We start from the raw sequence: 113,789 nt of genomic DNA, 5'->3' as shown, positions 1-113,789 counted from the left end.
CCTATTTCCCCCAGGGAAAACCCCATGCTTTGCGCGCGCTGGATAAAGTCCAGATCCTGCAGAGTTTGCTCTGTGTAAACGCGATAGTTGTTAGTTTGCCGCAGCGGTGAGATCAGGCCGATTTGCTCGTAGTAACGCAGCGTATGGCGGCTGGCGCCGCTGCGGGTCTCGAGTTCGCCGATTTTCATGAAAACACCGCTTGACTATAGAGTTGGGTCGATAGTTTACGCTTGATTTTTCATCTTGAACAAGGAGCAGGGAAATGAGCGTGGAGTGCTTTGTCACGGGGGGGACCGGCTTCATCGGTCAACATTTGGTGGCGTACCTGAGTGCAAAAGGGCACACCATTCGGGTGTTGATGCGGCGCCCAGAGCGACTGGCTGCATTGCGCGAGCAAGTCGACAATTTGGGAGGTTGCGCGACCCGGGTATTTGCCGTGGCTGGCGATCTGGAACGGGACAACCTCGGGCTGAGTCTTCCCGACCGAGAAGTATTAAGGCACGCCAGAGTCATATTCCACCTGGGCGCCCACTTCGCATGGGGGCTTTCCGTGGAGCATTCTCGTGCGGTGAATGTGGAAGGGGCAAAGCGCGTGGCGCTGTTGGCGGCTGAGCAAAAAAGCCGGTTAGTGATGATCGGCGGCTACATGCTGAAAAATCATGAACATCTGCAACGCATCGGAATTGACCCTCGTTACCCGGAGCTGACGAACTGGCCTGCCGTCTACCGACATGTCGGTGGTTACGAGGGGAGCAAGCTGGAGGCGCATTTTGCGACCCTGGAGGTCATGTCCACCAAGGGCGGGGAGATTACCGTTGTCCACCCCGCGACGGTTTGTGGCCACAGCCGCACGGGGCATATCCTTGACGGTCAGCCGCTGGTGGAGCTGATACGCAACCTTGTGCAGGGAAAGCTGACTGCAGTGCCTGGTACCGCCGAGCACTGGCTGCCACTGGTTACCGTGGATTACCTGGTTGAACTGGTGGCGGTTTGTGCCTTTGATCCTGCCATGGCGGGCCAGGAACTGCTGGCGCTTGATGACCAGACTCCCAACTTGCGAGAACTCCTGGTACAGGTGGCACAACCTTTGGGCTTAAAGTCTCCCAAGCATTACATTCCACTCCGATTGCTGAAGTTGCTACTGAGTATTCCTCCCGTTGCGCGGCTTTTGAATACAAAACCCGAAGCCTTGGACTTTATCCAGACCACTCGTTTTGATACAACGGCGGTCGGGCAATTTGCCAACAGGCATGGAATAGCCAAACCGGATATACGTCAGTCTTTGCAGCACACTGCAACGTTCGTCAACTCATATTGCATAGCCAAGGGCCAGGCCCTCTGACTGCTCCCTTGGGGCTATCCACAAACTTTGCGCCGTCGATGCAGGGCGGCATTCTATCGAACGACCATTCAGCGACAGGGATCGTCAACAATGCAATCTACTTTCAGCAAAGGCGTCATATTCGCACTCTGCGCTGCGGCACTGAACGCAACGATCGGTGTACTCAGCAAAGTACTCATGAGTAATGGTTTCACCGCCAGCAGTGTCGCTGTCATCAAGACCGTACTGGGTTGCGTGCTTCTCTCGATCTTGCTGTTTTTCCTCAAGCGCCCGGCGCCGTCGATCAAATGGACTCAGGCGGCTATCTGCGCATTCCTTGGCATTTTTGTGCTGTTCCATTTCGAAACGTCCGCCTATCGACACTACGCTGCGGCAGGTGTGGTGGTGGTGCTGATGGCCAGTGCCTCAATTTCCTCGATCATTCTGGGGCGCATTTTCCTCAAGGATGCCATCACCGCGAACGCTACCGTTGGCGCCGCACTGGCTATCGCCGGGATCTCGGTGATCTTCGGCGGCGACCTGCAGCAGGGCTTTACCCTGCAAGGTGCTGCGCTCGCCTCCATGGCCGGCTGCGGCTATGGGGCCTTTTCGGTTGCCATGAAGCGTATGGGTGTGTCGGGGGGACTGCACTTCACCCGACAATTGTTGTTCTTTGGCAGCCTGTACCTTTTGATGCCGGCTGCGGCCGATGGTTTCTCGATAGGTGAGCTGTCACCGCTGGCGATCGCCGTGCTGCTGGCGCTGGCCACGCTGCCGACAATCCTGGGCTTCTTCTGCACCACCAAGGCCATCGAGTATCTCAAGCCATCCCAAGTGCAAGCGCTGGAGCTGACCGAGCCACTGTTCGCCGCGCTGCTGGCGTTTGTGGCGCTCAATGAAGTACCGCGCGAAAGCCTGTACGCGGGAGCGGCACTGATCATCGTCGGCCTGTGTTTCTCCAATGAACTCATCCGCTTGGGCAGCAAAACATCCGTCCCTTCGACCGAGTGAGCTATTTTCGGATCCTGATTACTTTGGCATTCAGTGGTTTTCAAGTGTTTTGAGCGGCTGACCGCTTCTGGCCGATTTGGACCATTCGCGAATGCTCGCTTTTGCCAGGGACGGATGACCAAGCCAAAAGGGGCATTGATCTGATCGGCCAAAGACGCTTCGATCCACCGAGCGGGGCTTCTCCCCCTGTTAATCCCTGTTAGCTGCCGAATTGAGTGCCATGACGATCCACGCCGCGCCGTTGATCATCACAGACCGCTCGCCGGGGAAGCCCGCGAAGGCGGCACGAACCGCGGTCGAGGCACGGGAACGGATGTCGTCAGGCTGATCAGCGAGCACAAGCGACAGCGGGCCGCCCTCGAACGCCATCTTTACCGCGTCGTCGATTGCGGCGTCCCGCGTCCCGCCCTCGCCGAACGGGATGGAAGCATCGAAGGGCGTGATAGTGACATCGGTGAAGCCGGCTGCTGTCAGGATGCGTGCCACCCGCTCCCGGTCGCCGAACGAGAATGGGCCGGGCGCTTCGGGGGCGGGCGGGGTGATCGGCGGGACGATCCCCTTGATCGCGCCCATCGGCAAGCGCACCCAATCGTTCTCGGCCATGCCGCGCCAGCAGACGAAAGCGACCCGCGCGCCCGGCTTGAGCGCACGGCGCATATTAGCGAACGCCGCCGTCGGATCGTCGAAGAACATCACTCCGAAGCGCGAGAACAGGATGTCGAACGCGCCCTCGGGCAATTCGGTGCTGCTGGCGTCCGCCACCTGGAACAGGGCTGGCGTATCCTGCGGCGTTAGTGCGCGCGCTCTGCTGATCAGCGGTTCGGATATGTCCACGCCTAGCACATGGCCGCCCGCACCGACGCGGGCGGCCAGATCCAGAGTAGACGCCCCCGCGCCGCAGCCGACGTCCAGCACGCGTTCGCCCGTGGCGGGCGCGGCGGCTTCGATCGCGACCTGGCCGAACACCGCCATCATGGCATCGAGCCGAGCCTGGTTGGCGACCCAGTACTCCCCGCTTTGACCATTCCAGTCGGCAACTGGATATGCATTTTGCTCTTTCATGCTATCTCCTTGTTCTGATTCGTTTGTAACTGGCTACCCTTTGATCGAGGCAAGGGGGAAAGGACGCTACTTGGCCCATGCCGCGATCCGTTCCGCGATCGCCTCAGGGGCCTCGATGTGCAGGAAGTGACCGACGCCGGGGACGACCTCCATCGCGTGCGGGGCGGCGAACCGATGTCGGTCGTCGACCTGCGGGGGAAGGATGCAGCCGTCGTTGGCACCATGAAGCTGCAACAGGGGCACCGCAATCGGCTGCGAAAGGCGGCGCGTCGCCCCAAGCATGCCGGGGCGCAGCATTGCCCGGTAGTACTTCAGGGGCGCGGGCATGCTCGCCCGCAGGTGCTCGCGTAGCTCCGCCTGGAGAGCAGGATCGAGGGAGAGGCCGGGCGACCACTGACGCCAGAGGCGGTGGATGAGGGCGAAATCGCGGGCTGTGACCATCCAGCCGCTTCCTGGCAGTTGAAAGAGCCCCATGTACCAGCTCCGGCGTAGCTGAGCGGGGTGCGTCAGCCGGCTCATGAACGTCAGTGGGTGAGGGATTGCGAGCGTGACCGCTCGTTCGATCTTCTCTGGTGCGGTGACGCAGGCATCATATGTAATCAGGGCGCCCCAATCGTGGCCAATCAACTCCACGGCTCGCCCCGGAGACCAGCGGTCGATCAGCGCGAGCACGTCGCTGGTGAGGGCTGCGAAGTCGAACGGCCCCGCGGTTGGGGACGGCGCGTAACCACGAAGCCAGGGGGCGACGACGCGACGTCCGCGGCGACCGAGCTCGGCAAGGAAGGGCTTCGCGGTCGGCGGATGGTCCGGGAACCCGTGCAAGACAAGCGTCGGTTGACCATCGGGATCGCCACACTGCAGCGCGTGAAAGGTGCCGTGTGGCAGGTCGAAGGTAACGTGTTCGAACTCCATGTGTGTCAGCCTTTTCCAGGAGTGGTCGGACGAGAGATGCTGATGCTGGCTTCGGTGTCTCTGGTTTTGGACATGTGCGTCTCCTCAGGCACCGGGTGAACTGCGGGGTCAGCCGTCCAGTCGGTTTTCGATGACACCGGCCCGCAACCTTCAGAATCCGATAGCCCGCGGCAACCGGAGAAGGGAATCTGTGCTCTCAAACCAGCATCGACTGTTGGGCGAAGATACCCGCCATCGCGCCTTGCCATGATGCCGTGGTGACCGAGGCCATGAGGGGATTGGCGAGGTCGCCGGCAGCGTAGACGCCGGGCATGCTGGTTTCGCGGCGCTCGTCGACCTGTAGGGCGATGCCCAGGGGTGTATCGACCGTCGCGAGGCCCAGTGATTCATGCAGGGGGGCGGACGGCTTGTTACGCGGATGCGCGAACAGGATGTCGACCGCGACAGAACGGCCGGCGTCGAGCCTGACGGTGGCGTTATAGCTCTCGTCATGGTCGATTTCGGTGATCCGGCCATCGACGACAGGGATGCCGCGGCGCGCCAGATCGGCCCGGATGTCGGATGGAATGTCGTGACCATTGGCGAAGACCGTCAACGTGTCGGTCCAGTCGTGGTACAGCCTGACGTAGTTGTGCGACGGCGGGCCGGACCAGACGAGGCCCCAATGCCGGCCGGCAACTTCAAAGCCGTCGCAATAGGGGCAGGGCACGATGGAGGTGCCCCAGCCTTCGGCAAAGCCGGGTAGTTCAGGCATCTGGTCGGCGACGCCATAGCTCAGGATCAGGCGGCGCGCCTTGAGGCTTTCGCCATCGCCAGTGAGGACGGAGAAATCGTCGATGGCGCCGGAGATACTCTCGGCCCGGGCAGTGACCAGCCTGACCGTTGGATAGCGCGCCAGCTGCTGCCGCGCCTCGGCCAGGATCTCCAGCGGTGGCTTGTGGTCGTGGCCGAGCAGGCCATGCGAGTGGTCGGCGAAGCGATTGCGCGGCAGGCCGGTATCGAGAACGGTGACCTTTCGGCGGGCACGGCCGAGCTGCAGGGCGGCGGCAAGACCGGCAAAGCTGCCGCCTATGATGAGGACGTCATTCATGGTGATGGGCTCCGCGTTGTGGATGAGGGGAGATTGGCTTGTACTTTTAAGATACTTTGAAGTACCATAATTCATGAATTAGAATACTGTCAAGTACTGGAATTTTTATGACCGAAAACAGCCAGGGCCGGCGCGGCCGGCCCGCTAACGAGATGCTTGGCCAAACAATAGTCGACGCCGCGTGCGAACTTTTTGTGGAGTTGGGTTTTCAAGCGACGACCATGGACAAGGTCGCCCAGCGGGCGAAGATCTCCAAGCTAAGCATCTATCGGCACTTCGAGAACAAGGAGGCGCTCTTCAGCGCGGCCATCGCGGCCCACTGCCAGCAGTTTGCACCACAGGCCCTTTTTGAAGGCTTCGACGGTTCGGCCGAAGATCAGCTCATGGCGGTGGGATCAACCCTGCTTCGCACGCTGTTGAGCCCGGACGTGCGCAGTGTCGAAGCCATGATCATGGCCGACAAGACGAATCAAAAGTCGTTAAGCAAGCGCCAATACGAAGCCGGCCCCGCCTATGTCATCGCCCAAATCGAGGCCCTGTTGCGTCAGTTGCACGCGAAGGCGGTTTTGAACGTGCCCGATCCTCTCCAGTCCGCCCGCTTGTTTGCCGCGCTTTTCAAAGGATCCGATCTCCTGATTATCGCGCGCTTCGATGAGGCGAGAGCAGAGGACGACAACGAAATCGAATCCTATTGCCGGTCGGCCGTCGACATGTTCATCGCCGCGCACGGTGGCAACGACCACGCGGGCGAATGAGCATTTGACTGCACCGGGCGGCTTGACCGGGGCTGTCGTCCAGGCGCTTCGCCATATTGGACCGGTGCGCGCCAATATGGCGACAGTATCGAAACGCTGCTTTGGTAGATCGCCTTCAGCATTTCACGAACTGGCAACTTCGTGACCGGGGGGCATCCCGACAAACCTTCACGATTCACCTCGCCCAGGGAAAGTAGGGCAGCAATCGTTCCGTCTCCTTTCTGACCACGGCGTAGCATTCGCAACTCAGCGCCTCGAGCCGGGCCCTGTCCAGGATCTTGATGTGTCCCCGACTGTATTCGATGACACCCAGGCGCTGGAGCTTGCCGGCGGCGTCGGTCACGCCTTCGCGGCGTACGCCCAGCATGTTGGCGATCAACTCCTGGGTCATGGTCAGTTCATTGCCTTGCAGGCGATCGAGTGACAACAGCAGCCAGCGGCACAGCTGCTGGTCGATGGAGTGGTGGCGGTTGCATACCGCCGTCTGGGCCATTTGCGTGATCAGGGCCTGGGTGTAGCGCAGCATCAGCAGCAGCATCTCTTCATGGCGGTTGAACTCGTCCTTGAGTTGTTGGCCGGGTAACCGGTAGGCATGCCCGGCACTTTGCACAACGGCGCGGCTGGGCGTGCTTTCGCCGCCCATGAAGACTGCAACGCCGATCAGGCCTTCATTGCCGACCACCGAAATCTCGGCCGAGGCGCCGTTCTCCATCACGTACAACAGCGACACGATGGAGTCGGTGGGGAAGTAGACATGCCGCAGGGCGCCGCCGGACTCATAGAGCACTTTGCCCAATGGCAGCTCGACCAGTTCGAGGTGGGGGAGCAGGCGATCCAGCGCTGGCGCCGGAAGCGCCGCCAGCAGGTAGTTCTGTTGTGGCTTGGGTACAGCAAACATATCAGCCACCCTTCAAGGGAGAATTCCCTGAGAGGGACAGGGTACTCCAAAGCGCGCTATGCGGGGCAGCGCACCGATGCAGTCGCTGCCATCTGCGATGCTCAAGGGAGCGACGCTGCCTCTGCAGCGCCGAATGTTGGAGGTTGTCATGAGCAAGCACATTGACCCGAATCTTCGCCAGGGCCCTGGCAAGCCCACTGCGAAACAGCCACAGAGCACGCCGATCCCCCGGCATGACAAGCCCGGGCAGGCTGCCAACCCGCCTGTACACATCAAACTGGGCGAGGCCGTGCAGCCGCACCACCAGGGCCCGAATCATCCAGTCTGAATCCAGGCCCGCCAGGAGCGCTGTCTCTCAGCGCTCAAGATCGGCTTCGACGGTTCTGTTCCACCCAGGGGTTTGGGGTTGCTGCGCTTTTACCGGGCATGTCACCAGGACCTGATGTTCTGTGCCGTCATCGAGCAATTCCAGCGCGCCATTGCCCAGCAACTCGCCGTCCAGCGTGATCGAAGCCGTGGTGCTCGTGCCGGGGCGTACATGGATTTGGTAATGCGTCGCCCCATAGCGGTAGCGCAGCGTGTAGCCAGGCCAGCCCTGCGCCAGCAGCGGTACGATGTGCAATGCAGTCCCGACCCGCTGCAATCCGAGCAATGACTCCACTATGAACCGGTACGTCCAGCCGGCCGATCCGGTGTACCAGGTCCAACCCCCACGGCCCGCATGGGGCGGCGTGCCGTAGACGTCGGCAGCCATGACATAGGGCTCGACCTTGTAGGTTTCGAGGCGCTTGGCGACTTCGTGGCCGGCGGGGTTGATCATGTTGAGCAAGCGCCAGGCCCTGATGTCGTCGCCAAGCTCGGCGAACGCCATGCCGGCCCAGACGGCGGCATGGGTGTACTGGCCGCCATTTTCCCGTACGCCCGGCACATAGCCCTTGATATAGCCGGGCTCGAGCGAGCCTGTATCGAAGGGCGGATCGAGCAGCAGGACCGCGCCTGTGTCGGGCCGTACCAGATGCTGCTCGAATGACGCCATGGCCGTGCGGCGCCGCGTTGGCGAGGCAGCCCCCGACAGTACCGACCAGCTTTGCGAGATCGAGTCGATGCGGCATTCGTCATTGTTGGCCGAGCCCAGGACCTGGCCGTTGTCGAACCAGGCGCGCCGGTACCATGATCCGTCCCAGGCATGCTCCTCCAGACTGGCCTGCAGCATGGCGGCCTGCTGGGTACAACGCTGGGCGAAAACAGGGTCGCCATGCAATTGGGCAGTAATGGCAAACTGCTGCAACACATCAAAGCTGAAGAAGCCCAGCCACACGCTTTCCCCTTGGCCCAGATGGCCGACGCGGTTCATCCCGTCGTTCCAGTCGCCCGTGCCCATCAAGGGCAGGCCGTGGCTGCCGCGCTGCAGGCCGTGTCCGATGGCGCGTACACAGTGCTGATAGAGGCTTTCTTCGAGGTGCGACTTGCCCGGCAGGTCGTAATAGGACTCTTCCCCTGCGTTGAGCGGTCGGCCTTCAAGGTAACCCACGGGTTCGGCCAGCACGCTGAGGTCGCCGGTGACGCTGACATAGTGGCTTGTCGCCAGCGCCAGCCACAGGTAATCGTCCGAACAGCCACTGCGCACCCCCCGATCGAGCGGCGGGTGCCACCAATGTTGCACGTCGCCCTCGGCATATTGATGGGCTGCGCACAGCAACAAATGCCCACGTACGCTGGCGGGATCGGCGTGGATCATCGCCATGCTGTCTTGCAGTTGATCGCGAAAGCCGATGGCCCCGCCGGACTGGTAATAACCACTGCGAGCCTGGAAGCGACAGGCGATCACCTGGTACATCAGCCAGCCGTTGACCATGACATCGATGCTCGGATCGGGGGTCTGAACCTGGATCACGCTCAGTTGCGAACGCCAATGCTCGCGTACCGCCTCGAGTTCTGCGATGGCCGCCCCCAGGCCTCGGTACTGTTGAACCAGGCGCAGGGCTGAGGTCGTGTCCCTGGCGGCACCGAGGCGGAAGACCACGTCTTGGTCGTCACCGTTGTCGAGGTCGAGGGCCACCTGAATCGCCGCACAGGGATCCAGGCCGCCGCCGGTTCGGCCCGACAGGCGTGCCTGCTGCAGTCCGGCTGGTGCCTTGAGGCTGCCGTTGCGGCCGATGAACTCGGTGCGATCACCGCTGATGCTGGTGGCGGTCGAGTCGGTATCGAGGAACGCCACCCGTTCGCAAAACTCGATCGAATAGGCGTTCCTGGCGAAGAATGCGCCGCTGCTGGGGTCGGCTTCCGTCACCACATGCATCGCCGATTTGCTGCGCAGGTCGCCCAGCACCCACTCGACATAGCAGGTCGTCGACAGGCGCCGGGCGCGGCCTGAACGGTTGCGAATCTGCAAGTGCGAGAACTTGATCGAAGCATCCAGCGCCACGTACACCCACAACTCGGTGTGGATACCGTCTTCGTCGTGCTCGAAGACGCTGTAGCCGAAGCCGTGCCGGGTGCGGTACGCGCCAATGCCGGGACAAGGCTGTGGCGTCACCGACCAGAAATGCCCGGTTTCTTCATCGCGCACATAGATCGCCTCGCCGCTGGCGTCGGTGAGCGGGTCGTTATGCCAGGGGCTCAGGCGAAATTCGTGAGCATTTTCCATCCAGGTGTAAGCGCCACCGCTTTCGGACATCACCGTACCGAAGTGCGGGTTGGCCAACACGTTGGCCCATGGCGCCGGCGTCGGCGTTCCCGGCTGCAAGGTCATGACATACTCGCTGCCGTCGGCACTGAAGCCGCCATAGGCGTTGCCCAGGAGCAAACCTTCGATGGCGGGCAGGGTAGCGGCCGCCTTTGCCTGGCGCTTGAGCATGGGCACGAATGCCGGGTAGGCCGGGCTGGCGTGACGCCGATGTACCTGCTCGGCAATGCCGCCGTTGCCTTCGCTCAGCACCAGGCGCGCCACCGACAGGATCAGCGTACGGTCCTCGTTCGACAACTGCTGGGCAGGACGCACGAAAATGCCCCCGGGACGGTCGACCAGCGAGGCTTCGCTGCCGGACGTCACCACCCCCATGATCAAGTCCTGGAGTTGTTGGCGATAGCCGGCCTGGTCTTCGTTCCAGATGACCAGGTCCACCATCAGCCCCTTTTGCCGCCAGTAGGCATGGGCCTTGACCATCTGGTGCACGAGTTCGATGTTGTCGACGGTGGCGATCTGCAGCAGAACGATGGGCAGGTCGCCGGAGATGGCCTGGCCCCAGAGGCTCGACTGATTCCGTCGGTTGGCCATCAGGACGCTGTTTTCCGCGCGCAACGAGGCATTGGCGTAGAGGATCGAGGAGGCCATCTGTTCGAACAGGCGCCCATCCTCCAGCGAGACATTGAGTTGACGCAGCAACACCTGGCTGTGGGTCCATGCCAGGTCGAAGACGCGGTCGGCGAGGTGCCGGTCGCGGTATTTATTGATCAGGTACAGGCAGTCCTCACGGCTGTCCGCGATGCCGGTCACCAGGTCAATGGTCGCCGTTTGTCCGGGCTCCAGGGTGATACGGCAGCGGATGGCCACGATCGGGTCCAGCACCGAGCCTGCGGTGCCGGACAGCTGCTCGACATTTCCATCGAGCGCCGCCGGTGCTGCCACGTTGCGTCCACGGCCGATGAAACGCGCTCGATCGGTCTCGTAGGAAATGGCGTCGATGTCCACGCCATGGGCGGCCAGCAGGTGGCACATCCAGGGGACGGCTTCCTCACTGGAGCGGCGCCTGCGGGTGCAGACGATGGCCTGCAGCGCCGGCAACAATTCGGTCTGCACGAACAGGTTGCTGAAGGCCGGGTGCATGGCATCACTGATTGCCGGCGCCAGGACCACCTCGGCGTAGGTGGTGATCTCCACGCTACGACGCACGCGACTGCGGTTGGTGATGTGCAGTCGGCGCAGTTCGATATCGTCTTCGGGGGACACGACGATCTCGGTGTGGGTATCGAAGTCGAGCTCGCGAACACGAAACTCGGCCCGGGCATCGCTGAAAATCGCTTCATGGCTTTCTGGCCGGTGCCGGGTCGGCTGGTGAGCCGAGGACCAGAATACGCCGCTGCTGACATCGCGCAGGTAGCAGAACATGCCCCAGTTGTCGCAGGTCGCGTCTTCATGCCAGCGGGTCACGGCGATGTCGTTGCAGCGGCTGTAACCGCCGCCGGCACTGCTGAGCATGACGTGGTAACGGCCGTTGGACAGTAGCTGGACGGCGGGGCGCTTGCGCCCGGGATCGGCGAACACTCGCAGCCTGTTTTCCTGCGCGCGTCCGTTTTCATCTGTGGCAGGTGCCAGGGTTGCATGCAGGTAAGGTGCGGCGGTTTTGGGGACGCGTTCCTGCAGCAACAGGGTGGTCGCCTGGAAGGCCGGGACCGACTCGAAGCGTCGCTGCATGGGCCGGTCCAGCAGCAGGCTGGTCAAGGCCAGCAGGCTCATGCCCTGATGGTGCGCCATGAACGAGCGTACGACCGCATAGCGCTGGCCGCGTGGCAGGCGTGCCTCGGTGTAGTCGACGGCTTCGTACAGGCCATAGCGGCCGGCCGACCCTTGGGCCGCCAGGCGTTGCAGGTTGCGGCAGGCGGCTTGCGGCTCGACCATCAGCGCCAGGGCGCTGGCGTAGGGCGCAATCACGGTGTCGTCGGCCAAACCGCGCTTGAGGCCAAGGCCAGGAACACCGAACGCCCGATACTGATAATTGAAGTGGGCGTCCAGGGTGTTGTAACCCGACTCGGACACGCCCCAGGGGATGCCCAACAGGTTGCCATGTTCGATCTGCAAGGCCACGGCGGCACGGCATGTCTGCTCCAGCAGCGTACCTTCGTAGCTGGGCATGACCAGGTTTGGCATCAGGTACTCGAACATCGATCCGGACCAGGAAAGCAGTACCGGTACCCCCCGATTGTTGCTGAGCAAGCGCCCGAGGGTGAACCAGGCCTGTTGCGGCAGCTGGCCCTGGGCGATGACCACGAAATTGGTCAGGCGAACCTCTGACGCGAGCAGGTCGTAGTAACCGTTGTCCAGCCTGCGCTCGTCGGCGTTGTAGCCTATCGAGAACAGGTCACGTTGAGCATCGTAGAGGAAGGTGAAGTCCATGCTCGCCAGTGACGCGGACAATTCGGCCAGGCGCTCAAGGTGGCTGATTCGTGCGCGCGCCAGGCGTTGTACCGCCTGCACTTGCGCCTGATCGGCGGGCAGCCACAGCGTGCAATCGAGCTCGGCCATTTGCCGCAGGCTGAGTGCTGTTGTCGGTGTCTGGGTGGGTGCCAATGGCAGCTCGAAGCGCAGTCGTTCTGCCCGCAGATCGGCACTCTGCGCCTGCAATGCCTGCAACCAGTAGTGTGCTTCTTCAGCAGCGGTGGCCGCCGTGTCGATTACCAAGGCATCCACCAGGTCGAGTACTTGCAGGAGGTTGTCCGGGGTGTCTTGGACAATCGCCGACGCCACCTTCGCACGCAGTTCAAGCACGGCCCGCTCATCGAGGTTGCCGTCCTGTAGTGCCTGCTGCAGCACATCGAGGGTGTCGCCCAGACCGCTGAGGGTGCGTTGATCGAACAGGGGCGTGTCGACCAACCCCAGCAGCCCCGGCCGCAGGGTGAGCAGCAGGCCCGCCAGGTTGCCGCTGTCCACGGTGGACACATACCGGGGCGCCAGCGGCAGGAGTGACTGGGTGTCGTACCAGTTGTAGAAGTGCCCATGGTGACGCTCAAGACCGGCCATGCACTCAAGCGTGGCCGTGACGCGTTCCAGCAGGCGCCCGCTACTCAGGTAACCGAAGTCGTGGGCCGCCAGGTGCGAGAGCAAGGCCATGCCCATGTTGGTCGGCGAGGTGCGATGGGCAATGGTTGGCTTGGGTATCTCCTGGACGTTGTCCGGCGGCAACCAGTTGTCCTCGGGGCCCATATAGCGATCGAAGAACGCCCAGGTCCGGCGTGACAGCATGCGCAGGAAGCGCAGGTCTTGCTCTGACGGGTCAAACCCCACCGGGGTTGTCGGCAGGCTGATCCACCAGGCAATCGCCGGGCTCACCAGCCACACCAGCAGCAACGGGGCCGCCAGTGCGAGTACATGGAGAGAGGGCAGCAGGGCCGCGAATAGAATCAGCGCCAGCGCAGGGGCAATCCACATGCTTTTGTACATGCCGGACAGATCGTTGCCACTGGAGCGCTCGACTTCACGAGACGGTTGCCATTGCAGCAGGCGGCGCTTGCTGATCAGCATGCGCCACAGTGAGCGGCCAATCGCATCGAAGCTCAACAACGCATCGGACGGCAACCAGACAATCGACAACAGCGCGCGCATGAAATGCTGGCCCGAGGTCCGTAATGCCGCACTCAGGTGTTGCCCCAATGGAATATCGGCAGCTTTCTGTACCAGTGCCAGTACCGACTGCAGCAAGGGTTGGAGAAATACCAGGATGACCACCGCCAATGTCCAGGAGACGGCCTCGCTCGAACCCAGCCAGCCCCATGCAAGCATGGCCAGGAAGGCGCCTGGCTCCAGGCTGCGGCGCAGATTGTCAAAAATCTTCCAGCGGGCAAGGTTGCTCAGAAGGTTGGGCGCAAATCCCCCCTGGGGTTTCGGTGCCCACGGCGAGGCCCAGTACAGCACTTGCCAGTCTCCGCGAATCCAGCGGTGTCGGCGCTTGGCATCGGCGCTATAGCGAGACGGGTATTCCTCATACAGCTGTACATCGCTGAGCAGCCCGCAGCGGGCATAGCAGCCTTCGATCAGGTCATGGCTGAGAATGCGGTTGTCGGGCAGGCAGCCCTCGAGTGCCTGTTCGAAGGCGTCGACGGCATAGATGCCCTTGCCGATGAAGGAACCGTTCTGGAACAGGTCCTGATAAACATCGGAGACCGCACGGGTATAAGGATCGACACCGGCATCGCTGCCAAACAGGCGGGCGTAGGTCGAGCGCGCCGTGCTGGGCAGGCTGATCCCCACGCGTGGCTGGAGGATGGCGTAGCCGCTGACGATCTTGCCGCTCTGCTCATCGAATACCGGCTGGTTCAGCGGGTGCATCATCGCACCGATGCACTGACGCGCGACGTCGCGTGGCAGCAAGGTATCGGTGTCCAGGGTGATGACGAAACGCACCGATTCCAGTGGCGCGACATCACCGACGATCAGTGCAAAGCGCTGCTGTCCTTTACCTCGCAGCAACGCATTGAGCTCGGCGAGCTTGCCGCGCTTGCGTTCATGCCCCATCCATACCCGCTCGGTCGCGTTCCAGTGCCGGGGCCTGTGCAGCAGGAAGAACCGGTCGACCTGGCCATCGGCATACTTGTGGTTGAGCGCCTCGATCAGTTGGCGCGCCAGGGTGAGCAATTCGGCATCCTCGGGCATCACCTCGGCAGGGGCGTCCATGAAGTCACTGAGCAGCGCAAAATGCAGGTTGGTATCGCGATTGGCCAGGAATCGCACTTCCAGGCCTTCCGCCAGGGCCTCGATGTCGCCGGCGTTGGCAAACATCGTCGGCACCGCCACCAGCGTTCGCGCCTCGGTCGGTATGCCCTTGCTGTAATCCAGGCGCGGCAACAGCGACGGGACTACCGTGAGCGTCACCAGCCAGTTGACCAGCCCGATCGCCAGGCGGCTGGTCATCAATAACGCGGGCACGGCGAGCAGGGCCAGGCACCACAGTGGTGTGCCGCTGTGATAGGCACTGCCGAGAAATGGCCAGGCCAGCAGCAGTGTCAGCAGCAGGGAAGGGCACAGGTAGAACTTCAACGGCGCACTCTGCAGCAGCCGCTTCCATCGCTCGTGCAGCGGCACGCTGGCGTGCAGCGCCTGCTCAAGGCTGAGCAACCCGTCAGCCACCAGGTAATAGCCCACGTGCCCGGTGACACCGGCCGTGGGCTGTGTGCTCGCGGCCAGTTCGAGGGTGGCTTGTGCCACCCTGGTTTCGGAATGCACGCAATGCCGGGCGAGGCGTTCGACCACATGGCGGTAACGATCACGGGTGGCAAAGTCCATGTTCGCGTAGATGCCTGCCGGGTCCGTACACAATACCTGCTCGACGTGGCTGAGCAGCTCGACGAACTCGCGCCAGTCGGTTGCTGCCAGCAACCGCAAGCTGGCGATGCTGTTGCTGATGGACACCTGGTCACCGGATTGCTGCTGGGCATCCATCTGCACCAGGCGTTCGACTGTAAGGCCGGACTCACCGAGCGTTTGTTCTATCCACGCCATGGGCAATATCAGCGCGGCGCTTTGTCCGTGCAGGCGGCGCGCCAGTTCTGCGACGAAAGGTGGCGTCATCGGCGGTGCCGATCGCGCCATGTCGGCAACGGTCAATACCATGCTCTTGGCGTCGCGCTCGGCCATTTCGATCAATCGATCGGCCCAGTCATCGGCAAGGTTGCGGTCATCCCGGTTGGCCATGACCCGGGAAGCCACGCGTCGCAAGTTCTCGATCAGCGCCAGGCGCAGCATGATCGGGATTGCCCATAGCTCGCCCAGGGTCAGGGGCGTGATGGTCTGATAAGAGGCGATGAAACAGTTCAGGCTGGGCGCGTCGACCCGGCCATCGCCGTGCGCGATGGTTTCCAGGGCGATGTCGTAGACCCGCGGCAGGCCTGCCGAAGGGCCTTCGGCCAGGCGCGGCAGCTCGCGGCTATAGCCGTCGGGCAGGTGGGTCCTGGCGGTACGGATGTTCTCTTCGATCAGGTAGAAGTTGTCCAGCAGCCATTCCGCCGCAGGGGTCAGGCGTCGGCTGGACAGTTGCACGGTCTTGAGCGCTGCGCAGCTACGTTCCAGAAGCAGTTGGTTGTCAGTCAGGCGGCCGAGCAAGGCATCCTTTTTTGAAAGGCGCCCGAGCAAATGCTGGCGTGCCAGCACGATGCCGTGGTCTGCCATCTGCTGCGCATTGAACAGGTCGGCACGCAGGATGGGCTCGTACTCGAACTTGTGCCGTGCTGCACTCCACCTGAGCCAGATGGCCGGTGAGCGCCAAAGGCTGGACAGCGTGCGAGTCAGGATATTTTGCATGAATTCCTTCGTACGACCCGCGCAGGGCAGGTCGCTTGTGGAATGAAGGCGGTTCTACGCCAGGCCAGGTGTGCGGGGCATTGCGCCACCGGGCGCTGCATTCCACCGACGAGTGTGGAGGATTCATCGCGGCGAAGTCTGTTCGCTAGCGAACATAGGGCATGTCAAACGCGGGGGGGGCGTGTGATCAGTGAGCGATCCGGGATGCCGCTTTTGGCCGCAAAGCGACGGCATGACCGTCGCCGTGGAAGTGGTCGCTAAACGTGGGCGCCGAATGCCTATGCCTGGCCTTGAGTTGACCGACCCTGCCATTCGCGCAGCCATTGCAGGCCCTCGGAGGTGTCGCCGCGCGGCCGATACTCGCAACCGACCCAACCGGTGTACCCCAGTTGATCGATCAGCTCGAACAGGTAGGGATAGTTCAGCTCGTTGTTCATGTCCGGTTCGTGGCGATCCGGTACGCCCGCGATCTGGATATGGCCGATGCCGGCGATATCCCGTCGCAGCTTCGTCGCCACGTCACCCTCGACGATCTGGCAATGGTAGATGTCGAACTGGACCTTGAGGTTGGCCTGGCCGACCGCTTTGCAGATGGCCTGGGCCTGATGTTGGTGGTTGAGGAAAAACCCCGGCATGTCGCGGGTATTGATCGGCTCCAGCAATACGGTGATCCCGGCCTTGGCCGCTTGTGTCGCTGCGTGGCTGAGGTTTTCCAGGTAGGTTTGCTGGTGCCTGGCGCGATCCGCTTCGTTGGCCAGCAGGCCGGCCATAACATGGATGCGGTCGTTGCCCAGTACCGCGGCGTATTCCAGGGCCTGGTCGAAACCGGCGCGGAACTCCGATTCACGGCCTGGCAGGGACACGGTGCCTTTTTCGCCGGCCGCGATATTGCCAGGCGGTGCGTTGAACAGGGCCTGGACCAGGCCATTGTCGTCGAGCCGCTGTTTCAATTGCTGTGGGCTGTAGTCGTAGGGAAACATGTATTCCACTGCCTGAAAACCATCGGCGGCGGCTGCGGCGAAACGGTCGAGAAAGTCATGTTCGGGGTAGAGCATGCTGAGGTTGGCAGCGAAACGAGGCATGAAGACTCCTGCGGTCAAAAAATCGATCTGTGGGTTACCACTGCACACCAAAGGCTTCGTGGTGTTCGTTTGAGTCGTCGGCAATTGCATCCAATGGTACGGCCGTCGAATTGAAGCGGTCGACGCTAGCGCCTTGCGGCGGGAAATGTCCACTGTCATCTGGTCTCTCATCAAGCGTTGCTGCCTGTGAAGACCGCCGCGTCGAAGGGTGCACGTTGAAATTTCCTGCCGCCATCACGCTCATCCATGGTGCTTTGTGCGAAAACCCGCCCGCTTGCCCGGGGTTTTTGCACGAATCTGCACTGCTGTCGCTCGTATCATTTCACTCGGTAAAAACGCTGAGCATTTGCGATGACAAAAAACACGACCCTGTGGGACATCAGTCCACCCTTGAGTAGCGAAACACCGACCTGGCCGGGGGACACGCCTTTTCTGGAGGAGCGCGTCTGGACCTACGGTCCCGAGTGCCCGGTGAATGTCGGACGCATCACCCTGTCACCGCACACCGGTGCCCACGTCGATGCGCCGCTGCATTACAGCGCTGACGGCGCGGCGATTGGCGAAGTCGCGCTGGATGTGTATATCGGGCCTTGCCGCGTTTTGCATTGTCTGGACAGCGGCGACCTGGTACAGCCCGGGCAACTGGAAGGGCGTTTGCACGATGTGCCCGAGCGTGTGCTGCTGCGGACCTGTCGCCAGGCACCGCTGGCTGCCTGGGACCCGGCGTTCACGGCCGTTGCCAGGGAAACCGTCGATTTGTTGGCCAGCCTGGGTGTGAGGTTGATCGGCATCGATACGCCCTCACTGGACCCGCAGCAATCCAAAACGATGGATTCGCACCGTGCCGTGGCCCGTCACGGCATGGCCATTCTTGAGGGGGTGGTGCTCGATGACGTGCCGGAAGGGGATTACGAGCTGATCGCGTTACCGCTACGTTTTGCCAACCTCGACGCCAGCCCGGTCCGGGCGATTTTGCGGCCGTTGGGTACTCAACAACGCGAGTGACCCATTGGGCAACCGGAACCGGGCGCCGGTGGCCGGTGTCAGGCGTTACTCTCGGTGAATTTTTCGTAGTACAACTGCACGCTGTCCAGTGCTTGTGCCTGCAGCCAGGTCTTGATCGACTCCACCATCGGCGGCGGCCCGCAGACGTACATGTCGACCGGGCCATCACGCAGTTCGGCGACGTCGAAGTGTTCGGCGATGTAGCCGCGCTTGCCGGTCCAGTGCGGCGACGGTTCGCTGACCACCTCGGTGTATCGAAGCCCCGGGAGGTGTTGCGCATACGCCTGGATGCGCGCCTGTTCGCACAGGTCGGCCGCATCGCGCACGCCGTAGTACAGATGCACGGGTTGTTCGCAGCCAAGCTCGGCCAGTTCGTCGAGCATGCCCAGCAAGGCAGACAGTCCGGTGCCGCCAGCCACCAGGATCAGTGGCCGGGCGACGTGCCGCAGATAAAAAGCCCCCAGCGGTGCCTCCAGAACGATGGGGTCACCCACCTGACAGCGTTCGCGGATGTAGTTGCTCATCACGCCATCGGGCAGCAGGCGAATCAGGAACTGCAGCCGATTGCTGACGCCGGGCCGGTTGGCGAAGGAGTAGGAACGCTTGTTCTCGGTCCCCGGAATCTGCAGCCGGGCGTACTGCCCGGGCAGGTAATCCAGCGACTGGCCCACATCGCCCAGATCCAGATGCAGGATCGCCGTACTGGCCGACACCTGTTTGACCTCGGTGACCGTTGCCGTGAGTTGATCGGGGCCAGCGGCGTTGCACAGGCTGGAAGCGAAGTCGAAATAGAACGTTGCGTCGGATTTGACCCGGGTCTGGCAGGTGAGCATTTTGCGTTGTTGCAGGTCCTGACTGGAGAGGGCTTCCTCATCCACATAGTCCTGGCTGTAATCGCCTGACTCGCAACGCCCCTGGCAGGTTCCGCAGACGCCTTCGCGGCAGTCCAGGGGGATGTTGATGCCATTGCGCAGGGCGGCGTCGAGCAGGATTTCATTGGCCTGCACAGGGAAGAACAGCGTTTTGCCGTCGGCAAAGCTGAACGCGACTTTATGGTTCATGTCCGGTCTCCCTGGGTTCAGAGGTGATAGAAGTCGAGTACCGAATTGATGGTGTCGTTGAGCAGCAACACATGCTTGCGAACGATCAGCCAGCTATCGGCGTGGGGCTTGAGGTGGTAGGTCGCGCGGCCGAAAAACTGCTCGGCCGTGGCCAGGCGGTAATACAGGGTGTGCCAGTTCAGCTGCACTTGCAGCTCATCGTTTTCCAGGGGGGCGATCCGCACGTTGCTGATCTGATGCAGGGTGCGCGGCATCGGCGTCGAGGACGCGGACTTGCCGGTGCGCAGGCGGAACACGCGGTCTTCCAGGCCTGAACGATTGGGGTAATAGATCAGCGACATTTCGCGTTTGGGGTCGCGGGTGTAGACGTGTTCGGAGTCCCATTGCGGCAAGTGGAACTCGCTGTGCTCGGCGAACAGCTGGACATAGGCATCCCAGTCCTGGGCGTCGCACAGTTCGGATTTGCGATAGAAAAACTGTTCGATCCGGTACTGCAGTTGCGCATTCATCATTGCACCTCACGGAGTTTCAGGGATTTGGCGTCCAGGCCGTCGAGCAGGAATTTCTGCCAGTTGCTGTGCTGGTTGACGTAAAGCCCTTCATGGGTGAATTCGGTACCGGTCATGGCCGGGGCAATGCCGATCGCTTCGCTGTTGGGCGTGGCGCCGCTGGCCCAGCGGTGACTGCCGCGGGAGATATCGCTCCAGCGTTCCAGGCGCGCCTGGAAGCCACGCTGGGCTTCACGGAATTCCACCAGGTCATCCGGCGTGCCCAGACCCGAGACGTTGAAGAAATCCTCGAACTGGCGAATGCGGTTTTCGCGGTCGGCGTCCGACTCGTTCTTGACCCCCAGGCACTGGCTGATGATTTCGGTCTTGTTCCACGCCACCGGACGGATGATGCGCAATTGCGAGCTGATCTGATCGAGGAAAAACAGGCTCGGGTAGATGTTCAGGTTGCGCAGGCGATGCATCATCCACTCGGCCTTTTGCTGGCCATGTTCTTCGATCAGCCGCGGCATGATCGTCGCGTAGCCGGAGCGTACCGAAGGGTTGGGCATGTCGCTGAACAGCAGGCTGTGACCGTTGTTGAACGCGAACCAGCCATCATCGGTATTGGCGTCGCCGGCGCCGAGCTTGCTGTAGTCGAGGGTGCTGCTGGCGGCGTTGCCGTTTTCGCTGTTGACCTGCTGGCGATGCTGCACCGTGGCGACGTAGTTGTAGTGGACGGTGCTCACGTGATAACCGTCGAGGCCGTTTTCGTTTTGCAGCTTCCAGTTGCCGTCGTAGGTGTAGGCCGACTTGCCGGGCAGTACTTCCAGCTCGCCGGTCGGCGACTGGGCGACCATCATGTCGAAGAACACTTTGGCATCGCCGAGGAAGTCTTCCAGGCTGTTGTCGGCGTGCACATCCAGGCTGATGAAGACGAAACCCTTGTAGCTCTGGATGCGGGCTTTTTTCAGGCCGCGTGTGGCTTTGTCGAAGCCTTCCGGGTACTCGCCCGGCGCCTTGACCTTGACCAGGCGGCCGTCGCTTTTGTAGCACCAGGCATGGAACGGGCAGGTGAAGGTCGATTGATTGCCCTTGCCCACGCGGGTCAGCGTCGTGCCGCGATGCTGGCAGGCATTGATCAGTGCATTGAGCCGACCCTCACCGTCGCGGGTAATGATCATCGGCTGGCGGCCGGCGCGCAGGGTCACGAAGTCGTGGTTGTTGGCCAGTTCGCTTTCGTGGCAGGCATAGATCCAGTTCTTCTCGAAGATCAGTTCCATCTCCAGATCGAACAGCTGCGGCTCGGTGAACATCTCCCGGGCGATGCGGAAAACGCCTTCTGCGGGACGGAAGTCCAGGCAGCTTTCGATAAACGTTTTCCATTGTTCGACGTTTCTTTCACCACTCATGGTGTGCACCTTTTTTTATTCGGCTAATCGGTGCGCTCATTAGAGAAGCGGGGCGGGTGATGGTCTATCCGATAAGTTGGTGAAGGCAGTCCGTAAAATTGGGGGCCAGGTAACAGTCGGTTGGGCAGCGATGACACAAATCCGTCACCAGGTGATAAACGGCTGCACCTGATGGCGCCAATCAGATACTGTTTTGCACGACGTCGAGTGCGGATTCGATGGCCTTTGCGGCTTCGCCAGCCATGTCTTGTCCGCTTAGTTGCCAATCACTATCCGTTAATTGGGCGCCGACGTTTTATGGCGTGGAAGTTGCTCCTGTCCCGCCTGACAAGCGCCACCAGAGCGCGCAGAACCAGACTCCGTGAGTGCACCATGATGAGTAGCAAAGTGGATCCGCAGTTTCGCGACATTCGTGTCGACAGCGATAACCTGGAGGCTGCCAGAAGCTGGATGTCCGGTATCTGCGGACCCCATCGACTCGTGAGCGCGACCCCCGAACGGATCCGCTTTCATCACAACGCCAACATGTTCAAATCGATGGCCACCACCCTGGGCACCATCGAATACGGTACCGACGTCACCATCGATATCGAAGACGCCGAGCACTTCAGCAGCTACAGCCTGAGCCTGCCGTTGTCGGGCGAACAGGAGCTGAGCAAGGCGGGCAGCGTGGTCAGGTCCGACCGCGATCAGGGGGTCATCATTTCCCCCAATGAACACCAACTGCTGACAATCTCCGGTGACTGTCGCAAGGTCCAGGTGGTGATTACCCGAGTGGCGATGAGCGAGGCTCTGGAAGGGATGCTGCAACGGCCGCTGGATGTGCCGCTGCGCTTCGAGCCGGTGATGGATGCGATCGATGGAGCGTCGGCGTCGTGGTGGCGCATGGCGCGTTATTTCATCGACGAACTGGAACGCAGCAGCGAACTTTTCGAGCAGGTGGCCTTCACCCGGGACATTGAAAGCTCACTGATCAAAGGCTTGATCCTCGCCCAGCCCAACAACTATTCGCAGGAACTGCGGGACGCGTTGGGCGTGAAATTGCCGCACTACCTGGTCAGGGCTCGACAGTACATCCACGACAACGCCCGCGAAGCGTTGCACCTGGAGGACATCGAAGCCGCTGCCGGCGTTTCACGCTTCAAGTTGTTCGACGCGTTCAGGAAGTACTTCGCCTTGTCGCCAATGGCCTACCTGAAAAAGTATCGCTTGAATGCCGTACGCCAGGAAATTCTCGAGCACGGTTCGGCACGCAACATTTCCGGGATAGCCATGGGCTGGGGGTTCATGCACCTGGGCCGTTTTTCCAGCGAATACCGCAAGCTGTTCGACGAAACCCCGAGCATGACGTTGCAGCGCAAGGAGGCCCGGCGCCTGCACGGGCTCTGAAGGACGCTGCGGTCTTACTTGCGTACCACCAGATCGAGCAACTGCTCGCGCTCCTTGATTTTCTGCAGGACGATCTCCGAACGTATGTCGGTGACGCCGGCGGTGCGGTTGAGGTGATTGACGATGAAATCCGAGAAGTGTTTGAGGTTGCGGGCCTGGACCCGCAACACATAGTTGCTCGCCCCGGTAATGACATAGGCGGTGACCACCTCCGGCCACTGCTGGACCTTCTTGATAAAGGTCTCGTGCCAGTCCTCGACGTCCTGTCGCAACGACACATGGACGATGGCTTCCAGCTCGATGCCCAACCGCTCGGCATTCAGCACCGCGCGATAGCCGGTGATGATTCCTTCGCTTTCCAGCAGGCGCAACCGGCGCAGGCAGGCCGACGGTGACAAGGCGACTTTCTCCGCCAGTTCCTGATTGCTGATTCGGCCATCCTGTTGCAGCTGATGCAGGATTCGCAGGTCTGTCGAGTCAAGATTCATGGTTTGAATAAATCCGCGTTTATTGGGGGTGGATTCGAATTATCTGCGAAATAATTATTACATGGCTGGTTACTTTGCACGAAAATTCTCCAAAGGTTCGTTCATTATCTCTCTACCCAAAGGCAGGTTGATCGCCTTGAACCAGGGCGCCTGATCCGGCTGATGCAACCCGCCCGGATGGCGTCCCATGACAAAAAAACAGGACACTCGATGACGACAAGAAACAGTTGCCTGGCGCTTGATGCCCAGGACGCTCTGGCGCCCCTGCGCCAGCAATTCGCGCTCCCCGAAGGGATTATCTATCTCGATGGCAATTCCCTCGGTGCGCGGCCGGTCGCGGCATTGGCGCGGGCACAAGCGGTGGTCGCCGAGGAATGGGGCAATGGCTTGATCCGCAGCTGGAACAGCGCTGGCTGGCGCGAGCTGTCCGAGCGTCTGGGCGACCGCCTGGCGGGCTTGATCGGTGCGGGGGCGGGTGAAGTCGTGGTGACCGATACCACCTCGATCAACCTGTTCAAAGTGCTGAGCGCTGCCTTGCGCCTACAGGCCACAAGGTCACCGCAGCGGCGAGTGATCGTCAGCGAATCGAGCAATTTTCCCACCGACCTGTACATCGCCGAAGGCCTCGCGCAGATGCTGCAGCAGGGTTATACCCTGCGCCTGGTCGACAGTCCTGAAGCCTTGCCGCAAGCCATTGACCAGGACACGGCGGTGGTCATGCTCACCCACGTCAATTACAAGACCGGCTACATGCATGACATGCAGGCCCTGACCGCGCTGACCCACGAATGTGGCGCGCTGGCCATCTGGGACCTGGCGCATTCCGCAGGCGCAGTACCGGTCGATCTGCACCAGGCCGGTGCCGACTACGCCATCGGCTGCACCTACAAGTACCTCAATGGCGGGCCGGGATCGCAGGCTTTTGTCTGGGTTTCGCCGTCATTGTGCGATCTGGTGCCACAACCCTTGTCGGGCTGGTTCGGCCACTCGCGGCAATTCGCCATGGAGTCGCATTACGAGCCGAGCAGCGGCATCGCGCGTTACCTGTGCGGCACTCAACCGATCACCTCATTGGCGATGGTCGAGTGCGGCCTGGACGTGTTCGCCCAGACTGACATGGCCAGCCTGCGCCGCAAATCCCTGGCCCTGACGGACCTGTTCATCGAACTGGTCGAGCAGCGTTGCGCGGCTCACCAACTGAAGTTGATCACCCCGCGTGAACACGCCAGACGCGGCAGTCATGTCAGCTTCGAACACCCCGAAGGTTATGCGGTGATCCAGGCCCTGATCGACCGTGGCGTGATTGGTGACTATCGCGAGCCGCGCATCATTCGGTTCGGTTTCACCCCGTTGTACACAACCTTCACCGAAGTCTGGGATGCGGTGCAGATCCTCGGTGAGATCCTCGACCGCAACACCTGGTCGCAAGCGCGATACCAGGTTCGCCACAGCGTGACTTGAAACCTGCGGCGTCCTGGTCCAGCTGCGGGCACTTTCCGCGGCGGGCGTTCGGGCGCCGGCAATAACCAGTTCTGCAATCACAATAATAAGGAGCACGCAGAATGAAACTGTCCCTCTGGCCTGCCTTGCCGCTCGCCATCTCCAGTTGCCTTGGCCAAATGGCCTGTGCCGCCTCTGACAACGGATTTGTCGAAGACAGCAGCCTGACCCTGACCAACCGCAACTTCTATTTCTACCGCAACAACCTCAACAACCCGGGCGGTCAGAACTATCGGGACGAGTGGGCCCACGGGATCATGCTCGACTACCGCTCCGGCTACACCCAGGGAACGCTGGGTTTCGGGGTCGATGCCTACGCGCAGTTGGGCATCAAGCTCGACAGTGGCAAGGGGCGCACGGGCACAGGGTTGTTGCCGGTCGATTCCGATGGTCGTCCCGAGGATGAGTACTCCGAAGCCGGTGGTGCGCTGAAGGCGCGGATTTCGCGGACCGTGCTCAAGTACGGCAACCTGACACCGCTCAATCCGGTGTTCGGCACCGGTAACGCGCGACTGTTCACCAGCAGTGCCACCGGCTTCCAGCTGACCAGCAATGAGCTCAAGGCATTGCAACTGGACATTGGCCACTTCACTGCCGGCAACGACAATAACTCGACCAATGCCGATGGCGCCCTTAAAGCGCTGTACGCCGGGGTGGAAACCCGCAGCGTTGATTACCTGGGCGGCAGCTATGCGCTGAGCGATCAGTTGAGTGTCAGCCTGTACGGTTCGCAGTTCACCGACATCTGGCGGCAGTACTACGGCAACGTCAACTACACCTATGTGCTGACGCCAGACCAGTCACTGAACCTGGATTTCAATCTCTATCGCACCAACGATAACGGCGACAGCCTGGCCGGCCGGATCGACAACACCACCTGGTCGTTTGCCACCGCGTACAGGTTCGGCGCCCATCGGTTGACCCTGGCGTACCAGCGGGTCGATGGTGAAGAGCCGTTCGATTACCTGGGTTTCGACCAGCAACCTGGCACTTCGATTTTTCTCGCCAACTCGATTCAGGTCCTCGACTTCAACGCCCCCAACGAACGCTCCTGGCAACTGCGTTATGACCTGGACATGGCGCCTTTCGGCGTGCCGGGGCTGAGCTTCATGTCGCGTTACGTCAGTGGCGACCACATCGATGACAGCCATTACGACGGCGGCCCCAATGGCGCCTATGGGCGTTACGGCGATGACGGCAAGCGCTGGGAACGCGACCTCGAGGCGCGCTATGTCGTGCAGTCGGGCAAGGCCAGGGACCTATCAATACGCGTGCGTCAGGCCAGTGTGCGCTCCACAGCGCAACTCGCCCGGGCCGACACCACGGACAACAACGAAGTCCGGGTGATCATCGAGTATCCACTGAGTATTTTCTGATCCGTGTCCTGCTGTGCGTGGCTGATCCCCACCGTTAAACCCACGACGTGCTCTTCAAGAAAGACAAAATCCAGAGGACATAGAAATGACCGATAACTGCGGTTTCGAAACGATATCCAACCGTGAACATGGCCTGCGGCGGCAACTGACGTCGGGGCAGATGAGCATGATCGCCATTGGGGGTGCAATCGGCACCGGGCTGTTCATGGGCAGCGCCTATGCCATTGGTTATGCCGGGCCGAGCGTGCTGTTGAGCTATGCCATTGGCGCAATCATCACCTTGCTGCTGATGGGCTGTCTGGCGGAAATGACCGTGGCCCATTCGACCTCGGGTTCGTTCGGCGCCTATGCCGAGTTTTATGTCAGCCCGCTGGCCGGGTTCCTGGTGCGCTATGCCTATTGGGCGGCGATTGTGCTCGCGGTCGGTACGGAAGTGACCGCGGTGGCGATGTACATGAAGTACTGGTTTGCCAACGTGCCGGAATGGATCTGGATCGTCTCGTTCTCCAGCGTGTTGATCGTGCTCAATGCCATCAGCGTGAAGACCTTCGGTACCTTCGAGTACTGGTTCTCGACCATCAAGATCGGCGCGATTGTCGGCTTCATTATCCTGGCGGTGTATGTGGTATTCGGTTCCGGCAATCCGGAATACGGCGTGCACAATTACACCGCTCACGGCGGTTTCTTCCCCAATGGCCTGCAAGGGATGTGGATCGCGGTGATCGTGTCGATCTTCAGCTACCTGAGCGTGGAGATGATCGCGGTGGCGGCCGGTGAGGCGAAGGATCCGGAGCAGGCGGTGAAGAAAGCCTTTCGCGGGACTATCGTGCGCCTGGTGGTGTTCTACCTGCTGACCCTGGCATTGATGCTGGCGATCGTGCCTTGGGTCCAGGCTGGCCATGCCCAGAGTCCGTTCGTCACGGTCATGCAGGCCATCGGTATTCCCGGCGCCACCGGTGTGATGAACTTCGTGATCCTGATTGCGGCGTTGTCGGCGATGAACAGCCAGTTGTACATCACCACGCGCATGATGTTCAGCCTGTCTCGAGCCGGCTACGCGCCAAAATCCATGGGGGTGTTGAGCAAGACCGGGATCCCGTTGAACGCGTTGTTGCTTTCCAGTTCGGGGATCGCCCTGGCCACCTTGCTCAACATCCTGTACCCGGAAAGTTCGTTCACCCTGATGATGGCGATCTCGATGTTCGGCGCGATCTTTACCTGGTTCATGATCTTCCTCACTCACTACTGTTTCCGTCGTTTTCATGAACGCAATGGCAACCGCAAATTGTCGTTCCGCATGCGTCTGTTTCCCTACAGCACATTGTTGGGGTTGGTCCTGATGGGGGCCGTGATGATCACGACCTACTTCACAGAGGCCTTCAAGATGACCCTGGTGTTCGGTGTGCCGTTCTTGCTGGTGCTGTCGGTTGTCTACGGCATTTTCTTCAGGAAAACCAAGGCCGTTGCGGTGCTGAATCCGCAGCCCAGGGGCTAGACCGAAGGGAGCCTCGCTGTTGCGGGACTCCCTTGTTTGCAACGCCCGGCCGAATATCTGTTGACCTGGCTGTTTCGTAGCAACAGACTTTCTCCTTTTGTGTGTTCCTAAAGGTCCGTCTGATGCGTAAGTCATTCACTGTTGTTGCATTAAGTCTGCTTGTATCGCAGTACTCCCTCGCCGGCGAAGCCACCAACACGGCTATCGGTGGCGGTGTCGGCGGCGCCCTTGGCAGCGTGGTCGGTCAGGCTATGGGCGGTAGCACTGGCGCAGCGATCGGAGCCGGCGTAGGTGGCGCGGCCGGGGGCGCAATGACCGCCAAGAGTGGCAAGAAGACCGAGTCGGCTATTGGCGGAGGTCTCGGTGCGGCGGGTGGGCAGGTCATCGGCAACAGTGTCGGTGGCTCCACCGGTGGCCTGATCGGCGCGGGTCTGGGCGGCGCAGCAGGTGGTGCGATCGGCAACAATATGGCCGATGACGACGATCACCACGATTCGGGTTACAAGCAAAAGAATAAACACAAGAATAAACATAAACACAAACATCACGACTGATCGCGGGTGCGAGACAGAGCATTTGGAATGCTTTGTTTCAAAAGGGGGAGCGGGTATGGCGCTCCCCTTATGGGTGGTCTTTCAGGTCATGCCCGAGCCGCCTTGACGTCTCGGCGATCACCCCGGGGTAGAGGCCTCTCGCCCACTTGCCCTTTATCCATGAGCCATTGGCGTTCTGCCGATCATTCGATTGCTTTCACACAGCGTTATCCATTTAAGCCGGGTGCTGACGTGTCTCACCGTCGGTCGGCTTTCTGCTGCGCGGGTTGACCCGGAGCCAGAAAGGGCTAGTTTTCATTGGGTGGGAAAAATTCCCACGCCAAAGATTCAGGGGGAAATAGTCAAGCTTATTCCCATGCCGCTCCCGGATTGCAACGCGGATCGCGTTGACACTGCTCGCGGTAAATCACCAGGAGAATGCACGATGAACACTTACCTGCTTTTCAAGAAAGGTTTATTGGCGCTGGCAATCGGTGGCGTCCTGTCGGCCTCCGTCGTTTTGGTACCGGACTCCATTTCCCATGACGCCACTGCCTATGCCAAGGATGGTGGTGGTGGTGGTGGTGGTGGTGGTGGTGGTGGTGGTGGTGGTGGTGGTGGCAACGGCGGTGGTGGAGGCCACGGTGGCAACGGTGGTGGCGGTAACGGTGGTGGAGGCCACGGTGGCAACGGTGGTGGCGGTAACGGTGGTGGAGGCCACGGTGGCAACGGAGGTGGCGGTAACGGTGGTGGAGGTCACGGTGGCGACGGCGGTGGAGGCCACGGTGGTAACGGCGGTGGCAATGGCGGCAACAGTGGCCATAGCGGCAGCGACCATGGAAGCGACCATGGGAATGGCAAAGGGAATTCAGGCCATGCCGGTACCGGAAACTCGAACTCCGGTCGCAGTGGTACCCATGCAGAAGCGGGTGACGATCATGGTGTCCACGTAGGCGGTGAGCCGGGTGATGATCATGGCGTTCACGTAGGCGGTGAGCCAGGTGACGATCACGGCGTTCACGTTGGCGGTGAGCCCGGTGACGACCATGGCGTTCACGTCGGTGGCGAGCCGGGTGACGACAAGGGTGTTCACGCGGGCGGCGAGCCGGGTGACGACAATGGCGTCCACACTGGCGGCGAACCCGGCGACGACAACAGCCGGACCTGAGGCGGCCTGATGCCCCATGCAAAACCCGGGAGACCGGTTTTGCATGGGGGCACGCAAAAAATACAGTCTGCATTCATGGGATTATTTCCCACGCAGCTATACTGGGGTTAACTATCCGGGAATGCGCTGAATGCAATCATCTACCTTGCCCACCTCGCTCCTCAAAGCCCTGCGCCATGTCATGCGGCCGCTGGTACGTCTGATGCTGCGCAAAGGCGTCACGTACCTGGTTTTCGCCGACCTGCTCAAGGAGGTTTTCGTCGATGTGGCGGACCGAGAGTTCCGTCTGGACGACAAGGCACCGACCGACAGCCGCATCAGCCTGCTCACCGGCGTGCACCGCAAGGACGTACGGCGTTTGCGCAACAGCGGCGACCCCGCCACTTCCACGCTTCCGGAAAACATCACCTTCGGTGCGCAACTGGTCAATGCCTGGACCACCGCACCCTTCTGCGACGACGCCGGCCAGCCATTGCCACTGCCACGTTTGGCCAGTGTCGGCGGCGACCGTTCCTTTGATGCGCTGGTGGCGAAGGTCAGCACGGACATCCGGGCGCGGGTGGTGCTGGACGAATGGCTGCGCCTGGGCGTCGTGCGCCTTGACGAGCAAGAGCATGTGCACCTCGAAGCCCAGGCCTTCGTGCCGCAAAAGGGCTTCGATGAGAAAGCGGCTTACCTGGGGCATAACCTGCACGATCATGCCTGCGCAGCGGTACACAACTTGAGCGGCGAAGGTCCGGCCTTTTTTGAACGCAGCGTCCACTATGACGCATTGGCCCCGATGAGCGTCGAGGCGCTGCGCGAGGCCGTTGCCAGCGAGGGGATGCAGGCCCTGTTGAGCTTCAACCGACTCGCCGCCGAGCTGGAATTTCGCGACCTGCCCAGCCTCGAACCGCGTCAGCGCATCACGGTCGGCCTGTACTTCTACACTGAAGCTTGCGATCCCAACTCACCGACGGCTCCCAAGCCATGACCATCCATTTGCGCCTGATTCGAGCCGCCGCCCTCGCTCTGGGCCTCGGGCTTCCGATTGTATTGCATGCCGCGCCGGCCTGTGTCAGCCAGAATGAGGCGGGTACCAGTGAAGTGCCGCTCATAGAGGCTCCAGGTGGCACTGGCGGTACGGGCGCGGCGCCTGGCGGCATGGGCGGTACGGGCATCGACACCGACAACGGCGGGGTGGGCGGTACCGGTGCACCCCTGAACAAACGCCCTGGCGGCATTGGCGGTACCGGTGCCGTCGCTGGCGGCGTGGGCGGCACGGGCATCAGCAACGACAACGGCGGGATCGGCGGCACCGGCATTGTCGGCACCATCACCGGGTTTGCCTCGATCTGCGTCAATGGCGTGGAAGTGCACTTCAACAAAAACGTGCCTGTCAGCGAGAACGGCATTGCCGCCACCAGCACCCGCCTGGCAGTAGGCCAGGTGGTTGCCGTGGAGGCGTTCAATTCCCGGCGCGGTCTGGAGGCCGGGCGCATTGCTATCCTGCATGTCTACGAAGGCCCTCTGACAGCCCTGCCCAGAGATTCCATGCCCATGCGTGTCATGGGCCAACCGGTACGCCTGGCCAACGGTGCTCAAGTTGCTCCCGGTTTGCGTGCGGGTGATCCCGTACGGGTCAGCGGGCTGCGCGATGCCCGGGGTGAAGTGGTGGCCAGCCGCATCGACCGCGCGCCCGGCCTCAAGGAGGCCAGCGCCATCGGCCCGGTCGATCGCAGCGGTTATCTGCAGGGGCTCAAACTCGGCAACCGTCCGGGACCGGCGCAGGAAATGCTGGTGCGTGGCCAGTGGTCGGGCCGCGAACTGGAGGTGAGCCAAAGTCGCCCCGACCCGAGCCTGCCTTTCATTGGCCGGGCACACAATGCGGTGATCGAGGGCCTGGTACAGGGCCGGCAGGACCGTCGCCTGGTGGTGGGCGGCTTTAATGTGACGATGGCGAGCGACACCGTGTTTGCCGGTGTGCAGTCTTCGCAGCTGACGCTGGATCGACGCGTGCGGGTCACCGGCGTGTTCAGCGGCGCGCGGGAGGTACAGGCCACGCGTATCGAATTGCCCCGCGAGCGCTCCGATTCGCCAGCCGGCAACCGGCACGGGCAACTTCGAAACAGTGAGCAAAACACGGACGACTCAAGTGGCTCGGGCCATTCGGGCAGCTCGGACGATTTCAACAACTCCGGCGACTCGAGCGGCTCAAGCGACTCCAACGGCTCCGGTCACTCGGGGGATTCGGGGAACTCGGGCAGTGACAGGAGCGGCCGCTCCGAGAGCGTTGTCGACGATACTCGCCACGGGGGCAATGACAGTCATGGTGGTGGTGACAATATCGAACGCGTGGACGTGGACAAGTCTGGCAAATCAGAGCGTGTCGAGAAGGTCGAGCAATCCGGCAAGGTCGAGAGAGTGGAGAGGGTAGAGAAGGTAGAGAAAGTCGAAAAGGTCGAACGTCCGGAGAAAGTCGAGAAAGTCGATCGGCCGGAAAAGGTTGAGAAGGTCGACAAAGTTGATCGGCCGGAAAAAGTCGAGAAGGTCGAAAAAGTTGAAAAAGTTGAAAAAATCGAGAAGGTTGAAAAGGTCGACCGCTCTGGCAAGTCGGGATAAACCGTGAAGGCATGATGCACTTGCGCCATAAGTCACTAGTCTGTGTAAGTCACGCAACAAAGCCTGCGTGTGGACTTCGATGACGCAAGACACGAGGTGAACATGGACCCCAAGCGCATCCTGCTCGTCGGTTGGCTGGCCAGCCTGGCCTTGCCGACCCTGGCCGATACCTTCTCGACCTCGATCGGAACCGACTACTCCCGGGGTGATTATGGCACCGGCACGACTTCCGAAACCTGGTACGTCCCGCTGGTGGGCAAATACGAAACCGGTCCCATGACCTACAAGCTCACTGTGCCCTGGCTGCGCATCACCAATCCTTCGGTCGGCCCTGACGGCGAGCCGTTGCCCGGCGGCTGCGGGAAAGTGGAAAGCGGTTTGGGCGACACTGTCGCCGGTGCCGACTATGCCGTGCTTGACGGCAACATTGGCGGGCTGTTCGTGGACCTGATCGGCAAGGTCAAGTTGCCCACCGCCGACGAAGACAAGTGCCTGGGTACCGGCAAAACCGACTACTCCGCCCAGGTCGATGTCGCCAAGGCCTTCGGCCGGGTGACCGGGTTCGCCACGCTGGGCTGGAAAAAATTTGGCGATCCGTCAGGCTCCGACTTCGACAACCCGATATTCGCCGGCCTGGGTTTCGCCATGCCCGTGTACGCGCGCACCACGGCAGGGGTGTCCTACGACTGGCGGCAGAAGGTCGTATCCACGGGCGACCAGATCAAGGAACTCACCCTCTTCCTCACCCACAAGCTCAATCAGAACTGGAAATTTCAGTTGTATGCCGTCAAGGGGTATTCCGATGCGAGCCCGGATGGCGAGGCTGGACTGGTGTTCACCCACACCTACTGATACCCGCCAGTTTCCGGGCCCCGATGGGTTTTGTCGTCTCAACCCAGGCCTGCGCCTGCTTCAGTCCGGATGGTCGGTGGTTGACACACGGGCTGACAGGCCTAATCTAAAAGTGTGGGAATATTTCCCACGCACGGAGGCCGACTGGCTCTGAAGGATCGTTCGGAACCGCAGTTGCTTGTTTTTGCTGCAAATTAATGGCCGTGCCGGTTGGCTGGCCGCTCCAATGGGCGGCCGGGAACTCACTGGACATTGCGTTCGATACGGACATGACTACGCAACTCCAAGCGGAGGTGCATCATGCTTCTCAAAAAATGTTTGTTGGCCCTGGCAATTGGCGCAGTCCTGTCTGCATCGACTGTGCTGGTGCCCGATTACGTCGGTAGCTTCTCCAGCGTGCATGCCAAAGATGGCGGCAGCGGTGGTGGCGGCAGCGGAGGCGGAGGAGGTAACGGAGGTGGCGGCGGCAACGGAGGCGGTGGCGGTCACGGTGGTGGCGGCGGCGGTGGCTCCGGAGGCGGCGGTCATGGTGGTGACGGCGGAGGCGGCCACGGTGGCGGCGGTGGTGGTAACAGTGGTGGTCACGGTGGCGGCAGTGGCTCCGGAGGCGGTGGTCACGGTGGTAATGGCGGAGGCGGTAACGCTGGCGGTGGCCATGGCGATGGTGGCGGTGACGGTGGCGCAGGACATGGCGGCATGGGCCGCGGCGATGCTGACCATGGTGGTGTTGCCGGAAACGCAGGCCAAGGCAATGCCCGTGGCGATAAGGCTGATAAAGCCGATAAGGCTGATAGAGCCGATAAGGCCGATAGAGCCGATAGAGCCGATAGAGCCGATAAGGCTAATAGGGCTGACAACAATGCCGCAGATGCAGCCCGGAACGCTGCCAAAAATGACGCAGATGCAGCCAGAGACGCTGCCAGAGCTGATGCAGACGCAGCCCGGGATGCTGCGAAAGCTGACGCAGATGCAACCCGAGATGCCGCCAGAGCTGCGGCGGATGCTGCCCGTGACGCTGCAAAAGCTGCAGGTGTAGCGGGTGCAGATGCAACCAGAGATGCTGCGAGGGCCGCTGCAGATGCCGCCAGGGACGCTGCCAAGGCAGACGCAGATGCAACCAGAGATGCAGCCCGGGCTGCTGCAGATGCTGCCAGGAACGACGCCAAGGCTGATGCGAACGCGGCCAGAGAGGCGGCCAAGGCCGAGAAGAGGGCTGCCAGAGAGGATGTGGCGGATGCCCCTGACGCTCCAGACGCCCCGGATGCTCCGGATGCCCCAGACGCGCCGGATGTCGACGTGGTGGAGGTACAGAACTAGGCCTGCACGCTACGCAACGGCAGGCATACCCGTAGAAAACGTCCCGGGAATTTGAAGGACGTATCGAAAAAAAAGTCGCAAACCCTGCAGGGTTTGCGACTTTTTTTGCCATCGTGTTGCGCGATCGCGCTACACGGATCAGCCGTTGCTGCGATTGCTTGCCTTGGCCTTGCTTTGCGCTACAGCGGCTTCAGCCTTCTGCTTCTGCGCAACCTGGAAGGCTTCCATCGAGACCTTGCGGGCCGACTCCATGCGATTGAATGTCTTGTCACCACCACCGGTGGCCATCGCCAGAGAAGAAGCGGTCAGAGCGGCAATTACGAACAGAGCTTTCATGGATTTCATTTGGATATCCTCAAGTGAGAAAGTGAGATAGGTAAATAGTTAAAAACGGAATTCATTGGCAAAGGCTGAACGGGCTTGTTCAACCTGACTTCACCAGCCAGCCAGAGCGGCGTTTCCGGTTCCCCAGGTGCCTTGCTCCATACGGCCTTCAGCGTTTTTGTTTTTCGCCCAGACGGTGAGCAGCACCATCATTCCAAAGCCACCGACGATGAGAACCGGATAGGCCGCCAGCAACTCGACCAGCGAGTATTTCCAGGCCAGCGGACGACCGACACCGAGCATGGCGGCATAGAACCACGACACACCGGAGAGCGCGCCGGAGAACAGCGCCAGCATGCGCAAGTTAAAAGAGAGTTTGAGTATCGAACCGGCTTTCTTCAGTGCCGGCAATACAGCGCTATGCAACAGGAAACCGTTAAAGGTCAATAACACAACGATACCGATTTTGGCTTGCAACTTTGGATTGAGGAAATATTCCATCCCCTTGCCGGCATAATCTATTCCGATAATAGCAATGCCCGTAATCCAAAGCGCTACAAGTGCAAGCGATACGGTTTTTTGAAGGCTTTCCAGATGCGCGTCATCATGGTGACCCGACACATCCCCCTTCAGGAGTTGCTTGACCATTGCAATGTCACTGGTCAACACAAGTCCGATTGCCACGCAGCAGGCGATAAGATGGAAATATACAACGCCCAAGCGAATATATTCCGCGGCTGGCGAAGTCAGTATACCAAGTTCCATGATTACCTCTTTGTACTCTTAGTGGATCAACATGACTTCAGCACGGCTAGTTGAATTTATCCGTTGCTGACTGCAGTCAGGATCCAGCAATTTCTATTATTTAATCTTGCGGCATTTTGCTGCGAAGAAAAAAGCGAGTTTAGCGAATGAACTTTTTGAACATTCGGTTAGTTCCATTTTCAGGTAACAAAAAACCTCATTCGCACTGGGCGTCTATATGAGGTTTAACTTCCGCTTCTTGAGTCAGCTGAGCATCGGAGCCCGTGTGACCTGTTGCGTATTCTGAACGAAAAAAACCGTCTGCGTTCATTTTTTGATCAATTTTGCTGACCAACGGCAGTGCCGAAATTGGTCGCATATTGCTATCACCGGAGGACGCAGCCAGCACCATGACTGACTTTCGGCGAGTCGGGAGGCGCATGAAAGCCCCGTCGATTTTTTCGTCTTTTTTTCCATATTCCAGGGTAAAAATCGGGGGTTATAAGGCCAATCGGCCATCAAAAAAGCCCTGGTAGGGGTAAAAAACCAGGTCAATGCACTGCCATTTTTCCCTCGAAAAAAGCACATTCCGGGCAGTTGATTGCGTCGTGCAATGCACCTTCTTCCTCCGGCACTGTTTGCGGGTGTGAGAGGGCGCCCGACGACGGCTTTGGTTTGAAGAATAAAAATGTGCAGGTTTTTGAGCAAATTTTTCGCATTAACAGGGCGGTCAGCACCGCCCGGGAGGGCGTCAGTGAAACCCATGAGGTACTGGCGACAGGTAGCAATCGGCCAAGCAAGGACTGTTTGGAGGCTCTATAGGTTGCACCTGGCACAGAGCGACCAGGGCGGACGTGCACGGGGACAGTGCTCTGACCGCAGGCAACGGCCGTACTATAATTAATGTCTGTCAATGTTTGTGTGGCGGGCGCTCCAAAACGAATCAGGTATCCATAGATAGCGTTCACCTGACAGGCAAAGGGCAGCACAGCAAAAGGGATGGACAATACGTCTGATGACTCGAGAGAGGGTTCAGCCATGAAAATTCACTCCTTCCAGCATTACTCTCATGGTCTGGAAATGGCCGTTCATGATGCTTGGATTACCGCCAGGGTGAAGTCGGCCCTGGCATTTTCCGATCCGACCCTTAGCCTGCATATCAACGTCAAAACCCATGCGGGCATAGTGGGGTTAAGCGGCCGCGTCAACACCCATAGACAGTGTGAACAGGCCATTGAGCTGGCCCGTTCGGTTCATGGTGTCGCCGAAGTCGATGCCAGCGACCTGCAGACCCATGTGTTCACGCCAGGGAGTTTTCCAGAAGCGCCCAACGCCGAAGAGAGCACTGAGCGCCGGCCACAGTCGTCAACAAAGATGGACGACAAATGACAATGGCAACTTTGTAGGCGCCGCGCTCCCAGTCGGGAACCGGGAGCGCAGGGAGCTGAATGCCTGTGTGCCCCAGAGTGAAACGCCCATGGCTTCGTGGACATTTGCGACTGGCTGCTCAGGCCGTTTTCTGCCTGTCATCCAAGGGTCTGCATCAGGCTGCGTAATTGGAGAATCGCCTGCGCAATCGGGGAGGTTGGCAGGCAGCGCAATCGCTAGTTTAGGGCCTATCCAACAACAAGACCTCGCTATAGGAAGGCTTATGCAATACAGGTTTGCCATCTCGCACTGTGTGCCCTGCGTTTTTGAGTTGACTAAGGGAAACCTTTAGCCGGGTTGAAGTTTTCCCCCCAACGGATGCTGTTCATCTCGATATCGGCGCGGCGCCTACTGACTTACCTTGGGTAGACAGGAGGCGTGTCGTCTTGGCGGGCTGTTGCATTGAGCCCGCCTGGCGTTTTACCCCATAACAACAATAGGCCTGACCATGCTCGAACCCATCGTTCTTTATATCCCTGATGCAATTCGCCTTCCTGCGCAAGAAGGCTCGGTGTTCGGCTGCCGGCATTTTTAACTTTTAGTTCGAATCTGCTCCTATAAATACAGTGCCCAGCACATACAGATGTGGAGAAGTTAGATGCTTCAGGTAAAACAATCTTGCCGTGGGCTTGGTATTGCCGGCGTGTTGGGAATGATCTGTTCGCCATTGGCAGCCTATGCCGATGTTGTTGATGATAGTCACTTGAAAGTGGATACGCGTAACTTCTACTTGCACCGTAATTACACCAATAACAATGCGCCGGTTTCTGAAGTGCATAGTTGGTCTCAGGGGTTCGATGCACAGTTTACGTCCGGTTACACCGACACGGTCCTGGCGATCGGCCTTGATGTGGATGCGCAATACGCAGTGCGCCTGGATTCATCGGGCAACGACGGTTCGCTGCCTTACAGCGTCAGTGACCAGCAGACGGCGGATGACTACAGTCGCGCCGGTGCAACCTTCAAGATGCGCTACAGCAAGACCGAGTTGAAGGTCGGTGACCTTCGCCCTCAATTGCCGGTGGCGTACGATGACACCAGTCGGCAACTGGATACGATCTATCAAGGGGCGGTGGTCGAGTCCAGGGAAGTCGATGGATTGACGATGACCGGTGGCCGGTTCTGGTCTGCCGTGACACGGGAATCTTCCAACCACGAGAAACTGTACAAGTTTGGCTCCACCGATAATCTCGACAGTGACGGCCTGGACTTCGGCGGCGCCACTTACGACATTACCAAGAACCTGCAAGCCAGTTATTTCTATGGCGTGTTGCACGATATTTATCAGCAGCACTATTTCGGCCTGATGCATATGGCTGACTTGGGTAATGGCTACAAACTCAAGACCGACTTGCGCTACTTCAATAACAATGAAGATGGTAGTGCCTTGAACGGTGAGATCGACAACCGTTCCTACGGTGGCTTGTTCACCTTGCTCAAAGGCGCCCACATGTTTGGCCTCAGTTACCAGCGCATGCTCGGTGACAGCGTGTTCCCGACGATGAACGGGTTTATCCCGCAACCTTATCTGGTGCACTGGTCGTCCCTGGGGTTTGTCCGCCCGGATGAAAAGTCCTGGGGCGCGCGCTACAGCTATGACTTTGCCGGGATGGGCATGCCGGGGCTGAAGCTCTACACCCGCTACATCAAGGGAACCCACTGGGACCGTGGCGCCAACCTGAGCGACAACCAGGAAAGCGAACGCTTCCTGGGGCTCAGCTACGTGGTGCAGAGCGGGGCGCTGCAAGGCCTGGGGCTGGACCTGCGCAACATCGACGTGAAACAGAAGTACGGCTACGACTACAACGAATTTCGTTTCGCCACGACCTACACCTGGAAGTTCTGGTAAGCCCGGTCCATCCGGGGTTTGACCCCATAACAATAAGAGGCCTGACCATGTTCGAACCCTTTGTCCTTTACATCTGCCCCGCAACTTCCCAGTCGGTGCGCCGTGCACCGTCACCCGGCGCGCTGTGCCCATGAGCGGATTCCAAGAGGAGCAAACACTAATGAATATCCAGGTCGATAACGCGGTCCTGCAACAGCAGAAGAAGAAAACCTACATTTACGAGTGGTACGTGGTCGGCCTGTGCATGATCGCCTACATCTTTTCATTTGTGGATCGGCAGATCCTGGCGCTGATGATCGAACCGATCAAAGCCGACCTGCAGATCAGCGACACTCAGTTCAGCTTGCTGCACGGGCTGGCCTTTTCGTTGTTCTACGCGTTCATGGGCATGCCCATCGCCTACCTGGCGGATCGCTTCTCCCGGCCGAAGATCATCGCCGTCGGCGTGGTGTTCTGGAGCCTGGCGACGGCTGCCTGCGGCATGAGCAAGAACTTCCTGCACATGTTCCTCGCCCGCATTGGCGTCGGTGTCGGCGAAGCGGCCCTGTCGCCCTCGGCCTACTCGATGTTCAGCGACATGTTCCCCAAGGAAAAACTCGGCCGCGCCGTGGGCATCTACTCGATCGGCTCGTTCGTCGGTGGTGGCCTGGCCTTCCTGGTGGGTGGCTATGTGATCGCGATGCTCAAGGACATGAACACCATCGAAGTCGCCGTTCTCGGTGCGATGAAGGCCTGGCAACTGGCGTTCTTCATTGTCGGCCTGCCCGGTATCGTGGTCGGCCTGTTGATCTGGCTTACCGTGCGCGACCCGGCGCGCAAGGGGCTGCAGGTCGATGCACAGGGTCAGGCCAAGAAGGTTGCGATGAGCGATGGCTTGCGTTTCCTCGGTCGCCACCGTGCCACCTTCACCTGCCATTACCTGGGCTTTTCGTTCTACGCCATGGCCCTGTTCTGCATGATGAGCTGGAGCCCGGCGCTGTACATCCGCAAGTTCGGCCTGTCGCCAATGGAGGCCGGCTACATGCTCGGCACCGTGCTGTTGGTGGCCAATACCGCAGGCGTGCTGTTTGGCGGATGGCTCACCGACTACCTGGCCAAGAAAGGTCATCAGGACGCCGCCATGCGCACCGGCGTCATCGGTGCCATCGGCATGGCGGTGCCGGCCGTGCTGTTCCCGCAAGTCGATCAACTGTGGCTGTCGGTGACGCTGTTGGTGCCGGCGATGTTCTTCGCTTCGTTCCCGATGCCGGCGTCCACGGCGGCGATGCAGATCCTCGCGCCGAACCAGGTGCGCGCACAGGTCTCGGCGGTGTTCCTGCTGATCAGCAATCTGCTGGGCCTGGGCCTGGGCACCACGCTGGTGGCGCTGTTGACCGACCGCTACTTCGGATCGCCCGCGGCGGTGGGTTCGTCGATGTCGCTGGTGATCGCCGGTGCATCGGTGTTGACGGTGCTACTGCTATGGCGTGGCTGCCGTCGTTTTCGGGAAAGCTATGCCCGGGAGTATCCGACCCGGGCCTGATTGGTCATAGTCCACGATCGGCGCCTCGGCCTCGCTCCCTTTGAAGGGCGCGGGGCCGGGGTGCTCCAGGTCAGGAGAACCCTTGATGTTGAATGATGTACACCTGCTGGAACGGCACAGCCTGCTCAGCTCGGCCGATTACCGCGAGATCAAGGACAAGGTCAGCCAATACCTGTGCCCCCACAGCTTCAACGTACTGCGTGACGAGCCCATCCACACTCGGCTCAACGGGGTGTTTTTCGGCGATTCGGCACTGCTCGACCTGCGCTATGGCGCGCCGGTGGAAATCACCATCGGCGACATTGCCGATCAGTACCTGTTTCGCATTACCTTGCAGGGGCACTGCGAAGTGGCCCACGGGCGGCGCAGCGCGGCGATGCAGTCGGGCTACCTGAGCGTTTCCTCGCCGTTCGCGCAAAGCCGCATCGTCACCGATGGCGAGTGCCGCAACCTGATCCTGCGGGTCGACCGTGATGCCCTGGAGACACAATTGCAACGCCTGCTCGGCCGCAGTCTGCGGCAGTCGGTGATCTTTGATGTCAGCGTCGACCACCTGGGCGCGGGCGTCGTCAGCCTCTATCACACCCTGGACTACATCTGCCGGCTGTACGGCAGCGGCGTGGACGGTTCGCGTCTCGCCAGCGGACTGTCCGAATACCTGATGCAACTGCTGCTCACACAGCTGCCGCACAACTACTCGGCGGATCTGTTGATCGACTCGCGCGCGCCGCTGCCGCACCACGTGAAAAAGGCCCGTGACTACATCGAGGAACACCTCGACGAACCGATCAGCCTGACGACCTTGAGCGAACTGTGTGGCGTCTCGGTGCGCACCCTGCAAAACGGTTTCAACCAGTTCCTTCAGCAGGCGCCGATCGAGTACATCCGCGACCGGCGCCTGGCGGTGATCCACGAATCGCTCAAACAGGGCAGGGCCGGTGAAACCGTCACCGATATCCTGTTGCGTCACGGCATCAACAGCTTCGGGCATTTCTCCAGCGCTTATCGGCAACGCTATGGCTGTCTGCCGTCGGACACCCTGCGGCGGCAGAAGCATTGAGACTCCTGCGCAATCCGTCAGTCGGCTGCGCAATCGGATAAGTGCGCGACGGTGCGGCTCGATAGGATCGAGTCACTGACAAAAAGGAGTATCTGCATGAATATTACTGTGCTGGGTGGTGGTCACGGCTGTTACGCCGCTGCTGTCGAAATGGCTGAAAAGGGGCACCCGACCCGCCTGTGGCGTCGCGACTCCACCGCGCTCAAGGAGCTGCTGGCCATCGGCAGCCTGACCATCAAGGACTACAAGGGCACTCGCCAGTTGTCCGTCGGCCAGCAGGGCGACAAGCTGTCGTTCACCGACGACCTGGCCGAAGCCCTGGGCGACGCGCAACTGGTGATCATCCCGCTGCCGTCGACCTCCCACGAAGACCTGGCCAGACATGTTGCGCCGCACCTGCACGACGGTCAGGTGGTGTTCCTGCCGCCGGGCACTTTCGGCAGCTTCGTGTTCGCCAAGGCCATGGCCGATGCGGGCAACCGGAGCAAGGTCGCCTTCGCTGAAACCGGTACGCTGCCGTATCTGGTACGCAAGCATGGCACCAGCGACCTGGTGATCAGCGGTTACGCCACCCGCCTGCCAACCGGCGTATTCCCCAGCAACCTGTCCGAGCATGCTTTTGCGGTACTGCGCGAGGCCTACCCGAGCGTCGAGCCGATTGAAGACGCCCTGAGCGGTGCGCTGATGAACGCAGGCCCGATCATCCATCCGCCGCTGATCATGATGAACGCCGGTCCCCTGGAGCATTTCGAGGCCTGGGACATTCATAACGAAGGTACCCAACCGTCGATCCGCCGCGTGACCAACCAGCTCGATGCCGAGCGCATGGCCGTGCGCGAAGCACTGACCTACGGCGCTCCGCACTTCCCCCTGGCCGACCACTACAACACCACCGAAGGCGATGAGTGGATGTACGGTCGCGGTGCCCACGGCAAGCTGACCGACAGCGGCGACTGGCGCGAAGACATCGACCTGCAGAAGCACCGCTACATGCTCGAAGACACCCGCCTGGGCCTGTCTTTCCTGGTGTCCGTCGGCCGCTGGGCCGGTGTGCCGACTCCGGTGGCGCAGGGTCTGCTGAGCATTGCTTCGGTCGTCGCTGCACGGGATCTCTACGCCGAAGGCCGCACCCTGGAAAACCTCGGTCTGGCCACACTGAGTCGAGCGCAGATGACCGAACTGCTGACCAAGGGCTACAACTGATGAACGCCGCGCAGCCCCAGGTCAGCGTGGTCGGCGCCGGCCGGATGGGGGAGGGCATTGCCCTGGCGTTCATCCATGCGGGCCTGCCGGTCACCCTCATCGATATAAAGGATCGCTCCGAGGAGGAACGGCACGGCTACTTCGAGCGTGTGCGCAACAACATCCGCAGCGAATTGCAGATGCTGGTACGCCTTGGTGTACTCGAGGGGGATCAGGCGGACATCGCGATAGCCCGGCTGGCGGTGCAATCGAAATCCCAGGCCGCGGCGACACTGCCTCAGTGCGACCTGGTGTTCGAAGCGGTGCCGGAGGTCATCGCGGTCAAGCAGGAGACCTTCGCCTGGGTCAGCGAGCATGTCCCGGCGTCGACCATCATCGCCTCGACGACGTCGACGTTTCTCGTCACCGAGTTGAGCGAAATGGTCAGCACGCCTGCGCGCTTCGTGAACGCGCACTGGCTCAATCCCGCGTACCTGATGCCGCTGGTGGAAGTCAGCCGCAGCGAAGCGACCTGCCCTCAGGTCGTCGAACGGCTGCTGCAACTGCTCAAGCGGATCGGCAAGGTGCCCGTGGTGTGCAATCCGGTGGCTGGCTACATCGTGCCGCGCATTCAGGCATTGGTGATGAACGAAGCCGCACGGATGGTGGAAGAGGGCGTGGCCAGCGCAGAAGATATCGACACCGCAGTGCGCGTCGGTTTCGGGCTGCGCTTCTCGGTGCTGGGCCTGCTTGAATTCATCGACTGGGGCGGCGGCGACATTTTGTACTACGCCTCGCGCTACCTGAGTGGAGCGCTGTCACCGCGCTTCGAATCGCCACAGGTGATCGCCGACAACATGCAAAACGGCCGCAATGGCTTGCGAGATGGCCAAGGTTTCTACGACTACCGTGACATGGACGTGGAAGCCTACAAGCAGCAGCGTCTTGGCGATTTTGTCCGCAAGCTGCAATTGTCGGGGATGACGCCAGCGTTCGATGGCGCCTTGAAGCAGGCCTGAGCCTCAGGGCCCGGATGCCGGGCCCTGTCGATCCAATTGCGTAGTCTGAGCAAACCAGGCGCCGGCCTGGTACCAACAGGCGATCAATAATCCCAGAAGGCCGCAATCCAGCGGAAAGCGTCACCGTCGACCGCCACTCGGCCGACCGAGGGGAAGGGCAGGTGAGTGGCGACGAACAACTCGCCGCTCGCCGCCGCCTCCTGTAGCAGGCGGACTCGAACGCGAACCGATTCCTTGGGATCGTGCTCGGAGCCGTTGTGCCAGTCGGGATGGGCTTCTGGCCGTTATCTACCTGATGCAAAAGCCAGTTATCCCTGGCAACGCAGCCGGCCCGCGCGGCTATCGGTCCAGCAGAGGTGCCAGCAATGCACACATACCGCGCCAGTGCGAACCCTCCCAGTAAACCCGTTTGCAGGCGTCGCAGCGCAGGAAGTGCGAGTAGAGGGCGCCAACGCGTGGCGGCACCTGCGACCGAGCCAGTTCCGGGCTGATCTCGTGCAGCGGCAGGTTGCAATGAAGGCACAAGCTGAATGGCCGTGCGCTACGCGCCAGGTCGAGGCGCTCGTACAGTTCGCGCAGCTGCAGCGACGGTTTCAGGGCATGCACATAACAGCCATGGCTGATGATCCGGCGCTTGAGCAGTTCGCGGTCGCGGGTTAGCACAATGCGTCCTTGCTGCGCAGCGATCTCGGCGATCTGGCCATCCTCGAAGCCATTGTCATAGAGGGTGTCGAAGCCGCTCATGCGCAGCAGGCTGGCCAGCCCGCCAAGGTGCGCATCAGCGACGAAGCGCAGCACCCGTAAAGGTTGCGCACGAACCTTGAGCAGCGGGCTGATGTCCAGCGCTTCGAACTTTGGATACACCGCCAGCCGGTCACTGTCGAGGATCACCCGCTCGAAGCCCACCGACTCGCCGTTGAGCAGCACCAGTTCGACTTCGGTGTGCGGTACCCCGAGCGCCTCGATCATGTGCTTGACCGTCGCCCCTCGCGCGCATTCGCAAGTGAAGGATTGCCGCCGCCGTTCGGCCGGCAGGAAATCGTTGAGCTCCTCGTAGAAGCGAAAGGTTGCACTGGTCATGCTGAACAGTATGGCAGGGCTGCAGGATGAGCGAGTCCGGTCCGGAGATTTTCTCCGGCGGGTCCCAAACTACGATCGTCATCATGTTGAAATGGATGATGCCATGGAGCTTCGATGCAGGATGTACTGCTAGAAATTGATATCCACGTCAGTCGATGGGCAGCGATATGCTCAATCTCGTTCCTTTGTCCGGTGCGCTGTCGATCGTGAATTCCCCACCCAGCATGCTGATGCGCTCCTTCATGCCCACCAGCCCGAACGAGTTCAGTTTTTTGCGATCCGTCATGCCTACGCCGTTGTCCTTGATCTGCAGGTAAAGCCGGCGACCCTCCCTGGAGAGTTCGATATGCACCTGTGTCGCTTGCGCGTGCCGGGCAATATTCGACAGTGATTCCTGCACGATGCGGAACAGCGTCGTGGCGGATTTTTCGTTCAGGTCGCAACGGAAATTTTCGTCTTTCGCCGACATCGTGCAATCGATCGCGCTGCGCTGGCGGAACTCTTCAAGTTGCCACTCGATCGCGGCCTGCAATCCCAGGTCGAGTACGGGGGGCCGAAGATCATTGATGATACTGCGCACACTGCGGATGGCTGTATCGAGGTGATTCAGCGCATCGCTGGCCTTTTCGTTGAGCCTGGGGTGCAGGGTGGCGGTGCGCGCCTGCAGCATGGAGACGTCGATGCGCAACGCCAGCAGACTCTGTCCCAGCTCGTCGTGGATGTCGCGTGCGATGCGCTTTCGCTCTTCTTCCTTGAGGTGCTCCTGATAGGAGGCCAGTTCACGCAGCTGCCGTTTCGATTGCAGCAATTCTTCGGTCTGCATCGTCAGTTTGCGTTGCAAGTAGAACAGGTCGACAAACACCTGGATCTTGGCGCGAAGCACTTCGGCGACAATCGGCGAGAAGATGTAATCCACGGCACCGGACGTGTAACCGCGGAAACGCTCGGAATCCGTGTCGGCCTCCGCGGTGACGAAGATAATGGGCGTATGGGCCGACTTCGGGCGGCCGTGAATGAGTGCGGCGGTTTCAAAACCGTCCATTGCCGGCATTTTCACGTCGAGCAGAATGACGGCGAAGTCGCGCTGCAATAGCAGGCGCAGCGCCTCGCGTCCGGACGTCGCCGTGGCGACATCGAGGCCCATGTCGGTAATTACCGCGGCGAGCGCCGTGAGCTTGGCGGGATTGTCATCCACCAGCAACACGGAGGCTGGCACGCCATCCGGCGGGGCAAGGTGCCGCACCTGGGCGTTCTCTTTGAATACCGGAGGTTGCTTCATCGATAGAGCCATTTGCGCATCAGTGACAGCAGCTGGTCGGTATCCACCGGCTTGCTGACATAGTCCGAGGCGCCTGCCTCGATGCACTTTTCACGGTCACCCATCATCGCCTTGGCCGTCAGCGCAATCATGGGCAGGGCTTCAAATCGTTTGAAGGTACGGATCTGGCGCATGGTTTCAAAGCCATCCATCTCGGGCATCATGATGTCCATCAGCACGATGTCGGTATCGGGCTGCTGCTGCAGCAGTTCTATGGCGGTCCGGCCGTTTTCGGCCGTGGCCACCCGCATGTTGTTGCTCTCGAGCACGCTGGTCAGGGCAAAGATATTGCGCACGTCGTCGTCGACCACCAGGGCCTTTTTGCCCTCGAGGCTGTCCGACCCCTCATAGAGTTTTTCCAGCATCCTGCGCTGGGTCTGCGACAGCCTGTCGACGACACGGTGTAGAAACAGTGCGGTTTCGTCGAGTATGCGCTCGGGGGATTGAACGGCCTTGATCACGCCCTTGCCCAGCAGTGTCCGGAAACGCTCGTGTTGCGGCTTGGTCAGTGTCTCTGCACCGTAGACGACAATCGGCAGTTCACGCCTGGCCTGGTCTTCCTGTAACGCCTCGAGGAGCTTGATGCCGGATGCGTCGGGCAGTTCGAGATGGATTGCCATGCAGTCGTAGCGTTTCTTTGCCAGTGTCTTCAAGGCCTCAGCGCCGCTGGCGGTCGTTTCGATCTTCACGTCGGTGTTGTCGAGTAGATCGAGGATGCGGGCGCGGTTCGCTTCGTTGCCGTCGATCAGCAGCAGGTTCCTGGTCTTGCGTCCCGCGAATGCGACGATGCCGACCAGCGCATGTTGAATCTCATCGGCTGTGACTGGCTTGAGCAGATAGTCGAAAGCGCCATAGCGCAGCCCGCGTGTGCGGTCGTCAGTGCTCGAGATGATCTGGACCGGGATGTGACGCGTGGCGAAATTTCCCTTCAACTGCTCGAGCAGCAACCAGCCATCGATGTCTGTCAGGCCCGGGTCCAGCGTGATCGCGGCGGGTTTGAAGCGCTCGACAAGTTCCAGCGCATCCGCGCCACGGGTCGTGACGATAGCCCTGAACCCCTTCTGGTGCGCGGCCTCGAGCAGGATGCCGGCGAATCGGGCGTCGCCCTCGAGCATCAGCAGCACCTGGTCCCCGGGTTGGACCGACTCGCGGTCGTCGAGTATCTGTGCAGAAGGGCCTGACATAAGGTCGCGCCTGACCTGGCCAGGTACTGCCTCTGTCGCGGGTTCGTCCAGCATCTGACGCTGGGCATCCTGTGTTCGCAAGGGCACGTACAGCGCAAAAGTACTGCCCTTGCCGATCTCACCGGGGATCAGCCGCAGCTCACCGCCCAGCCGGTGTGCGAGCTCGCGGCTGATCGACAGGCCGAGGCCGGTGCCGCCGTATTTTCGTGAGGTTCCGGTATCGGCTTGCTGGAACGCCTCGAAGATGAGCTTCTGCTTGCCGGCCGATACGCCAATGCCGGTGTCGGTGACCACGAAGGCGACCACCGCATCGGCGCGATTCAGTTCGCTGTGATCCACACTCCACCCGGACACAACGGGCTCGATGCTGATCTTGACGCTGCCTTGCTCAGTGAACTTGAAGGCGTTGGACAGCAGGTTCTTGACCACCTGCAGCAGGCGCTTTTCGTCGGTCCACAAGGCGGGGGGCAGGGTAGGCGCCAGTTCGATCGTGAAGGTCAGGCCGCGGCTTTCGGCGACCGGCCGGAAGGTGCGTTCGATCTGGTCGTGCAGATCGGCGAACAGCGCTTCATTCAGATCCAGTGTGACCGTACCCGACTCGATCTTGGACAGGTAGAGAATCTCGTCGATCAGCTCCAGCAGGTCTTTGCCCGCGCTGCGGATGGTCTTGGCATATTCGACCTGCCTGGGGGTGAGATTGTGTTCCGCGTTGTCGCTGAGCTGCCGGGCCAGGATCAGCAAGCTGTTCAATGGCGTTCTGAGCTCATGGGACATGCTGGATAGGAATTCGGACTTGTACTTCGAGGTCAGCGTCAGCTGCTCCGCCTTCTCCTCCAGCGACAGCTTGGTGATTTCGACTTCGCGGTTCTTGCGCTCGACTTCGGCTTTCTGCTCCGCCAGCAGTCCGGCCTTGTCCTCCAGCTCCTCGTTGGTCTGTCTCAATTCCTCCTGTTGCCTTTGCAGTTCGTGCGCCAGCGATTGCGACTGCTTGAGCAGTTCTTCGGTACGCATATTGGCTTCGATCGTGTTGAGCACGATACCGATGGATTCGGCCAGCTGATCAAGGAAGGTTTGATGAATGATGCTGTAGCGCGTGAACGAAGCCATTTCGACGACGGCCTTGACCTTGTTCTCGAACAGGATCGGCAACACGATGATATTCAGCGGGGCGGCAGCACCGAGTCCCGATGAAATCGCGACGTAATCGGCCGGTACATCAGTCAGCAGGATGCGCCGCTTCTCGTAGGCGCATTGCCCGACCAGGCCCTCGCCGAGCCGCCACTCATCGTTCACATTGATGTTGCCCTTGTACGCATAAGCGGACAGCAGCTTGAGTTTCGCAGGATCCGGCGGGTTCTCGTCCATCATGTAGAACACACCGTGCTGGGCGTTGATCAGCGGAGCCAGTTCAGACAGCACCATCTTGGAGACTGCCGCCAGATCGCGCTGACCCTGCAGCAGGCGGTTGAATTTCGCCAGATTGCTCTTGAGCCAGTCCTGCTCCGCGTTTTGCCGCGTGGTTTCGCGCAGGTTGCGGATCATCTCGTTGACGTTGTCCTTGAGTTCCGCCACTTCACCCTTTGCTTCCACCTCCACGTAACGGGTCAGATCGCCCTTGGTCACCGCAGTCGCCACATCGGCAATTGCACGCACCTGGTTGGTCAGGTTGGCCGCCAGACCGTTGACGTTGTCCGTCAGGTCGCGCCAGGTGCCGGCAGCACCCGGCACGTGGGCCTGGCCCCCCAGCTTGCCCTCGACGCCCACTTCACGCGCCACCGAGGTCACCTGGTCGGAGAACAGCGCCAGCGTATCGGTCATACCGTTGATGGTGTCGGCCAGTTCGGCGATCTCACCCTTGGCTTCCAGTGTCAGTTTCTTCTTCATGTCGCCGTTGGCGACGGCGGTCACCACTTTCGCGATGCCTCGCACCTGGCTGGTCAGGTTGGCCGCCATGAAGTTCACGTTTTCGGTCAGATCCCTCCAGGTGCCGGACACGCCTTGCACCTGTGCCTGCCCCCCGAGCTTGCCTTCGGTGCCGACTTCGCGCGCCACCCGCGTCACTTCGGCGGCAAAGCTGTTGAGCTGGTCCACCATGGTGTTGATGGTGTTCTTCAGCTCCATGATTTCGCCCTTGGCTTCCACGGTGATCTTGCGCCCCAGGTTGCCTTTGGCCACCGCCGTCGTCACGTCGGCGATGTTGCGCACCTGATTGGTCAGGTTGGCCGCCATGCTGTTGACCGAGTCGGTCAAGTCTTTCCAGGTGCCACCGACGCCCGTCACCTTGGCCTGGCCGCCGAGTTTGCCGTCAGTCCCCACCTCGCGAGCCATGCGCGTCACTTCGTCGGCAAAGGTCGAGAGCTGGTCCACCATGGTGTTGATGGTTTCCTTGAGCTGGAGAATTTCACCTTTGGCTTCGGCTGTGATCTTGCGCGACAGATCGCCGTTGGCCACCGCCGTCGTCACGTCGGCAATGTTGCGCACCTGGGTGGTCAGGTTGGCTGCCATGCCGTTGACCGAATTGGTCAAGTCCTTCCAGGTGCCGGACACGCCGGTCACTTCGGCCTGTCCACCCAGTTTGCCTTCGGTACCGACTTCCAGCGCGACCCGTGTCACCTCCGAGGCGAAGCTGGAGAGCTGGTCGACCATGGTGTTGATGGTGTTTTTCAGTTCGAGAATCTCGCCCTTGGCTTCAACGGTAATTTTCTTGCCGAGGTCGCCGCGCGCCACCGCCGTCGTCACCTGGGCGAGGTTGCGCACCTGGGTGGTCAGGTTGGCCGCCATGCCGTTGACCGATTCGGTCAGGTCGCGCCAGGTGCCCGAGACACCGCGCACTTCCGCCTGGCCGCCCAACTTGCCTTCGGTACCGACTTCCAGCGCCACGCGGGTCACCTCCGCAGCGAAACTCGAGAGCTGGCCGACCATGGTGTTGATGGTGTTTTTCAGCTCGAGAATCTCACCCCGGGCTTCGACGGTAATCGTCTTGCCCAGATCGCCTTTGGCCACTGCCGTGGTCACGTAAGCGATGTTGCGCATCTGGGTGGTCAGGTTGGCGGCCATGTCGTTGACGGAGTCGGTCAGGTCTTTCCAGGTGCCGGACACCCCTTTGACATTGGCCTGCCCGCCGAGAATGCCCTCAGTACCCACTTCGCGCGCCACGCGGGTGACCTCGGAAGCGAAGGAGCCCAGTCGCGTCACCATGGTGTTGACGATCTCGGCGGACTTGAGGAACTGGCCCCGCAGTTTCAGGCCGTCGAGTACCGGCGGTACCTGCTGGCTCAGATTACCCTCGGCCACCGAACCGACCACGCGAATGATCTCGTTCATCGGGCTGATGAGGTCGCTGGTGAGCGCATTGCTGGAGTTGACGATCTTTTGCCACGAGCCTTTCATCATCGGCAATTGGATTCGCTCATCGACCTTGCCCTGCTTGCCGATCAGTTGCGCCACGCGTTCGAATTCGGTGGTGGTCTCGGCCGCCATGTCGATGATCTCGTTGAGCGTGTCGGCGATCTTGCCCGGCATGCCGGTCCAGTCTTCCGGCATGCGCGTGGTGAAGTCACCTTTGCGCAACGACTTCAGCGCTGCCAGCAATGTCTTCATGTCCAATACTTCGATCGGTGTCGTCACTGTGGCCATGTCTTTGTCCAGTCAAAATGATGCCGCGGGCAAGGCATCACCCCTTGCCGCAAGAGCCGGCATTGCAGTGTTTACCCTGTTGAAAACTGCGCGCTGGCTTACGAAATACTAGCAAGGTTGGTGCAATGCCCCGGATCCTGGGGGAAATTGTCATCTTGCAGTGCAATCCCGACCTGCTAACGTAGAGCCCGGCAGCAGATTCAATGGCTTGCTGGCCACTGGCCGCAGGGTTGGTGTGGGAATGCATGAGCGCGCGCCTCTGGGCCGGCGGGTTCAACATCATCTGTACATCGAGACACGAGACGGCTAGGGCCTTGCGGGTGCGAATGGAAAAGATAGATGACTGACCGAAAAATCAGAGTCCTGCTGGTGGATGATCACAGCATCGTGCGTAGCGGTGTGCGACGCATGCTGGAGACGGCCGGCGAGATCGACGTAACGGGTGAAGCCGAGACGGCGCAAGACGCCATGCTCCTGGTCCGCGAGCAGGATTTCGACGTGGCGCTGGTCGATATTCAGCTTCCCGACAAGAACGGCCTCGAGCTTCTCAAACTCATGCGCGCGCACAAGCCCAAGCTCGCCGTTCTGATGTTGAGCATGCATTCGGTCGAGGCCTATGCGTTACGCGCAATCAAGCACGGCGCAGCGGGATACCTCACCAAGGATATTTCCGCAGCCACCCTGGTGGCGGCCGTTCGCAAGGTGGCCTCAGGCGGCAAGCACGTCAGTCCCGAGCTGGCGGAAAAACTGGTCAATGCTATTGGCAGAGGCGACGAGGCACCCCACGAAGCGCTCTCCGACCGGGAGCTTGAAGTACTGAAGCTCCTCGCTGCAGGCGAAAGAATTGTGCGCATCGCTCAGATACTGCACTTGAGTCCGAGCACCGTCACGACGTACCGGGCACGCATCCTGGAAAAAACCGGGATGGACAGCAACGCGAAACTGGCCCGCTATGCACTTGAAAACGGCTTGTTAACCTAGAGTGACTGCTTGTAGTGGAACCACTACAAGCTTTTGGCTGATATCTCCACAAAGAACTCCTGCTAACGTCGATAGCGGAGACCGTCCCGATCAAGCATATTTACCCCTCGGAATATATTGGTCTGCTCAATGGAGTTGTCTTCGTCAACGAGTCAGAAAAGACTCCGGAATGGATATTCACAAGTTGAGCACTGAGTGCACGCTGCATTCATGTTGAATCAACGTTCAAACTGGAGGGCGTCATGATGATAGGTTATGGGTTATGCGCATTACTGTGGGGGGTAGTGCTGCTGGAGGAAATCCAACTCATGCCCCGCCAGGAATGGAAAGAAGAGGGTCTGAAAAAGGTTCTATTGCTGCGCCGGACCAGAACACGGACTGGCTACTTTATTGCGTTGATCGCTGGCGCAATGTGCCTTTATAGCGAAATCCTGGTGGCGCCGGTCGAACAGAGTATTTTCAATCCGGAGCTGATACTTGCCGTATCTGGTGTTCTTTGGGGGGCTTATCTTTCCGTAGTCTGCATGAAGGGGAAGCGATAGGGGCCGCTGGATCTCGTTTAAACCGGCGTTAGCAGCACCGTTTTCGAACTGCTAACAGCGGATTTCATTGGCTAAAGCTGAACGTCCTTGTTCAGCCTGGCTTCACCATCCAGCGAGGGCGGCGTTTCCTGGAATCCTGAAGCCTTGCTCCCTACGCGTTTCGGTGTCTCTGTTTTTTGCCCAGGCAGTAAGCAGGACCATCATCCCGAAACCGCCGACGATGAGAACCGGATAGGCCGCCAGCAACTCGACCAGCGAGTATTTCCAGGCCAGCGGACGACCGACACCGAGCATGGCGGCATAGAACCAGGACACACCAGAGAGCGCGCCGGAGAACAGCGCCAGCATGCGCAAGTTGAAGGAGAGTTTGAGTATCGAACCGGCTTTTTTCAGCGCCGGCAATACAGCGCTATGCAACAGGAAGCCGTTAAAGGTCAGCAGCACGACGATGCCGATTTTGGCTTGCAGTTTTGGATTGAGGAAATACTCCATCCCTTTACCGGCATAATCGATCCCGACAATACCAATGCCAGTAATCCAAAGCGCTACAAGTGCAAGCGATACGGTTTTTTGAAGGCTTTCCATGTGCGCGTCATCTTGGTGACCTGACGCATCCCCCTTCAGGAGTTGCTTGACCATTGCAATGTCACTGGTCAACACAAGCCCGATTGCCACGCAACAGGCGATAAGATGAAAATATACAACGCCCAAACGCACATATTCCACGGTGGACGAAGAAAACATACTAAGTTCCATGGTGACCTCTTTTATTTAATAGTGAATCAACTTGGCTCTCGGCACGACTTGATTGAAGTTTGCCATTGCTGATTGCCATTTGGATTCAGCCATTGTTATCAATTAATCCTGGGGCAATACGCCACCAAGATAATAGTGAGTTTCGCGAATGAATTTTCAGTCATTCGAATATGTCCATTTTCAGGTAACACAAAACCTCAATCACACTGAGTGCACAGGAGGTTAACTTCCGCTTCTTGTTGCGGGGCGGCTACGCCCGGAACCCGATCGACGTGCGGATCAGGCAATGCTGGTGGGGTCGGCGGGGCTTCCACCCCATTCGAGGAAACGGATCTTGTGAATCTCGCCCTCGCTGTCTTCGTAGACCAGGGTCACCGGTACGACGCCGGTCTTGTCGGATGTATCGGTGCGCTGCAATACCCGTTTCACATCGATGTCCATACCGTAGTGGTATTCGACGGCTGAGACATGCGCGCCCGGGTCTTGCAGGTTGTTCTGGTCAAAGACACTGGGTGCGAGACTGGAAATCACGGCACTGACTATCGTGGCCATGCTCATAAGGCTGTACCTCCACTGAAGTTCACTTGACAAGGACTTAATGTGACACGTGATGAAAGTGAAGTTCACTTCACCACGACGAACGTGCCTGTCTGAAAAGCCTGTAGTGGCTGCAAACTCTCTGCAATTCCCCGCGCTTGACGCCTTTCGACCATTCGTCCTAAAACCCCTGAATTTGTTGGTAAAAGTCCGTTTTTGAAGGAGGTCATAACATGTCATGACGGATTTTTACGCAGGGTGAATGCGCGGGCTGCAGCCATTGATTCCATTGGTTATGGAGGTCAGAAGCATTCGTTCTATTGCCCGTGGCATGGCTGGCTAATCTACGGAGGTTGAAGGAGGGCAACCTTCGGGAAGGTGCAGCCATATGGACGAAAATCCGATCGAAACCGATTACCTGGTCATCGGTGCTGGCGCGATGGCCATGGCCTTCGTCGATACGCTACTCAAGGAAACCAATGCACGTATCGTGATGGTGGATCGGCACGATCGCGCTGGCGGGCACTGGAATGATGCCTACCCGTTCGTACGGTTACACCAGCCCTCGACCTGCTATGGCGTCAACTCACGGGAGCTGGGCAGCGGAACGAAAGACACGACGGCACTGAACGAGGGCTTGTATGAGCTAGCCTCCGGCGCCGAGGTGGTGAGCTACTTCAATCAGGTGATGAATCAGCAGTTTCTGCCCTCAGGTCGAGTCCGTTTTTTCCCCATGTGCAACTACACCGGCGACCGCCTTGACGATCACCGGTTTACCTCGCTCGTCAGCGGCGCAGACCATCAGGTCCGGGTGCACAAAAAGGTGGTGGATGCCACCCATGCCCAGACCGCAGTGCCCTCGACCCATCCGCCCAGGTACAGGGTGGAACCCGGCGTGCAATGCGTGCCACTGAACGACTTGCCGAAAATCCGCCACCCATACGCCAGCTACGTCGTGGTGGGGGCGGGCAAGACCGGGATCGACGCTTGCCTGTGGTTGCTGCAAAACGGTGTTGCGCCCGCAACCATCTGCTGGATCATGCCGAACGATCCGTGGTTGATCGACCGGGCCAATGTGCAACCCGGCCTCGACAGCTTCGAAAGAACCATCGGCGGTCTCAGGGCACAGTTCGAGGCCATCGCCGCCGCAGACTCGATCCCGGACCTGTTCTTAAGGCTTGAGGCGACGGGCCAGCTCTTGCGCCTGGACAAGTCCGTCGAACCCACTGTTTACCGCTGCGCCACCGTCACCCAAGCGGAATTATGCGAGCTTCGACGCATCGACAACGTCGTGCGCCTGGGGAGGGTGCGCGTTATCGAGCCAACGCGCATTGCGCTCGAGCAGGGCAGCATTACCACGAGCCCACATGCTTTGCACATTGACTGCAGCGCCAGTGCCATCCCGACACTGCTTGAAATGAAGGTGTTCGACGGCGGCAAGATCAACCTGTTGATGGTCAGCAGCTGCCAACCCGTGTTCAGCGCCGCCTTGATTGCCTATGTGGAAAGCCACCTGGTCGATCAAGCGCAAATGAACGCGCTGTGCAAGATGGTCCCTGCGCCTCAAATCCCCACGGACTGGATCAGAATCTGGGCGGTCCACCTGAGTAACCAGCTACGCTGGGGAGAGCATGAAGGCTTGTCCCGCTGGATCAAGCAGTCGCGTTTGTTCTTTATGACAGCGGTGGTCAGGGGCCTTAAGGAAACCGACACCGAGAAACTGGCACAGCTGCATCAGCTCTCCGTCAGCAGGCAGCAGGCTCTGGCGAACTTGCCACGGTTGCTGGGGGCCATCGCTTGAATCGCAGGAAGCGCACATGAACGAGCCACACTTCGAACTGCTCGACATCAATGGCATCCGCATGCGGATAGCCACGCAAGGTAGCGGTCCGCTGGTCTTGCTGTGCCATGGTTTTCCGGAGCTGTGGTACTCGTGGCGCAACCAGCTTGCGGCGCTGGCGGCCGCCGGCTACAGGGCGGTAGCGCCCGACATGCGCGGCTATGGCGGCACAGATGCGCCGGCCGAGCCCGACGCCTACACCACGCTGCACCTGGTAGGCGACATGGTCGAGTTGGTCAACGCACTCGGCGAACGGCAAGCCGTGATCGTCGGCCATGATTGGGGAGCGCAGGTGGCCTGGAGCGCCGCCTTGCTGCGACCCGATCTGTTTCGCGCAGTGGTCGGCATGAGCGTTCCGTTCTCGCCGCCGGCGCGCGTGGAGCTCCTCAGTGCGCTGGTCTCGCGGGGGATCAGCGACTTCTACATCCAGTATTTCCAGGCGCCGGGTGTGGCCGAAGCCGAGCTGGAAAGGGACGTCGAGTCGTCGATCCGGCGCATCTACTTCAGTGGCTCGGGAGACGGCCCCGAGGGGCTGGTGTTCGGCCGGCTGCAGCCGGGCCAGGGCTTCCTGGGCGCGATGATCGAGCCTGAAACCCTGCCAGGCTGGCTAAGCCTGGAGGATATTGCCTACTACACACGCGAATTCACCCGCAGCGGATTTCGCGGCGGCTTGAACTGGTACCGCAACATGACGCGCTCATGGGCACTGCTGGCACCCTGGCGCGGTTGCATTATTCGGCAGCCGTCGATGTTCATTGCCGGCAGCCGCGACGCCGTGCTGAAGTTTCCCAGTTCCCCGCGGCAGATCGAAGCCTTCGCGCAGACACTCCCGGAACTGCGCGGGTGTCATATCCTCGAAGGTGCCGGCCACTGGATACAGCAAGAGCGCGCGACAGAGGTCAATGAGCTGCTACTGGGCTTTCTGAAAAAACTATGAATGGATCGAAACCGGAGGGACCCATGAGCAATCTCATCGCCACCGACGAGCCACCTGAAGCCGTTCGCCTGATGGTCAAGGTTTACGCCTGCTTGCTGCTCGCAGGGTTTGCGCTGGTTCCGGCCTATCTGATCGGCTACCTGTACTTTTTTCAGGACCCCACGCTTTTATTCGAGAATCACCTGTTCCACATCTTTGCGATCACGGCAGCCACCCTGGCAGGCCTGTTTGTTACTTACGTCACGTGGCGCTGTTATCAGTCATCCGGAGAGCCGCTGCTGCGATGGATGACGCTTGGATTTCTCGGCTTTGTAGTGATCTACGCGTTGCATGGTGCGTTCACCGGGCTTGCACACCACAATATCTGGCTCTTCCTGCTTTATGGACCGGCCTCTCGCCTGGTCATGTCGATCTTGCTGTTGATCGGAATGCTGTCGTACCACCGCCCACCGGATGCCGCGGACCAGCGAATGAAGGCCCGCCCGTGGTTGACCTGGATAGGACTGTTCCTGGTGGTTGACGTGGCAGTGGCGTACGTCGCGAATTCGCCGATCGCCAGCAATCTCGCGGTGCGCCTGTCGATGGAGGGGGGAGCCCTCGTTCTTTCCACGTTGACCGTGACCATACTTCTGCTGCGCCGTATCCGTTCGCCGCTGATGAGCATTTTCATCATCTCGGTCACCGCGTTCGCGCTGTCCTCCCTTGCCTTCATCCTTGCACGTCCGTGGAACCATATGTGGTGGCTCGCGCACGCGATCTTCGCCGGTGGGTTCTTCATGTTGAGCTATGGAGTCGTGCAAGCGTTCCTCACCACGCGGTCGTTTTCCAGGATCTACAGCCAGGAGGAGTTGATGGTGCGTCTTGCCGAAGCGATGGCGTATGCCGAGAACGCCTTGCAGGAACTCCAGCGCACCAATCAGGAACTGGGGCACCTTGCGGCGACCGATCCACTGACAGGCGCTGATAATCGGCGTCGGTTCATGGAGCGGGTCGAAGGCGAAATCGGCCGGACCAAACGCGGCGATGCGCCGTTCTCCGTGTTGGCACTGGACCTGGATAATTTCAAGTCCATCAACGATCGCTTCGGGCACCAGGTGGGCGATGACATCCTGAAGAGTTTCGTGGAAAAATGCCTCGATTCGATCCGGCCGTATGACGGCGTGGCCCGAGTCGGCGGAGAAGAATTCATGATACTGCTGCCTCAGACTTCACTTGAAGGCGCGCACGAAATCGCCGAGCGTCTGCGAAGCAGCGTTGCCAATAGTTCTTTTCATGGCCTGCAGCGGCCAACCGTGGTCACAGTGAGCATCGGTGTATCGCAATCCGGCCGCGATGGCGACACCATCGAGGCCATTCTGCGTACCGCCGATCAACGCCTGTATCACGCTAAACACCAAGGCCGTAACCGTGTGGTCACGGCCTTCAAGACCAGCCTGCAACCTCTGCCTTGACCGTCGTCTCGAAGTCGTTGCGCCACGGTATGGGCTGTCACTCGCAGGGTTCAGCCTGTTTCACCGGCATTATCCGATGACGTTTCGCCGCCCATACGACCCCGCCCACCAGCAACACGATCGAGACCACTTCCATCAAGCCAGGCATGCGCTGGCTGAACAGAAAACCGTATACGCAGGCAAACAGCGTTTCGAACACGATCATCTGGCCGCTCAACGACGCGGGCATTCGACGCGAGCAAGCATTCCAGAGCCCATTGGCCAGCCATGAACCACAGAGTGCCAGGAACAGGCAAACCCACAGGAAAGTCGTCCAGCGGCTGCTTTCAACCTCAGAGGGCACCAGGTTCGGAAACAGCATCAAGGCCGCGAAGCCGAACACGATCGCCACGATGCCCGTCACGATGCCGGTCAGCGTCGACCACTCGCTGCTGTTGAAATGGCTTTGCTTGAGATACCGGGCGTTGTGGGTGGCGTACCACGACCAGCAGGCCACGGCACTGAACCCGCAGGCCAGGCCCAGCAACCGGGAAGACAGCGAGGTGCTCGCCACCTGCACGCCGGTATGTTCCAGACTGACCGATACGATGCCCAGGAATACCAGCAGCAGAGGGAGCTTGAGCCTGGTCAGGGGCAGGGACCCTGCATCGCTACGCCCCAGAAAAGTGATGGCGACCGGCATCATGCCGTTGATAAGGGCGGCCGCGGTCACCCCGCTCAGCTGTACGGAAGCGCCCAGGAGCGCGTAGTTCAGGACATTGCCGGTCAGTGACAGACGCAGCAGCATCCAGGCATCGCCGCGGGTCAAACGCGACAGCAGGCGGGACGCGAAGGGCAAGGCCACGAGGAGCGAGATCATCCCGTACAGGGCAAACCGTACGCTGCTGATCAGCACGGCATTGAATTCCGGCAGCAACGAAGGGCCGATAATCACGCCACCCCAGATGGCACCTGCCAATATCGCAAATACAACGCCACTGTTCATCATCTCGGCTCTGGCAGGCTGTTTAGCCGCATTCTAGCCATGGCAGATAAGCGCCACCTGCGATATAAAGTTGGTCACCCATTCCGCAGGGGAATGTCTTGCTGCAATCGCCAGTCCCGGAGAACCGTCATTAACCGTTATCTGCGTACCTTGCCCCCATTGGAGACCCTGATCACGTTCGAGGCCGTGGGACGACACGCCAGCTTCACGGGCGCCGCCGGCGAACTGTTTCTGACCCAGAGCGCCGTGAGCAAACAGATGCGCCAGCTTGAGGACTGCATGGGCGTCCCGCTGTTCGAGCGCAAGCCGAGAGGGGTCAAGTTGACCAGCGCAGGGGATGAACTGCTGATGACGGTCAACGTGCTCCTGACCACGATGTACCAAAGCGTCACGCGAATTCGCAACGTTCATCAGTCCAACGCTGTCTCGGTGCTGGCGACCCATGCCCTGGCCCAATTCTGGCTGTTCCCGAAACTGATCGAATTCAACAAGGCGTACCCCGACATCGCCGTGCACGTTCACGCGATGAATGAATTCGATGAGGCCAGCCTCAATGATTTCGACGTGGGCGTACTCTATGGTTCCGGCCAATGGCCCTCGCTGGACAGCGATTTCCTGCTGCCGGAAATCGTCTATGCCGTGGCTCATCCTTCACTGGATGTCTCGGGGGTTGAGTCGCTGGAACAATTGGCGCAAGCCAACCTGGTGCAAATCGACACCTGCGCCTGGCAGTGTCTGGACTGGCATCAATGGTTCGGCCACTTTGGTATCGACTTCGTCGCGCGGGACAAGGCCCCGGTCTTCAACCAACTGACGTTGGCGTATCGGGCCGTTCAACAAGGCATGGGCATCGGCCTGGCCTGGTCGTTCATGGCGGATGAGGCGCTGGCCAAGGGAGAATTGCAGCGGGTGACGCCTTTCGAATGCGTGACGGGCAATGGCGAGTTCCTGGTGTCGCTCAAGCATCGCAAGCGTTCTGCCTCCGCCGAGATATTTCGCCAGTGGCTACTGGGATCGATGGGTGACTGATGGCCAAGGGCAGATCAGCCCTTCGCCGTAAATCGGCGTCGGTCCTACAGACAGTACTGGCTGGTAGGCAGCACGTCGATCTTGTCGAAATCGATGAATCGGCTGCAGCTGTCCATCATCGTCGCCAGGTTGCGCTGGAATTTCGCCTCATCGCCCACTGCATTGAAAAAGGCCCGGGGATCGGTCATGGCAGCGGGTGGGAAACATTCCTCGACTATGGCATCGATCCTTGGCGCACCGTGCGACAGCGCCAGCACCACCAGGTTTTGCACGTATTGGAAGTTGTCCTGGGTGTCTACGGCCACCTCGGTGTGATGGTTGCGCCAGATGTCCAGCCAGGCTTCGTGCGTCAGGCGCGGAGGTCGGGTCAGCAGGGCCAACTGGGCGAACCCGTGAGTACGTTCACCGGGCGTTGAAGGGAAGCGAGTATTGGCGATGGCTACCGACTCGCATACCAGGTAGGCAGCCATGCGTGCCGTTGCGGCCGTGATGACGCTGTCGAAAGGACGACGAGCGGGCCCGTTGGCACTGTCCAGCCATAGCGACAGGCTGGCATCGGGCAGTGGTCGGTTGTTTTCCTGGCGCAGTCCGGCTGCGGGCTGCACATCGGCATCGGACAGGTTCAATTGCACACCACAGGCACCGAGTGCCAGCAATTGCCCGGCGACTTCACTGCGCAGGCGATGGCTGAAGGTATCAGGACTGACTTGAGCATCACGCCACAGCAGATAGATGACTTTTTCCATAGCTATCAAGCGCCTCGTTGTGATTGTTGGATGAAGCAACCGTGCAGACACGTGGGGAAAATACTGGCGTCATGGTTGATCAAACTCAGCCCTCGGTAATACCTCAAACAGACTATTCAACAAAAAAACAGGCGGGGAGATGCCGGCGCTTTGGGTTCGGGCTCACGCTCGACTGTCCGTTTCTGGCTGTGGAATCAACCGGCTGAGCAGCGACGCTGTCTCTCGCCCCCGAACCCAATGTTAGAATCTCGTTTTGAAAAAGGAGTTTCATCTGTGGAGGCTGGAAAAAAGAGTTGCCCCTATTGCGCTGAAGTCATCATGGCTGAAGCCATTTTATGTAAACACTGCCAATCCGACCTCAGGCAAAAAGTACGAATCCAGCCCGGGTGGCCAATACCGCCAGAAAAGAAAATTGGCCGGGTCGGCAAGATCATCGTCGGAATCACTGTCGCAATCACCTTGTACCTGGCAGTCGGCTTTTATGTCAGCAACACATCGCGAGACAAGCAAAGCATGCAGGCCCGTGATGCCGCCGAACAATGCCGCGAGGAAATAGACAGCTACTCCGGCCCGGCAGCCGGAAAAAGCATAATCGCAGATGTTTGTCGAAAGCTGGAGGACGATTTGCGCAAGGGTTTGTAACGGCATCCCGGGGGGAAACAGATAATGTAGGAGCTGCCGAAGGCTGCGATCTTTTGATTTTGATTTTGATTTTGCGATCTGGAGATTGCTGAAGATCAAGATCAAAAGATCGTCCGAACGCGGCCCGAGCCTTCGGCAGCTCCTACAGGGGAACGCATGCGCCACCCAACAACGAGGCCCCCTCGAGACACCGAACGTCAGGGGTGAGAGCCCTTGGTCACTTGGGGCTGTTCCAGGTAGCCCGCTATTGAGCGGGCTTTTTTGCCCTTGGCATCTGGCAGTCTGGATCAGACCATGCCGACAAATGACAGGATAAACAGGATGATCACGACGGCGCCAACCAGGTAGATAATATTGTTCATGACTTCACCGCTTCATTTGGGTTGAGAGAAGAAACAGGGGTGTCTAAACAGCTGACACCCTCGCTCACGTTTCCGTTCCGTTACCCTTGCAGCAGGAGCGATCCAGAGGCTTTCGGCTTGCCGGCGTGCACCGAGTGCGGGTGCCCGACGGAGCTGATCGCGACCGGGCATCGGGCTAAAGCCTGAAAAGCACGAACTCAATCGTCTGGCGGTATGGCTCAGTTTTTCTTCTTGATTAATTTGTTCATGTAGTACTTGAGGCTGAAACGATCTTTGGGCCTTGGTTTGTAGTGGGTTTTGTTTCTTTGCGCGGGATCGATCGCCAAGGTGCCGGCGGTATAGTAATAAAGCGCTATAGACCTGCGAGTAATGTGCTCTGGGGTCGTCAAAGGCTCCGGGTGCCCATGGTTGCTGTCTTTGTCTGTATTGAAAACGACGCAGCGATTATAAATGGGCAAGACCTTTTTAAGGCAGGTTTTCATGTTGACATCCCAAAGTTCCAGGTTGCCTCCATACTCCTCTTTCCAGTCTTCGTTCAGATAAATAATGATATTCAGCCTGCGCTCGACGTTAAGCTTTTTGTTGAGCCTGAAGTCCGAGTGCACCCCCAGGAAACCGCCACTTTTCGTTTCATGCAAGCCACCACCGGTAAAGTAGGGGTCAGGTATCAAGCCTTCGATGCCGGTCAACTTCTCAAGAAACTGCAACATGGGGGCCGAGTTGAAAGCATTGAAAACAGTCTTTAAAAACGGAGAGCATTCGTTGGGGCTGATTTGACGTTTTCGTTGCCCTTTATAGCCGCGCTCGTAGAGCATTTCGTTGTTGGTTGGCTCGACCGGGAAGTTCGAGCAAATGCTTGCAATCAGGTCTTCGTGCAAGAAGTTGTCGATGACGATGTGCGGAAATGGCGTAGCCTGAACATATTGGCTGGTCAATGACTCACCAAAGGCGCTGGCGTCTTTCTGGTCGAAATCAAGCTCCGGTGAGAGAGTGATGGGTAGTGCCTGAGTGATGACTGCCATTATTGCTCCGATAACTTGATATAACGACCTGTGGGTGACGGACTCATACGGGGCGGCGTAGCTTAAGCCTTGCCATCACCCTTGTTCAGGCGCTTAAGTATATTATTGTACATTTTGGTTCGTCTATGAGTCTTTCCATAGCCGCCAGCCGCTGCAACAGTCCCCGCCTGGATATGATCAAGATAGCTGAAGATTTTACGTGGCGATAAAGTTTCAACGACATAACCAAGCTGGGTCATTCGGTCTTGAAGGGTATATCCGGGAACGCGATCATCCATCGAGAAGTGCATGCCGTGCTGTTTGACGAGTTTGCAGTTCCACAATGTAAAGAAGCTCTTCAAGTAGACTTCTTTGTAGGGTTTTGGTTCTCTGGAGCGTAGTCCCATGGAGATTTTAAAGCGTCGATAGTGGTGTTTGAACAGTCGCGAGCTAAAGCGCCAAAGCGTTCTTGCGGTGCCGCGATTTAATTGCTCTACACACCCGATGGCTACGACTTTTTTATTGTTGATGCACTTGTTAAGTATCATCGGAAAAATATTTTTATCGAAAACAAACGTATCGGTATGCATCAGGATCAAATAATCGGTTTCGACTCGCTCCAGCACCATGTCGAGTGCCTTGCCGTGCGCGATATGGCCTGCTTCCGGTTCGGAAACGGATCGTTCGATCAAGTTGATCCAGTCCAGTGTTCGCAAGTATTCAGTGCTTTCATCGGCCGAGTAGTTGTCAACCACCCAGATTGGGACGTTGTGGCCACCCACGTGCTGGTGCAATAACTCTAAGCATATCTTGGTGATTTCCGGTGTCTTGTAATTCACGATGACGATGCTGAAGTTATTGGGGAATTCAGTCGGGGGGCTAGTGCTGTTCATTGTTCGGGTGCTCAATGATATTGTATTTATAGGTGGGGGCGATTGAGTCCGTATCCGGTTTCGCGTATTTGCCCGTGCAATGTTTTTCGTCTGTAAAGCTCAATTTTCAAGTCGCTTTGTCATGCACTAAATTTAGATGGCTTACTCGCGCCTGATGGAGAACAGTGAATGCGGGCCTCATCGTATAAGGATCCTGTCTATAGGTAAATATCCACGAAATAGTTCGTTACATCGGACGGCGGGTCAGATGAGTCCGCCCGGGGTGCTGTGGGGCTGGATTCAATCTCAAGGTAAATCGGAGCCGCGGTCCGGAAAATAAACCGCGGCGACCGATCAATCAGGCGGCAGGGAGCAGGCCTTTCTGTTTGGCGACATGGGTCGCCAGGGCGTCCATCAAGTCCGGGGACAGGCAGTCATAGGGTTCCAGGCCGATCGAGCGCAAGCGCTCGCGGATTGCCTTCATTTGCGCTGGCGGTGTGCCGGTTTCGATGATGGAGGACACGAACGCCGCGAATCCCGGCGCTGCCCATCCGCTCTGTGGCGAAAGCTCGGTGTGGACGAAGTCCAGGCCATAAAACGCATGGTCCTTGTTCTCGATGCGCCCGAAGAGGTGGGCGTGACACTGCTTGCAGGCGTGGCGCTGGATGGTGGCGGCTGCGTCGACAATCGCCAGTTTTTCGCCGTGGGCAATGACGCTGACCTTATCTCGAGGCACCACGGCGATGACGGCAAATATCGCGTTTTGTGGTTTCCAGCATTTGCTGCAGCCGCACGCGTGGTTATGCAGGGTTTGCGCGTCGATCCTGACTTCGACCTTGTCGGTCGCACACAGGCATTGCAGGGTGCCACCGGTGAAATTCGCGGCGGCGGGTTGGATGCCATTGTCCAGTGCGGGGTGAAGTTGCAAGGTGCTCATGCTGGCGTCTCCGTTTCAGGGGGCAGGCAAAGGTGCCTGGGGCCGCGCCCCAGACCGTTGGATCAGCGGATTTTGAAAAGGACACAGTGCATAAACGAGAGACCTCCTTCGGTGCGACCGGTTGGTAACCCAGATCAAGAATAGCCTGCGATGACGCCTTGAGCGCGGCCAGGGTTACCTCACCGCAGCCGCAAGGTTTCAAACAGCGCGCGGTCTTCTTTTTTTGCCGAACGCGCATGGCGCCGAATGACCTGCAACAGGCATTCGGTGAAGCAGACCGCCGGGTTGCTCAGTGCGCCATTGCGGCGTGTCACGATGCTCAGCTGCCGGGGCTCGAACTGCTCGGCCAACCCCAGGGATACCAGGCGCCCCAGAAATGGCGGGGCTGTGCTCACGATCGAAGGCCCCCAGGTGCACATGTCGGCCCGCTCGACCATCATCTGCAAAATGGCCAGTGAATGAGCACGCACGATTCGATTTTCGTCAATCTGCGCGCCGTGCTTCCAGAACAGTTCCTGCATCAGCCCATCGTGCCCGTCCGGCGCGTAGTTCAGGGTCCAGTTTTCTTCCAGTAACTCGTGGATCGATCGCGCATGCTGTCGGGCGTGTCCCTCGCGGACCAGCACCGAGGTCTGGTAATCGAGCAAGGTTTCGCTGGCGAATTCCTGGGTCGATTGGGTGGGATGGAGTTGGCCAATCGCGAAGTCCATGCTGCCGTCGCGCAGCAGCGGTTGGGCAACGGCCATCAGGCTTTCGAACAGTTCCAGCCTGATTTGTGGCATACGCTCGCGAAAAACCGACACGACTTCGGGCAGGAAGGTCAGGGCGACCCATGGGGTGATCCCGACGCAGAGCCGGCCCTGGGCCTTCCCACGCATGTGATCAAGCTCGGTCTGTGCGTGCTCCAGTTGCTTGATCACCAGCCGGGCATGAGTCAGCAGCACTTTGCCGTATTCGGTGAAGTTCAGACCGCTGGCGGTTCGGGTAAACAGCGGTAGCTGCTGGCTGGTTTCCAGCTCGCGCAGCGCTTTGGTCACCGCAGCCTGGGAAATCTCCAGCGAACGTGCGGCCGCGCGGATGCTGCCGGTTTCGGCGCTGGCAATCAGCGCCTGTAATTGATGCAGTTTCATCTGCTCACCCTGGTGACAACTCATGGTTGTCATCATAACCAAACTGCGGCTCCCCAGCCCAGCGCCAGTTCCCTAAGATCGAGCCCAACAGCGCTTTCGCTGCCGCACAGCCCTCGAAGGAGAACACTGATGAATGCCGGTTTGGTCCTGCCTGGTATTGCCGCGATGCAAGATGAAATGATCGCGATACGTCACAGCATTCACGCGCACCCTGAGCTGGGTTTTGAAGAATTCGCCACCAGTGAGCGGGTTGCCGCGTGTCTGACTCAGTGGGGCTTTGAGGTCAGCACCGGGGTGGGCAAGACCGGGGTCGTTGCCACCCTGAAAAATGGCGAGGGTCGGTCCATTGGCTTGCGCGCCGACATGGATGCGTTGCCGATCCAGGAAACCTCCGGTTTGCCTTATGCCAGCCGGATAGACGGTGTCATGCATGCCTGCGGTCACGACGGTCATACCGCCATCCTGCTGGCGGCGGGTCAGTATCTGGCGCGGACACGGGCATTCAACGGCACCGTGCACCTGATTTTCCAACCGGCGGAAGAGGGACTGGGTGGTGCCAGGAAAATGCTGGAGGAAGGGCTGCTCGAACGGTTTCCGTGTGACGCGATCTTCGCCATGCATAACGTGCCGGGTTATCCCGTCGGGCATTTGGGTTTTTACAGCGGACCGTTCATGGCGTCTGCCGACACGGTGAACATCAAGATCATCGGCAACGGCGGCCATGGCGCGGTGCCGCACAAAGCCGTCGACCCGGTGGTGGTCGGCGCCTCGATCGTGATGGCCCTGCAAAGCATCGTCTCGCGCAACGTCAACCCGCAGGAGATGGCGATCATCACCGTGGGCTCCCTGCAGGCCGGGAGCGCCTCGAACGTCATCCCGTCCAGCGCCGACTTGAGCCTGAGCGTACGCGCCCTGACCCCCGAGGTTCGCCGTTTGCTGGAGGTCAGGATCACCGATTTGGTCAAGGGCCAGGCCGAGAGTTTCGGCGCCCGGGTCCACATCGATTACCAGCATTGCCATCCGGTGTTGATCAACGATCCCGAACAGACGGCATTTGCCCATGAAGTCGCCCGCGAGTGGCTGGGAGATGAACACCTGATCGAAGACTTGCGGCCATTCACCGCCAGCGAGGACTTTGCCTTTGTCCTGGAAAAGTGCCCCGGCAGCTATCTGGTGATCGGCAACGGCGAGGGCGAAGGCGGGTGCCTGCTGCACAACCCCGGCTACGACTTCAATGACGGCTGCCTGCCGGTAGGCGCGAGCTATTGGGTCAAGTTGGTCGAACGTTTTCTGAGTTGAGACGGCGCATTTTCACCCGTTGTGCCGGTAAAAAATCTACGGTCTGAGAGGAATAAAAATGAACAAGATGATTGCAGCCGTTTCCCTGGTGTTCCTGACGGCCTCGAGCCTGGCGGTGGCGGCCGACTGGTCCGGCAAAGTGTTGAAGCTGGGAGTGGACCCGACGTACCCACCGCTGGAATACAAGAACCAGGATGGCACGCTGACCGGCTTCGGGGTCGATATCGCCGAAGCATTGTGCGCCGAACTGAAAGCCCGCTGCGTCTGGGTGGAAAGCAGTTGGGACGGGATGATCCCGGCACTGCTGGCGCGCAAGTTCGATGCGGTGGCGTCTTCGATGACCATCACCCCCAAACGCCTTGAGCAGATCGCGTTTACCGACAAGGTGTCCAATGCACCGGCACGCCTGGTGGCCAAACGTGGATCGGGATTGCAGCCGACCCTCGAATCGCTCAAGGGCAAGCGCATTGGTGTGGAGCAGGGCTCGACCCAGGAGTCCTATGCCAAAGCGGTTTGGGGTTCCAAGGGCGTGGACATTCTTTCCTATCAGAATCAGGACCAGGTGTACGCCGACCTGGTAGTGGGGCGACTTGACGCCTCGTTGCAGGGTGCCATTCAAGCCAGTTACGGCTTCCTGAAAACAGCGGCGGGCCAGGACTATGAATTTGCCGGTGCCACCCTGGAGGACCCGGGCTTCTTCGGCGTCGGCGATGGCCTTGGTCTGCGCAAGGAAGATGTCACGTTGCGCGAAGACTTGAACAAAGCCCTGGCCACCATTCTCGCCAACGGTACTTACGCGCGGATCAACGACAAGTACTTCGATTTCGATGTCTACGGCGCTAGGTAAACCGTCGTCGTGACCTTGAGCAGGGCGCTCGTTCGAGCGCTCTATTGCCCCCTTCACCTCACCCTAACAAGAACAAGGAGAGTGAGATGCTTCTGGAAGGTTTTGGCCCGCAGATCCTGCTGGGCACCCTGGCTACCGTCAAACTGGCGCTTTGTTCATTGCTGATCTCCGTCCTGGCCGGGCTGATTGGCGCCAGTTCCAAGTTGTCGTCCAATCGATTGTTGCGCGCACTGGCTGCGGGGTATACGACCGTGATCCGCAGCATGCCGGACCTGGTGATCATGTTGCTGCTGTTCTTCAGCCTGCAGATGTTGCTGAACCGGATCACCGATTGGCTGGGCATCACGCAGATTGACATCGACCCGTTTCTGGCCGGTGTCGTGACGCTGGCGTTCATTTACGGGGCCTACTTTACCGAGACGTTTCGCGGCGCCTTCCAGGCCGTCCCGGCGGGGCAGATCGAAGCGGCGAGGGCTTACGGCATGACCCGTGGGCAAACCTTTCGCAAGGTCCTCTTTCCACAAATGTTGCGTCACGCCTTGCCGGGCATCGGCAACAACTGGCAGGTGCTGATCAAGTCGACGGCCCTGGTGTCGATCATCGGCCTGACCGACGTGGTCAAGGCCACGCAGGATGCGGGCAAGGGCTCGATGCAGTTCTTTTACTTCACCCTGGTCGGCGGCCTGATTTATCTCGCCATTACCACGGTCTCCAATGGCGTGTTGCTGTGGCTTGAGCGCCGCTACTCGGTCGGCGTCAGGAAGGCTGCGCTATGACCGCCATTCTCGAAAACTACTGGCAGGCTTACCTGTGGAGTGACGGGCCGCACTTTTCCGGGCTGGTGGTCACCTTGTGGCTGCTGATTCTGGCGGTGGCGATGGGCTTTTTGCTGGCGGTGCCGTTGTCGATGGCCCGCGTCAGCCGCAACCCGCTGCTGCGCCTGCCGGTCTGGTGTTACACCTACGTGTTTCGTGGCACGCCGTTGTACATCCAGCTGCTGTTCTTCTACACCGGGGTGTACAGCCTGCATGTGGTGCGGTCCCAGGACTTTCTCAACGCGTTTTTCCGTGACGGCTTCAACTGCACGGTGCTGGCGTTCGGGCTCAATACCTGCGCCTACATGACCGAGATTTTTGCCGGCGCTATCAGGGCGACGGTCCACGGTGAAGTCGAGGCCGCCAGTGCCTACGGAATGAGCCGGTTCACGCTTTATCGGCGGATTATCCTGCCGTCGGCGTTGCGCCGCGCGCTGCCGTTTTTCAGCAATGAAGTGATCCTGATGCTGCATTCCACTTCGGTGGCCTTTACCGCCACCGTGCCCGATTTGCTGAAGATCGCCCGGGATGTCAACTCGGCGACCTATGCATCCTTCACTGCCTTTGGCATTGCCGGCGTGTTGTACGCCGCCTGTGCTTTTTTCCTGATCTGGCTGTTTCGACGTGGCGAACTGCATTGGCTGGCCTACCTCAAACCGCGCACGCACTGACCCCTATCGGACTTGCTCGAATGTATAAATTGATCGTTGAAGATATCCATAAAAACTACGGCAACCATGAAGTGCTGAAAGGGGTTTCGCTCAGGGCCAGGGCGGGTGATGTGATCAGCATCATCGGCTCCTCCGGGTCCGGGAAAAGTACCTTCCTGCGTTGTATCAACCATCTTGAACAACCGTCGGCCGGGCGCATTGTCGTCAACGACGAAGAGTTGCTCACCCGCAGAAACTCGAGGGGCGACCAGTGTGTGGTTGACCCCGGGCAGCTGCGGAGCCTGCGCAGCCGGTTGTCGATGGTGTTCCAGCACTTCAATTTGTGGAGCCACATGACCGTGCTGGAAAACATCATTGAGTGCCCGATGAGCGTGCTCGGTATCAGCAGGGCGCAGGCACTGGAGCGGGCGCGCCATTACCTTGCCAAGGTGGGGCTGCCACAAAAAGTCGAGCTCCAGTACCCGGTGCATTTATCCGGCGGCCAGCAACAACGGGTGGCCATTGCCCGTGCGCTGGCCATGGAGCCTGAGGTGATGCTGTTCGACGAACCGACCTCGGCCCTTGACCCTGAACTGGTGGGTGAGGTGCTCAAGGTCATGCAGCAACTGGCCGAAGAGGGCAGGACGATGGTGGTCGTCACTCACGAAATGGCGTTTGCCAGGCAGGTGTCGAACCACGTCATGTTTCTGCATCAGGGGCGGGTGGAAGAGTCAGGAGCGCCAGGCACGCTGCTGGAACAGCCGCAAAGCGAGCGGTTGCAGCAGTTCCTGGCCGGGAGTCTCAAGTAGCTGCCCGTTAATCTGCGAAAGAAAGGCACCGGCGTTCAATGGCGGGTGCCCAGGGGAGACAGACTTCACAACGGGATTTCTGACTGCAGTGCCGAGAGAGTATTTCGACTTTCCAGGCGTGAAGGATAATTTCGAGTACTAACGTCAGCACAGCATCCGACTGGCTGCTTTTGGCCGATTCTGTTGAAAAAGTCGGATTTTCAGCTGACCTGAACTCAGGCACGACCATCGCCTAAGAACCGACTCACCACATTGAGTGGTTTCTCGGCCCTTCGTTGACCGTTGCTGCTCAGTTAGTGGGTTAATTTGGGGTTTTTTTGCTGAGTGCAGGCGCACCTATCCCGTGGCAGGTGGCCCTTGAGATGTAAATCTAGCCAGCCGTCGCAGGTTCTGTACCGCAGCGGCCAGCGTGAATTCATCAGTCGCGCCACTCATGCCACGTAGTCTCAGGCGATCCAATTTCAGGATGCGCTTGAGGTGGGCAAACAACATTTCGACCTTTTTACGTTCGTGGCGAGAGCGCACGTACGCAGGTGTCGCTGCGATTCGCCGAGCCACATCGCGCGCGGCTTCATGCACGCTGCGAGCGATGTTGCGGAACGCAGTGTTCGGGCAGCACTTGGCTTTCATCGGACAGGCAACGCAGTCGGTCTGCCGGGATCGGAAGATGATGGTGTTGGCTTTGGTGACGTGCGAGCGCTCGTTCTTGAAGGCTCGCCATTCGCTACGTAATGCATTGCCGGCGGGACAGCGGTATTCCTCAGCCTCTTCATTCCAGTGGAAATCGTTGCTCGAAAAACTGTCGTTCTTGCGCTCGGTTTTGTCCCATACCGGCACATGCGGCTCGATGTCTTTTTCCTCCACCATCCAGGCCAGCATCGGTGCGGTACCGTAAGCGGTGTCGCCAATGAGGCGTTCCGGCTTGATGTCGAACTGCGCTTCGACCCGATCGATCATCGTCTTGGTGCTCTCGACTTCTGCGGTTCGATGAGCCGGTGTGGGTTCCACATCCATGATCACGCCGTGCTCGGTATCGATCAGATAATTCGTGGAGTAAGCGTAGAACGCTGGGCCACCTGGTGCTGCGGTCCAGCGGGCTTGAGGATCAGTCAGCGATAGGCGCTTCGGTAGCGTTTCGGCCAGAGCCTCTTCATCGAGTGCCTCAAGATACTCACGCACGGCGCGGGTACTCAGGGTCGGATCGCTCCAGTTGACCGGTTCATCACCCGGTACACCGCGCTGCCGGCTGGCATCCGCTTTGATGATGCTGGCGTCCACGGCAAAGCCTTCACCTTTGACCAAGCCTGCGTCCATGCAACGACGCAGCACTTCATTGAACAACCAGCGAAACAGATCACTGTCCCGAAAGCGGCCGTGTCGGTTCTTGGAAAAGGTCGAGTGATTAGGGACTTCATCTTCAAGGCTCAACCGGCAGAACCAGCGATACGCCAGGTTCAAATGGGCCTCTTCGCACAACCGCCGTTCGGAGCGAATGCCGTAGCAATAGCCCACGATCAGCATGCGAATCATCAGTTCAGGATCAACCGACGGACGCCCGATCGGGCTATAAAAATCGGCGAGGTAATGGCGTAAGTCGCTCAGATCGAGGCACTGATCAATGCTGCGCAGAAGGTGATTGGCTGGGATGTGATCTTCAAGGTTGAAGGAGTAAAACAGTCGCTCCTGCCCACTCGATAGCTGTCCCATCATGCTGTGTGATCCCCCGCCGACCAATGAAGCAATTTTGCCGCAGGCCAAACAGGGGAGCTACTTTTTCAACAGAATCGGCCGAAACCGGCCATGCCTGCCGCCCCATTCTCATGCATCCACTAGAGCCTCTGCGTCACTCGGCACTTGGGAAACGCCGAACAGCCCCAGAACCGTTTCCCCGCATTCGGGCCGGACTTCACGGTGCGAATGAGTAATGCACTGCCGCATTTTGGGCACTTGCGCTCGGCTGTTGGATCATTGCGGCGCATGAGGTTTTGCACATGTTCACGGTGGGTGGCCAGACCTGGCGGGCGCCGGCCGCTTCGCAGAGCTTGCACAAGCGCTTCAACTTCAGCCTCAGTGAATACCGGCTGCTTGAATGACTTTATGTAACGAATGAAGCCACTACCCTGGGTGACATTGGCGGGCATCTCGGATTTGAAGGTGCTTGCGCCAACAAAAGTGACAACCGAGTGCAGATGTTCCGGTTCTATGCCGAGAGTGGTCTGCAGAGCCTTGAGATGTTTGTAGTTCTGCCGCAGTGGGTTCTGGAACGTGTATGTATTTTTATATAACTTCTGTGTCCACTGCGATTGCCTTTCGCTACCGAATATCCAGCCACTTTTGTTCTTGGTCTCCACAACGAAGATGCCGTAGGGAGACAGGAATACATGGTCAATTTGGGTGGTGCCATCGATCGTATTCAGCGTGATGTTGTGCATGCGACGGTAAGTCCGCTTGTCCAGCCGGCATCTGGCAACCAGCCGTACCAGGAGCTCGCCCAAGTGACCTTTGGCCCAGCGTGATTGCAGTAGACCGATTAGCAGCAAAGGCGGGATAAACCAGCGAAGAGCATCCCAAACCTGCATGAAACTATGAGTGAAGTCCATTCCGCTGCCTCAATGTGTAGCCGAATCGAGCATCAATGGACCATAGCGCGACACGAGAGTTTGTCCATTTCGAATTTACTCTCGAAAATTTGTGATTCGACCCTGCATTTGTAGGCGCACAGAGTGGCTGCTTCTGGCCGTTTTCTGCCCGTCGCAAGAGGCAGAAAACCACTGTGGATTCAACCCATGGCTGTCAGTGACGGCCCGGATCTGCAAGGCAAATCCACAACGCAATCACTTCTTCGCAGGTTTACCGCTGGCTGGAATGTGCAAGTACGACATCACGCTTTCAGTCAGTTCGGTGGCCAGTTTGACCGCTTCCTTATTGCGCGCCATCACGCCGGCGACCAGGCCTTCGATCAGGGCCAGCACGGCGATGTTGGAGCTGGTCAGCACCGGGTGGTCGCAAGGGGCAAACAGCGTGTGCTCGGCAATGCCGGTGAGCGGCGAGGCGGGTGAGTCGGTGATTGCCAGCACCGATGCGCCGCGTTCGTTGGCGAAGCGTGCCAGTTGCAGGGTGTCGAGGGAGTAGCGGGGCAGGGAGATTGCCAGCAACACGTCCTGATCGGTGATCGCGGCCAGGCGGTAGGCGGCATTTTCGTTGCCACCCTCCATGCTGATGGCCGTGGCGTCGGCACAGAAGGGCATCAGGGTCGACGCGGCGAGGCCGGCGAAGTAGACACTGTTGCCGAAGCCCAGGATGTAGATTTTGCGTGCCGTGGTCAGGCGAGTGACGAAGGCTTCAAAGGTGTCGGCGTGGTTGTTGGTCACCGCCGTGGCCAGGTTGCTGCTGGCGCTCTGCAGTTGTTCATGCAGGCCAAACGCGCCGCCCGGGCGATGGGCCAGTTCGTTGCGCAGTTTGTCCACCGGCGACACCATCTGCTGCAAGGTGGCGACCAGCTCGGCCTTCATGCCGCTGTAGCCACCGAGGTCCAGCGCTTTGGCCAGGCGGTTGACGGCGGCGGGTGAGGTCAGTGTTTCGTGAGCCATCTCCTCGATGGTCAGCGTCGCGGCCTTGAGCGGGTGACGCAGGATGAAGTCCGCCACCTTGCGCAGTGACGGTGGCAGTTCGGAAACGATTTCCGTCAGTTTGCGCATGACCGGCGCGGCATAGACGGTGGTGTCTTTCGATGGGGTTGGCATATCCGGCTCAACGTTTCCTGAAGGTGAGAGAAGGGCTGTGCCTGATGCCCTGACAAGGTTGGCCGGAGTGTATCCCAAGCCTGCCTGGTCAGGGCAGCGCCGAGCAGTGGACGGGTGGGTGGCGGTCCTACTTCAGGCTCCCGGCCAGAAACTGCCGCAGGCGTTCGGACTGCGGGTTGACCAGCACCTCACGCGGGTCGCCGCGCTCTTCGACAACGCCCTTGTGCAGGAACACCAGTTGGTTGGAAACCTCGCGGGCAAAACCCATTTCGTGGGTCACCACCACCATGGTGCGGCCTTCCTGTGCCAGGTCCTGCATGACTTTGAGCACTTCACCGACCAGTTCGGGGTCGAGGGCCGACGTCGGCTCATCGAACAGCATCACTTGCGGTTCCATCGCCAGGGCGCGGGCAATCGCCACGCGCTGCTGCTCGCCACCGGACATGTGCGCCGGCCAGGCGTGCATGCGGTGCGCCACACCGACTTTGTCCAGGTAGTGCTCGGCCTTTTCCCGTGCCTCTTTCTTGCCTTGGCCCAGCACATGCACCGGGGCTTCCATGACGTTTTCCAGAGCGCTCATGTGCGACCAGAGGTTGAAGTGTTGAAACACCATCGACAGCTGCGAACGCATGCGCTGCAACTGCCTGGGTTCGGCCGCTTTCAGCCCGCCAGACTTGTTGGCCACCAGCTTGAGCGGTTCGCCATTGAGCACGATGTTGCCCGCATTGGGTTGCTCCAGCAGGTTGATGCAGCGCAGGAAGGTACTCTTGCCGGAGCCGCTGGAGCCGATGATGCTGATCACGTCGCCGGCCTGCGCTTGCAGGGACACGCCCTTGAGTACCTGGTGGGCGCCGTAGCTTTTGTGCAGGTCCTGAACTTCAAGTTTGTACATGGTTTGAACTCTCTGGAATCAGTCGCTGAGCAAGCGACCCTGGCGAATGGGGGTAATGCCTGCCACTTTGGCCAGCCACAATCCAGGCTGGGCAAAACGCAGGCGTTCGCGGGCATAGAGAATGCCGTCGGTGCTGGCGCTTACCACGCTATGGCGGTCGGTCAGCGGGTCGATGACTTCGAACAGCGGATCGCCGACCTTGACCTGGGCACCCAGCGGTTGCAGAAAGCTCACTACACCGGGATGGGGCGCACAGGCGTACTGGGCGCCGGCGAATGGCATGGCCTGGCAACGGCTCGGCGGTGCCGCTGGCCAGTCACCGCTGATCAGGCCCTGTTCGGCGAGATAGCCGAGAATGGCCTGGGCACTGTCGACGCATTGCTCGCGCCCGGTGTCGGCCATGCCGCGCAGTTCGATGGTGGTGGCCGCGCATGCCAGGGGAATATTGGCTTCGGGAAACCGCTCGGCCAGGCGCAGCCAGGCAATGGCGCAGGCTTCGTCGAAGGCGCTGCCGCCGGCATCTTCGGCCAGCAACGTGACTTGCGCGCCGAGGCGTGCGGCCAGGGACTGCAAGCGTGGCCAGTGTTGCGGCATCGCGTACAGCAACATGATCGATTCGAAGTCGCAGTGCAGGTCCAGCACCACATCGGCGTCACAGGCATGCTGCAGCAACAGGCGGCGCAGGCCGTCGAGTTCCGAGGCCGCTGCCGGCAGGGCGGCGAGGGCATCGCCCATGGCGCGGCGGATCAGGGCGATGTTGGCGTCGGCATCGTCTGTCAATTTGCCTTCCAGCAGCGGTGCAACGGCATCGACCAATTCCGGGAAGTCGCGATTGAAGTTCTTGCCGCTGGAGAATTCAAAACGCCCCTGATGGGTGGCCTGGAACATCTGGGCGATACCGATCGGGTTGGCCATGGGCACCAACTCGATCACCCCGGTCAGGCGGCCTTGAGTTTCCAGTTCCAGCAGACGGCGCTTGAGTTCGACGGCGACGCGCATCCCCGGCAACTCGTCGGCATGCAATGACGCCTGGATGTAGGCTTTGCGTGGTCCACTGCCAAAGCGGAACAGCGACAGCGTGCGTTCGGTGCCCGAGGCACTCCACGGCAACAGGTATTGAATGTGCTCCATGTCAGCTCCTTAGTGCTTGCGCGGTGCCTGGTACGCCAGCCAGCGGCGCTCGGCCAGCTTGAACAGACGCACCAGAATGAAGGTCAAGGCGAGGTAGATGAGGCCGGCGGTGATAAACGCCTCGAACGGCAGATAGAACCGTGAGCTGACAGTCCGCGCGGCCCCGGTGATGTCGACGAGGGTGACGATGGAGGCCAGGCTGGTGGTTTGCAGCATCATCAGCACTTCGTTGCTGTACTGCGGCAATGCCCGGCGCAAGGCCGACGGCATGAGAATGCGCCGGTACAGGGTCAGGCGGGACATGCCCATGGCCCTGGCGGCTTCGATCTCGCCATGGTTGGTGGATTTCAGGCTGCCGGCCAGCAGCTCTGCGCTGTAGGCGCTGGTGTTGATCGCGAAGGCCAGGCAGGCGCAAAAGGTGGCGCTGGAGAGGTAGGGCCAGAGCACGCTTTGGCGCACCGCTTCGAACTGCGCCAGGCCGTAATAGATCAGGAACAACTGCACCAGCATCGGCGTGCCGCGAATCACGTAGGTGTAGAGCCAGGCCGGGAAGTTGATCAGCGGCGATCGCGAGACCCGCATCAGCGCCAGCGGAATCGCCAATACCAGGCCCAGGGCCAGGGAAATCAGCAGGACTTTGAGGGTCAACACGGCGCCGTTGAAGTACAGCGGCAGGTTTTCCCAGATCAGGTTGTAGTCGAGAATCATGGGTGGCTCCCCTCACAATTCGGCGGCTTTGATGCCGACCGAATAGTGTTTTTCCAGATAGCGCAGCACCAGCAAGGACAGGCTGGTGAGCATCAGGTACAGCGCCGCCACCGCGAGGAAGAACGTGAAGGGCTCGTGTGTGGCATCTGCGGCGTTTTTGGCTTTGAACATCATGTCCTGCAAGCCGATCACCGAGATCAGCGCGGTGGATTTGGTCAGTACCAACCAGTTGTTGGTGAACCCGGGAATGGCGAAACGAATCATCTGCGGTACCAGGATTCGCCAGAACACCTGCGCACCGCCCATGCCAAAGGCCACGCCGGCCTCGGCCTGGCCTTTGGGGATCGCCATGAAGGCGCCGCGAAAGGTTTCCGAGAGGTAGGCGCCAAAAATGAAGCCCATGGTGCAGACGCCGGCGATGTAGGGGTTGATGTCGATATAGCGGGTGTAACCGAGCGCCAGGGCGAGGCGGTTCACCAGGTCCTGGCCGCCGTAGAAGATCAGCAGGATCAGCACCAGGTCTGGAATGCCGCGAATCAGGGTGGTGTAGCTTTCCCCGAGCAGGGCCAGCCATTTGAGCGGCGACAGGCGAAAGGCCGCACCGATCAGGCCCAGGGCAATCGCCAGGGACATGGAGGTCAAGGCCAGGTTGATGGTCAGCCAGGCGCCATCGAGAATGCTCGATCCGTAGCCGTGGAGCATGATGAAGTTCCTCAAGCGAGCGCCGCGAGGCGCGCAGGACAAGCCCCGGCAGACGCCTGCAGGGGCCGGTGCCGGGGTCAGGTTTCAGGGGGCTGGCTTACTCGCCGTAGATATCGAACGCGAAGTACCTGGCCATCACTTGCTGGTACTTGCCATTGGCGCGAATGGCATCGATCGCGGCACTCAGGCGCGCAACGTTGGCACTGTTGCCTTTGCGCACGGCGATCCCGGCGCCCCGGCCAAAATATTTCGGGTCGTTGATGTCGGGCCCGGTCAATGCGAAACCCTGGCCAGCCGCTGTCTTGATGAAGCTCTCGTCAGTGTTGACGATGTCGGCGAGGGTGGCGTCCAGACGACCCGAGGCGAGGTCGAGGAAGGCTTCATTTTGCGAGGAGTAACGCACCACGACGACGCCGGATTTTTCCAGTTGCTCGGTGGCAAAGCGATCGTAGGTCGAGGAGCGTTGCACGCCGAGTTTCTTGCCCTTGAGGTCGACCAGAGGGTCGTTGATCACGTTGCCGGCCTTCATCGCGAACTTGCCCGGCGTGTGGTAGTACTTTTTGCTGAAGTCCACGGATTTCATCCGGTCTTCGGTGATGGACATCGACGACAGCACGGCATCGATCTTGCGCACTTTGAGCGACGGGATCATGCCGTCGAACTCCTGAATGACCCACTCGCACTTGACCTTCATTTCTTCGCACAAGGCGTTGCCGATGTCGTAGTCGAACCCGCTGACGTTGCCTTCCGGTGTCTTGAAGGAGAAGGGCGGGTAGGCGGCTTCGATACCGATACGCAGGCTGTCTTCGTCGGCATGTGCCAGAAAGCTGAAAGCGCATAGCGCCAGAGCACCTAGAAGTTCTGTCTTGTTCATATTGTTGACTCCCTGGAGGGCATTGGGGGAACGGGTGCCCGCCATCCGGGTTGGCGCGGTGGATCAGTCCTGTGATCGGCGAGGCTATAAATGACACAATAAAAATCCATATGCAAGATAACTGAAAAAAAACATATCAGTCCCAGACGTGACAACGTGCACCTGTGCCCGATCGCTCCAGGCACTGGTGAGCGTTTCTGCGGGGTTTCGCATTGATTTTTCCGGGGGGCGAAAGTGCGTTTTTTTGGCGGCGCTCGTTCGGTTCACAGACTGATCGGCAGGGATGTCGTCGCTGCAAAGTCATCGGGCTGATGGCCAAGGCGTCGCTTGGCCACTGCATGCTTCATAAGCGCTGGAGCGGTGGTTTTTCCTGACGTGTAAGGTCTGCGAGCTGAGTTGCACGCAATGCACCCTGCAGCGTACTCATCACCATCTCATGCAGCAGCTTGCGGCGTGCGCCAATGCCGGCCTGGGGCTTCCCGACCCAGGCCGGCAGTTGATTGAGCAGGGATACGATGCCGTTCATGGTCGCGCGCAGGGTGGCGCCAGCCGGTTGACCGGTGAGTTGCTCTATGGCCTCTAGCAGGTGCTCCTCGTAACGTCCGCGCAGGGTCAGGATCGAGGCCTGCTGTTCGCCGCTCAAACAATGGAGGTCGTACTCAGCCAGGCGGAAATGCGCGGCCATGCGCTCGTGGAGCCGCAGGTGCGCCTCAAGCAGGCCGTGCAGTCGTGCAGTGGGGGCGGATTTGCGCCGGGTCACCAGGCTGGCGCCATCAAGCAACGCTTCGTAGAGCTCCTCGATCAGTTCAAACAGCAGTGCCTCTTTGCTATCGATGTGGTTGTAGAGGGAGCCGGCCGTGATCCCCAGGCAAGTGGCCAGGTCGCGCATGCTGACCCGGCTGAAACCATGCCTGGCGAACATCTCGACCGCCTTGTGCCGCGTTTCCAGGTAGCGCGTGTTGCGCTCTTCGTCGACAGGTACGGCAAAAAGGGTTTTGGAGGGCTGCATGTTGCTCATCCACCTCATACGCGAAACTGCCCCAACAGCCGATTGAGCTGACCCGCCAGTTGGCCCAGTTCCTGGCTCGCCGCGTTGGAACGGTCTGCTGCCTGGGCATTTTCGTGGGCCAGAGAGGCTGCTCGGGTCACATTCTGGTTGATGTCTTCGACCACGTGTGACTGCTCCAGGGTGGCGCTGGCGATCGAGGCGTTCAGTTCAGTGACATTGCGCAGCGCGCCGAGTACCTGGTGCAGGCTTTCAGCCGTTTGGTGGGCCTGTTCCACGGTTTGTCGAGCGGCCTGGCTGCTGGCATTGATGACGTTCACCGCGGCTTCCGAGTTGCCGTGCAGGCGCTCGATCATGTCCTGGATTTGCGCGGTGGACTGCTGGGTGCGCTGTGCCAGCAGGCGCACTTCGTCTGCGACCACGGCGAAGCCGCGACCCTGCTCGCCGGCTCGCGCCGCCTCGATGGCGGCGTTCAGCGCGAGCAGGTTGGTCTGCTCGGCGATGGCGCGGATCACTTCCAGCACGCTGCCGATTTGGGTACTTTCCCGGGCCAGGCTCTGGATCACCTCGACGGCCTGGCCGATGGTATCGGACAACTGGTCGATCTGGAGCAGGCTGCTGTCGATGTTGTGTTGGCCCCGGCGAGCCTGTTCTTCGGCCTGGCGAACTTCGTTGGCCGCGTGCTCGGCGTTCCTGGCCACTTCCTGCACGGCGTAGGAGACCTCATGGATGGCGGTGGCGACCAGCTCCATCTGCTGCGATTGCTGCTGGCTGTGGTTCTGGCTATCGGCGGCGATTTCACCGAGCGACTTCGAAGCCTGGTCCAGGCTGTCGGCGGACTGGATGGACTGGCCGATTACGCCACGCAGCTTGTTGGTGAATACGTTGAAATGGCGGCTCAAGTCTGTCAGTTCATCACGCCAGCGGTTATCCAGATGACGGGTCAGATCGGCTTCGCCGCTGGCGATGTTTTCCATTGCATCGACCACTCGCGTCAGTGGCGAGGCGATGCTGCGGGCAATCAGCAGGATCAGCGCACTGAGCATCAGGGTGATCGTCAGCAATATGACAAAAGCCTGGAGCAGTTGGCGGCGGAACTCGACCTGCACGTCGTCGATGTAGATGCCCGACCCGACAATCCAGCCCCAGGGCTTGAACAACTCGACGTAGGAAACCTTCTCCACCGGTGCATCGGAACCCGGCTTGGGCCAGCGGTAGTGCACCAGGCCGGCGCCATCGCGTTTGGCCGTGGCGACCATTTCGTCGAACAGCGCCTTGCCGTCCGGATCGAGCGTGCCGGCCATGCGCTTGCCCTCGAGCTTGGCATTGGGGTGCATGACCATGCGCGTGTCGAGGTCTTCGAGCCAGAAGTAGTCCTGGCGGTCGTAGCGCAAGTCGCGCATGACTGCGATGGCCTGCTGCTGCGCCTGCTCACGACTGAGGCCCTGGCCTTCCAGGCTTTGGAAGTGGCGCAGGATGCCGCTGGCGGTCTCGACCACATGGCGGGTTTTCAGCGCCTTGGCCGCATACAGGTCGTCATGGCTCTGCTTGAGCATCAGGCCGGCGAGAATCAGCAGCATCAGGATGGATGTCAGCAAAATCAGCCACAGACGGCGGCTAATGGAAATATTGCGCAAGCCGGGCATGGGCAACTCCGCGAGAGGGAAGGCAGGTGAAAGCCGGAGGCGGCAGTCGCGTCCGGCTTGTGGGGGTCAGAGTGCGTAGTGGCTCAGTTCGCGGGCGATCAACAGGCGCTGGACTTCGCTGGAGCCTTCGTAGATCTGGGTGATGCGCGCGTCTCGGTAGTAGCGCTCCACCGGGTAGTCTTCCAGGTATCCGTAGCCGCCATGGATCTGCAGGGCGCTGGAGCACACGCGCTCGGCCATTTCCGAGGCGAACAGCTTGGCCTGGGAGGCTTCGGACAGGCACGGTTGTCCGGCGCTTTTCAGGCGCGCGGCATGCAGGACCATCAGGCGGCTGGCGTTGAGCCGGGTGTGCATGTCGGCGAGCAGGTTGGACACGCTTTGGTGTTCGATGATCGGCTTGCCGAACTGGACGCGTTCGCGGGCATAGCCCAGGGCGGCTTCGAAGGCGGCGCGGGCGATTCCCAGGGCCTGGGCGGCGATGCCGATGCGACCGCCTTCCAGGTTCGACAGGGCAATGGCCAGGCCTTTGCCGCGTTCACCCAGCATGTTGGCTTCGGGAATGGTGCAGTTGTTCAAGGTCACCGCGCAGGTATCGGAGGCCTTGATGCCCATCTTGTGTTCGCGTCGGTCGACCACGAATCCGGCGTTGTCAGTGGGGACCAGGAAGGCCGACAGGCCTTTCTTGCCCAGTTGCGCATCTGTGACGGCGAAGACAATGGCCAGCTTGGCCCGCTCGCCGTTGCTGACGAACTGCTTGGCGCCATTGAGTACCCACTGACCGTCGCGCAGTTCGGCACGGGTACGCAGGTTGTGCGCTTCGGAGCCGGCCTGTGGCTCGGTCAGGCAGAAGCAGCCGATCGCTTGACCACTGACCAGCAGCGGCAGCCAGCTGTCCTGTTGCGCGGGGGTGCCGTATTTCAGCAGGGGGCCGCAGCCCACCGAATTGTGGATGCTCATCAGCGCGCCGAGGGCACCGTCACCGGCCGAGATTTCTTCAACGGCCAGGGCGTAGGCCACATAGTCGGTGTAGCTGCCGCCCCAAGTGTCCGGTACGACCATGCCCAGCAGGCCCAATTCGCCCATCTGCGCCACCACGGCGTCATCGATCCAGCCGGCCTTCTCCCAGGCTTGGGCATGCGGCGCGACTTCGCTGCGGGCGAAGTCGCGCGCCATGTCGCGGATCATGCGTTGTTCTTCGGTCAATTCGATATCGTGCATTGCAAAGTCTCCTGCCGATCAGGCGGTGCGTACGGGCTTGCCGGAGGCGCGTTCAAAGTCGTTGAAGAAGGCTTGCACCCGGGCAGGTGCCAGTTCTGTCAGGGTTGGCGGGTTCCAGCGTGGGCACTTGTCCTTGTCGATGATCAAGGCGCGCACCCCCTCCATCAGGTCGCCCTTGTCGAACCACTGGTAGTCCAGGTGCAACTCGAGGGCGAAGCACTCGGCCAGGCTCAGGTCACGACCACGGCGCAACAACTCGAGCGTCGTGGCCATCGCCAATGGCGAGCGGCTGTCGAGCAGCTTCACCGTCTGCTCGGCCCAGTCTTGCAGCTCGGGGCGTTGTTCGCGCTGCAGCGCGGCGTGAATGGCCGGGACATCGGGCAGGGCGAAATATTCGTCGATCGCCTGGCGACAGGCCTTGAGCTCGGAACCGGCCAGTCGCTCGGTGGCCATGTCGGCAAGCAGGTCCTGCAAGTCTTCGACGGGCGCCGCGGTCCAGTTCAGGTGGTCGAGGCAGGCATCCAGCTCGGCCAGCCGTTCGCTGGGCAGGTAGTAGTCGGCAAGATTCGCATAGAGGGCATCGGCGGCACGCACCTGGCAGCCGGTGATACCCAGGTAGGTTCCCAGCTCACCTGGCAGGCGCGGCAGGAAATAGCTGCCACCGACGTCGGGGAAAAAGCCGATGCCGACTTCCGGCATGCCCATCCGCGTGCGCTCGGTGATCACCCGCAACGAGGCGGCCTGGGCCAGGCCCATGCCGCCACCGAGGACAAAACCATCCAGCAGTGCCAGCACTGGCTTGGTGTAGCCATGCAGGTACTCGTCCAGGGCGTACTCCTCCTCGAGGAACAGCTCATGCAGGTTGTCGCCGGCCTTGTAGCTGTCGTACAGCATGCGGATGTCGCCACCGGCGCAGAAGGCCTTTTCACCGGCGCCGCGAAGGGTCACGGCGACGATCTCCGGGTTCTGCTCCCACGCCCACAGGTGCCGGCAGAGCAGGCGCACCATGGGCAGGTCCAGGGTGTTCAACGCGCTTGGCCGATTCAGTGTCAGGTGGCCGACACGGTTGCGTACGCTGGCCAGCACCGGGGCTTGCTGCTCGCTCATGTTCAGGCTTCTCCGCGGAACAGGTTGATGATGGCGGAGAAGTCCAGGCCGCCGTTGCCTTGCAGGCTGAAGGTCTGGTACAGCTGCTGGGCTACGGCACCGAGCGCGACCGGCTGACGCGCGTGCCGGGCCGCTTCAGTGGCCAGGCCCAGGTCCTTGAGCATCAGGTCGCTGCCAAAGCCGCCGCTGTAGCCCCGTGAGGCGGGCGCGTTTTCCAGTACGCCCGGGAACGGATTGTTGACCTCCGAGCTCCAGCAGCGACCGGTGGAGGTGTTGATGATCCCGGCCAGCACCTTGGCGTCGATCCCGAGGGCTACACCCAGGGCCATGGCTTCGGCGACACCGACCATGGAGATGCCGAGCAGCATGTTGTTGGCGATCTTGGCCACTTGGCCGTTGCCTGCTGCGCCGCAGTGCACGATGTTCTTGCCCATCGCCGAGAGGATCGGCAAGGCCTGGTCGAACACGCTGTCCGGGCCACCGACCATAAAGGTCAGGGTGCCTGCCGCCGCACCGCCGGTGCCGCCGGATACCGGCGCGTCGAGCATCGGGTTGCCTTGGGCAAGGGCGTATTTGGCCACCTCGCGGGTGCTCAGCGGGTCGATGGTCGAACTGTCGATCAACAGCACGCCCGGGCCGATATTGGCCAGCAGGCCATCCTTGCCGCGATAGACCTGCTTCACGTGCTCGGCGGTCGGCAGCATGGTGATGATCACCTCAACCCTGGCCTTGGCCACGGCTGCGGGTGAGTCGGCGGCGCTGGCGCCGGCCTCCACCAGGGCGGCGACCGCTTGCGGGAAGGGATCGAAGACGGTCAGGCTGTGGCCGGCCTTGAGCAGGTTGCGAGCCATTGGGCCGCCCATGTTGCCGAGGCCGAGAAATCCGATATGCATGTTGGCTACCTTTTACGAGAGGGGGCAGTGGCGCAGGAAACCCTGCGCGCGCTTGTCGTCGGCCGACGCAAGGCGCCGGCCGGCAAAGGTCATTTCAGGGTAATGGTGGTGTTCACCGCGCCGCCGGTGTCGTCCTCGTCGAACCAGCGCTGGGTGATCGTCTTGGTCTGGGTGTAGAAGGTCACCACTTGCTTGCCGTAGGGGCCCAGATCGCCCAGTTTGGAGGCGCGCGAACCGGAGAAGGAGAACAGCGGGACCGGTACCGGGATTGGCACGTTGATGCCGACCTGGCCGACGTCGATCTCTTCCTGGAAGTGCCGCGCGGCTGCGCCGGAACGGGTGAACAGGGCAGTGCCGTTGCCGTTCGGGTTGGCGTTGATGATCTCGATCGCCTCGTCCAGGTTGGCGGCGTGCATGACGCACAGCACCGGGCCGAAGATTTCTTCGCGGTACACGGACATCTGCGCGGTGACGCCGGAGAAAATGGTCGGGCCGACGAAGTTGCCGTCCTGGTAGCCCGGCACGCTCGGGTTGCGCCCATCCAGTTCAAGCTTCGCGCCTTCTTCGATGCCGCTGGCGATCAGGCCGTTGACGCGCTCCAGGGCGGCGCAGGAGATCACTGGGCCGATGTCGGTGCCCGGCTCGGTACCACCATTGATCTTGAGGGTCTTGGTTCGTTCGATCAGGTCCGGCAGCCAGGTCTGCGCTTCACCCACCAGGATCACCACGGGCAGGGCCATGCAGCGCTGGCCGGCAGCGCCGAAGGAGGCGCCCAGCAGGTTGTTCAGGGTCTGTTGTTTGTTGGCATCAGGCAGGACGATGGCATGGTTTTTCGCGCCCATCATGCACTGCGCGCGCTTGCCGTTCTGGGTGGCGCGGTTGTAGACGTGGGTGCCGACCTTGGTCGAGCCGACGAAGGATACGGCCTTGATGTCCGGGTGGTCGCAGATCAGGTTCACCGCGTCGACGCCGCCGTGGATGACGTTGAGCACGCCCTTGGGTACCCCGGCTTCCAGGGCCAGTTCAACCAGGCGCATGGTCACCAGCGGATCCTGTTCGGATGGCTTGAGGACGAAGGTGTTGCCGGTGGCAATGGCCATCGGGAACATCCACAGCGGGATCATCGCCGGGAAGTTGAACGGGGTGATGCCGGCGCACACGCCCAGCGGTTGCAGCAGGGTGTAGGTGTCGACGCCGTTGGCCACGTTGTTGGCCAATTCGCCCATCTGCAAATTGCCGATGCTGGCGGCGTGCTCGACCACTTCCAGGCCACGGAACACGTCACCTTCGGCATCCGGCAGGGTCTTGCCCTGCTCGGCGGTAAGCAGGGCGGCCAGTTCCTTGATGTTCTCGCGGATCAACTGCTGGTACTTGAGGAACACACGGGCACGGGCACCGATCGGGGTCTTGCGCCAGGTCTTGAAGGCTTGCTTGGCGCTGGCCACGGCGGCGTCCATTTCCTCGGCGGTGGCGAAGGGCACGCGGGCCAGGACTTCCTGGGTGGCCGGATTGACCACGTCGCGCCACTGGGTGGTGCGCGATTCGACGAATTCGCCGTTGATGAGAAGCTTGACGCTGGGAACGATGGAAGAGGTCATTTACGGGTCCTGCCTGCTTTCGTTGGGTCGAATGAGTCCCCTCGGCGTGGTTGGCCGAGTGGTCGGGTTTGATTTCGGGGGGGAGGGGCCGGCATGCCGGCCCCTGGGGTCAGCCTTTGAGTTGCGGGAAGTCTTCTTCGAAGTATTCCTGCGGGCCACGTGCGTCGCCCTGGCGACGCTGCACTTCCATTTGCCGCAGTTCCACCCGGCGGATTTTTCCGGAGATGGTCTTGGGCAGCTCGCTGACAAATTCGATGCGCCGTACCCGCTTGTAGGGCGCCAGGTGCTCGCGGGCGAACGCGAGGATGCTGCCGGCCAGTTCGTGACTGCCCTGTGCGTCATGGGCCAGGATCAGATAGGCCTTGGGCACTGCCAGGCGCACGGGGTCGGGGCTTGGCACCACGGCCACTTCCATTACCGCCGGGTGCTCGATCAGCGCGCTTTCCAGCTCGAAGGGGCTGATGCGGTAGTCGGAGGCCTTGAACACATCATCGGCACGGCCGACGAAGGTGATGTAGCCCTCTTCGTCGATCTGTGCGGTGTCGCCAGTGCGGTAGTAGCCGTCGCGCATCACTTCGGCAGTCTTTTCCGGGCTGTCCTCGTAGCACAGCATCAGGCCAAGGGGGCGTACGTCCAGCGGCAGGGCCACTTCGCCTTCGTTACCCGGCACGCCATCAGGATCGAGCATGGTCACCCGGTAGCCCGGCAACGGACGGCCCATGGAGCCCGGCTTGAGCCGCTGACCAGGCGTGTTGCCGACCAGTGCGGTGGTTTCCGACTGGCCGAAGCCGTCGCGCAGCAACAGGCCCCAGGCATGCAGGATCTGCTCGATGATCTCCGGGTTGAGCGGCTCACCGGCGCCCACCAGTTCGCGCAGGCGCAGGCGCGTCTTGTAACTGGCCAGGTCTTCCTGGATCAGCATGCGCCACACGGTAGGCGGCGCGCACAGGCTGGTGACGCCGTAGCGCTCGAGCACGCCGAGCAGGGCTGGCGCGCTGAAGCGTGCAGTGTTGTGGATAAAGATGCAGGCACCGGCATTCCAGGGTGCAAAGAGGCAGCTCCAGGCGTGCTTGGCCCAGCCCGGGGACGAAATGTTCAGGTGCAGGTCGCCCGGCTGCAGGCCAATCCAGTACATGGTCGAGAGGTGGCCGACCGGGTAACTCTGGTGACTGTGCAACACCATCTTCGGCTTGGAGGTGGTGCCGGAGGTGAAGTACAGCAGCATCGGGTCGGTGGCCAGCGTGCGACCCTCTGTCTCGAACTGCTCGGAATGCTCGCTGGCGGCGCTGTGCGGGGTCCAGCCGGCGGGGGACGGACCGACGCAGATGCGGCTGCAGTCTTCACCCAGCCCGACGAATTTGTCGACATGGGCGCTACCGACCACCAGGTGGCGAACATGGCCACGCTCGATGCGGTCGCGCAGGTCTTCGGGGGTCAGCAGCGCGGTAGCGGGAATGACCACGGCGCCGAGTTTGAAGGCGGCCAGCATGGTTTCCCACAGGGCGACATCGTTACCGAGCATCAGCAGGATGCGTTCGCCACGGCGCACGCCAAGGGCGCGCAGGTGATTGGCCACCTGGTTGGAGCGCGCTGCCAGTTGCTGGAAGCTGTAGCGTTGTTCGCTGCCGTCCTCTTCGACGATCCACAGGGCATTGGCCTGGTTGCCCTCGGCCATGGCATCGAAGTAATCCAGCGCCCAGTTGAATTCGTGCAGCTGCGGCCAGCGGAAGTCACGTATGGCGGTGGCGTAGTCGGTACGGTGGGCCAGGAGGAAATCACGAGCGGCCAGGAAGGGTTGGCAGTGGTTGTTCATTGGAGGCTCCCGAGGCGCGCGCGGGTACCTGGAAGTGGGGAGACGACGGCAAGCAAAGATAGCTTCACGGTGGGTGCCCTATTTATTTTTATTGGGACTGACCGGGTTCATGGCCAGGTGGTTGAATCGAGTATAGGCAGGCATAAATCAAATAAGAATGCTCAAAAAATCCCGTATGTTGTGCAAAAAAGCATGGGTCTGCTGCATCGTTGATTCGACAGAAATGCACAAGGCGTGCACTGCCCGCACCGTCAAGCGATGCAGGCCGCGCACGCCTTGTGCGGGGACTTACCAGAGCGCCAGGGTATAGCTGAGGATCAGGCGGTTTTCGTTGAGGTCGTTACCGAAGTGGGCGGTGCGCACCGTAGCGTTGCGCCACTTGAGACCGAGGTTTTTCAGCGGGCCGCTCTGGAGCACGTAGCCGATGTCGGTGTCGCGCTCCCATTCGTGGCCGTCGGGTTTGCCGACGCCCAGGTCGATGCTGTCGCCGGATAAGTAGCGGGTCATGAAGGTCAGGCCGGGAACACCGAGGGCCGCGAAGTTGTAGTCGTAGCGCGCCTGCCAGGAACGCTCGTCCTTGTTGGCGAAATCGTTGATCTGCACGAAGTTGACCAGGAAGGCGTCGGTGCCATTGACGTAGGCAAAGCCGGTGTCGCCGCTCATGCGTTGGTAACCGAGACCGAAGGCATGGCCGCCGAGGGCATAGGTGAACATGGCGCCGAAGGCATTGTTGTCGATGTTGCTTTGGCCATCGTCGGTGGAGCGGGCGTAGCGCAGGTCGCTCTTGAGCGTCTGGCCTGTGCCCAGCGGCAGCACGTGGACCAGACTGAACTGGTGCTGGTGATAGAAGTCGTCCAGGCCGCCGTAGTTGTAGCCCGTGTTCAGCCGCTCGTTCCACTGGTAGGCCAGGCCGGCGAAATTGAAGGCGTCGCTGCGGGCCTGGCCACCGACAATGCCCTTGGCGCCGGTGGTGGTGATGGTCATTTTCTCGTAGTTCGAGGAGTCGCGCTGATTGACCCGATCCACGCGCCCAGCGTCGACGCTCAGCCCTTTGATCTCCTGAACGTTCAACTGGCCACCGCGGAATGTTTGCGGCAACAGGCGCGAGTCATTGGCCAGCAGTACCGGCAACTTCGGGGTCAGGGTGCCGAGCTTGAGCACGCTGTTGGACGCTTTGAACTTGGCCGTCAGGCCCAGTTCGCCATACTCGTCCTTGGCGCGCCTGGGTGGCTGGCTGTCGCGCTTGAGCAGGCCGGTGCCGGCACGATCGGGGCTGGAATCGAGCTTGACGCCGAGCTGGCCGAGGGCATCGATACCGAAGCCGACCGTGCCATCGGTATAGCCGGATTCGTAGCGCAGCAGGAAGCCCTGGGCCCATTCTTCTTGCTTGGACTGGGCGGCATTAGCCTGGCGGAAGTCGCGGTTGAAGTAGAAGTTGCGCGTTTCCAGCCTGGCCGTGCTGTCGGCCAGGAAGTCGGCATGAGCCTGTGCAGCGAGGCCGCTGCCGACCAGGAACAGAGTGACGGTGGTGGGTTTCATTGGAGGCCTTTTGTTGTTTTTGTTGTCGACGAGCCGCTCCCGCGCCACTTGGCATTGGCGAGGGAAGGGCGCTTGTGGGGGTGTCCTGCACCGAGCGGCGCAGGGCGGGTGTAAAAAAGCGCGAAGCAAAGGAGCGGACTCGCGCTCGGGGCGTCAGCCCCGGAAAAATCAGCGTCAGTGACTGCTGGCCATGGAAGCTCCAAGGCCGGTCTGGGCACGGACGAACTGGTCGGCATAGGCGGCGCGCTCGCGGTTGGCGCGCTCGCTGCGGTCAAGCCTGGAAGCGACCACTATGACCACGAAGGCCAGTGGCATGGAGAACAGCGCCGGCTGGTCGTAAGGGAACAGCGCCTGGGCATGACCCAGTACACCGACCCATACCGACGGCGAGCCGATCACCAGGGCCAGGGCGCTGACCAGGCCGGTCAGGCCGCCATAGAGGGCGCCGCGGGTGGTCAGGCCGCCCCAGTACATGGACATGATCAGTACCGGGAAATTCGCCGAGGCGGCGATGCCGAACGTCAGGCCGACCAGGAAGGCGATGTTCTGGCCCTCGAACAGAATGCCAAGGGAAATCGCTACGATGCCCAGGCAGACGGTGGCGATGCGTGACACGCGCATTTCCTGTTTCTCGTCGGCGCAGCCCTTCTTCAATACCGACGCGTAAAGGTCATGGGAGATGGCCGAGGCACCGGCCAGGGCCAGGCCAGCTACCACCGCGAGAATGGTGGCGAACGCCACGGCAGAGAGGAAGCCGAGAAACAGGTTGCCGCCCACCGCCTTCGCCAGGTGCATGGCCACCATGTTGCCGCCGCCGATCATGGCCCCGCCGAGCTTGCCGTCGACGTAGTACTGCGGATCCGTGCCGACGATGACGATGGCGGTATAGCCCAGGACGCAGACCACCAGGAAGAAGAAACCGATGAACACCGTGGCGAACAGCACCGATTTACGCGCCTCCTTGGCGTTGGGCACCGTGAAGAAACGCATCAGGATGTGCGGCAGGCCGGCAATGCCGAAGACCAGGCCGAGGGATAGGGACACCGCGTTGATCGGGTCGGCCAGCAAGGTGCCCGGGCCCATGATCTGCACGCCGCTGGCATGCACGGCCACCGCCTGGGCCGCCAGCGTCTCGAAACTGAAGTCGAAGCGACTCAGGGCCATCAGCACCAGGGTGGTGCCGCCCGCCAGCAGCAGGACCGCCTTGGTGATCTGTACCCATGTGGTGGCGAGCATGCCGCCGAAGATCACATAGACCAGCATCAACAGTCCGACCACCACCACCGCCGTGCGGTAGTCGAGACCGAACAGCAGCTTTATCAGCTGGCCGGCACCGACCATTTGCACCACCAGATAGCAGCACACTACGGTCAGCGATCCGAGGGCGGCAAAGCTGCGTACGCGGGTTTGATCGAGGCGGTAGGAGACAATGTCGGCGAAGGTGTAGCGGCCCAGATTGCGCAAGCGCTCGGCCATCAGGAAGGTGACGATCGGCCAGCCGACGAAGAAGCCGATGATGTAGACGAAGCCGTCGTAACCCTTGGCGAAGACCAGGCTCGACAGGCCCAGCAAAGTGGCCGCCGACATGTAGTCACCGGCGATTGCCAGGCCATTCTGAAAGCCGGTGATACCGCCACCGGCGCTGTAGAAATCGGCGGCGGAGCGGGTGCGGCGGGCCGCCCACCAAGTGATCAGCAACGTGGCGAGGACGAAGACGAAAAACATGCCGATGGCGTGCAGGTTGAGCGGTTGCTTCTCTGCGGTGATGGCGTCGGCATTGGCCAGCAGTGGGCAAAGAGCGAGAAGGGCGGACAGGCGTTTCATGCGCGGGACTCCTGGAGGATCTGCGAGCTGAGCACGTCGAAGCGGGTGTTGGCGCTGTGCACGTACCAGGCGGTGAGTAGCCAGGACAACAGGATGATCGTCACGCCAATTGGCATGCCGAGGCTGAGGTGGCTGCCGTCATACAGCGGCAGGTGCAGCCAGGCGGGAGCGAAAGCCACCACCATGATGAAGCTGTAATAAATCGCCAGGACCGCGCCGCTCAGTGTCCAGGCCAGCAGTGCGCGCTGACGCGCGAGGCGCTGGAACTTGGGGTTGGCCCTGACCCGTACACAGGTCTGGGCGTGGTTCGGATGGTCAGTCGTCATGGTGAGGCTCCGTTTTTCTAGTTGTTTTTGTCGTTCGGCCTTTTGAGGGGCGTACGGGTACCCGGGCAGCGACCCGATGCGGGGCGCCACCTGAATGCGGATGTGCTGGGGTTATTGCCGCCCGGATGATCTTTCGAAGGCGAGTGGGCGGTGCAGGAGGGCGGGCCTGATCGGCTGTGAAGCGAGCAGAGGATCGGGCCAATGGCGGGCGAGAACCGTGGTCGCGATTGCGCTGTTGCGCAGTTGTTTGTGTCCGGCGTGCAGGCCGGTGTTTAGCCATGCGCTCATGCTGTCAGCCCTCGTTATTTATTATTGGGGAGGGGACTTTCCTGGCCGGAAAACGACGCTGGCCAAGTTGGGTGAGATGCGAGTATATAAGGGCATATTTCCCATATGTATTGGCAGAAAAGCCCGATGGATATGCAAAAACGCACAACGCAGCCCCCACTGAACTGGGACGACCTACGCTTTTTTCTCGAAGTTGCCCGTGCGCGCACCGCCAGCGGAGCGGCCCGACACCTGGGAGTGGACTACACCACGGTGTCGCGGCGCATCCGTGCGCTGGAGCAATGCCTGGGTGCTTTGCTGTTCGAGAAATCGCGCACCTCAGGCTTCGTCCTGACCGTGGAAGGGCAGCGTCTGGTCGGACACGCCGAAAGCCTGGAAAGTACGCTGCTGGTGGCTTGCGAGCAGGTTTTCGGCACCACAGGGGGGCTCTCCGGGCATCTGCGCATTGGTTGCACGGAAGCCTTCGGAACCTGTTTCATCACGGCGCAGATGAGCCACTTCCTCGAGCACTACCCGAATATCTCGGCGGACATTTTGCCGGTCCCGCACTTCATCAACCTGTCACGGCGCGAGGCGGATATCGCCATCACCCTGGAGCGGCCCGAACGCGGTCCATACGTGTGCTCGCGACTGTGCGACTACCGCCTGCGCCTGTATGCGACGCCGGAGTACCTGGCCAATCATCCGTCGATCGGCTGTCGCGAAGACCTGTCCAGCCACCCGTTCGTGACCTACGTCGAAGACCTGGCCTTCAGCTTCAAGCTGCTCTACCTGAACGACCTGATGCCTGGGGCCAACTGCCGCCTGCGCAGCACCAGCGTGGTGGCCCATTACCATGCAGCCCTGGAAGGGCGGGCGCTGGCCATCCTGCCTTGCTTCCTCGCCGGCCCCGATCCCCGCCTGTGCGAAGTGCTGCCGGGTGAGGTGGAGGTCACGCGACAGTTCTGGATGTATTACAGCGAGGACCTGCGCAAGCTCAAGCGGGTCACCCTGGTAGCCGACTATTTGCGTGCTTGTGCGGAATTGAATCGTCCGTTGTTGATGGGGGAGTCCCATACGATGCACTACTTGCCGTCGCCCTGAGGGAATGGGAGGGGGAGCCTTGCAGGAACTGCCGCAGGCTGCGAACTTTTGATCTTGCTTTTAAAAAATCAAAAGATCGCAGCCTCGTTGCACTCGACAGCTCCTACAGGAGAATGGCGCTGACCAATGGCATGGGGGTGCCTGTCGTCATCACTGGCTGGAGCGAACGGCCCCGCCGTCAATCAACAGGTTTTGCCCGGTCAGGTAACCCGCATGGCTGCTGCAGACGAAGGCACACAGCGCACCGAACTCCTCGGGTGAGCCGAAGCGTCTGGCAGGAATTTCGCGACGGCATTCGTCAAGGAATGCCTCACTGTCTTGCCCCATTTCGTGGGCAGCGGCGACCAGGTTGTCGCGCAGTCGATCGGTGTCGAACGAGCCCGGTTGCAGGTTGTTGATCGTCACATTGCGGCTGGCAATGTTTTCTTGCCGGGCCAGCCCCGCAATGAACCCCGTCAGGCCACTGCGCGCGCCGTTGGATAGACCCAGGCTTTCGATCGGGGACTTCACGGCGCTCGAGGTGATGTTGATGATCCGGCCAAATCCGCGTGCCGCCATGCCGTCTACGGTGGCCTTGATCAGCTCGATAGGGGTCAGCATGTTGGCATCCAGCGCCTTGAGCCAGGCGTCGCGATTCCATTCGCGGAAATCCCCGGGAGGAGGGCCGCCGGCGTTGTTGATCAGGATATCGAAATGCTCATGGGCCTTGAGCGCTGCTGCCCGACCCTCGGGCGTGGAAATGTCTCCAGCCACGACGATGACCGTCACTTCAGGATTTATCGCCCTGAGCTGACGGGCTGTTTCATTCAGCGTGTCTTCACCCCGTGCGGTGATCACCACGTTCACGCCTTCGGTGACGAGTGCCTGTGCGCAGGCCTTACCCAGGCCTTTGCTGGCGGCGCACACCAGCGCCCAACGTCCTGCAATTCCAAGATTCATGCGTGATCCACCGCTGCAGACAGGTTGGCCGATCGGGCACCGATGCCCATGAAGCGCCGTACCCTCTCGCCTTCAGCTTCGCAGCGAATGGTTTCAGGGGCGGCATCGAGTTGAATATTGCCGTTCTCCATGAAAATCACCCGATCGGAGATCGACATGGCAAAGTCCATTTCGTGGGTCACGATCAGCATGGTCATGCCTTCCCTGGCCAGGTCGCGGATCACGTTGAGCACGTCGTTGACCAGCTCCGGGTCGAGGGCCGAGGTCGGCTCGTCGAACAGCATGATCTGCGGCTCCATGGCCAGGGCCCGGGCGATCGCCACGCGCTGCTGCTGGCCGCCGGAGAGCTGGTGCGGGTACTTGTGGGCATGGGCCAGCAGGCCGACCTTGTCCAGCAGCGCATAGGCACGATGCTCGCTCAGCTCGCCCGGCTGGCCGTGGTACCGCGGTGCCAGGGTGATGTTGTCGAGAATGGTGCGGTGCGGGAACAGGTTGAAGTTCTGGAACACCATGCCGATGTGCCGCACGCCTTTGCGCAGGCGCGAGCCGTTGGGTTTGTCCGAGGCTTCGATGAACGTTTCGCCGAACAACTTGATGTCGCCGGTATCGATGCTTTCCAGGCCGTTGACCGTGCGGATCAGCGACGTCTTGCCGGAGCCGGATGGCCCGATGATCGAGACCACCTGGCCGTAATCGACATTCAGGTCGATACCCAGCAACACCTTGTGGGTGCCATAGCTCTTCTGGATGTTGTTCAGTTGCAGGATCGGCGTTGTGTTGTTGCCTGCGGCTTTGCGCGCAATGTCGGGCAAGGCTTCGGCGCTGGCCTTGAACCTGGCAATAGTGGCCGCGTCGAGTGTGTGCGGCTTGCGGTAGTTCAGGTCCAGGTAACGCTCCAGGCGTTGCAGGAAATAGCCGAATACGGTGACGATCAACACGTAGTACACGCCCACCGCCGCCAGGGTTTCCATGACCAGGAAGTTGGTGGCATAGAGGCGTTGGCCGACCGTGAGGATTTCGGTCAGGGAGATGACCGAGACCAGCGAAGTCAGCTTGACCACGGTGATGTATTCATTGATCAGGGTGGGCAGCGAAATACGGAACGCCTGGGGTATCACGATCAGGCGTTGCATGCCGAGCACGCCGACACCCAGTGCGCGCCCGGCTTCCTTCTGGCCCTTGGCCACGGAAATCAGGCCGCCACGATGGATCTCCGCCATGTACGCCGCTTCCGTGACCACCAGGGCCAGCAACCCTGCGTAGAAGGGGTTGGACAGAATCGGTCCGCTACCGGGAAACAACTGCGGCAGGTTGTAGACGAACACCACCAGCACCAGCAACGGGATGCTGCGGAAAAACCAGATGTAGACCGCTGCGGGAATGCGCAGCAAGGGCGATTGGGACAGCTTGGCGGTGGCCAGGACAAAACCCAGCAGCATGCCGATGAACCAGGCCAGGGCACTGAGCTGGATGACCGTGACGCAGGCATTCCAGAAGTCCGGCAGGGAGAACAGGGAGAAGAAATACGACCAATCGAATTGCATGGGACACCTCGATCTGCCGCCCCCATGCAGGGGCCGCAGATAACCAGACTACAAGGACAGGTTCTTAGTTGGCGGTCGGTTCTTCCAGGCCATATTTCTTGAGGATTGCTGCGTATTCTCCGCTCTTTTTCGTTTCCTCGAAGGCCTTTTGCACGGCCTGGTAGGTTTCGTCGTTACCTTTCTTGACGAAGATGCCCAGGGTTTGCTGATAGATCGGATGCTCGGTGGTGATCACGACCCGGCCATTGGTCTTTTCCGCGATCATCTTGGCGGCACCGGCGATTTCAACCTGGGCCTGAATGTTCTTGGACAACAGGGCCTGAGTCACTTCGGGCGCCGAGGGGTATTCGCTGACGGTGATGGCGCCCTTGTTGTTCGGCACGCAGTATTCGTCGGACAGCTTCCTGAATTCCTTGACCCAGGTCGTGCCCTGTTCCAGGCCCAGCTTCAGGCCGCACAGGTCTTCAGGTTTTTTCGCATTGATCTCGCTGCCCTGGGGCACCATGACCGCGGCGCCGGTGTTGGCGTACGCGATGGTCTGGGCCTGGGTCTGGCGCTCCGGGGTGATGTACATGCCGGAAATGATCGCGTCGTACTTGCCGGAGTTCAGGCCCAGGATCAGGCTCGGGAACTTGGTGTCGACGAACTCCACTTTGGCGTTCATGTGCTTGGCCAGTGCCGTTGCCAGCTCGGGGTCCGAACCCACCACATTCTTGTCCTTGTCATAGGACTCGAAAGGAGGGTAGGTGATCTCCATGCCGACCTTGAACGTATCTGACGCGGCCATGCTCACCGAGGCTCCGAACATGCCGGCTGCCAATACAGCCAGGCACAAGAGGTTCTTTTTATTGTTTTTCATTTTTACTGACTCCGGCATAGGTAGGGGGTTAGCTGAAAACTTCAATCAGGACGGTTGCGCCTGATTTTTCAAATGTCCGAAACTGGCGGGCTTGCGTGCCTTGCCTGGCAGTTGAACGTCCCCGTTGGCCACCCTCTGGCGCAGATACTGATAGGTCTGCAGCGCCTGGCCATACATGTGTTCGCCGATCGTGATCTCTTCGTAGTCGTTGCCGGCCTGGGCGAACCCGGGCAGCGGTTTGATCTGGGTGTGGTAGTCACAGGCATAAAACAGCGGGAAGGAATAACGCTCCTCCTTCACACTGCGCACCCGGTGCGCAGTGGCAACGAATGCGCCTGCCGTCATCACCTCCAGCATGTCGCCGATGTTGACCACGAAGGCATCGGCAATCGGTGGTGCATCGATCCATTGGCCAAGATTGTTCATCACCTCAAGACCGGGTTTGTCGGCCAGGAGGATGGTGAAGCACTCGTAATCAGTATGGGCGCCAAGACCCGGAGCGTCATGGGCGGCACCGTCGAACGGGTAGTGGATCAGGCGCAGCTTGGACGGCGGACGGGTGACCAGGCTGTCGAAGTAGTTTTCTTCCAGGCCCAGGGTCAGGGCGAAGCCGCTGAACAGGCGCCGGCCCAAGGCGAAGATCGCTTCATAGTAGGCCTGCACCGAGGCCTTGAAACCTGCCAGCTGCGGCCAGTCGTTGGGCCCCAGCAAGGGGGTGTTGGCCAGCACCAGGGGGTCATCGGCCGGGACTTCGAAGCCGACGTCGAAGGCTTCCTTGTGGTCCGGCTTGCCCTTGGAATAGACCTCTTCGCCTTCGGGCACAAAGCCCTTGTGGGTTTGCGAGGTGCCGATGTAGTGGCGCATCTTGGTGTCGAGGGGCTGGTCGAAAAAGTCCTTGGCCGCCTTGCGCAGGTTGGCGATCAGTTGCGGGTCGATACCGTGATTGGTGATATAGAGAAACCCGACTTCGCTGGCGGCACGCCCCAATTGTTCGGCCACGGCCAGGCGGTGTTCCAGTTCAAAGCTGAACAGACCGGCGATGTTGATCACCGGGATGCTGTTGAAGTTGGCTTTGAGTGTGTCAGTGCTGGCGCTGTTGTTTTTATTGTCAGGCATGACGCATCGGCTCCCTAAGGATGGCTTGAGTGGTGGAAACGCTCGAAGTGTTTGCGCTCGGTCTGGCCCATCCACACGTTCAACGACCACAGGTCGGCGACCGGGACATTGGTGAAGGGCAAGTGATGCAGGTAGCCGTCGGCACCGAATTCCGGGGTCAGGGTGCTGACCTGGTAACCGCGGGCCTGCTGCGAGCGCCAGATGCTTTCCCAGTGCTGCTGATGGAAGGCCAGTTCTTTTGCATATTCGGGCGCCGCCGGGTGCGGAACCTGTGGTCCCTGGTCATAACCGACCCGGGCCTGGATATGGTGAACCCGCTCGATGAACGCGCTCAGGTCGTCGGCCGGATCATTCAACAGGCGCTCGCAGGTCACGACCCAATGGCTGATGTCACTGGTGAACAGCAGATCGGGCAGTTGCCGGATCAACTCCAGGGTCACCCAGGGGTTGAACAGCGAACGCGAGCGATGGGTTTCGAAACTGCAGACCTGACCGTGCTTGCGCGCCAGCTCCAGCGCCTGGCCAAAAAACTCCACCTGTTGTGCCAAGGACCAGCGGTCGTTGCCCGCCAGCACGTTGACGAAGCGCGGGGAGAGTTCAGCAGCCCAGGCGAGCTTCTGGTCGAGGTCATTGATGTGGACGGCAGGCGTTGCCGACTGATCCGGCAGCACGTCGTAGGCGCTGAAGACGGTGCTGATATAGCCCAGGCGGTTGGCCTGGAGAAAGGCGCCAAACTCAGCCCGTTCGCGGGCGTCCAGTGGCAGGCGCGCTTCCATGCCATCAAAGCCCGCTTGCAGCAACTCCTCGAGCGCCTGAGCCTTGCTGGCGGTGTAACCCCACAGCGTACGGAAAATTTCCAGCTTCATCGGTGATCCTCAAAAATCCCAGGGCCTGCTGCAAAAGCACTTCGACGGCACCAGGCGGCGAAGCGGTCAGTGGTCGGTGGTGGCAGAGGCCTTTGGATCTGGATCCCTGCGTAACTCGGTCCCACTGAGCGATGCCGAGGCTGGTTCGCTGTGGAGCCGATGTTAGGCACAGGCCGAGTGGCGAAAGAATCCGAAAGTTCAAATGAATACTTCAGACTTTCGTTAACCAATAGCTGGCTATTTATCCCGCTGGCGAGGAGGAAATTTGTGGGTGGATACGTGTCTGCGTTGGGTGTTGGCGCGGGGTGCCTTTACTACGACATCATTTTGAAGACTGCCAAGCGACATCGGGCTGCGCGATGGCATCGACTCGATTTTCCGATTTGTCCCGGATCTTTTCTGGCATTTGCCGCCGTTGATTCGCTTTTAAGCTTGCTGAAACGTTTCATCAAGTCTATAAAAATGGCACAACTCCAAGAAAGGCTGCTGCCATGACCCCGCTCAAACTCTTTGTTGCCCTCAGCGCACTGTCCGCTGCCTCCCACGCCATGGCCTGGGATTACGTTCTGCTCGACACCGACAAAGCTGCCCAGAACTGGCAGATCACCAGCCAGCAACTGGGCATAACAACCGACAAACCCTTCAGCGTTACCCTGCGCACCTTGCACGGCGGTCGGCAGGAGGGCGTCAGCATCGTCGACCTCGATAACGGCACGATGAAACTCTCGGTAGTGCCGACTCGCGGAATGAACGTCTTGCAGGCCTCGGTCGGCAATGTGCGCATGGGCTGGGATTCGCCGGTCAAGGAAGTGGTCAATCCGTCCTTCATCGAACTCAATGGCCGCGGTGGTCTGGGCTGGTTGGAAGGTTTCAATGAACTGGTCACTCGCTGCGGGTACGAATGGGTCGGCCACCCGGGCGTCGACAATGGCGAACTGCTGACCCTGCACGGTCGGGCCGCCAACATTCCTGCGAACAAAGTCACCCTGCACATCGATGAAAAACCACCGTACGCCATCACCCTGCGCGGCGAACTGAAAGAGCAGGCGTTCAAGAAGGTCGACTTCTCCGTCGCGACCGAACTGGTCACCGAACCTGGCAGCGTAGTGTTCGCGCTCAACGACACCCTGACCAACAACGGCGACTATCCGAAGGAATACCAGGCGCTGTATCACAGTAACTTCAGCACTCCGTTCCTGGAGCAGGGTGCTCGTTTCGCTGCGCCGGTGAAACAGGTGTCGCCGTTCAACGACAAGGCCAAGGGCGATCTGCCCGACTGGCAAACCTATCGCGCACCGACCAAGGACTACGACGAAACGGTTTACAACGTGGTTCCGTATGCCGATGCCAGGGGCGATACGTTGACCGTGTTGCATAACAAGGCCGGCAGCTTGGGCGTTTCGGTCGGCTTCAACACTCAGACACTGCCTGTGTTTTCCCTATGGAAAAACACCGACACCCAAGGCCAGGGCTATGTCACGGGGCTGGAGCCGGGGACAAGTTTTTCCTACAACCGCCGTTATCAACGGCCACTGAACCTGGTACCGACAATTGGGCCGAAGGAACACAAGCAGTTCCGCATCAGCTATAGCTTGTTGGCGGATAAGGTGGCTGTGGACAGGGCCTTGAAGCAGGTGAGCGAGATTCAGGGCGGGCGGGAGACTGAGGTGCGGCAGACGCCGTTGGTTGATCTGACCAAGGGGTGACACCGGCTAGAGCATTGCGACTCGCTGAACGCACCAGCCTGTTGCTGTTTGCCAGCTCTCGACTCATAGCTGTCAATCACCCAAGGCGCTACGCTCGCAGGTACGCGCCTTCAAGTACAGACGATGCCGATATGAAACACCTGCTTGATCGTTTACGGGGCTGGGCCAGAAACCTGAAACGACAAACGATGGTTCTCTGGTTTTGCTACCAGCATCCGCAAACACCCTGGTTACCCAAATGGATTTCGGTTTTTGTCGTGGCGTATGCACTGAGTCCAATCGACCTCATTCCCGATTTCATTCCTGTGCTTGGATATCTGGACGATGTGATTATTTTGCCGCTTGGCATTCTGCTCGCTATTCGCTTGATGCCTGCACAGGTGCTCGAGGAGTGTCGGTTCAAAGCCAGTGAGTGGGAGAAGAACCACAAGAAGCGGCCAGCGAACAGAATTGCTGCGGTGATCGTTGTATTGGTCTGGCTCGTTGCTGCGGGCAGCTTGGCAGCTTGCTTGCTGTGAGCTGAAGTTGTTGCTCAACCCATGCGTCAGTGCTGATTCTTTTTTTTGAACTCGGGCTGAAGGCACTTATCCAAAAAAATATGTGGGAATGCTTCCCACGCAACGATGCCAACTGGCTCTGAGGGATCGTGCGTATACCGCAGTTGCTCGTCAATGTTGCAGATTGATGGCCGTGCCGGTTGGCCGGCTGCTCCAATGGGCAGCCGGGAACTCACTGGACATTGCGTTCGATACGGAGATGAGTTCGCAACTCCATGCGGAGGTGCATCATGCTGCTCAAGAAATGTTTATTGGCTCTGGCCATCGGTGGCGTCCTGTCGGCATCGACTGTCCTGGTGCCCGATTACATCGGTAGTTTCTCCAGCGTGTATGCCAAGGATGGCGGCAGCGGTGGAGGCGGTGGAGGCGGTGGTGGTCACGGTGGCGGTAATGGCGGTGGCGGAAACGGCGGAGGTGGTCACGGTGGCGGTGACGGCGGCGGTGGCCACGGTGGTGGTGACGGCGGTCACGGTGCCGGCGGCCATGGAGGAGAGGGTGGCGATCATGGCGCCGCAGGCCATGACGGTGACGGTCATGGAGGCCCGGGACGCGGCGACGCTGACCATGGTGGTGTAGCCGGGAACAAAGGTCCGGGCAATGCCCATGACAACGACGCGGACGACGCCGATCATGATGCTGACAACGATGCCGCCGATGCAGCCAGGGACGCTGCCAAGGCTGATGCCAATGCCGCCCGGGACGCGGCCAGAGCGACTGCTGATGCCGCTCGTGATGCGGCAAAAGCAACTGCAGATGCCGCCCGGGACGCCGCCAGGGCTGAAGCAGATGCCGCCCGGGATGCCGCAAAAGCGGCGGGTGTAGCGGACGATGACGCAGATGCTGCCAGAGACGCTGCCCGTGCCGCTGCGGATGCCGCGAGGGATGCTGCCAAGGCCGAAGCAGATGCCGCCAGGGATGCTGCCCGGGCTACGGCGGATGCCGCTCGGGACGCCGCCAAAGCCGAGGCGAAGGCAGCCCGGGAGGCCGCCAAAGTTGAGGCGAAGGACGCCAGAGAGGATGTGGCGGATGCCCCGGACGAAGCGGATTTCGACGCGGTTGAGGTAGATAACTGAGCCTGCACGTTCGGCAATGAACACGGCAGGCATACCGTAGTAAACGTCCCGGGAGCTTGAGGGGCGTATCGGCAAAGAGTCGCAAGCCCTGAAACGTCATGGGGTTTGCGACTTTTTTTCGGCTATTGAGCCAAGCATTTCTACAGTCAGATCGAGCGCTGATTCACGCGCTGAGTCAGTTCCTGCGCGGACTCTTTGCGTTCCGAGTAGCGGTCAACCAGGTCGGGGCGATCCCGTAGCAGCAGGGTGAATTTCACCAGTTCCTCCATGACGTCTACGACCCTGTCGTACAACGATGAGGGTTTCATGCGATTGGCGTCGTCAAACTCCAGAAAAGCCTTTGGCACCGAAGATTGATTGGGGATGGTGAACATGCGCATCCAGCGTCCCAGCACACGAAGCTGATTCACCACATTGAAGGACTGGGAGCCGCCGCAGACTTGCATGACTGCGAGGGTTTTACCCTGGGTTGGGCGAATGGCCCCCAACGCCAACGGCACCCAGTCGATTTGCGCCTTGAACACTGCAGACATCGAGCCGTGGCGCTCTGGCGAGCACCAGACCTGTCCTTCAGACCACTGCATCAGTTCGAGCAGTTCCTGGACTTTCGGGTGATCGGAGGGCGCGTCGTCCGGCAGCGGCAGGCCGGATGGATTGAAGATCCGCGTCTCGGCGCCGAAGTGTTCGAGCAACCGGGCTGCTTCCTCGACCAGCAGGCGACTGAACGACCGCGCACGAGTCGAGCCGTATAACAACAGGATGCGCGGCTTGTGCTGGTCGTTGCGTCCATGGGCGATGGATTGGGTCAGTGCCGTGTCGAGATTGGGCAAGGAATGGGTCATAAGGGCTCCGGTCAAAGCGTGCCGATGCGTTCGAGTTCGCGCTTCAATGCATCGCGGTCAAGTTGCGCAAAAGGCAGTTCGAGGAATGCCCGGCAGCGCGTTTCGATGCGCGCCAGGGTTGAGTGGAACGCCGCCGCTATCCGTGCTTCATCGCCCGTTATGTCCGAGGGGTCTTCCAGGCCCCAATGGGCTTTCAGTGCTGGTCCGAAGTACACCGGGCACGCCTCGCCGGCAGCCTTGTCGCAGACCGTGATGACGATGTCCGGCGGGTTGGCTTCGAAAGCCTTGTTGCCTTTGCTGCTCAAGCCGTCGATGGCAATGCCGGCCTCTTGCAAGGTGCTCAGGCTGCGGGGCAGCACCTGTCCCTTGGGAAAACTGCCGGCACTGATCGCCTCAAAGCCTTCTGGCGCGAGATGGTTGAACATGGCTTCGGACAGGATGCTGCGACAGCTGTTGGCGGTACACATAAACAGAACGCGCATGGTGACTCCTCTTTGCAGGCGCACAGGGGCTAGACGCTCAGGCGCAAGGCCAGGGCAGACAAGGTGATGAGCAGGATCGGCAGGGTCAGGACCACGCCGACCTTGAAGTAGTAACCCCAGGTAATGCGAATGCCCTTGCGCTCCAGAACATGCAGCCAGAGCAGGGTGGCCAGGCTGCCGATGGGGGTGATCTTGGGGCCCAGGTCAGAGCCGATGACGTTGGCGTAGATCATGGCTTCACGCACTACGCCTGTGGCGTCACTGGCCTGAATCGACAGTGCGCCCACCAGCACCGTGGGCATGTTGTTCATGCCCGATGACAGCAAGGCCGTGAGCAGGCCGGTGCCCAGCGCGGCGCCCCAGATGCCGAACTCGGCCATGCGGTTCAGGGCCATGGTCATGTAGGTGGTCAGTCCGGCGTTCTTCAGCCCGTACACCACCAGGTACATGCCCAGGGAAAAGATCACGACCTGCCAGGGCGCTTCACGCAGCACCCGGCGGGTGGAAATCACATGCCCGCGCGCCGCCACGGCGAACAGCAGCGCGGCACAGACGGCTGCGATGGCGCTGACCGGAATGCCCAAGGGCTCCAGGGCAAACAGCCCGACCAACAACAGGGCCAGAACGATCCAGCCGACGCGGAAGGTCAGGGGATCACGCACGGCGCGTCGCGGATCCATCACGTCATCGAGCGCGTAGTGCCGGGGAATGTCACGGCGGAAAAACCGGTACAGCACCACAAGGGTGGTCGCCACGGCAACCAGATTGACCGGCACCATGATGGCCGCGTATTCGGCGAACCCCAGGTCGAAGTAGTCCGCCGAAACGATGTTGACGAGGTTGGACACCACCAGGGGCAGGCTCGCCGTGTCGGCGATAAAGCCGGCCGCCATGACGAACGCCAGGGTGGACGCTGGCGAAAAACGCAGTGCGAGCAGGATTGAAACAACGATGGGGGTCAGGATCAGGGCGGCGCCGTCATTGGCAAACAACGCGGAGACGCCGGCCCCCAGCAGTATCGTGAAGACGAACAGGCGTCGCCCGTCACCCTTGGCCCAGCGCGCCACATGCAAGGCGGCCCACTGGAAGAACCCGGCCTCATCGAGCAACAGGCTGATGATGATCAGCGAGATGAACGTCGCGGTGGCGTTCCAGACAATGGCCCACACCAGCGGAATATCGTGCAGCGTCACGACGCCTGCCAGCAGGGCCAGAACGGCGCCCAGGGAGGCGCTCCAACCGACGCCCAGACCCTTGGGTTGCCAGATGACCAACACCATGGTGAGCAGGAAAATGGAAAACGCAGTCAGCATGTGGATTCTCGACGGGTTGAAGGGTCAGCAGCAGGCGGCAGTGTTGAGAGGGCGGTCGCCCATGGCGTTCAGGCGGGTGCTGTTGTCCTTGAGCCAGTCGGCGTTTGCTGCCAGCGTGGTCTGCAGAACATCACGAACCCACACGGGCAGATCAGGGTTGAGCCGGTAATACACCCATTGCCCCTGGCGGCGGTCCAGAAGCAGGCCGCATCCGCGAAGCTGGGCAAGATGGCGGGAAATTTTCGGCTGGCTATCGTCCAGGGCACAGACCAGCTCACACACGCATAACTCGCCTTCACGGGCGATGAGCAAAGTGGCCCGGGCGCGGGTTTCGTCGGACAGGCATTTGAATACGACGGCAGGGTTGAGCATTGGCGTGGCTCTGTACATATGGTTATTCGAATATACGTTTATCCATATGTTGAGTGCAAGTCGCCAAGGCTCAAGAAGGGCGGGGATGTTCAGGTATGCGATAGACTTGCGCTGTTTCGACACAAGGCAAAGGAGATGCAGTGCATGGAATCGTTTAGCGTTCGCGAGCTGAAAACCACTGACGCTGAGGCTTTGCTGGCGTTCGAAATCCGCAACCGTGAATGGTTCGAATCGCATATCGATGCGCGCGACCCTGGGTTTTATTCGTTGCGCGGTGTCGCCGATCATATCGATAGCTATCTGTCGGGTTTGGCCAGCGGCGCCTGGCACCCGTTTGTCATCGAGGACTCAAGCCAGACAATCGTTGGTCGAGCCAATCTGAAAAGCATCGACCTGGCGATGGGGTCTGCCGAAGTGGGCTATCGGATTGATCAGCGCGTGTGCGGGCAGGGGTTGGCAACACGGGCGCTGAGGCATCTGATCCAGCAGGCACGGGTGCGCTGGGGACTTGCGCAACTGGTGGCCTATGCCTACAAGGAAAACCTGGGCTCCAGAAAGGTACTCGACCGGTGCGGATTCAAGCTTGAGCAACCTTGCCGTGTCGACAGCACGGGCAGCGAAGAGCGATTCGTCCTGTCGTTTCAATAGTTCTGCAAGCCCGTAGCAGGTTGCTGCGGGCTACTCCTGATCCTGATCTGCCGCCACCTCCTGCCAGCTGTCATCGGGGTCAAAGCGCTTCATCGCCAGCGCCAGTTTTTCACCTTCGGGCCCCAGGTCCTTTTCGAACACCTGGCCTTCGTGGCTGATCATGAAGCTCATCACCCCGGTGTCGTTGTATTTCGCCGGCCAGGCGATCAGGGCAAAGCCGCGGCTCATCTTGTCGCCGATGAGGTAACTGTAGGCGCCACCCGGTGCCGAAGGCCCCTGGCCATGAAGGATGCGGAAGCGGTAGCCATGCCATTCTTCGTCGGCAATGGCTTTGCCGAACGAAGGCCCCAGCGGGCTGATCTGGCCGCTATCGTCTGGTGCCCAATAGAGTCCGTCGTGCTTGCCGGGGGTGCTGAAGATTTTCTGCGCATACTCGAGTGCGCCATCACCGTCCCTATCGACTGACGCATAGTCCATCTGGGCGTCGTGATAGGCCAGCACCGATTGCACCGCGTCGAGTTCATTGCGGCCGATCTCGCGTGCGCGGATCTCGGCACTGCCGGCCTTCAAGTCGAAGCGCCAGCCGCTCGCCACTTTGACCAAGGGGATCGGCAGTGTCCAGTTCTCGGGGCCGACCGCCAGGATGCCCTTGTCGTCACCGCTTTTTTCAATGTGGTGTTGCTCGCGGTACTGCTGCAAAAACGCATCGACGTCTTTGCGCTGCACGCCTTCACGCGGAATGTAGTTGTGCCAGTCACTACCGAGCAGTTCCGTCAGGCGTGCCTGGTCGGCGTGTTCCGTACCCAGTGCCTGGACCAAGGCTTCTGCAGCCTTTTCCGGTGTTGGAAAGGCTTGCTGCGCCGTCGCCATGCATGACCAAAGCAAGCCGGCAGCTACCGCAAGGACAGGAGGCAGCAAGCCCATGAGTCCTTTCATTCGAGGATGGTTATTCAACGACGGCCCCCCCTTTGACGCGCTGGTGGATTGGACGGCCGACTGACCTGGTGACCGGCCGAGCGGGCGGCACTGGGGCGATGGGCGGATGCCTGGCTGGCCCGGCCACGATTGGCCTGGACGTTGGCCTGGGACGGTGAGCGTGCGCCGGCGAACGCATTGTTGCGGGCACTGCCGGCACTGGCGGCCGGTCGTTTGTTCGGCGCCTGCCGCGTCTGCGCGGCGCCTTCCCTGCGCTGGTTCAACTGGGCGGTCTGGTTTCTGGGTTCCTGGCGGGCCTGTGGCCTGGGCTGCTGATTTTCCCGGGTATTTCTGGCGGTACCCTGGCCTCTGTCAGCCGCCCTGGGCCTGTCCGCACCGGCCTGCAACCGATTGCCGTCCGCGGCCCCGGACTGGAGCTTGCGCGTTTGATCACGGGCTTCGCGGTTGCTGGTGGCGGGGCGTTCGATACCGTGCTTGTCCATTGAACTGCGGGCCTTTTCACGGGCCTGGGCGCGCTGGGCAGTGTCCCCGCGATAGGCTTCACGCTGACTGGCACCGTTGAGTTGGCGGCCGTACTGTGCGCGGCTGGCATTGTCTCGATAGGGCACGCCATTGCGGTGCACCGGGTTGTGCTGCCATTTGTTGTTGGTGATCCGGTTGTTGCCATTGATGTTGTTGTAGCGATTGACGTCGATGTCGACGTCGTTATTGCCCCAGTCACATTCACCCCATAACGATCCAACGATCGCCACACCGGCGCCAAACGCGAGTCCGGCCATCAGGGCCTGGCCAGGGTAATAGGCCGGTGGCGGTGGATAGTACGCCGGCGGCGACGCCGGGTAGGGCCAGGTGCCGTAGGTGGTCGTCGGGTTATACGTGGGGACGTACACCACCTGCGGATCGGCAGGCTGGATGATGATGGTGGAGCTGCTGGCCGGCGCCGGTTCCGCAGCAGGCGCTGGCGCCGGTGCCGCATTCGTGGTTGCAGGTGCTGGCGCCGCGACATTCTGGATCGTCACGTTCTGATACTGGTTGCTCTGCAGATTGCCGGCTGCCTGTGCCTGGCGACGCAAACGTTGCGCGCTTTCCATGACATCGTCGGGCTGCGCCAGGAAGGCATCACCCAGGCGTTGCACCCACACGGGATCCTGCCCAAGCGTTGCCAGGACCTGCGGGAAGGCGACCAGTGCCTGCACGCTCGGGTCCCAGGGCTGGTTCGCCACCTGTTTGACCGCGTCGTCCCCCTTGGCGTCCGGGTGCGCTTTGGACCAGCTGACGGCCTCGCCGACTTCCCCGGGGTAGGTGGTGGCCATCAGCACCTGGGCAAACAGAGGGTCGGGGTAAAGCGCAATGGGCGCCAGCATCTGATCCAGCTGTTCCTGGTTGAACACCGGATCCTTGGCCACCGGGGCGACGGGCGTCGTGTTGGGCGCGCTTGCCGGTACGGGGGCTGCGGCGGGTGCCGGAACCGGTGCAGGTGCGGCAGCGGTCGCATCCGCACCCAGTGCCAGGCTGGAAGATCCGCTCAACAACAGTACGGCCGACAACGCGTAAAGTAATGGAATGTGCATTGCACCCCCCATGTGGTCAGGCTTGAAATGAGTGGATCAATCCCTGGCAGGTGAAAGCCGACCCTGCAAGCCACAGAGCTGCGCCTCGACACCGCTTCCTAATGGTAGCAGCTCATTTGAAAGACCCCGGCTGGCTTTGAAACGCTGTGATCCAGGTCCTGATTCTGATCAGTGTGCGCTGGCATCGCTTTCGTGTTCTTCGGCAAATGCCATGAAGACGTCCAGGTCCAGCACATCCAGCCTGATCCGGGAAATGAACGCCGAGAAGGCCAGGTTGGCCGCCAGCAGACGCAGATCAGAGGCCCAGGCCGGAAGGTAGGTCGGTCCCTTGAGCCAGCCGGACTCGAACAGTGGCGCCAGGCGTACCGTGTCCGCCAGGCTGAGGCGCCCTGCAAACAAATGCCCGATCAGTTCCGGCCGGTTATCGCGGATTGCAATGCGCAGCAGGGTGTGGACGCCGAGCAGCCCGGTCAGGTAAGCGGCGTCCTTGGTAAAGGCAGAACCGCCCCGCAGATCGGCGCCGCGGAACACCCGCTGGGTTGAGCGGAAGGATTCCTCTTGCGTCTGCCCGGCCGCCAGAAAACCTTCGAACACCTGGATGAAATCGGCGCCCTCCAGCGCCTGCTGGACCGCCAGCACGCGCAGGGCCAGGCGACGCAGGCGGTTGATGTCCATGCTGCCGGTGAACAGTTCGGCCAGGGTGGCAATGCCCTCCTGGGTCTGGGTTGTGCGCGGTGCGCCCAGGCCCAGGCTTGTGAGATTCGGCTGCCGCGCGCCGTTCTGTGCGGTGGCGACATGCACGAAGGCCTCGTGTTGCAACAGCTGATGCTTGTCCAGCTCCGTGAACAGCGCACTGGCCCGCAGGCGAATGCGGCTCGATCCGGCGATGGCCTTGGCGGCCAGGTTCGGATCGAGCACCACCGTGATCTGGCCGGCGCCGAAGAAACGGTCCAGTTCCGGTTGAATCCAGGCGGCGAATACTTTGGCCGGGATCTCGGCGGGGCAGGGTGGAATGCGTGCATTCCCCAGCAGGGCGTCGGTGGTCTGGAGGAAGAATCGGGCCGCGTCGAGCATGCTCAGTTGCAGGCGCGGATAATGGAAATCCGGACGCCGGTACAGCGCTGACGAGTATTGGGTAAAGGCGGGAGTCCCCATGGCCCCCAGCATATGCCCGGCCGTGGCATAGCTACGGGCGGTCAGGGCCAGGAAGTTCCCGGCCGGATGCCCCACATCGCAATGGCTGATAAAGGTTTCCAGGGCGGCGATGTCGGCGCTGTGGTCGCGGGGCTGCAACTTGACATTGGGCAGCGTGGCCCGCCCGCTGCGCCATTTCGCCAGGAAGTCCTCCTCGACGCCATCGGGCCAGGACAGCGCATCGAGCACGCGGATCTTGCGGGTCAGGCCGGGCAGGGCGGCATCGAGTTCGGACAGGGCAGCGGCACTCATGGATAGCTCCTTGAGGGACGAGGTGAGGTTACACAAGCTTAGTTGTCGCGGACGGTGGCGTGTCGAGCCGTACGGGTAAAGTCGATGAAGGCCTTGAGCGCGGCGGGCAGATGGCGGCGACTGGGGTAATACAGGTGCAGGCCCGGGTAAAAGGGGCACCAATCGGCCAGCACCTGGATCAGGCGACCATCGGCCAGGTACGCGGTGACCATGTCTTCGAACACGTAGGCCAGGCCCACACCCTGCAGTGCCGGGCCGATCATCAGGCTGACATCGCCGAGCGTGAGCGGCCCGCTGACGTCGATTTCCTGGGTGATCGCGCCGCGTTCGAATTCCCAGCGGTACATCGAGCCGCTGGGGAAGCGATGGAGGATGCACGGGATGCCATGCAAGTCCTCGGGATTTCGGGGGGCGGCATGTCGCTCGAAGAATGCCGGCGAGCCCACAACCACCGAGCGCATGTTCGGTCCGATAGGCAGCGAGACCATGTCGGCTTCCAGACGGTTGCCGAAACGTACCCCCGCATCAAAGCCGCCAGCCACCACGTCGACCAAGGCGTCGCTTTCGACGATTTCAAGGCGGATATCCGGATACGCCTTCAGGAACTGGCTGGCGATCGGCAAGAGCACCAACTCGCACGCCTGTCGCCCTGCGGTCATGCGCAGGTTCCCTGAGGGCTTGTCGCGAAAGCTATTGAGGTCTTCCAAGGCATCATCGATGTCCCGGAAGGCTGGTTTCAGCCGTGCGAAAAGTCGTTCCCCAGCGTCAGTCAGCGCCACGCTACGCGTCGTGCGATTGAACAGGCGTACGCCCAGGCGATTCTCCAGCGCTCGCAATGAGTGACTGAGTGCCGAGGGCGTCAGACCCAGTTCGACCGCTGCCCGGCTGAAGTTCAGGTGCCGGGCGATGCACAGGAAGATCGACAGGTCGGCGGTGGAGGGGGATTTCATTTGTGAGAACCTTTCATAAAGTCATGCAAAATTGCTGGGATTATCACATCAGTAGCACAGCCATAAAGTGGCATCAACTCGTCGAGAAGGCCCGGCAACAACGCTTGGGCCGTAGACAGGAGGAGTTGAAATGCGTACCTGGTTCATTACTGGCGCTTCCCGTGGTTTTGGCACCCTCATCGCAGAGCACGCCCTGCGTGCCGGCGACGCTGTGATTGCCACCGCTCGTCAACCACAAGACATCACTGATCGCTTGGGCGATCACCCTAATCTGCTCGCCGTGCGGCTGGACGTCACCCGCGAGGAAGAGGCACATCAGGCGGTTGCCGAAGGCATCAAGCGTTTCGGGCGCATTGACGTGCTGATCAACAATGCCGGCTTCGGCGTGCTGGGCGCGGTGGAAGAGACCAGCGCCAGCGAAACCCAACGCCTGTTCGCCACCAACGTGTTCGGCGTGCTCAACGTCACCCGCGCGGTACTGCCGCACATGCGACGCCAGCGTAGTGGTCATGTGATCAATATCTCGTCGATCGGCGGCTATCAGGCCTACATGGGCTGTGGCGTCTACGGTTCCACCAAGTTTGCGGTGGAGGGCATTACCGAAGCGCTGCATCAGGAGCTGGCGCCGCTGGGCATCCATGCGACGGTTGTCGAACCCGGGTTTTTCCGCACCGACTTCCTGGACGAGCAGTCGCTGATCAAGACCGCCCTGGAACTGCCGGACTACGAGGAAACCGTCGGCAAGATGCGCCAGTTTGCCGAAGGCGCCAACCATGCGCAGCCTGGGGATCCTGTGAAGTTTGCCGAAGCGATGCTCGCGCTGGTCAACGCCCCGAAACCGCCACAACGCCTGGCGCTGGGCAGCGACACTGTTGCACGCATCGAGGCAAAAAACCGCTTTGTGGAGGCGCAGTTGAGCGAATGGAAAGCGTTGGCGCTGTCCACCGACTTCAAGGTCTGACGCGTACAGGGGCCGTGTGGCGGTTCAATACCCGTCCAACGCGGCCTCAGAGCAGGCTCCACGACACCCCGACGTACATCGCCATGCCTTCACCGGGGGTGGAGCGTGCCGCGTCCAGCCCTTTGTCGTCGTACCCCGGCGTGACCGTGGCGGCATAGTGCTTGTCGGTCAGGTTGCGCAGGTCCAGCCAGGTCTGCCAGTCGCCCTTGGGTGCGTTGTAGCCCAGGGTCGCGCCGAATATGGCGTAGGGATCGGCGTAGTAGCTGTTGGCGTAATCGACCGCCACCTTGGACACCCATTGCGTGTTGACCGCGGCGAAAAAGCCTTGTGGCCAGTCGTAGCGCAGTTCGCCCTGGTAATAGTGCATCGGCAGGCCGGGCAGGCGGTTGTCGCCAAAGCGGTCATCGTCGCGGTAGTGGAAGTCACTGAAGGTGTAGCTCTGGCGCAGGCTCAACTGGCCGCCATTGCCCGGCGACCAGAGCGGGCTCAGCAGGCTGGCTTCGACACCCTGGTGCACGGTGGGGCTGGCGTTGAGCTCGTACGGCGTGGTGGCGTTGGCGTCCGGCAACACCGAGAGCAATTCGTGGTGCACCTGGGCGTAGTACCAGGCCAGGCTCCACTGGCCCAGGGTGCTGTCACCGCGACCACCGATTTCCAGGGTGGTGGCGGTCTGGTTTTGCAGCTTGACCGGATCGCGCTGGGCGCCTGTGGCGGGGCCGCTGCCGGCGGGGAAGCGAATGTTGGAGCTATAGATCAGCGACCAGGGGTGCGGTGCCTCGACCGAGCGACTGAGGTTGCCGAACAGTTGCAGGTCAGGTGTCAGCTGGTAGCGCAAGCCCACGCGCGGGGCATAGTCCCAGTCGTGCAGGCTGGTCTTGCCGCCTTCCTGCGGATAGGTGACGTCGCTTTCACGGCGGGTGTAGATGGCGGCCAGGCCGGTGGTCAGCCACAGGTCGTCGGCGATCTCCAGGTCGTTGCCGACATGCAGGACCGTGTCCGAGCCCTGGTAGGTGAAGTTGCGCATCAGCGTGCCCGGCGCATAACCGGCGGTGTTGCCGGTGGGGATGCGCACGAACTCGCTGGCGCCTGAGTTGGGCAGGTGTTTGGTCACCCGCAGGCCCAGGGTGGTCTGGCTTTGCAGGCCCCAGAGGGTGTCGCGACGCTGATAGTCGAACGTGCCACTGACGTCGGTGTACGCCACCTTCAGTCGGTTGGGCCCCTCGCGCAAGTCCATGGGGTAGTCGTGGTAGACCAGGCCGGTCTGGATGCTTGAATCGTCATCGAGGTACCAGGTGGTCTTGTTGCCGATAAAGGTGCTGCCCGGCTCGTCGCGGCGATCGTCCCGCGCCACGTAGGCGGGGTTGGCCGCCCGTGGATCGTGCTCGATGGAGTGCTTGGTCACGCGTCCCGCGAGGTCGTTGTCGGTCTGGCGGTGGCGCAGGTAGAAGCGCGTTTCCAGGTTCGGGTTGAAGCGATAACCGAAGTTGGCGATCACGCCCTGGCTCTCGCTGGCCGTGTGGTCCTGATAGCCGTCGGCGTTTGCGTCGGTCATGGCCACGTAGTAATCGAAGTCCCCCAGCACCTGTCCGGAGCTGACCTGACGCTGCTGATAACCGTGACTGCCCGTTGCGTAGCGTACCTGCAACTTTGGCGCGTTGTAGCCGGTATGGCTGACGTAATCGATGGCCCCACTCAGGGCCAGGGCACCGCGGTCGAAACCGTTGGCACCGCGCAACACTTCCACATGGTCGAGCCACAGCGGTTCCAGCAGTTCATAAGGCGTGCCGCCAGGGCCGGTCAGCGGCAGACCGTCGAGCATTGTGTACAGCCCCGAGGCGTGGGCACCCGGTGCACGGTTGATGCCCGATCCGCGGATCGAGATCTTCACCCCCTCATTGCCCGCCGACTGGGCATAGATCCCGGGCTGATAAGCCAGCACATCCTGGTTACTCGCGACACGGCCCTGCAGCGGACGGCGCATGTCGACCACATTGGTACCGCCGGGTACCTCGGCCAGCCGGGCCTTGGCGTCCTCGATCCCCTGGTCTTCGTCACTCTGGTCCTCGGCCCCGATCAGCACTTGCCCCAGTTCAAGGCCCTGAGCCTCGGTCATCGCCGGACAAACAAGGGCCAGGCCCAGCAGCGCGGCGGGCAAGGAATTAGGCGAGGGCATTGGGGAAACTCCAGACGTACAGGGGACGGACAATGAACAGTGCGACGCAAGAATGAACGAAGGGAGCACATGGCATTTTGGTTTTTTGCCCACCGGATATTTCCAGTGGCGTTGACGTCACTGCAATGCCCGGGGCCGGGTCAGGCTGACCGGGTCCGAAGGGGGGCGAAGTGTAGGAGCCAGCCTGCTGGCGATGGACTCAAGTGCGCCGCGTTTATCCAGCTCACCAGCGTTATCGTTAACGACCATCGCTGGCAAGCCAGCTCCCACAAGGGAACGTGCCCCCTCGGGAAAACTGTAGGAGCCAGCCTGCTGGCGATGGATTCAAGTGCGCCGCGTTTATCCAGTTCCCCCGCGTTATCGTTAACGACCATCGCTGGCAAGCCAGCTCCCACAGGGGACCGTGCCCACGCTGAAACTGTAGGAGCCATCTTGCTGGCGATGGACTCAAGTGCGCTGCGTTTATCCCGTTCCCCCGCGTTTTCGTTAACGACCATCGCTGGCAGGCCAGCTCCCACAGGGGGCCGCGTCCACACAGAAAAACTGTAGGAGCCAGCCTGCTGGCGATGGATTCAAGTGCGCCGCGTTTATCCAGCTCACCCGCGTCATCGTTAACGACCATCGCTGGCAGGCCAGCTCCCACAGGGGATCGTGCCCACGCTAAAACTGTAGGAGCCAGCCTGCTGGTGATGGATTCAAGTGCGCCGCGTTTATCCGGTTAACACGCGTCATCGTTAACGACCATCGCTGGCAGGCCAGCTCCAAAGGACCGTGTCCACGCTGAAACTGTAGGAGCCAGCCTGCTGGCGATGGACTCAAGTGCGCCGCGTTTATCCAGCTCACCAGCGTTATCGTTAACGACCATCGCTGGCAAGCCAGCTCCCACAAGGGAACGTGCCCCCTCGGGAAAACTGTAGGAGCCAGCCTGCTGGCGATGGATTCAAGTGCGCCGCGTTTATCCAGTTCCCCCGCGTTATCGTTAACGACCATCGCTGGCAAGCCAGCTCCCACAGGGGACCGTGCCCACGCTGAAACTGTAGGAGCCATCTTGCTGGCGATGGACTCAAGTGCGCTGCGTTTATCCCGTTCCCCCGCGTTTTCGTTAACGACCATCGCTGGCAAGCCAGCTCCCACAGGGGACCGCGTCCACACAGAAAAACTGTAGGAGCCAGCCTGCTGGCGATGGACTCAAGCGCGCCGCGTTCATCCAGCTCATACGCGTTATCGTTGACGACCATCGCTGGCAAGCCAGCTCCTATGTATGGACTCGCCCCCACTGTCTACCCGCTTTTAAAAAACCGCTGCCCCGTTGCATCTATGTATTAGGCCTATTCATGGAAGCCGTCTTCGGCTTCTGGCCAAAATTGGAAAAGCTCGTGGTATGCCGATTACAGTCAGGCCTCGAAGGCCAGTAGGAGCTTAGGCATCAACCCACGCCGGTCTTACCTGGGGTCAATTTTTTTCAGCAGGGGGTCAGACAGTTAGTACCTCGGTGGCAGAACTCTGTCGCTCAGTGGCCCATCGTCGCTGGCTGGCCATCACCAGCGTGGCGACGATAAGTCTGGTCATTCTGTAGCAGCACCCAGACGATTCGCAGGTTGCGGTTGGCTAGCCTGATCGCAGCCTCCTTGCGGCCCAACCGGCTCATCCAGTGCAACAAGCGGCGGTCATCGGGTTGCTGGGAATCAGGTCGTAGTTGTTGCA

At 60.5% G+C, this 113,789-nt stretch carries 97 protein-coding genes and 2 pseudogenes (1 of these 99 running past the window's edge); 40 read left to right on the top strand and 59 right to left on the bottom strand.

The features are described from left to right. Positions 1–188 carry the beginning of a MerR family transcriptional regulator gene (locus KW841_RS22605; RefSeq protein WP_095968131.1) on the bottom strand. Its footprint begins 202 nt before the window's first position, so 188 of the gene's 390 nt are visible here — the first part of the coding sequence; the start codon lies at positions 186–188; its stop codon lies off the left edge, out of view. Between the two features lie 74 nt (positions 189–262). Here KW841_RS22605 and KW841_RS22600 point away from each other — a divergent pair, with 74 nt between their 5' ends. Both KW841_RS22600 and KW841_RS22595 read left to right on the top strand, forming a co-directional pair. Beyond that, entirely contained in the window at positions 263–1,342 is a 1,080-nt protein-coding gene (locus KW841_RS22600) for an SDR family oxidoreductase (RefSeq protein WP_218479834.1), read from the top strand. A 90-nt stretch (positions 1,343–1,432) separates the two neighbouring features. Further along, positions 1,433–2,332, top strand: a complete 900-nt coding sequence (locus KW841_RS22595; RefSeq protein ID WP_218479833.1) for a DMT family transporter — start codon at positions 1,433–1,435, stop codon at positions 2,330–2,332. 189 nt (positions 2,333–2,521) lie between these two features. On the opposite strand, the gene KW841_RS22590 is transcribed toward KW841_RS22595, so the two are convergent. The 3 genes from KW841_RS22590 to KW841_RS22580 form a co-directional block, all read right to left on the bottom strand. Further along, entirely contained in the window at positions 2,522–3,394 is an 873-nt protein-coding gene (locus KW841_RS22590; RefSeq protein WP_218479832.1) for a class I SAM-dependent methyltransferase, read from the bottom strand. A 66-nt stretch (positions 3,395–3,460) separates the two neighbouring features. Then, positions 3,461–4,306 carry an alpha/beta fold hydrolase gene (locus tag KW841_RS22585; protein WP_218479831.1) on the bottom strand — a complete coding sequence of 282 codons (846 nt, stop codon included), beginning with the start codon at positions 4,304–4,306 and terminating at the stop codon, positions 3,461–3,463. A 196-nt stretch (positions 4,307–4,502) separates the two neighbouring features. After that, positions 4,503–5,396 (bottom strand): NAD(P)/FAD-dependent oxidoreductase, encoded by an 894-nt coding sequence (locus tag KW841_RS22580; protein ID WP_218479830.1) that lies wholly within the window; start codon positions 5,394–5,396, stop codon positions 4,503–4,505. Between the two features lie 107 nt (positions 5,397–5,503). On the opposite strand from KW841_RS22580, the gene KW841_RS22575 reads away from it, so the two are divergent. Further along, positions 5,504–6,151: a TetR/AcrR family transcriptional regulator gene (locus KW841_RS22575; RefSeq protein ID WP_218479829.1), complete on the top strand. Its 648-nt coding sequence runs from the start codon at positions 5,504–5,506 to the stop codon at positions 6,149–6,151. Positions 6,152–6,326: 175 nt separating this feature from the next. On the opposite strand, the gene KW841_RS22570 is transcribed toward KW841_RS22575, so the two are convergent. After that, on the bottom strand, positions 6,327–7,049 hold the full coding sequence (locus tag KW841_RS22570) for a Crp/Fnr family transcriptional regulator (RefSeq protein ID WP_007977083.1): 723 nt from the start codon (positions 7,047–7,049) through the stop codon (positions 6,327–6,329). A 148-nt stretch (positions 7,050–7,197) separates the two neighbouring features. On the opposite strand from KW841_RS22570, the gene KW841_RS22565 reads away from it, so the two are divergent. Then, the gene (locus KW841_RS22565; RefSeq protein WP_218479828.1) at positions 7,198–7,377 is read left to right on the top strand and encodes a hypothetical protein; all 180 of its coding nucleotides are present in this window, start codon (positions 7,198–7,200) and stop codon (positions 7,375–7,377) included. Between the two features lie 27 nt (positions 7,378–7,404). On the opposite strand, the gene KW841_RS22560 is transcribed toward KW841_RS22565, so the two are convergent. Together KW841_RS22560 and otnI are read right to left on the bottom strand one after the other, a co-directional pair. After that, on the bottom strand, positions 7,405–16,059 hold the full coding sequence (locus tag KW841_RS22560) for a GH36-type glycosyl hydrolase domain-containing protein (RefSeq protein ID WP_218479827.1): 8,655 nt from the start codon (positions 16,057–16,059) through the stop codon (positions 7,405–7,407). Positions 16,060–16,337: 278 nt separating this feature from the next. After that, complete coding sequence (gene otnI / locus KW841_RS22555) at positions 16,338–17,141, bottom strand: 2-oxo-tetronate isomerase (RefSeq protein WP_218479826.1); 804 nt, start codon at positions 17,139–17,141, stop codon at positions 16,338–16,340. A 351-nt stretch (positions 17,142–17,492) separates the two neighbouring features. Here otnI and kynB point away from each other — a divergent pair, with 351 nt between their 5' ends. Further along, positions 17,493–18,146 carry an arylformamidase gene (kynB, locus tag KW841_RS22550; protein WP_218479825.1) on the top strand — a complete coding sequence of 218 codons (654 nt, stop codon included), beginning with the start codon at positions 17,493–17,495 and terminating at the stop codon, positions 18,144–18,146. Between the two features lie 38 nt (positions 18,147–18,184). On the opposite strand, the gene antC is transcribed toward kynB, so the two are convergent. From antC to antA, 3 genes are read right to left on the bottom strand one after another with little or no spacing between them, the layout of a single operon-like run. Then, the gene (gene antC, locus KW841_RS22545) at positions 18,185–19,207 is read right to left on the bottom strand and encodes an anthranilate 1,2-dioxygenase electron transfer component AntC (RefSeq protein ID WP_218479824.1); all 1,023 of its coding nucleotides are present in this window, start codon (positions 19,205–19,207) and stop codon (positions 18,185–18,187) included. Positions 19,208–19,224: 17 nt separating this feature from the next. Beyond that, positions 19,225–19,716 (bottom strand): anthranilate 1,2-dioxygenase small subunit, encoded by a 492-nt coding sequence (gene antB, locus KW841_RS22540; RefSeq protein ID WP_218479823.1) that lies wholly within the window; start codon positions 19,714–19,716, stop codon positions 19,225–19,227. Continuing rightward, positions 19,716–21,107 (bottom strand): anthranilate 1,2-dioxygenase large subunit, encoded by a 1,392-nt coding sequence (antA, locus tag KW841_RS22535; protein ID WP_116582220.1) that lies wholly within the window; start codon positions 21,105–21,107, stop codon positions 19,716–19,718. The genes antB and antA overlap by 1 nt, the downstream gene beginning before the upstream one ends. A gap of 375 nt (positions 21,108–21,482) precedes the next feature. Here antA and KW841_RS22530 point away from each other — a divergent pair, with 375 nt between their 5' ends. After that, entirely contained in the window at positions 21,483–22,496 is a 1,014-nt protein-coding gene (locus tag KW841_RS22530; protein ID WP_218480014.1) for a helix-turn-helix domain-containing protein, read from the top strand. A 14-nt stretch (positions 22,497–22,510) separates the two neighbouring features. Here KW841_RS22530 and KW841_RS22525 read toward each other — a convergent pair whose 3' ends face one another. Next, positions 22,511–22,984, bottom strand: coding sequence for an Lrp/AsnC family transcriptional regulator (locus KW841_RS22525; protein WP_007971266.1), 474 nt, complete (start codon positions 22,982–22,984; stop codon positions 22,511–22,513). A 210-nt stretch (positions 22,985–23,194) separates the two neighbouring features. On the opposite strand from KW841_RS22525, the gene kynU reads away from it, so the two are divergent. The 9 genes from kynU (at position 23,195) to KW841_RS29940 (ending at position 33,545) form a co-directional block, all read left to right on the top strand. After that, positions 23,195–24,445 carry a kynureninase gene (gene kynU / locus KW841_RS22520; RefSeq protein WP_218479822.1) on the top strand — a complete coding sequence of 417 codons (1,251 nt, stop codon included), beginning with the start codon at positions 23,195–23,197 and terminating at the stop codon, positions 24,443–24,445. A gap of 101 nt (positions 24,446–24,546) precedes the next feature. Then, complete coding sequence (locus KW841_RS22515; protein ID WP_218479821.1) at positions 24,547–25,860, top strand: OprD family porin; 1,314 nt, start codon at positions 24,547–24,549, stop codon at positions 25,858–25,860. 85 nt (positions 25,861–25,945) lie between these two features. Further along, on the top strand, positions 25,946–27,355 hold the full coding sequence (locus KW841_RS22510; RefSeq protein ID WP_218479820.1) for an amino acid permease: 1,410 nt from the start codon (positions 25,946–25,948) through the stop codon (positions 27,353–27,355). Positions 27,356–27,477: 122 nt separating this feature from the next. Continuing rightward, positions 27,478–27,909 (top strand): glycine zipper domain-containing protein, encoded by a 432-nt coding sequence (locus KW841_RS22505; RefSeq protein ID WP_218479819.1) that lies wholly within the window; start codon positions 27,478–27,480, stop codon positions 27,907–27,909. Positions 27,910–28,333: 424 nt separating this feature from the next. After that, entirely contained in the window at positions 28,334–29,056 is a 723-nt protein-coding gene (locus tag KW841_RS29785; RefSeq protein ID WP_371319527.1) for a hypothetical protein, read from the top strand. 130 nt (positions 29,057–29,186) lie between these two features. Then, positions 29,187–30,029 carry a DUF6502 family protein gene (locus KW841_RS22490; RefSeq protein WP_218479816.1) on the top strand — a complete coding sequence of 281 codons (843 nt, stop codon included), beginning with the start codon at positions 29,187–29,189 and terminating at the stop codon, positions 30,027–30,029. Further along, positions 30,026–31,657, top strand: a complete 1,632-nt coding sequence (locus tag KW841_RS22485) for a DUF5666 domain-containing protein (RefSeq protein ID WP_218479815.1) — start codon at positions 30,026–30,028, stop codon at positions 31,655–31,657. The genes KW841_RS22490 and KW841_RS22485 overlap by 4 nt, the downstream gene beginning before the upstream one ends. Before the next feature lie 102 nt (positions 31,658–31,759). Next, the gene (locus tag KW841_RS22480) at positions 31,760–32,509 is read left to right on the top strand and encodes a hypothetical protein (RefSeq protein WP_218479814.1); all 750 of its coding nucleotides are present in this window, start codon (positions 31,760–31,762) and stop codon (positions 32,507–32,509) included. A 400-nt stretch (positions 32,510–32,909) separates the two neighbouring features. Then, on the top strand, positions 32,910–33,545 hold the full coding sequence (locus KW841_RS29940) for a hypothetical protein (RefSeq protein WP_305729909.1): 636 nt from the start codon (positions 32,910–32,912) through the stop codon (positions 33,543–33,545). 419 nt (positions 33,546–33,964) lie between these two features. On the opposite strand, the gene KW841_RS22470 is transcribed toward KW841_RS29940, so the two are convergent. The 3 genes from KW841_RS22470 to KW841_RS22460 form a co-directional block, all read right to left on the bottom strand. Next, positions 33,965–34,171: a co-regulatory protein PtrA N-terminal domain-containing protein gene (locus tag KW841_RS22470; RefSeq protein WP_007971248.1), complete on the bottom strand. Its 207-nt coding sequence runs from the start codon at positions 34,169–34,171 to the stop codon at positions 33,965–33,967. Positions 34,172–34,261: 90 nt separating this feature from the next. Beyond that, positions 34,262–34,915 carry a hypothetical protein gene (locus tag KW841_RS22465; protein ID WP_218479813.1) on the bottom strand — a complete coding sequence of 218 codons (654 nt, stop codon included), beginning with the start codon at positions 34,913–34,915 and terminating at the stop codon, positions 34,262–34,264. A 530-nt stretch (positions 34,916–35,445) separates the two neighbouring features. Then, the gene (locus KW841_RS22460) at positions 35,446–35,934 is read right to left on the bottom strand and encodes a hypothetical protein (protein ID WP_218479812.1); all 489 of its coding nucleotides are present in this window, start codon (positions 35,932–35,934) and stop codon (positions 35,446–35,448) included. Here KW841_RS22460 and KW841_RS22455 point away from each other — a divergent pair. The 6 genes from KW841_RS22455 to KW841_RS22430 all read left to right on the top strand — a co-directional run bounded on the left by KW841_RS22455 (position 35,933) and on the right by KW841_RS22430 (position 42,954). Further along, complete coding sequence (locus KW841_RS22455; protein WP_218479811.1) at positions 35,933–36,283, top strand: BON domain-containing protein; 351 nt, start codon at positions 35,933–35,935, stop codon at positions 36,281–36,283. The genes KW841_RS22460 and KW841_RS22455 overlap by 2 nt on opposite strands. 637 nt (positions 36,284–36,920) lie before the next feature. Continuing rightward, positions 36,921–38,171, top strand: coding sequence for an OprD family outer membrane porin (locus tag KW841_RS22450; protein WP_218479810.1), 1,251 nt, complete (start codon positions 36,921–36,923; stop codon positions 38,169–38,171). Between the two features lie 160 nt (positions 38,172–38,331). Next, positions 38,332–39,693: an MFS transporter gene (locus KW841_RS22445; protein ID WP_218479809.1), complete on the top strand. Its 1,362-nt coding sequence runs from the start codon at positions 38,332–38,334 to the stop codon at positions 39,691–39,693. An 85-nt stretch (positions 39,694–39,778) separates the two neighbouring features. Continuing rightward, positions 39,779–40,753: an AraC family transcriptional regulator gene (locus KW841_RS22440; protein WP_218479808.1), complete on the top strand. Its 975-nt coding sequence runs from the start codon at positions 39,779–39,781 to the stop codon at positions 40,751–40,753. A gap of 96 nt (positions 40,754–40,849) precedes the next feature. Beyond that, positions 40,850–41,956, top strand: coding sequence for an NAD/NADP-dependent octopine/nopaline dehydrogenase family protein (locus KW841_RS22435; protein ID WP_218479807.1), 1,107 nt, complete (start codon positions 40,850–40,852; stop codon positions 41,954–41,956). Then, on the top strand, positions 41,956–42,954 hold the full coding sequence (locus KW841_RS22430; RefSeq protein WP_218479806.1) for a 3-hydroxybutyryl-CoA dehydrogenase: 999 nt from the start codon (positions 41,956–41,958) through the stop codon (positions 42,952–42,954). Before KW841_RS22435 ends, KW841_RS22430 begins: the two co-directional genes overlap by 1 nt. Before the next feature lie 83 nt (positions 42,955–43,037). On the opposite strand, the pseudogene KW841_RS29775 reads toward KW841_RS22430, so the two are convergent. From KW841_RS29775 to KW841_RS22415, 4 genes and pseudogenes are all read right to left on the bottom strand, one after another. Next, positions 43,038–43,226 (bottom strand): annotated as a pseudogene (locus tag KW841_RS29775) (MBL fold metallo-hydrolase); the annotation flags it as partial. A gap of 67 nt (positions 43,227–43,293) precedes the next feature. After that, a complete protein-coding gene (locus tag KW841_RS22425; protein ID WP_218479805.1) occupies positions 43,294–44,034 on the bottom strand; it encodes a Mut7-C ubiquitin/RNAse domain-containing protein in 741 nt (246 codons plus the stop codon). A 148-nt stretch (positions 44,035–44,182) separates the two neighbouring features. After that, the gene (locus KW841_RS22420) at positions 44,183–45,313 is read right to left on the bottom strand and encodes a response regulator (RefSeq protein WP_218479804.1); all 1,131 of its coding nucleotides are present in this window, start codon (positions 45,311–45,313) and stop codon (positions 44,183–44,185) included. Further along, entirely contained in the window at positions 45,310–50,172 is a 4,863-nt protein-coding gene (locus KW841_RS22415) for a response regulator (protein WP_218479803.1), read from the bottom strand. The genes KW841_RS22420 and KW841_RS22415 overlap by 4 nt, the downstream gene beginning before the upstream one ends. 339 nt (positions 50,173–50,511) lie before the next feature. Here KW841_RS22415 and KW841_RS22410 point away from each other — a divergent pair, with 339 nt between their 5' ends. Both KW841_RS22410 and KW841_RS22405 read left to right on the top strand, forming a co-directional pair. Next, entirely contained in the window at positions 50,512–51,153 is a 642-nt protein-coding gene (locus KW841_RS22410; protein WP_218479802.1) for a response regulator transcription factor, read from the top strand. Positions 51,154–51,395: 242 nt separating this feature from the next. Then, a complete protein-coding gene (locus KW841_RS22405; RefSeq protein ID WP_218479801.1) occupies positions 51,396–51,695 on the top strand; it encodes a hypothetical protein in 300 nt (99 codons plus the stop codon). Between the two features lie 102 nt (positions 51,696–51,797). On the opposite strand, the gene KW841_RS22400 is transcribed toward KW841_RS22405, so the two are convergent. Continuing rightward, on the bottom strand, positions 51,798–52,451 hold the full coding sequence (locus KW841_RS22400) for a hypothetical protein (protein WP_218479800.1): 654 nt from the start codon (positions 52,449–52,451) through the stop codon (positions 51,798–51,800). Positions 52,452–52,730: 279 nt separating this feature from the next. Then, complete coding sequence (locus KW841_RS22395) at positions 52,731–53,009, bottom strand: DUF2790 domain-containing protein (protein WP_095967106.1); 279 nt, start codon at positions 53,007–53,009, stop codon at positions 52,731–52,733. 367 nt (positions 53,010–53,376) lie between these two features. On the opposite strand from KW841_RS22395, the gene KW841_RS22390 reads away from it, so the two are divergent. From KW841_RS22390 to KW841_RS22380, 3 genes are read left to right on the top strand one after another with little or no spacing between them, the layout of a single operon-like run. Then, the gene (locus KW841_RS22390) at positions 53,377–54,789 is read left to right on the top strand and encodes an NAD(P)/FAD-dependent oxidoreductase (protein WP_218479799.1); all 1,413 of its coding nucleotides are present in this window, start codon (positions 53,377–53,379) and stop codon (positions 54,787–54,789) included. Between the two features lie 16 nt (positions 54,790–54,805). Next, positions 54,806–55,765, top strand: coding sequence for an alpha/beta fold hydrolase (locus KW841_RS22385; RefSeq protein ID WP_218479798.1), 960 nt, complete (start codon positions 54,806–54,808; stop codon positions 55,763–55,765). Positions 55,766–55,788: 23 nt separating this feature from the next. Then, the gene (locus tag KW841_RS22380; protein ID WP_218479797.1) at positions 55,789–57,216 is read left to right on the top strand and encodes a GGDEF domain-containing protein; all 1,428 of its coding nucleotides are present in this window, start codon (positions 55,789–55,791) and stop codon (positions 57,214–57,216) included. A gap of 37 nt (positions 57,217–57,253) precedes the next feature. Here the strand turns inward: KW841_RS22380 and KW841_RS22375 are convergent, their stop codons facing one another. Further along, entirely contained in the window at positions 57,254–58,204 is a 951-nt protein-coding gene (locus tag KW841_RS22375) for a DMT family transporter (RefSeq protein ID WP_218479796.1), read from the bottom strand. Between the two features lie 90 nt (positions 58,205–58,294). Here KW841_RS22375 and KW841_RS22370 point away from each other — a divergent pair, with 90 nt between their 5' ends. Continuing rightward, positions 58,295–59,230 (top strand): LysR substrate-binding domain-containing protein, encoded by a 936-nt coding sequence (locus KW841_RS22370; RefSeq protein WP_218479795.1) that lies wholly within the window; start codon positions 58,295–58,297, stop codon positions 59,228–59,230. Between the two features lie 44 nt (positions 59,231–59,274). Here KW841_RS22370 and KW841_RS22365 read toward each other — a convergent pair whose 3' ends face one another. Then, positions 59,275–59,976 (bottom strand): EthD domain-containing protein, encoded by a 702-nt coding sequence (locus tag KW841_RS22365; RefSeq protein ID WP_218479794.1) that lies wholly within the window; start codon positions 59,974–59,976, stop codon positions 59,275–59,277. Between the two features lie 318 nt (positions 59,977–60,294). Between KW841_RS22365 and KW841_RS22360 the strand changes: the two genes are divergently transcribed. Then, a complete protein-coding gene (locus KW841_RS22360; protein ID WP_256357921.1) occupies positions 60,295–60,618 on the top strand; it encodes a hypothetical protein in 324 nt (107 codons plus the stop codon). A gap of 580 nt (positions 60,619–61,198) precedes the next feature. Here the strand turns inward: KW841_RS22360 and KW841_RS22355 are convergent. The 4 genes from KW841_RS22355 to KW841_RS22340 all read right to left on the bottom strand — a co-directional run bounded on the left by KW841_RS22355 (position 61,199) and on the right by KW841_RS22340 (position 64,920). Beyond that, on the bottom strand, positions 61,199–62,002 hold the full coding sequence (locus KW841_RS22355; protein WP_218479792.1) for a 2OG-Fe(II) oxygenase: 804 nt from the start codon (positions 62,000–62,002) through the stop codon (positions 61,199–61,201). Between the two features lie 62 nt (positions 62,003–62,064). Further along, the gene (locus tag KW841_RS22350) at positions 62,065–62,874 is read right to left on the bottom strand and encodes a glycosyltransferase family 2 protein (protein ID WP_218479791.1); all 810 of its coding nucleotides are present in this window, start codon (positions 62,872–62,874) and stop codon (positions 62,065–62,067) included. Between the two features lie 337 nt (positions 62,875–63,211). Further along, positions 63,212–63,790, bottom strand: coding sequence for an S-(hydroxymethyl)glutathione synthase (gfa, locus tag KW841_RS22345; RefSeq protein ID WP_218479790.1), 579 nt, complete (start codon positions 63,788–63,790; stop codon positions 63,212–63,214). 179 nt (positions 63,791–63,969) lie between these two features. Further along, positions 63,970–64,920 carry a LysR substrate-binding domain-containing protein gene (locus tag KW841_RS22340; RefSeq protein ID WP_218479789.1) on the bottom strand — a complete coding sequence of 317 codons (951 nt, stop codon included), beginning with the start codon at positions 64,918–64,920 and terminating at the stop codon, positions 63,970–63,972. Between the two features lie 129 nt (positions 64,921–65,049). On the opposite strand from KW841_RS22340, the gene KW841_RS22335 reads away from it, so the two are divergent. The 5 genes from KW841_RS22335 to KW841_RS22315 all read left to right on the top strand — a co-directional run bounded on the left by KW841_RS22335 (position 65,050) and on the right by KW841_RS22315 (position 69,340). Further along, the gene (locus KW841_RS22335; RefSeq protein WP_218479788.1) at positions 65,050–66,219 is read left to right on the top strand and encodes a M20 aminoacylase family protein; all 1,170 of its coding nucleotides are present in this window, start codon (positions 65,050–65,052) and stop codon (positions 66,217–66,219) included. A gap of 67 nt (positions 66,220–66,286) precedes the next feature. Next, positions 66,287–67,066 carry an ABC transporter substrate-binding protein gene (locus tag KW841_RS22330; protein WP_371319533.1) on the top strand — a complete coding sequence of 260 codons (780 nt, stop codon included), beginning with the start codon at positions 66,287–66,289 and terminating at the stop codon, positions 67,064–67,066. Between the two features lie 86 nt (positions 67,067–67,152). Further along, positions 67,153–67,842, top strand: coding sequence for an ABC transporter permease (locus KW841_RS22325; protein ID WP_218479786.1), 690 nt, complete (start codon positions 67,153–67,155; stop codon positions 67,840–67,842). After that, complete coding sequence (locus tag KW841_RS22320; protein WP_218479785.1) at positions 67,839–68,552, top strand: ABC transporter permease; 714 nt, start codon at positions 67,839–67,841, stop codon at positions 68,550–68,552. The genes KW841_RS22325 and KW841_RS22320 overlap by 4 nt, the downstream gene beginning before the upstream one ends. A 20-nt stretch (positions 68,553–68,572) precedes the next feature. After that, positions 68,573–69,340, top strand: a complete 768-nt coding sequence (locus KW841_RS22315; RefSeq protein WP_218479784.1) for an ABC transporter ATP-binding protein — start codon at positions 68,573–68,575, stop codon at positions 69,338–69,340. Positions 69,341–69,676: 336 nt separating this feature from the next. On the opposite strand, the gene KW841_RS22310 is transcribed toward KW841_RS22315, so the two are convergent. From KW841_RS22310 to KW841_RS22225, 18 genes are all read right to left on the bottom strand, one after another. Further along, entirely contained in the window at positions 69,677–71,050 is a 1,374-nt protein-coding gene (locus tag KW841_RS22310) for a transposase (RefSeq protein WP_218479783.1), read from the bottom strand. 119 nt (positions 71,051–71,169) lie between these two features. Then, positions 71,170–71,940, bottom strand: coding sequence for a nuclease-related domain-containing protein (locus tag KW841_RS22305; RefSeq protein WP_218479782.1), 771 nt, complete (start codon positions 71,938–71,940; stop codon positions 71,170–71,172). Positions 71,941–72,174: 234 nt separating this feature from the next. After that, on the bottom strand, positions 72,175–73,083 hold the full coding sequence (locus KW841_RS22300; protein ID WP_218479781.1) for a MurR/RpiR family transcriptional regulator: 909 nt from the start codon (positions 73,081–73,083) through the stop codon (positions 72,175–72,177). A 127-nt stretch (positions 73,084–73,210) separates the two neighbouring features. After that, positions 73,211–73,975: an ABC transporter ATP-binding protein gene (locus KW841_RS22295; protein WP_218479780.1), complete on the bottom strand. Its 765-nt coding sequence runs from the start codon at positions 73,973–73,975 to the stop codon at positions 73,211–73,213. A gap of 18 nt (positions 73,976–73,993) precedes the next feature. Then, positions 73,994–75,106, bottom strand: coding sequence for a succinylglutamate desuccinylase/aspartoacylase family protein (locus KW841_RS22290; RefSeq protein WP_218479779.1), 1,113 nt, complete (start codon positions 75,104–75,106; stop codon positions 73,994–73,996). A 9-nt stretch (positions 75,107–75,115) separates the two neighbouring features. Then, on the bottom strand, positions 75,116–75,814 hold the full coding sequence (locus tag KW841_RS22285; RefSeq protein WP_218479778.1) for an ABC transporter permease: 699 nt from the start codon (positions 75,812–75,814) through the stop codon (positions 75,116–75,118). A 12-nt stretch (positions 75,815–75,826) separates the two neighbouring features. Continuing rightward, entirely contained in the window at positions 75,827–76,516 is a 690-nt protein-coding gene (locus tag KW841_RS22280; RefSeq protein WP_218479777.1) for an ABC transporter permease, read from the bottom strand. 97 nt (positions 76,517–76,613) lie between these two features. Further along, complete coding sequence (locus KW841_RS22275; RefSeq protein ID WP_218479776.1) at positions 76,614–77,390, bottom strand: ABC transporter substrate-binding protein; 777 nt, start codon at positions 77,388–77,390, stop codon at positions 76,614–76,616. A 343-nt stretch (positions 77,391–77,733) separates the two neighbouring features. Next, complete coding sequence (locus KW841_RS22270) at positions 77,734–78,417, bottom strand: TetR/AcrR family transcriptional regulator (RefSeq protein ID WP_218479775.1); 684 nt, start codon at positions 78,415–78,417, stop codon at positions 77,734–77,736. Beyond that, the gene (locus KW841_RS22265; RefSeq protein WP_218479774.1) at positions 78,414–80,042 is read right to left on the bottom strand and encodes a methyl-accepting chemotaxis protein; all 1,629 of its coding nucleotides are present in this window, start codon (positions 80,040–80,042) and stop codon (positions 78,414–78,416) included. The genes KW841_RS22270 and KW841_RS22265 overlap by 4 nt, the downstream gene beginning before the upstream one ends. A gap of 66 nt (positions 80,043–80,108) precedes the next feature. After that, positions 80,109–81,260 carry an acyl-CoA dehydrogenase family protein gene (locus KW841_RS22260; RefSeq protein WP_218479773.1) on the bottom strand — a complete coding sequence of 384 codons (1,152 nt, stop codon included), beginning with the start codon at positions 81,258–81,260 and terminating at the stop codon, positions 80,109–80,111. Between the two features lie 18 nt (positions 81,261–81,278). Then, positions 81,279–82,367, bottom strand: a complete 1,089-nt coding sequence (locus KW841_RS22255; protein ID WP_218479772.1) for an enoyl-CoA hydratase/isomerase family protein — start codon at positions 82,365–82,367, stop codon at positions 81,279–81,281. 2 nt (positions 82,368–82,369) lie between these two features. Next, positions 82,370–83,260 carry a 3-hydroxyisobutyrate dehydrogenase gene (gene mmsB, locus KW841_RS22250; RefSeq protein ID WP_007978273.1) on the bottom strand — a complete coding sequence of 297 codons (891 nt, stop codon included), beginning with the start codon at positions 83,258–83,260 and terminating at the stop codon, positions 82,370–82,372. An 89-nt stretch (positions 83,261–83,349) separates the two neighbouring features. Next, positions 83,350–84,858 (bottom strand): CoA-acylating methylmalonate-semialdehyde dehydrogenase, encoded by a 1,509-nt coding sequence (locus tag KW841_RS22245; protein WP_218479771.1) that lies wholly within the window; start codon positions 84,856–84,858, stop codon positions 83,350–83,352. Between the two features lie 109 nt (positions 84,859–84,967). Beyond that, a complete protein-coding gene (locus KW841_RS22240) occupies positions 84,968–86,671 on the bottom strand; it encodes an AMP-binding protein (protein ID WP_218479770.1) in 1,704 nt (567 codons plus the stop codon). A gap of 288 nt (positions 86,672–86,959) precedes the next feature. Beyond that, positions 86,960–88,210: an OprD family porin gene (locus KW841_RS22235; protein WP_218479769.1), complete on the bottom strand. Its 1,251-nt coding sequence runs from the start codon at positions 88,208–88,210 to the stop codon at positions 86,960–86,962. A 174-nt stretch (positions 88,211–88,384) separates the two neighbouring features. Next, the gene (locus tag KW841_RS22230) at positions 88,385–90,034 is read right to left on the bottom strand and encodes a cation acetate symporter (RefSeq protein ID WP_218479768.1); all 1,650 of its coding nucleotides are present in this window, start codon (positions 90,032–90,034) and stop codon (positions 88,385–88,387) included. Then, positions 90,031–90,360 (bottom strand): DUF485 domain-containing protein, encoded by a 330-nt coding sequence (locus KW841_RS22225; RefSeq protein ID WP_007978282.1) that lies wholly within the window; start codon positions 90,358–90,360, stop codon positions 90,031–90,033. The genes KW841_RS22230 and KW841_RS22225 overlap by 4 nt, the downstream gene beginning before the upstream one ends. 393 nt (positions 90,361–90,753) lie before the next feature. Between KW841_RS22225 and KW841_RS22220 the strand changes: the two genes are divergently transcribed. Continuing rightward, positions 90,754–91,731 carry a LysR family transcriptional regulator gene (locus tag KW841_RS22220; RefSeq protein WP_218479767.1) on the top strand — a complete coding sequence of 326 codons (978 nt, stop codon included), beginning with the start codon at positions 90,754–90,756 and terminating at the stop codon, positions 91,729–91,731. 150 nt (positions 91,732–91,881) lie between these two features. Here the strand turns inward: KW841_RS22220 and KW841_RS22215 are convergent, their stop codons facing one another. The 5 genes from KW841_RS22215 to KW841_RS22195 form a co-directional block, all read right to left on the bottom strand. Next, positions 91,882–92,670 carry an SDR family oxidoreductase gene (locus KW841_RS22215; RefSeq protein WP_218479766.1) on the bottom strand — a complete coding sequence of 263 codons (789 nt, stop codon included), beginning with the start codon at positions 92,668–92,670 and terminating at the stop codon, positions 91,882–91,884. Further along, a complete protein-coding gene (locus tag KW841_RS22210; RefSeq protein ID WP_218479765.1) occupies positions 92,667–94,214 on the bottom strand; it encodes an amino acid ABC transporter permease/ATP-binding protein in 1,548 nt (515 codons plus the stop codon). Before KW841_RS22210 ends, KW841_RS22215 begins: the two co-directional genes overlap by 4 nt. A gap of 64 nt (positions 94,215–94,278) precedes the next feature. Next, complete coding sequence (locus KW841_RS22205; RefSeq protein ID WP_116582686.1) at positions 94,279–95,073, bottom strand: ABC transporter substrate-binding protein; 795 nt, start codon at positions 95,071–95,073, stop codon at positions 94,279–94,281. 45 nt (positions 95,074–95,118) lie between these two features. Further along, entirely contained in the window at positions 95,119–96,189 is a 1,071-nt protein-coding gene (locus KW841_RS22200; protein ID WP_218479764.1) for an isopenicillin N synthase family oxygenase, read from the bottom strand. Positions 96,190–96,203: 14 nt separating this feature from the next. Then, on the bottom strand, positions 96,204–97,055 hold the full coding sequence (locus tag KW841_RS22195; RefSeq protein WP_218479763.1) for a sugar phosphate isomerase/epimerase: 852 nt from the start codon (positions 97,053–97,055) through the stop codon (positions 96,204–96,206). A gap of 177 nt (positions 97,056–97,232) precedes the next feature. On the opposite strand from KW841_RS22195, the gene KW841_RS22190 reads away from it, so the two are divergent. From KW841_RS22190 to KW841_RS29770, 4 genes are all read left to right on the top strand, one after another. Then, positions 97,233–97,550 carry a hypothetical protein gene (locus KW841_RS22190; RefSeq protein ID WP_218479762.1) on the top strand — a complete coding sequence of 106 codons (318 nt, stop codon included), beginning with the start codon at positions 97,233–97,235 and terminating at the stop codon, positions 97,548–97,550. Then, positions 97,547–98,761 carry an aldose 1-epimerase family protein gene (locus tag KW841_RS22185; RefSeq protein WP_218479761.1) on the top strand — a complete coding sequence of 405 codons (1,215 nt, stop codon included), beginning with the start codon at positions 97,547–97,549 and terminating at the stop codon, positions 98,759–98,761. Before KW841_RS22190 ends, KW841_RS22185 begins: the two co-directional genes overlap by 4 nt. 131 nt (positions 98,762–98,892) lie before the next feature. Further along, the gene (locus tag KW841_RS22180) at positions 98,893–99,279 is read left to right on the top strand and encodes a YkvA family protein (RefSeq protein ID WP_033048203.1); all 387 of its coding nucleotides are present in this window, start codon (positions 98,893–98,895) and stop codon (positions 99,277–99,279) included. A gap of 269 nt (positions 99,280–99,548) precedes the next feature. Next, on the top strand, positions 99,549–100,391 hold the full coding sequence (locus KW841_RS29770; protein WP_256357920.1) for a hypothetical protein: 843 nt from the start codon (positions 99,549–99,551) through the stop codon (positions 100,389–100,391). A 146-nt stretch (positions 100,392–100,537) separates the two neighbouring features. On the opposite strand, the gene arsH is transcribed toward KW841_RS29770, so the two are convergent. Genes arsH through KW841_RS22155 form a run of 4 tightly spaced genes read right to left on the bottom strand, consistent with a single transcriptional unit; the run spans position 100,538 to position 103,400 of the window. Next, positions 100,538–101,233: an arsenical resistance protein ArsH gene (gene arsH / locus KW841_RS22170; protein ID WP_007978305.1), complete on the bottom strand. Its 696-nt coding sequence runs from the start codon at positions 101,231–101,233 to the stop codon at positions 100,538–100,540. Positions 101,234–101,244: 11 nt separating this feature from the next. Beyond that, the gene (locus tag KW841_RS22165) at positions 101,245–101,715 is read right to left on the bottom strand and encodes an arsenate reductase ArsC (protein ID WP_218479760.1); all 471 of its coding nucleotides are present in this window, start codon (positions 101,713–101,715) and stop codon (positions 101,245–101,247) included. 29 nt (positions 101,716–101,744) lie between these two features. After that, positions 101,745–103,028, bottom strand: coding sequence for an arsenic transporter (locus KW841_RS22160; RefSeq protein WP_007978309.1), 1,284 nt, complete (start codon positions 103,026–103,028; stop codon positions 101,745–101,747). A gap of 24 nt (positions 103,029–103,052) precedes the next feature. Then, complete coding sequence (locus KW841_RS22155; RefSeq protein ID WP_007978311.1) at positions 103,053–103,400, bottom strand: metalloregulator ArsR/SmtB family transcription factor; 348 nt, start codon at positions 103,398–103,400, stop codon at positions 103,053–103,055. Positions 103,401–103,544: 144 nt separating this feature from the next. On the opposite strand from KW841_RS22155, the gene KW841_RS22150 reads away from it, so the two are divergent. Beyond that, the gene (locus KW841_RS22150) at positions 103,545–104,048 is read left to right on the top strand and encodes a GNAT family N-acetyltransferase (RefSeq protein WP_218479759.1); all 504 of its coding nucleotides are present in this window, start codon (positions 103,545–103,547) and stop codon (positions 104,046–104,048) included. 30 nt (positions 104,049–104,078) lie between these two features. Here the strand turns inward: KW841_RS22150 and KW841_RS22145 are convergent, their stop codons facing one another. The 4 genes from KW841_RS22145 to KW841_RS22130 all read right to left on the bottom strand — a co-directional run bounded on the left by KW841_RS22145 (position 104,079) and on the right by KW841_RS22130 (position 108,951). Further along, positions 104,079–104,972, bottom strand: coding sequence for a DUF2950 domain-containing protein (locus tag KW841_RS22145; RefSeq protein ID WP_218479758.1), 894 nt, complete (start codon positions 104,970–104,972; stop codon positions 104,079–104,081). A gap of 26 nt (positions 104,973–104,998) precedes the next feature. Continuing rightward, positions 104,999–106,555, bottom strand: coding sequence for a DUF3300 domain-containing protein (locus tag KW841_RS22140; RefSeq protein ID WP_218479757.1), 1,557 nt, complete (start codon positions 106,553–106,555; stop codon positions 104,999–105,001). A gap of 168 nt (positions 106,556–106,723) precedes the next feature. Next, positions 106,724–108,001 carry a flavohemoglobin expression-modulating QEGLA motif protein gene (locus tag KW841_RS22135; RefSeq protein ID WP_218479756.1) on the bottom strand — a complete coding sequence of 426 codons (1,278 nt, stop codon included), beginning with the start codon at positions 107,999–108,001 and terminating at the stop codon, positions 106,724–106,726. Positions 108,002–108,039: 38 nt separating this feature from the next. Beyond that, on the bottom strand, positions 108,040–108,951 hold the full coding sequence (locus KW841_RS22130) for a LysR family transcriptional regulator (RefSeq protein ID WP_218479755.1): 912 nt from the start codon (positions 108,949–108,951) through the stop codon (positions 108,040–108,042). A 130-nt stretch (positions 108,952–109,081) separates the two neighbouring features. On the opposite strand from KW841_RS22130, the gene KW841_RS22125 reads away from it, so the two are divergent. Next, a complete protein-coding gene (locus KW841_RS22125; RefSeq protein WP_218479754.1) occupies positions 109,082–109,912 on the top strand; it encodes an oxidoreductase in 831 nt (276 codons plus the stop codon). A gap of 46 nt (positions 109,913–109,958) precedes the next feature. Here KW841_RS22125 and KW841_RS22120 read toward each other — a convergent pair whose 3' ends face one another. Further along, entirely contained in the window at positions 109,959–112,085 is a 2,127-nt protein-coding gene (locus tag KW841_RS22120) for a TonB-dependent receptor domain-containing protein (protein WP_218479753.1), read from the bottom strand. A 1,510-nt stretch (positions 112,086–113,595) separates the two neighbouring features. After that, a pseudogene (locus KW841_RS22115) lies at positions 113,596–113,789 on the bottom strand (IS110 family transposase); the annotation flags it as partial.

Origin of the sequence: Pseudomonas sp. PDM28, from assembly GCF_019219115.1 — a bacterium.
Classification (GTDB): domain Bacteria; phylum Pseudomonadota; class Gammaproteobacteria; order Pseudomonadales; family Pseudomonadaceae; genus Aquipseudomonas; species Aquipseudomonas laurylsulfatiphila.
The sequence above is the reverse complement of the archived record's forward strand: the minus strand, read 5'-3'. Positions and strand labels throughout refer to the sequence as shown.

What these genes read in the sequence shown, in the direction of transcription:
- KW841_RS22600 (WP_218479834.1), top strand. Translation starts at nt 263, where the DNA reads ATGAGCGTGGAGTGCTTTGTCACGGGGGGGACCGGCTTCATCGGTCAA.
- KW841_RS22595 (WP_218479833.1), top strand. Translation starts at nt 1,433, where the DNA reads ATGCAATCTACTTTCAGCAAAGGCGTCATATTCGCACTCTGCGCTGCG.
- KW841_RS22590 (WP_218479832.1), bottom strand. Translation starts at nt 3,394, where the DNA reads ATGAAAGAGCAAAATGCATATCCAGTTGCCGACTGGAATGGTCAAAGC.
- KW841_RS22585 (WP_218479831.1), bottom strand. Translation starts at nt 4,306, where the DNA reads ATGGAGTTCGAACACGTTACCTTCGACCTGCCACACGGCACCTTTCAC.
- KW841_RS22580 (WP_218479830.1), bottom strand. Translation starts at nt 5,396, where the DNA reads ATGAATGACGTCCTCATCATAGGCGGCAGCTTTGCCGGTCTTGCCGCC.
- KW841_RS22575 (WP_218479829.1), top strand. Translation starts at nt 5,504, where the DNA reads ATGACCGAAAACAGCCAGGGCCGGCGCGGCCGGCCCGCTAACGAGATG.
- KW841_RS22570 (WP_007977083.1), bottom strand. Translation starts at nt 7,049, where the DNA reads ATGTTTGCTGTACCCAAGCCACAACAGAACTACCTGCTGGCGGCGCTT.
- KW841_RS22565 (WP_218479828.1), top strand. Translation starts at nt 7,198, where the DNA reads ATGAGCAAGCACATTGACCCGAATCTTCGCCAGGGCCCTGGCAAGCCC.
- KW841_RS22560 (WP_218479827.1), bottom strand. Translation starts at nt 16,059, where the DNA reads ATGCAAAATATCCTGACTCGCACGCTGTCCAGCCTTTGGCGCTCACCG.
- otnI (WP_218479826.1), bottom strand. Translation starts at nt 17,141, where the DNA reads ATGCCTCGTTTCGCTGCCAACCTCAGCATGCTCTACCCCGAACATGAC.
- kynB (WP_218479825.1), top strand. Translation starts at nt 17,493, where the DNA reads ATGACAAAAAACACGACCCTGTGGGACATCAGTCCACCCTTGAGTAGC.
- antC (WP_218479824.1), bottom strand. Translation starts at nt 19,207, where the DNA reads ATGAACCATAAAGTCGCGTTCAGCTTTGCCGACGGCAAAACGCTGTTC.
- antB (WP_218479823.1), bottom strand. Translation starts at nt 19,716, where the DNA reads ATGAATGCGCAACTGCAGTACCGGATCGAACAGTTTTTCTATCGCAAA.
- antA (WP_116582220.1), bottom strand. Translation starts at nt 21,107, where the DNA reads ATGAGTGGTGAAAGAAACGTCGAACAATGGAAAACGTTTATCGAAAGC.
- KW841_RS22530 (WP_218480014.1), top strand. Translation starts at nt 21,483, where the DNA reads ATGAGTAGCAAAGTGGATCCGCAGTTTCGCGACATTCGTGTCGACAGC.
- KW841_RS22525 (WP_007971266.1), bottom strand. Translation starts at nt 22,984, where the DNA reads ATGAATCTTGACTCGACAGACCTGCGAATCCTGCATCAGCTGCAACAG.
- kynU (WP_218479822.1), top strand. Translation starts at nt 23,195, where the DNA reads ATGACGACAAGAAACAGTTGCCTGGCGCTTGATGCCCAGGACGCTCTG.
- KW841_RS22515 (WP_218479821.1), top strand. Translation starts at nt 24,547, where the DNA reads ATGAAACTGTCCCTCTGGCCTGCCTTGCCGCTCGCCATCTCCAGTTGC.
- KW841_RS22510 (WP_218479820.1), top strand. Translation starts at nt 25,946, where the DNA reads ATGACCGATAACTGCGGTTTCGAAACGATATCCAACCGTGAACATGGC.
- KW841_RS22505 (WP_218479819.1), top strand. Translation starts at nt 27,478, where the DNA reads ATGCGTAAGTCATTCACTGTTGTTGCATTAAGTCTGCTTGTATCGCAG.
- KW841_RS29785 (WP_371319527.1), top strand. Translation starts at nt 28,334, where the DNA reads ATGAACACTTACCTGCTTTTCAAGAAAGGTTTATTGGCGCTGGCAATC.
- KW841_RS22490 (WP_218479816.1), top strand. Translation starts at nt 29,187, where the DNA reads ATGCAATCATCTACCTTGCCCACCTCGCTCCTCAAAGCCCTGCGCCAT.
- KW841_RS22485 (WP_218479815.1), top strand. Translation starts at nt 30,026, where the DNA reads ATGACCATCCATTTGCGCCTGATTCGAGCCGCCGCCCTCGCTCTGGGC.
- KW841_RS22480 (WP_218479814.1), top strand. Translation starts at nt 31,760, where the DNA reads ATGGACCCCAAGCGCATCCTGCTCGTCGGTTGGCTGGCCAGCCTGGCC.
- KW841_RS29940 (WP_305729909.1), top strand. Translation starts at nt 32,910, where the DNA reads ATGCCAAAGATGGCGGCAGCGGTGGTGGCGGCAGCGGAGGCGGAGGAG.
- KW841_RS22470 (WP_007971248.1), bottom strand. Translation starts at nt 34,171, where the DNA reads ATGAAATCCATGAAAGCTCTGTTCGTAATTGCCGCTCTGACCGCTTCT.
- KW841_RS22465 (WP_218479813.1), bottom strand. Translation starts at nt 34,915, where the DNA reads ATGGAACTTGGTATACTGACTTCGCCAGCCGCGGAATATATTCGCTTG.
- KW841_RS22455 (WP_218479811.1), top strand. Translation starts at nt 35,933, where the DNA reads ATGAAAATTCACTCCTTCCAGCATTACTCTCATGGTCTGGAAATGGCC.
- KW841_RS22460 (WP_218479812.1), bottom strand. Translation starts at nt 35,934, where the DNA reads ATGGCTGAACCCTCTCTCGAGTCATCAGACGTATTGTCCATCCCTTTT.
- KW841_RS22450 (WP_218479810.1), top strand. Translation starts at nt 36,921, where the DNA reads ATGCTTCAGGTAAAACAATCTTGCCGTGGGCTTGGTATTGCCGGCGTG.
- KW841_RS22445 (WP_218479809.1), top strand. Translation starts at nt 38,332, where the DNA reads ATGAATATCCAGGTCGATAACGCGGTCCTGCAACAGCAGAAGAAGAAA.
- KW841_RS22440 (WP_218479808.1), top strand. Translation starts at nt 39,779, where the DNA reads ATGTTGAATGATGTACACCTGCTGGAACGGCACAGCCTGCTCAGCTCG.
- KW841_RS22435 (WP_218479807.1), top strand. Translation starts at nt 40,850, where the DNA reads ATGAATATTACTGTGCTGGGTGGTGGTCACGGCTGTTACGCCGCTGCT.
- KW841_RS22430 (WP_218479806.1), top strand. Translation starts at nt 41,956, where the DNA reads ATGAACGCCGCGCAGCCCCAGGTCAGCGTGGTCGGCGCCGGCCGGATG.
- KW841_RS22425 (WP_218479805.1), bottom strand. Translation starts at nt 44,034, where the DNA reads ATGACCAGTGCAACCTTTCGCTTCTACGAGGAGCTCAACGATTTCCTG.
- KW841_RS22420 (WP_218479804.1), bottom strand. Translation starts at nt 45,313, where the DNA reads ATGAAGCAACCTCCGGTATTCAAAGAGAACGCCCAGGTGCGGCACCTT.
- KW841_RS22415 (WP_218479803.1), bottom strand. Translation starts at nt 50,172, where the DNA reads ATGGCCACAGTGACGACACCGATCGAAGTATTGGACATGAAGACATTG.
- KW841_RS22410 (WP_218479802.1), top strand. Translation starts at nt 50,512, where the DNA reads ATGACTGACCGAAAAATCAGAGTCCTGCTGGTGGATGATCACAGCATC.
- KW841_RS22405 (WP_218479801.1), top strand. Translation starts at nt 51,396, where the DNA reads ATGATGATAGGTTATGGGTTATGCGCATTACTGTGGGGGGTAGTGCTG.
- KW841_RS22400 (WP_218479800.1), bottom strand. Translation starts at nt 52,451, where the DNA reads ATGGAACTTAGTATGTTTTCTTCGTCCACCGTGGAATATGTGCGTTTG.
- KW841_RS22395 (WP_095967106.1), bottom strand. Translation starts at nt 53,009, where the DNA reads ATGAGCATGGCCACGATAGTCAGTGCCGTGATTTCCAGTCTCGCACCC.
- KW841_RS22390 (WP_218479799.1), top strand. Translation starts at nt 53,377, where the DNA reads ATGGACGAAAATCCGATCGAAACCGATTACCTGGTCATCGGTGCTGGC.
- KW841_RS22385 (WP_218479798.1), top strand. Translation starts at nt 54,806, where the DNA reads ATGAACGAGCCACACTTCGAACTGCTCGACATCAATGGCATCCGCATG.
- KW841_RS22380 (WP_218479797.1), top strand. Translation starts at nt 55,789, where the DNA reads ATGAGCAATCTCATCGCCACCGACGAGCCACCTGAAGCCGTTCGCCTG.
- KW841_RS22375 (WP_218479796.1), bottom strand. Translation starts at nt 58,204, where the DNA reads ATGATGAACAGTGGCGTTGTATTTGCGATATTGGCAGGTGCCATCTGG.
- KW841_RS22370 (WP_218479795.1), top strand. Translation starts at nt 58,295, where the DNA reads ATGTCTTGCTGCAATCGCCAGTCCCGGAGAACCGTCATTAACCGTTAT.
- KW841_RS22365 (WP_218479794.1), bottom strand. Translation starts at nt 59,976, where the DNA reads ATGGAAAAAGTCATCTATCTGCTGTGGCGTGATGCTCAAGTCAGTCCT.
- KW841_RS22360 (WP_256357921.1), top strand. Translation starts at nt 60,295, where the DNA reads ATGGCTGAAGCCATTTTATGTAAACACTGCCAATCCGACCTCAGGCAA.
- KW841_RS22355 (WP_218479792.1), bottom strand. Translation starts at nt 62,002, where the DNA reads ATGGCAGTCATCACTCAGGCACTACCCATCACTCTCTCACCGGAGCTT.
- KW841_RS22350 (WP_218479791.1), bottom strand. Translation starts at nt 62,874, where the DNA reads ATGAACAGCACTAGCCCCCCGACTGAATTCCCCAATAACTTCAGCATC.
- gfa (WP_218479790.1), bottom strand. Translation starts at nt 63,790, where the DNA reads ATGAGCACCTTGCAACTTCACCCCGCACTGGACAATGGCATCCAACCC.
- KW841_RS22340 (WP_218479789.1), bottom strand. Translation starts at nt 64,920, where the DNA reads ATGAAACTGCATCAATTACAGGCGCTGATTGCCAGCGCCGAAACCGGC.
- KW841_RS22335 (WP_218479788.1), top strand. Translation starts at nt 65,050, where the DNA reads ATGAATGCCGGTTTGGTCCTGCCTGGTATTGCCGCGATGCAAGATGAA.
- KW841_RS22330 (WP_371319533.1), top strand. Translation starts at nt 66,287, where the DNA reads ATGATTGCAGCCGTTTCCCTGGTGTTCCTGACGGCCTCGAGCCTGGCG.
- KW841_RS22325 (WP_218479786.1), top strand. Translation starts at nt 67,153, where the DNA reads ATGCTTCTGGAAGGTTTTGGCCCGCAGATCCTGCTGGGCACCCTGGCT.
- KW841_RS22320 (WP_218479785.1), top strand. Translation starts at nt 67,839, where the DNA reads ATGACCGCCATTCTCGAAAACTACTGGCAGGCTTACCTGTGGAGTGAC.
- KW841_RS22315 (WP_218479784.1), top strand. Translation starts at nt 68,573, where the DNA reads ATGTATAAATTGATCGTTGAAGATATCCATAAAAACTACGGCAACCAT.
- KW841_RS22310 (WP_218479783.1), bottom strand. Translation starts at nt 71,050, where the DNA reads ATGATGGGACAGCTATCGAGTGGGCAGGAGCGACTGTTTTACTCCTTC.
- KW841_RS22305 (WP_218479782.1), bottom strand. Translation starts at nt 71,940, where the DNA reads ATGGACTTCACTCATAGTTTCATGCAGGTTTGGGATGCTCTTCGCTGG.
- KW841_RS22300 (WP_218479781.1), bottom strand. Translation starts at nt 73,083, where the DNA reads ATGCCAACCCCATCGAAAGACACCACCGTCTATGCCGCGCCGGTCATG.
- KW841_RS22295 (WP_218479780.1), bottom strand. Translation starts at nt 73,975, where the DNA reads ATGTACAAACTTGAAGTTCAGGACCTGCACAAAAGCTACGGCGCCCAC.
- KW841_RS22290 (WP_218479779.1), bottom strand. Translation starts at nt 75,106, where the DNA reads ATGGAGCACATTCAATACCTGTTGCCGTGGAGTGCCTCGGGCACCGAA.
- KW841_RS22285 (WP_218479778.1), bottom strand. Translation starts at nt 75,814, where the DNA reads ATGATTCTCGACTACAACCTGATCTGGGAAAACCTGCCGCTGTACTTC.
- KW841_RS22280 (WP_218479777.1), bottom strand. Translation starts at nt 76,516, where the DNA reads ATGCTCCACGGCTACGGATCGAGCATTCTCGATGGCGCCTGGCTGACC.
- KW841_RS22275 (WP_218479776.1), bottom strand. Translation starts at nt 77,390, where the DNA reads ATGAACAAGACAGAACTTCTAGGTGCTCTGGCGCTATGCGCTTTCAGC.
- KW841_RS22270 (WP_218479775.1), bottom strand. Translation starts at nt 78,417, where the DNA reads ATGAGGTGGATGAGCAACATGCAGCCCTCCAAAACCCTTTTTGCCGTA.
- KW841_RS22265 (WP_218479774.1), bottom strand. Translation starts at nt 80,042, where the DNA reads ATGCCCGGCTTGCGCAATATTTCCATTAGCCGCCGTCTGTGGCTGATT.
- KW841_RS22260 (WP_218479773.1), bottom strand. Translation starts at nt 81,260, where the DNA reads ATGCACGATATCGAATTGACCGAAGAACAACGCATGATCCGCGACATG.
- KW841_RS22255 (WP_218479772.1), bottom strand. Translation starts at nt 82,367, where the DNA reads ATGAGCGAGCAGCAAGCCCCGGTGCTGGCCAGCGTACGCAACCGTGTC.
- mmsB (WP_007978273.1), bottom strand. Translation starts at nt 83,260, where the DNA reads ATGCATATCGGATTTCTCGGCCTCGGCAACATGGGCGGCCCAATGGCT.
- KW841_RS22245 (WP_218479771.1), bottom strand. Translation starts at nt 84,858, where the DNA reads ATGACCTCTTCCATCGTTCCCAGCGTCAAGCTTCTCATCAACGGCGAA.
- KW841_RS22240 (WP_218479770.1), bottom strand. Translation starts at nt 86,671, where the DNA reads ATGAACAACCACTGCCAACCCTTCCTGGCCGCTCGTGATTTCCTCCTG.
- KW841_RS22235 (WP_218479769.1), bottom strand. Translation starts at nt 88,210, where the DNA reads ATGAAACCCACCACCGTCACTCTGTTCCTGGTCGGCAGCGGCCTCGCT.
- KW841_RS22230 (WP_218479768.1), bottom strand. Translation starts at nt 90,034, where the DNA reads ATGAAACGCCTGTCCGCCCTTCTCGCTCTTTGCCCACTGCTGGCCAAT.
- KW841_RS22225 (WP_007978282.1), bottom strand. Translation starts at nt 90,360, where the DNA reads ATGACGACTGACCATCCGAACCACGCCCAGACCTGTGTACGGGTCAGG.
- KW841_RS22220 (WP_218479767.1), top strand. Translation starts at nt 90,754, where the DNA reads ATGTATTGGCAGAAAAGCCCGATGGATATGCAAAAACGCACAACGCAG.
- KW841_RS22215 (WP_218479766.1), bottom strand. Translation starts at nt 92,670, where the DNA reads ATGAATCTTGGAATTGCAGGACGTTGGGCGCTGGTGTGCGCCGCCAGC.
- KW841_RS22210 (WP_218479765.1), bottom strand. Translation starts at nt 94,214, where the DNA reads ATGCAATTCGATTGGTCGTATTTCTTCTCCCTGTTCTCCCTGCCGGAC.
- KW841_RS22205 (WP_116582686.1), bottom strand. Translation starts at nt 95,073, where the DNA reads ATGAAAAACAATAAAAAGAACCTCTTGTGCCTGGCTGTATTGGCAGCC.
- KW841_RS22200 (WP_218479764.1), bottom strand. Translation starts at nt 96,189, where the DNA reads ATGCCTGACAATAAAAACAACAGCGCCAGCACTGACACACTCAAAGCC.
- KW841_RS22195 (WP_218479763.1), bottom strand. Translation starts at nt 97,055, where the DNA reads ATGAAGCTGGAAATTTTCCGTACGCTGTGGGGTTACACCGCCAGCAAG.
- KW841_RS22185 (WP_218479761.1), top strand. Translation starts at nt 97,547, where the DNA reads ATGACCCCGCTCAAACTCTTTGTTGCCCTCAGCGCACTGTCCGCTGCC.
- KW841_RS22180 (WP_033048203.1), top strand. Translation starts at nt 98,893, where the DNA reads ATGAAACACCTGCTTGATCGTTTACGGGGCTGGGCCAGAAACCTGAAA.
- KW841_RS29770 (WP_256357920.1), top strand. Translation starts at nt 99,549, where the DNA reads ATGCTGCTCAAGAAATGTTTATTGGCTCTGGCCATCGGTGGCGTCCTG.
- arsH (WP_007978305.1), bottom strand. Translation starts at nt 101,233, where the DNA reads ATGACCCATTCCTTGCCCAATCTCGACACGGCACTGACCCAATCCATC.
- KW841_RS22165 (WP_218479760.1), bottom strand. Translation starts at nt 101,715, where the DNA reads ATGCGCGTTCTGTTTATGTGTACCGCCAACAGCTGTCGCAGCATCCTG.
- KW841_RS22160 (WP_007978309.1), bottom strand. Translation starts at nt 103,028, where the DNA reads ATGCTGACTGCGTTTTCCATTTTCCTGCTCACCATGGTGTTGGTCATC.
- KW841_RS22155 (WP_007978311.1), bottom strand. Translation starts at nt 103,400, where the DNA reads ATGCTCAACCCTGCCGTCGTATTCAAATGCCTGTCCGACGAAACCCGC.
- KW841_RS22150 (WP_218479759.1), top strand. Translation starts at nt 103,545, where the DNA reads ATGGAATCGTTTAGCGTTCGCGAGCTGAAAACCACTGACGCTGAGGCT.
- KW841_RS22145 (WP_218479758.1), bottom strand. Translation starts at nt 104,972, where the DNA reads ATGGGCTTGCTGCCTCCTGTCCTTGCGGTAGCTGCCGGCTTGCTTTGG.
- KW841_RS22140 (WP_218479757.1), bottom strand. Translation starts at nt 106,555, where the DNA reads ATGCACATTCCATTACTTTACGCGTTGTCGGCCGTACTGTTGTTGAGC.
- KW841_RS22135 (WP_218479756.1), bottom strand. Translation starts at nt 108,001, where the DNA reads ATGAGTGCCGCTGCCCTGTCCGAACTCGATGCCGCCCTGCCCGGCCTG.
- KW841_RS22130 (WP_218479755.1), bottom strand. Translation starts at nt 108,951, where the DNA reads ATGAAATCCCCCTCCACCGCCGACCTGTCGATCTTCCTGTGCATCGCC.
- KW841_RS22125 (WP_218479754.1), top strand. Translation starts at nt 109,082, where the DNA reads ATGCGTACCTGGTTCATTACTGGCGCTTCCCGTGGTTTTGGCACCCTC.
- KW841_RS22120 (WP_218479753.1), bottom strand. Translation starts at nt 112,085, where the DNA reads ATGCCCTCGCCTAATTCCTTGCCCGCCGCGCTGCTGGGCCTGGCCCTT.